The sequence below is a fragment of the Photobacterium ganghwense genome (assembly GCF_017329545.1).
In the GTDB taxonomy this organism is placed as follows: Bacteria; Pseudomonadota; Gammaproteobacteria; order Enterobacterales; family Vibrionaceae; genus Photobacterium; species Photobacterium ganghwense.
In genome coordinates, this window is the sequence record NZ_CP071325.1 from 1,322,817 (window position 1) to 1,438,159 (window position 115,343).

Consider the following 115,343-nt stretch of genomic DNA (forward strand, 5'->3'; position numbering starts at 1 on the left):
AACTCCTGAGCATCGTCGGATGTTGACTTCCATTCGGTGTTCATATCGAGCAGGTTAACAAAGAAGTCATTGGTCAGAACGCCCGGTTTGTCGGTAAATACCCCGTGTTGGGACTGACCAAAGTTGGCATTCAGGACACGCAGTCCGCCAACCAGTACGGTCATTTCCGGTGCTGTCAGGGTCAGCAGCTGTGCTTTATCAAGCAGCAGCTCTTCAGCCGAAACGGTGTACTGTTTCTTCGTATAGTTACGGAAACCATCTGCAATCGGCTCCAGTACATCGAAGGAATCGGCATCGGTCTGGTCATCGGTCGCATCAGTACGACCTGGCTCAAACGGAACCGTTACACTGAAACCGGCATCTTTAGCGGCTTTCTCGACAGCCGCACAGCCGCCAAGCACAATCAAGTCGGCCAACGAAACGGCTTTGTTGCCAGATTGGGTGGAGTTGAAATCTTTCTGGATACCGTCGTAAGTACTCAGCACTTTGCGTAACTGATAAGGCTGATTCACTTCCCAGTCTTTCTGCGGTGCCAGACGGATGCGAGCGCCATTCGCGCCGCCGCGGCAGTCGGAACCACGGAACGTCGAAGCGGAAGACCAGGCGGTGTAGACCAGTTCAGTGACAGACAGTCCGGACTCCAGAATGACTTTTTTCAGTGCGGCAATGTCATTGCTGTCAATCAGTGCATGATCTACGGCAGGAACCGGGTCTTGCCAGATCAGGTCTTCAGCCGGCACTTCTGAACCGAGATAGCGGGATTTTGGCCCCATGTCGCGGTGAGTCAGCTTGAACCACGCTCTGGCGAAGGCATCGGCGAATTCATCCGGATGTTGGTGGAAGTGCTCGGAAATCTTACGGTATTCAGGATCTTCCCGCATCGACATATCTGCTGTCGTCATCATGATGTTGACGCGCTTAGAAGCATCTTCCGGATCCGGCGCCTGATTGCTGTCGGTCACCACTTTGGGTTTCCACTGGTTGGCCCCAGCCGGGCTCTTAGTCAGTTCCCATTCATTGCCCAGTAGCATGGCGAAGTATGTACTGTCCCAGGTGGTCGGAGTCGGTGTCCATGCGCCTTCCAGCCCACTGGTGATCGCATCACGGCCTTTCCCGCTGCCATGGCTGCTTTTCCAGCCCAGCCCCATTTGTTCGATAGGTGCGGCTTCCGGCTCGGGTCCGACCAATGCGGCATCACCGGCCCCGTGGCATTTACCAAAAGTGTGACCACCGGCGGTCAGGGCAACGGTTTCATAGTCGTTCATCGCCATGCGAGCGAAGGTTTCACGCACATCTTTACCGGAAGCGACCGGATCAGGATTACCGTCCGGGCCTTCGGGGTTCACGTAAATCAGGCCCATCTGCACCGCGGCGAGTGGGTCTTCCAGATCACGAACCCCCGAATAACGCTTGTTGCCCAGCCATTCGTCTTCGGCACCCCAGTAAATATCTTCCTCTGGTTCCCAGATATCTTCGCGGCCGCCGCCAAAACCAAAGGTTTTGAAGCCCATGGATTCCAGTGCCACATTGCCGGTCAGAATAAACAGATCCGCCCAGGAGAGATTCTTGCCATATTTTTGTTTGATCGGCCAAAGCAGGCGGCGGGCTTTATCAAGGTTGCCGTTGTCCGGCCAGCTGTTCAAAGGTGCAAAACGCTGGTTACCGGTTGAAGCACCACCGCGTCCGTCACCGGTACGGTACGTCCCGGCGGCGTGCCAGGCCATGCGAATCATCAGCGGGCCATAATGGCCATAATCGGCTGGCCACCAGTCCTGTGATGTGGTCAGCACATCTTCAATGTCTTTTTTAACGGAGTTCAGATCGAGCTTAAGGAATGCCTCTTTGTAATTGAAGCCTTCCCCCATTGGATTCGCCTTGCGGTCGTTTTGATGAAGAATTCTTAAGTTAAGCTGGTTAGGCCACCAGTCTACATTTTTGGTTCCAACGCCACTTAAGCGAGTGTTACTTCCGTGCATTACCGGGCACTTACCTTCGTTGCTCATAGGTCACTCCTGTTCGGTAGGGATGATGAGTGCGTCTTTCTTCATGTCGCTTTCAATTCAACTAACTTTCAGTCTGTCGTTTTTACATAGCTCTCTGTTACTGACATTGAATATAGACGCAGCTAGAGCTTGTCGCAGATGGAATTCTCAATAGCATCAATCGGTTTTTTCTATTCGATTGGGTTTTAGTAATCAGTATTTCCGTAAATAGTTCACCGCCGTCATGCTGGGGTATGCCTGAGCGATTCGGTGTGAGAGCGAATATTTTTAAAGATGGTTCGGCAGGAGAGGTATCAGTGCGCCCGGCATCGGCTTAACCGATGATGAGCCAGGAAAGCCGGAAGTATTGGCGAGTGCCGTGACAAGTAAAATGAATCACAGTTGTAAAACTGGAATACAGCGCACACTATCTTGAAGGAGCGGAATAGTGCATAGTATGCCGTACAATGTATGTATATCCATGTAAATGCATCCAGAAGCCTGTATGTAAATCCGCAGTGGATTGTCAGTGCTATGGCATCGCAAATACTAAAATAATACAAACGCTTATGTACAGTCAGGGGCAGTGGGTGTGCTTGGCTAACATACCGACGGTTGCCTTTTTACCTTTGGTCTTTTTCTTGCCGCAGAAGGGAAGGGCACATGGCTGAACTCGCTGAGTGCGGTCGCCAAGGCAAGAGATGAGTGAAAAATTTGATTCGCAAAGATATCTCTCAGTGCGGTATCTTTGACCCATTCACATGGTATCGATTATCTGGCGGGTATAACGCCTGAATTCAATAAGGATTTTGTCATTACAGGTTTCAGTATGAAAAAGAATTTCATTCTGTCTTTATTTATAGGGACACTTAGTTTTGCCTCCTACGGCTCAGATATGATCGACAGCATGGTGGAATTTACCGTTAACCAGATGAAACGGGACGGCGAATTTTCCAACCTTGCCAATGTCTCCGGGCTGAGTGAACAACGGCTTGAGAAAGCGTTTCGTCAGTCTTTGTCGACGTGTCTGAATCAAGAGCCCAAAGATGATGATAATTTTATTGAACACTGCATCAATGAACAGCTGAGTCAGTCATTATCCGTGACAACTACTCAGCTTGATCGCTGGATTGCGCAGCTGGATCAGACCTTAACCCCGTTAGAGCAGTTGGAGCGTGAGATCGCAATGCTGGAAGATCAGATTTATCTGATTGAAAGCAAAGACGAGCTGACAAAGGCAGAAGAAGATCATCTGGCGATGCTGAACAATGATCGCCTCAAGCTTCTGGCCCAGCAGGTCAAATTGCAGGTTAAAGAAGCCGACCAGATGATGGCGGATATACAGAAAATCAGCAGTCAGTCCAAGTAACCCAGTGAGCTGTCAGCACAGCTCCGGCTTTACTGAATACACTGAATGCGAAGACATCGCCGCAGCGTACAAGGATAGACGTTTGCCTTTTGATATCGTCCCTGCCTCACTTGCCGAGGCCAGCGCCATCAACGGATTGACCCGTGAGTTAGGGTATCCGGCCGAAAACGCAGAAACGACCGCTTGGCTGGCCGCATTGCTGGACTCTGAACACCATGTTGTTCTGCTGGCAACATCAAAGGAAACCGTCATCGGTTGGCTGGTGGCGGAAAAGCGGCTGACGCTGGAGTCGGGTTTCAAAGGAGAAATCACGGGGCTGGTTGTGGATGTCCGATATCGAGGAAGTGGCGCAGGGCGTCAGCTGGTTCAGGCTGCGCTGCAGTGGGCACAGGAGGCCGGACTGGAGCGATTGGTGGTGCGATCCAATATTCAGCGCACCGTTTCCCATCAGTTTTATGAGTCATTAGGATTCCGTCGCATAAAAACCGCACACTGTTATGAGTACCTTGGCTAATTATCAATGGATGACAGTGCGGTGCATTGCTTTGCGTGCGAAGCTGAACACCCTGGCTGCAAAAGTGTCTGAAAATAAAAGGCGTCTAAAATAAAGATGTCTGAAAAATTAATGGCTTCTGAAAATAAGGGCGTCTGACAATAAAGGCGTTTGACAAAAAAGGCGTCTGAATCTTCAGAGTTGTGCTGATTAACCGGGAGTTCATCATGTTCCTTTCTCTGCTCGTTGTTACCTTCCTGATTGCATTTGTTGTCTGCTACATCGTCACCCGGGTTTTTGCCAAGCCGATTGACGGGATACTGGAGCGTATCGTGGCAGACGATATCGCCTTTGCATGGACCAAATACCTTAAATTCGCCATTTATGTGGTCGGTATTTCCGGTGGCGTCAGAATTCACTATCTGGAAAGTTTTTTGCGTCCACCATCGGAAAACTTTACGCCGCCGGAACTGACCCTTAACCGCTGGGTGCTGGAAATCTACCGGACGGTGATTGAGTCGTTGCAATCCATTGCCTGGATGCTGCTGGTCTTTTTCATTTTTGCCTTGATTGCTTACGTTATCGTTAAAGCGTTTGAGCTCAACCACAGCCGGAAAATGAGAGGAAACACGGGGCATTCAGGGGAAAAGCCAACAGGCAGTGACGACGCTCAGTAACGCGACCTCGCACGTCCATAACTATCGACTATAGTGTCTGTTATTACTGCAAAGGAGGACGCTATGGATATCACAGTGACGACCACGATCAACCGTGACATTAAAACTGTCTGGGACGCCTGGAACTCCCCGGACTGTATTGTGGAATGGAATGCTGCTTCGGCAGACTGGCACACCACTCAGAGCCAAGTCGATCTCTCGGTCGGAGGCCGCTTTCGTCACCGGATGGAAGCCAAAGACGGCAGTATGGGGTTTGATTTTGAAGGCACTTTTACTCTGATCTCGGCACCGGAACGACTTGGTTATGTGATGGATGACGGCCGTAAAGTGGCTGTCACGTTTCAGGCTGACGGGGAAGCGACCACAGTGACGGAAACCTTTGACGCGGAATCAACCCATACTATCGAACAGCAGCGCGATGGCTGGCATAGCATTCTGATGAATTTCAAACGGTTTGTTGAGGGTGGCAAGGCTTAATACCCGGTAGGCGATCTCGTTTTCAAGGAAGATTTAACAACAACAAGGAGAAAGATGATGAAGCATGGCATCGTAAAAGCAGGGCTGCTGGGCATTGCGCTGGCAATGTCCGGGCAGGCTGCCGCTAAAGAATGGAAAGAGATCAAGTTCAGTGTGGAAGGGGCTTATCCACCGTTCAGCTGGACTACACAGGATGGTCAGTTAGCTGGGTTTGAAGTGGATCTGGCACGGGCATTATGTGAAGAAGTTCAGGTGAAATGTACGATACGCGCGCAAGACTGGGACGGCATTATTCCGGCATTATTGGCCCGTAAGCATGATGCGATCATCGCCGCGATGACGATTACCCCTGAGCGTGAACAAAAAGTCCGCTTTACCATTCCTTACGCCAAAGTGCCGACCCGGTTTGTGACCAAAGCGGATCGCAGCATTGAATTTACACAGGCCGGTATGAGCGGGCTGAAAGTCGGCGTGCAGCGCGCCACGATTGGTGACAAGTACCTGTCTGAAATGCACCCGGATGTGAATATTGTCCGCTACGGTACGTTTGATGAAGCCTTCATGGACTTGCGGGCAGGGCGTATTGACACCGTTTTCGGCGGAGCGATTGGGTTGCAGAGCGGTTTGCTGGATAAACCGGGCGGGGATGCGTTTCATTTCACCGGGCCGTCGTTTACTGAAGAAAAATGGTTCGGCCGTGGCGTGGGGATTGCCGTCCGCAAGCAGGATAAGGATTTGGCAGAGCTGCTGAATCGTGGCATCACGGCACTGCATGAGAAAGGCATTCACCAGAAGATCGCCAGCCAGTATTTCTCATACGATATTTATGCCGTGAACTGAATTCTCAGACATAAAAATCACGGACAAGGACGAAACGATAGCGGCAGACGTATTGCCTTGTCACACATTGCTTTGTTACGCATTGCCTCGTTAACCCGCTAATCGTTATTATCTGAAAAGGCCAGCAATAACGCTGGCCTTTTCCGTTTTGTTTTCTCAGGTAGGCACTTCAGGTAAGCACTCTCAAGGCTCGAGTTTGACTGACCACTCGGAGCTTTTACCTAGCACTCGTAGTTTTTCCTAGCACTCGGAGCTTGTGATACCACTCATAACCACTCACTCTCTAGCCAAGATCGTCCAGGGCGAAACATCAGTCTGCACGCTGATCGGCGAGAGGCTGCTGGCCATATACGCTGATTTCCGTACGCAAACCCTTAAGCAGGCTGACACACATCAGCAGGAGCACAAAGGCAAACGGCAGCGCTGTGGTCACCACTCCTGACTGCAATGCCTGCAAGGCTTCGGTGCCGCCAATCCACAGCATGGCAGCGGCAATGGCTCCTTCAACGGAGGCCCAGAAAATACGTTGTGGAATCGGCGCGTCCACTTTGCCCCCGGCCGTAATGCTGTCGATCACCAGCGAACCGGAGTCCGAGGAGGTGATGAAGAACACGATGATCAGCACAATCGAGATAACGGAAATCACCGAACCAAACGGCATCGCATCGTACACATGGAACAGAGTCAGTGAAATATCTGTCAGGCCATTAGCACCCAGTTCACCTACCTTATTTACGACCTGATCAATGGCAATCCCGCCAAACACCGCCATCCAAATCAGGGTCATCAGGGTTGGAATAAAGACAACGGCAATCAGGAACTCTCGCACTGTCCGGCCTTTCGACACCCGGGCAATGAACATGCCGACAAATGGCGACCAGGAAATCCACCATGCCCAGTAGAAGACCGTCCAGCCGTGCATCCAGGTGCTATCTTCACGACCATGCGGGTTGCTCAGCGGAACGATATTCTGCAGGTAACCCAGAATGGTGTCCGGCAGTGCCACAGAAACCACATCGAAACCTATCACCGTCACGAAAATTAGCAGTGCCAGAGCAAACAGCATGTTGATGTTACTCAGAATTTTCACCCCGCCATCAATCCCGCGCACCACAGAAATAATGGCCAGCACCGTGACAAAGGCAATCACCGCCATCTGCATTCCCAGCCCGCTGTTCAGGCCAAAAACATGGTTGATGCCGCTGGTGGCCTGCTGAGCACCCAAACCCAAAGAGGTCGCCAGACCAAACAGAGTCGCCAGCACTGCCATGATATCAATAGCATGACCCATCCAGCCCCAGGCCCGATCTCCTACCAGCGGATAGAAGATAGAACGCATCGATAATGGCAGGCCCTTGTTAAAGGCAAAAAAGGCCAGAGCCAGGGCGACGATGGCATACATGGCCCAACCATGGACTCCCCAGTGGAACATGGTTGCGCCCATTGCCAGCTGGCGGGCTTCGTCAGAGTAGGGTTCGACATTCAACGGCGTACCGAACCAGTCGGTAAAATACGCGGTGGGTTCAGCGACACCCCAGAAGAGCAGGCCGATACCCATACCAGCGGCAAACAGCATCGCCAGCCACGACCAGGTGGAGTGTTCAGGCTTTGCATCCACACCGCCAATTTTGATTTTCCCGTAGGGAGAGAGGATCAGCCCGAAACAGAACAACAGAAAAAAGTTAGCTGACCACATGAAAAGCAGATCGAAGTTTTCGATGATACTCATTTTGACGCCATTGAGCGCATCCTTGGCTGTGTTGGCATCGACCGCCAGCAGGGCGGCGAGGAATAGCAGGATCAGACCGGCACTGATACCAAAAACCGGGTTATGGACATCGAACCCCCATTTCTGAATATTGTCCTGTCCGACCTGATAATCGGTTGTTTCTATACTGTACTTCTTAAAAGAGTTATCCATACATTGTTTAAAAGTTTTGTCCTCAAAGCTTTGCTGTCGAATCAGCGCTATGGGATGACTCTGAAAACACAAACTAATTAGACCTCTAAATAGTTAAATGTGGCGAGAATGTTATCATTACCGTGGTTTTGAGACAAGCCTCCCGCTTTTTGGGTTGAGTTAACCAGCGTTTTCTTTGGGTTGTAGTGGTTGCTGGTGACGGTGTCGATTTTGATGCCGATACCATTAAATAATACAAGTATTGTGTACGAACCATTTGGTTTGGGATGAATTGAATTGAATTGAATTGAATTGAATTGAATTGAATTGAATTGAATTGGCTTGCTTTTGGTTGTTTTTCAGGGGTAGACAAGGGCTGAAACATAAACTGACACAAAAGCTGAGAAGGAAACTGTGTTTGGAACTGTGTACGGGACAGCTCTTGGGGAGAGCCTGTCGCAGGAAATGATGGGTTGGTGGTGGGTTGTGCCGACTAAATTGTGACGTCAGTGTATGAATACTATTCTTCAAGTTATTGATTGAATTAGGTTCTGTGAATAAAGTTGAGAGAGCAGAAATCAGATACAGGGAAGACAGGATGAAACTGAACTGTGATATGGGTGAAAGCTTCGGAAGCTGGCAGATGGGGCATGATGCGGCTGTGATGCCCTGGGTGGACATGGCCAATATTGCCTGTGGTTTTCATGCCTCGGACCCGGATCATATGGCCGCGACCGTGGCTCTGGCGAAACAGCATGGTGTAATGATTGGGGCGCATCCGGGATATGACGATAAACCAGGGTTTGGTCGCCGACATATCCCACATACCTCGCCGGCTATTACCCGGTTGGTGGCCTATCAGATCGGTGCTTTAGACGCCATTTGCCGGTTGCAGGATGCCACGGTGAGTTATGTCAAACCCCATGGCGCACTGTACAACGACATGATGGCCCACGAAGAGGTTTATCTGGCGATCCTGGAGGCGGTGGCCGGAATGAACCGTCACCGTGCTAAGCCGCTGGCGCTGATGATTCTGGCCAGAGCAGATAACTCGCGCTATCAGGCGTTAGCTGAGGCACAAGGGGTGCCGCTTATCATGGAAGCGTTCGCAGATCGTGCCTATGACGAACAGGGGCTGCTGGTGGCCAGAAGCCAGCCGGGTTCGGTGTACCATGACAGTCAGCGTATTCGCCAGCAGGTTGCTGAGCTGACGAGCGGGAAGGTGACAACGGTCAGCGGTCGTTCGTTAGCATTGCAAGCCGATACGGTCTGCGTGCACGGCGATAATGAGAAGTCGATTGCCGTCGTGAAAACGCTGCACGAGGACATCCGTTCATGAGAGGCTTGCAGCCGGTATCTGAAACCAACGCCATTCTCTATTTCGGTGACAAGATAGATCTGGCTCTGACTCCGCTGATTGGCAAGGTTGTTGATCATCTCCGGCTGATGTCGCATCCGGGGATCAGAGAAGTGATTCCCTCGTACACCTCCATTCTTATTGAATACCATCCTCTGCGTATGACGTTCGGTGAACTGGAGGAACTGATGGCGCAATCCGTCTCATTGGTTGAGGCTTCAGCTTCTGCCGGACGGGCAAGCCGCGCCAAGTCTGCCGGTTCTCGCCTGATCACCCTGCCTGTGTATTACGCGCCGGAAGTGGGGCCGGATTTAGCCGCGATTGCGGAGCGGAGCGGGCTGAGTATCGAGCAGGTGATTGAGCGTCACTATCAGCAGAGCTATACCGTGTGTGCCATTGGCTTTGCGCCGGGATTTGCCTTCCTCGCGGCGGTTGATGACAGTATTGCCACGCCTCGTCATGCGGAGCCCCGAAAACGTGTTCCGCCGGGCAGTGTAGGCATTGCCAACCATCAGACGGCGGTGTATCCCGCCGCTTCGCCGGGAGGGTGGCAAATCATTGGTAACTGCCCTCAACCACTTTTCCTGCCAGATCAGCAACCGATGACGCCGTTTCAGGTTGGCGATACGGTCAAGTTTGCGCCGATCACCCGTCAGGCATTTCTTTCTCAAGGAGGTGAAATATGGCCGGACTGGACATAATTCATCCCGGAATGCTGACGCTGATTCAGGATCTCGGTCGGTTTGGTGTCGCAGATCAGGGGCTCAGTCAGGGAGGCGCTATCGATTTACATGCCAGTTGCTGGGCCAATTATCTGGTGGGTAACGAGGCGGGTGCTGCGGTACTGGAAATCACGTTGGGGCAAGCTGAGATTCGGTTTCAGTCCGATTGCCTGTTTGCGGTCACGGGAGCTGCAATGCCGCTTACATTGGACGGGGAAGCGATTGAGAACTGGCAATGTGTGCAGGCCAAGCAAGGGCAGACCCTTAAATTCGGCTATGCACGAAGCGGTCTGCGGGCATATCTGGCTGTGCGTGGTGGACTGGATCTGCCTCTCGTTCTGGGCAGTCGGTCGGCAGTGGTACGTAATCAAATTGGCGGATTAAAAGCCGGGCAGCCGCTAGCGGCCGGGGATCGCCTGCATCTGAATCATGCGCAGGTTGCGCCAGTAAACGAGCTAGCCGGACGGCAGGCCGCCGCGCGGTTCGTACCGGATTATGCCGGGCCGGTTAGCCTCAGGGTGGTGGAATCCTACCAGCATCATGCTTTTCATGATGCTGAAAAAGCGCGGTTTTATAGCAGCGAGTACACCGTTAGTCAGGAAACTGATCGGATGGGTTGTCGTCTGAGCGGGCCGGCTGTGTACCCGTCGATGGACGGGATCATCTCGGAAGGCATCGCCCTTGGCGCGATACAGATTCCGCCAAACGGCCAGCCAATTGTACTGTTTAATGATCGTCAGACTCTCGGCGGTTATCCGAAGATAGGGTGTGTGGCCCGCATGGACCTCCCGCGTTTGGCTCAAGCCCGGCCGGGGACGACTGTGACATTTCGCCGGGCAAATCTGGATGATGTACAGCAGGAGTGGATCGCGTTTTCACGCTTTTTCGGACTGTAATTTGTCTGATGAAATTGCTATGGTGGCGGCTCAGCCGCTTGGGGGGCTGTGAAAGGGGGCACAATGCGCTCCCTTTTTATATCCCCGGGAAGCGGTCACACCCCGTTTACGATAAAGGAGCCGTATGTACATCTTTGGTTATGGAAGCTTAATCAACGCCCATTCACGCAGGCTGACAGGGCAAACTCAGGCCGCTATTCCCGCCACCGTCAAGGGATTGCAGCGACACTGGGGAAAAGTCGATGACAGTTACCGCATTGCGCCGCTGGTGGCGATGCCGGGCGAAGGTGAGTGCAACGGCGTTTTGGTTCGGGTGGATGACGCCGCGTTAGCCAGTTTTGATATTCGCGAGCGGGGTTATCAGCGTATAGCGCTTGACCCGCTGCAACTTCGAACCACGCAGCCGATTGATACTAACCAGCCAATTTGGGTGTACACCAAAGAGTCACCAATGGCCCCTTGTGCCGTTCAGCCGATCATGCAGACTTATGTCGACACAGTGTTGGCCGGATGCCTGGCGATTTCCGAGCAGTTTGCCCAAACGTTTGTGGATACCACTATAGGCTGGCACCATCCGCTGGAAAATGATCGCCTGCAGCCGAAATATGGCAACCATGCCGGGGTAGAAGAAAGTCATATTACCCATATTGATCGGCTGTTGGCGGCTATTCGCTAATTCGTTTTTACCTCTGTTTACTGATTTTTTGACTGGCAACGTTCGTTATGGCAAAACCCAATAAAAAAGGGCCAACTAAAACCGTCGATATTTTCTGCGCCGGGTGCCGCACCCAGCTGTTCAAGTATCGCAAGGGCGGTAAAGGGGCGCTGGTGAAATGCTTTAAAGAACGTATCGTCAAAGATTTCACGGTCGAGGAAGGGGTATGCCCGCAATGCGGTGTGCATTTTGCGCGGGATACCCTAATTCGTGGCGCACCCGCCCTTAAAATGGTGGGGGGGAAAGTGTCGATGAAGTAGCACTGCTGGCTGTTGTCTGGCTGAGGGTATTTACCCCGGGCGGACAATTAATGTTTTTGGTCAGCAGTACGGCTTTCACATCCACAATTTTACGTTGGTAAGTGGCACGAACGAGCTGATAGTCCACATCCGGCGAAAACCACATCACCAGCTTTCTGTCGCTCTTTCTGATTTGTTCAACCCGAATGGCTCTGACCGGACCGAAATTGGAATCAATGGTTTCCTGCCCCTTCACCTGAAAGTAGTAATGGCTGACGTCATCCGACTCCTGCATTTTGTAGTCGAAAAAGGTTTTACCCTCAATCAGATCCAGACGCATCTGGCTGCCAATAGCATCCACATCCAGGATAGGTTTGTCGCTACTCTGAAAGGTCAGCTTCTCCCCGTCATTGCTCACGGTCGACTTCTTCGCATCCCGGGAAAAACTGGCGCGGGTCGTGCCGTCCATCAGACCGCTGATATTACGGTCGAACCCCTTTGACAGGAAAGATTGGTGCTGCGGGGACCAGTATACCTCGCTGGACTGTTTGAAGCGGGTCTTGGTCGCCAGCACATTGATGCTACTGTAAGAATTAACGATGGCCTCTTGATCTTGCCAGCGCAACGTGCGGCTGAGCTGGCCAATTCTCAGGTTATTGAAATACAGCTGGTAAGTGAGTGTCTTGGTACACTGATGAAAATTTTTGGGCGGCTCGGCAAGCGCAGGGCCGGCTGCAAAAAAAGAAACACCCGCTAAAAATGCGGCGCTAGTCGCTGATAATAATGGTTTCACGCAAACACCTCGTAGAAAACCAGCGGCCTGAGCCGTTATCTGGCGCGTTGAGCAACTGTATTTAAATTAGCAGGCGAAAGGTGTTGTGCCAACTCAGCCCGGCCAATGCCGGGCTGAAAGGTGAGATTATTTCAGCATACGTTTCAGGATTTTACCGGTTGCTGTCATCGGTAACTCTTCAACGATGTCAATCAGGCGAGGGTATTTATAGTCAGCCAGGCGGGCTTTACCCCACTGAACCAGTTCTTTTGCGCTGACCTTGGCACCGTCTTTAAGGATGACAAATGCTTTGGCTTCCTCTCCGTACGATTTGTGTGGTACGCCAATGACGGCAATCATCTGGATATCCGGATGGGCCATGAAGGTTTCTTCGATATCCCGTGGGTAGATATTGAAGCCGCCACGGATGATCACTTCTTTTAGCCGATCCACCACGTAGACATAGCCTTCCTCGTCTATCCGGACGATATCACCGGTATGCAGCCAGCCATTAACCACTGTTTTCGCTGTCTCTTCCGGCTTTTTATAGTAGCCCTTCATCACGTTGTGACCACGGATCAGCAGCTCGCCTTCTGCCCCTGCCGGAACGGTGTTGCCCTGATCGTCGATAACCTTCATCGACACCCCAGCCAGTGGCTGGCCGATACTGCCGGGCTTACGCTCAAACTCAAGGTGGTTGAACGCGGCGACCGGAGACGATTCGGACAGGCCGTAGCCTTCAATCACCGGGACATTGAGCTTCTCTTCAAATTGTTTCAGCACTTCAACCGGCATGGAGGCACCGCCGGAAATGGCCACTTTCAGGTGCTTGGCAATCTCGATGATGTCTTCTCCACCGTGTTTTTCAGCAAAGGCCAGCAAGCCGATAAACATCGTGGGAACGCCGGCAATATGGGTGACCTTGTGCTCGTACATCTGCTGAATGACCAGTTTCGGCACAAAGCGGGGGATCAGAACCAGAGCACTGCCTGCCAGCATCGAGGTGTTCAAGATCAGTGACTGACCGAAGGTGTGAAACAGCGGCAGAATGGCCATGCTGACATCTGTGCCTTTCTGGTTCAGCAAAGCCTGGCATGCCTGGGCATTACACAGCATGTTGCTCTGGGTCAGTTCTGCGCCTTTGGCCCGGCCGGTGGTGCCGGAGGTGTAAAGAATCACGCAGGTATCTTCGGCACGGCGGAAAATCGCTTCAAAGTGATCGTTGTCGGTGTCGGTCAGCCAGCTACCGAAATTGTGGTATTGCGGAGCATTGTGTGTGGGTGCCGACTGCTCGTTCGGTTGCTCCGTCGGCAGTGCCATTTGCAGCTCAGAGCCGCTGGGAATGCAGATAAAGTGCTGGCAGCGCTCAGCCTGAGAGAAGCCCTCGTAGCCGTATTCACCGCTCGGCAGGGCACTGTTGCCTTCGTAACAGATGAAGGCAATGGCATCGCTGTCGTCCAGATGATAGGTCACTTCGGTGCCTTTCAGCATGACATTCAGCGGGACGGTGACCGCTCCGACTTTTTGGATTGCGTAGTACGCGATGACAAAAGCCGGGTTATTCGGGCATGACAGCGCGATTTTATCATCGGGTTTGACGCCGAGGTTGCGCAGGTGGTTCGCCGCACGGTTAATGAGCGTATTGAGGGTACGGTAATCGAGTTTCTCGTCATTGAAAATGAGCGCGGTACGGTCGCCACGAAAGCTCGCATTACGTTCAATAAGTGTCGCCAGATTGTACATTGTCTTTTTTGTCATTAATGATTTTGGCTCATTCTAATATAGCTGACGCCGCGCTGACGGATTTTTTGTGAAATTAAAATTTCACATGATTTTTTCGACATATTTTTATTCATAGATTCAGTCAGATAGCAACGAGACTGGTACGGTGTCTATGTGCCAGTTTTATGAATGTAGGTAACGTGATGAAAACAAAGAAGAAGGAAGCTTCGCGCTCTACACCATGTTTATGACGCTTTGATGGCGGTAATTTGACGATATTTTAGCCGGGTCCTATTTTTAGTGGGGTTTAACTGACAGAGGTGTGGAAAGATGAAGAAAATGAACTCGGCTTATCGTTTGCAAATCATCAAAAAAGTCGCGACTCGTCGGCGCCTGATGACCGGTGGTGACCCGATGGCCTGCCACATCTCTCAGTTATTGGAATCTCGCGATAGTCAGGATACTAATTTGGTTGAACACCACTTCAGCGGATGTCATTACGATGACAGAGTCGGCGGTTGGGTCAGCAATTTGTGGAGCTTGAAAAAGTAATGGTTCTGACCTGATTTGGCCATTTTTGATCGTTGAATGGTCAAAACAGGACAGTATCGGGCGATACGCCAGAGTCTTCTCTGATGATGCGGGCAAGTTCACTCTGCCCGCATTTTTTATGGGCGGTGTTTGCTGTCATCACTATGGGGTGTTAACACTGGCAAAATCAATGACGAAAGGATTAAAACGGAGAAACACTGGCGATCGGCAATCGACTCAGGTACATTCCCCCGGTCTCAAAATTTTAGGTCGATGCATGAACTACGTAGAACTGGATAGCTATTCCCGTAAGTGGATCTTCACTCACGCTTCTATGCCTGTCGAAGCCGATGACTTGGCGCAAATCAAACCATTCACTCAAGCGCGTTCAGCCCAGCTGTGGCGCGAGCATGTCAGCAGTCAGAGCCCGGATGCTGATCACTTTGAAAAGGGTGACTGGCCCGCAGATCAGAAAATCTGGTCTCAGTCATTTGACTGGCAGAGTGCCTGGGACGGTGACGATATCGATTTGCCGGATGCCATTTCGGCAGAGTTGAGCTGGGAAGATAACACGACGGTATTCTTCTGCTACGAAAAGTACAATGTGGTTGAAACCAAGTGGGGCGTCTTTAAACGCAACTGGAAAAACTTCCTGTTTTTCGATGATGGCCCACTGCTGTTGGGACGCAAAAAAAAGCAGGCTGTTTGGTTTAAATCTAACGGTACTTTCCAGATTGGTCATCGCCCGGATAGAACGCCGAGCGGCGAGTAACACGACTCACCGCCACGCCGTACATTAAAAAAACACGCTGTCGCGATTGAGTGACAGCGTGTTTTTTTTGGCTCAGTCCTTTTGCCTTGCTTTAGCCAGTTTCTGCATCTAATTCCGGCTGGTTGAATTCCACCATCTGACCTTTGCCTAACAACTTGGCGTCATACATTGCTTCATCGGCGCGCCGCAGGATATCATCCGCAGACTCCTGACTGTGTGGATGGACGTAATAACAGCCGATGCTGACGCCGACAGTAATACGTTTATCGCCAACTTTCATGACCTGACTCAGTCGCTCAAACAGCCGCTGGCTGGTGGCTTTGACATTCGCTTCGGTCAGCGGAGGAGAAAGAAGAATGACAAACTCATCCCCAGCGAGCCGGGAGACCAAATCACCTTTGCGAATGGCCCGCCGCAGCCTTTCGGCTACGATGCGTAATACTTGATCGCCAATTACATGGCCATGGCTGTCATTCACGGCTTTGAAATTGTCCAGATCCAGAAACAGTACCGCGAACCCGTGCTCTTCGTGTGACGGCGCTTCGAGCAGAGCCTGCAAGCTGCGATGCAGTTTGACCCGGTTGGCCAAATTAGTAAGCGGATCGTGGTTAGCCATGTATTCCAGCCGCTGAATCTCTTTCATTGAGCGCAGATCAGAGGCCACCACCACGGTCTGACGTCCCGGTTTGTGGGTGTCGGAAATGCGGGTGATCCGGACGAACAACGGCAGCGGTTCCCCTTTGGCACCACGGGCATTGATTTCCCCCTGCCACTGGCCGCTGTCTTGCAGGGCAGTGCCGATAATAGCCTGTAACTGCCGGTATTCTTCAGCCACCACCAGTTGGCTGAAATGCATCCCCATTACGCTTTGCTGATCGTACCCGGTCAACTGATGGAACGTGCTGTTGACCATGGTCAGGCGGCCCTGATTGTCGATCAGGATAATGGCATCCTGACTGTTATCAAACACCTTGGCAGCCAGTTTCTGCTGCCTTTCGGCGGAGTGTTTTGCGGTAATATCTTCAATCGCAAACAACGTTTGTAGCCTGCTGTGCAATGGCCTGCTGACAATCTGGTAGGTGCGGATCTCGCCGTTAGACTGGGCACCCTCGACAATCAGGTGATCAATCTGGCGTGGGTGGCTCAGGGCGTCATCAAGCAGCCGCTGAAAAGCTTCACGCTCAACCGGTGCGAGCATATCGATCAGCGAAGGCCAGTCATGGTGGGTAAAGGCTGACTGGAAAAGTGTCTGGCAGGCGGCATTGGCTTTGGTGATTTCACCACGCTGGTTGACCACCACCAGGCCGTGCTGAACGGTTTCGATGATGTCGTCAGCAATGGATTTTTCCTCACGGAGCTGGCGCAGGGCGAGGCGTAGCGCGGCATCCCGTTCAGAAATGGTGTCCACCATGGTATTGAAGCTTTCTGTTAGTTCATTGAGCTCATCCCGGCTGCTTCTGACTGGCGTAATCGGCTGATGCGCTTCGCCTTTAATGACATCACGAATACCGGCATTGAGTTGGGACACTGGCTTGATCACCCAGCGCTGCAGACGGCTGATGATGTAAGTGCTGACTCCCACCAAACCGAAAAACAGCAGCAGACTGATTTTTAAGTGTGTCCACTGAATGGCATGAAGTGATGCCAGTGACACCGAAATGTGCATGTGGGCAATGTTCTCTTTTTCCAGCAACACCGGAATCTGGAGATACAGGGTGTGCTCGCTAAACACCACGTCGTGTTTATCCAACCGAATCAGCATACCGGAAGGAAAGGCCTGAGAGGCTAAATCGCGGGTGTACTGTGAAAACAAGGTGCCATTGGGGAGTTCCAGCCGTACCGCCTTAATAAGCGGATCGGCCTGAAAGGTGGTCAGGATCTCTCTGGCAGCTTCGGAATCATTGAACAGCACTGGGGCGGTGAGGTTCATGGCGATACCGTTGGCCAGAATTTGCGTCCGGTTGACCAGATTGTCCCGCTCAATGGCTATGTAGCTGCGATAGCTGATGATTTGAAAGCCCAGGTAAACGAGCAGAATAAACAGCATCAACGGGAATCCGAGCCGCTGATTCAGTGGCAGGCTATCAATCCATTTTTTCATGTTGGCCTCCTTGTGCAACCGGGTAGGCATCATCGAGCAGAGCGATCCGCAGCAATTGAGATTTTACCGATAACCGGCCCTTCTCGAGGTGGTGGGGCGACAGTACGGGTTTGATTTGCTGACCAACAGCCCGCAGCTCAATCATACCGCCCAAGGCTAGAAACTGTGGACTGTCACTGATGGTCAGCAGGCCCTCATACTGAGGAATACTTTGCAGCACCGGTAGCTTTTGTGCCGTGATGTAGAGCAAATCACACTGCTTACTGGCATCCGTCAGGTTACCGACACTGCGAAACTGACCAAGGTGATCTTTGTCCGTGAACAGTTTCTGCAGCGTGACGGTCGTGCTGTCACGCCCCAGCACACAGTAGCGGGCGACGTGATCCTCCGGCACTTGCCACCGGATAAAACTGGCCAGCCGATAGATATACACGGCTTTGATCTTGTGCACGGCAAAGCTGCCTGTCATTGCGTGATCTGCGCGGGCAGGGTTTAGTGTCATCAGCAGAAACAGTGCCAGTATGGTGAGGAGCCCGGACGACCGTCGGAGCGATGTTGTGCTCATAGTAGGTTCCACGCCGCCCTCAATGTAATGCTGTCTTCCAGTTTGGCTTTTGTCGGCAAATCCCGATAGTGACCTTTACCCAAGGCATCGACAATCAGCTCAATCTGGGGCGAGTGGGGCGTTGCCTGCCAGGCGAGACGAAGGTCCAGGGTACTGACAGACGGTGCCCGGTAAAAATCATTGCTGGTGGAAACGGCGCTTTTGTAGCGGTACCAGAGATCCAGTTGCCACTCGGGAGTGATGTCCCACAGGCTCTGTACCGAGAGGTAGTGCGCTGGTTGCAGCTCATGGTTCAGGCGATAGCCGGTGTCGGCATCCGGCTCGCAACTGCTGTAACCCTGGCAGTCTGCTTTGGTCCGAATGTAGCTGTAGCTGGTATTGAGCGTAAAAACAGGCATAGGGGACCAACGAACTGCCGTTTCGAAGCCGTAGCTCTCGGCATCCAGCGCGTCACTGTAACTGTTGCCGATAACAAACATACCGTGTGGCAACTGCGTTCCATCAGTGCACAGGCCATAAACGCACTGAATGGCCATATCATCCAGCATGCGCAGATTTTTAAAGCGGCTGTAGAACAACGTACTGTCAATGGCCAGCTCTGCAGTGGGGGAGATTCGGTGCCCGATGTCTACCGTGGTGACCGTTTCGGTGTCCATATCCGGATTGGCCGTGGTACTTATCAACATCGGGTGGACGGTATTGGCCCCGGTTGCGTTGTTCTGTACTTCTACCTGGCCCAGGATATAGCCGTCGGTTTTGCTGTCGACAAATGAGGGGGTGACGGCCCCGCGTCCGGCTCCCAGCCACACTTGTTGCTGAGGACTGACATGATAAAGCAGCCGCGCCTGCGGCTGGAATTCCGTGGCATCGTTAATCGAGAAGTGTTCAACTTTGGCTCCGAGCAAACCCGTCAGCTTCTCCGTCAGTTGCGAATCCAGCTGCAGATAGGCATTCAGGATAACATCGGTTCCTCGCGGATCATGGCTGAACCGTCCCCATGGCTCGGTCTGGCGAAGAAAATCGCCCGGATACGGCTCGGTCCGGCGATGGATAACCCGGGCGCCACCGCCCAGCGTCAGGCTATGCCCGGCAGCCAGGGAGTGATGGGCAAGGGTATCCAGATCGAAGGTATAGAATTCTGCTTCCGCGGAGGGCTCATTGGTCTCATTGGCATCCAGCCACAGATGCAGCTCATAACTGGTTGTCTCGCCGTGTTCCAGCCAGTCGACACTGGCGTAGGCTCCGCGGTGATAAACATTCAGGCGGGCTGGCGAATAGATGCTGTCTGAAGGGCGGTAAAAGTCTGCCACTGTCCAGTCATGACTGGATCGGGTTTCAAAACCCCCGGCCTGTAGTGTGATTTCCCGCTCGCTGCCATCATAATCGGCCCGGAATCCTCCCCGCAGGTTCTGCCACGCATCGTTCCAGTCGCTGTAATAATCACTTTTTACGCCCTTGGCATAAAAACGGGCTGCCCAGTGGTCATTCAGGCTGAATCCGTAACGATAGCTGAGTTCCTGATACTGGTTTTCTCCGGCGGCGACTTCGATAAAGTGACCCGGTGTCTGGTGGCTGTTTCGGGTGATGATGTTAATCACCCCGTTAGCGGCATTACCGCCCCACATCGTCCCGGCGGTACCGCGGATCACTTCGATGCGCTCGATGTCTTCCAGAATGGTATCAATAGTGTGCCAGTAGGTACCTGACATCAGAGGGCTGAACACACTGCGGCCATCAATCATGACCAGAAGCTTGTTAAACAGTACTTCGTTCAGGCCACGCATTGAGACTTGCCAGTTAAACGTCGAGATCTTGTTTACCTGAACGCCCGGTGCTAATGCCAGTGCTTCGGCCACCGAGCGGACCCCGCTGCGGCGAATCTGCTCCTGAGAAATAACATAAACCGCTGCCGGCACCTCATTGAGTGCCTGGGGTTTTTTCGCTGCCGAGGTAATGCGGATGTCGGCATTGGCCAGCTCTTCCAGGCTCATGGACAGCAGTTGATCCAGCTCATCTGCGGATGCACTGGACGCGGCAAACAGCGCAGGCAGCAGGCAGGCCCACAATGTATGGCAGCAGCGATGGCCAGAAGGGGTGCTGGATGGTGGCATGATTGAAATTACAGGTTAAACAAAGTTGCATTCAGTTTAACAAAGAATGATTAAAGTCCTTATTTTTTAAGTAGTTAAACTTAAATTTGAAGTGTTTGTTTTTATTCTCAGGAGGTATGGAAAATGGCTGGGAATACCTTTTGGGGAAGGGAGATTTGGCTCTCAGTTTGTCGGCCGGGCACCGTATTTATGTGTGATGTGACATATGAATGAGCTAGTACGGTGCAATTCCGTACACATGAGTTTGATTTGACACAAAAGAACGCCTCGACCAGACGTGCAGCAGTACTAAAAATAAATTACAGATTTGTGATGGCTGTCAAGTTTTGGCTGCTGCGGACAGCGTTATTTACGGGTTGCCATGAGCTGCAAAATATTTTGCTCTGCTTTCGATAAATTTTCCTGACTGGAGTGAATCGAGCTGGGCGAAGCATAAAAAGGTTGATGGAGCGGTTTGCCCAACACCACAAAAAACTGCGCTCCGACCTTACCGGTCCGGACTTCGATAGGCAGGGCTGCTTTCTCCAGCGTGGCCATCTGGCGTGAGAACAGCTGGCTGCCCGCGACGTAAATACTGCCACTGCGGATAAACACGAATCCGGAGGTTTGCTCGGTATCCGGAGTGTAAAACCACACGCCAAACGGAGCCAGCATGATGTCCAGGTAGGTGAGTGGCACTGAGCAGTGTGCCGGGCTGGAGTGCGCCTGATAAGTGCCTACGATGACTTTGGTGGTGGAATCATGCTCTTCAATGATAGGCAGATCTTGGGCATGGAAATAACAACTTTCCGGTTTGGTCATCTCTTTCTGACCGGCGGGGAGGGCCGTCCAGAGGCTGAACGATTCCACCTGACCATTGTTCGGCGTCATGATGTCTTTATGGATGATGCCGCTTCCGGCCGTCATGATTTGCAAATCGCCGCTGGCGAGGGTGGTGTGACAACCGGCGGAGTCGTGATGACGCATTTTACCGATGACCGGGTAGCTGAGTGCATCAACGCCCGAGTGGCCGTGGTAATCCAGGCCGGTGGAATGGATGACTTCACTGGCAGCAAAATGGTCCCATAAGACAAAGGGATCGAGTTGATTTAATTCAGATTTTTCAATAAAAGCGGTGAGTAACCCATCTTTTTTACCAAAGCGGATTTTGGTTACTTTTCTTGTGTGTCTCATCACCGGCCACCAGCAACTTAGGATAGTTTTTTGCTCACGTTGATATACCCTAAATCTTAGACCTTACCCACAGAATCCACCAAGGTGGAAACCACGCTCACGGTACTTTTTTACGGAGCGCTGACATTGTCCCGATGCTTGTTGGTGGTGCGGGTTTTTACTGTCGGTTTATGTTGGTTTTCATTGCTGGAGTCCTTTTTCTATACATTCTCTCTTGGTGCTTATCTCATCTTCAGGCCGTTAATCCATGTGTCAATCCGTACATCAAATCATGCATCAATTCATGTATCAATTCATGTTTCAATTCATGTTTCAATCAGTGGCGTCGGCCCAGCTGACATAAGCGACCTGCGCCGGTATTTTCAGGGTCTGAAACATGGTCAGCCAGCGAATCTGATTACTCTGTAGCTTGTCGCCGGGTCCTTTGACTTCCACCCAGCAATAGCGGTCTTCTTTGAACAGAATCAGATCCGGGAAACCACTGCGGTTGCTTTTGGGGTCGAACAGGATGCGCTGAAACAGCTGTGCCAGCGCATCGGGCGGAAAAGCGGCGACACTGTGCTCAACCAGTTCACGACTCAGCAGTGTCCAGTTGACCCAATCGTTGGTCAGCCCTTCTTTTTCACGATAGACCGCAAGCCACTGTTGCCACTGACCATTGGCGATGTGGTGTAAGCGGGCCTCAATCAGTGTTTCGCGTTGTTCGGCAAATTCCGGTTGGTACATGTCTCTGGGAGAGCGCTGGAACGGGTTGAGAAACGCACCGGGCATGGGGGCAAAAATAATGTCCCAGAAGGCCAGCCCGAATAAACCACAAATCAGGGCATTTTCGGTATAGCAGGCGGTCCATCCTCGCCGGGCGTAATGCTCTGCCACCACAAGTTCAACCCGTTGCGCCTGTTGTGGCAAGGTGAGCTGTACTTCGTCAAATACCGGCTTTCGTCGGGGAGTTGTGCGTTGACCTTGCTTACGGCGCAGTTGTCGTAGCAGGGTGTCGGCCACTTCCCCTTCCTGTTCGTTGACGGGATCCTCCGCCATGGCCAGCGCCAAAGGCAAAGCCTGTTCTATTTCCTGCAATCTATCCAGAATCCGCACCTGACGTTCACGAGACGGCGGCAATTCGCTTTGTTGAAATAATGACAACGCCAGCGGCAGGTGATCCGGGTTGGTGACGCCGAGTCGTTCAATGTCGCGGGCAAGCTGATTGATGAGCCGTTGGCGTTTTCGCTCCAGCGGCGGCCAGTCAACGCGGGCTGGAAGCTGAGTGCTTAAGGCCAGAATCTGCTCTCTGTCTTTGCGTTGTGCCGCGTCCTGATACTCATCAGCCAGCTGGCTGAGTGCCAGCCACTGGTCGATTTGTTCCCGCTGGGTGAAAAGTCGCTGAAAGCGGTCAATGCGGTAGGATTCGAAGCGATACAGCCCTAAGTCGGCCAACACAAATTCGCTGAGATCCTGATGGCTGTTACCAAAAAAGCACAACAGCAGTACGCTCAGAAACTCGGTATGGCAGACTTCAAGGATAGGCTCGCCAAAGTCGCTAATATCCGGATGGAAGGCGTGCAATGCGGTCAGTAAGTCATTTTTCTTTGCTTGCTTAACCGGGGACAGTGCCGGAAACAGCTCAAGTAATTCAGGTTTGGTGAACAGGGCCCCCAATTGCTCTGCTGACCCGTGTTCAGGCTGTCGAATGATAAATCCGGCCATCACCAGTTCGTCACAGGCCGCCGGTATGCTGCTGATTTCCTGATAGTGAAGCTTCTGCTGGCGAAACAGCGGCCCTTTTCGAGATAGCAGGCGAATGTACAGCAATTGTCCGTCAAGGCTGAGGGCATCAAACGTGTCCAGCCAGTGGTGCTCTGTTTCAGTCAGCAGATCACTGTATTGCTGGCGAACGTGGCGAATCAGTACCAAAAAGTTATCCCGGTAATAATCCGCTTTTAGGATGGGCTGGGACGTCATGTTTAGGGCTGGCTGTTTCATGCAGGTTCAGATAAATCGCTAAAATAAAAAGAAATACACACATTAGCTATGAGTGTAATGTTATGGCAAATGTTTGTGCAATATCTAAGCTATCTCAATAGCTTAGCATACGTCGAGGTGCTATCATTGTCATTGTTTCTGCGGCATAAATCATAGGTTGATCCTGTTGTGAAAAATTGGGGCGTAATGCATTGGATTCTCTTGGGTTGGCTAAGCCTGTTCAGCCTGCATGGCGTAGCCGGTGCCTCTGTGCCGGTCGTAAAGGCAAGTGAAACCGATCCGAATAAGTTGGTGGGAGCGGTTTGCGTTATCCGCCATCAGGATCAGCTGGTGATGCTGGCAGAAGTGATCACGGAGAAGTTTTCGCTTCCTGGTGGGTATATCGACAAAGGGGAGACCCCGCAGCAGGCGGCTGCCCGTGAAACGCTGGAAGAAACAGGGATTCGGGTAAACGTTGGGGACCTGATTCAGAACCGGGGCAGGGCTGCCATTTATGCCTGTGTTGCACAGGAACCCATCCTGGTCTCATCGTTCAAAGACAAGTACGATCATCCGATTGTGGCTTCCTGGTTCTCGCGCCATTTTGCTACGGAAGTTAAGCGGGTATATCTAATTGACCCGATGACCTTGCCGGCGTCCGAGTACCGCTATCAGAAAGATATTGAGTTACTGACCGGCTGGCTGAATGCGACCCCTGAAAGTGACATCGATCTTTATGACAGCCTCGCCCGGCAGCTGAATCTGATGAATCAGTATGAGTTGGAGACGATTCTCACCTTTCAGCAGGCGGTTGCTAGCTGGCCCGCTGAAATCCAGTCTCTCTTTGGAGGGCTGGCCTCCGCGTTGAATCTTGCTGGAGAGCCGCTTTTCATTGTCTTTTTGGTATTGCTGATCGCCAGTCTTTGTCCCACCCGTTACCTGCTCGTCTGGCTGTTTGCTTTGGTGATGATGTTGTTTACGACATTGTTGCTGAATTTCAGCGTCACCGCCCCGCGGCCATATTTTGCGATGCCACAATTACAACAAATTGATGCCAATGGATTCGGTTTTCCGAGTTCGCACGTGCTGCTGGCGACGCTGGTCTGGATGTCGGTCTGGCAACTGAGCAGCCACAAGCTGAAAGCTGCTGGCAAAGTGCTGTCGGCGCTGTTGGTGGTGATACTGGTAAGCGGCTTGGGTGTGGCTCGGGTATGGTTTGGCGTGAATTTCTTCAGTGATATCGTCGTCAGTATTCTCCTGGCTCTGGGGCTGACCATTCCGTTATTTGCCTGGTGGCGGGTAGATTCCGTTTCTGCGTTAACGCTTGCGGGTAATCGCTGGTTCTGGTTGTTTGCCACCATCATGGTGGGAGTTGTCGCCAGCTACACACTGGATCCGAAAATTGCCTATATTTTCGGAGGTCTGCTGGGGGTGTTCCTGTCAGTGGAATATGCCACCCGTACCGAGCCGAAAACGAGGCTTTCGCTGGGGCGAACCCTGCTTGCATTTGTGGTCATTTCTTTGGTGGCGTTTGGACTGTACCGGTTGATTAACTATGTCTCTTATCAGCAGACCGTGAGCCTTATTGTATTAACGATAAAAGGATGTGGTGCCGCGGCGATCAGCGCCTGGCTGATCGGCGGGGCGGCTTTTATTCGACGCAGGCTGGCTACATCGTCGGAGTCTGATTTTCCCGCGCCTGACGATCGCGACCAATGAACGGCCTTTTCATGAACAATGATTTTATGGCTGTTCGTTTTATGAACATTCATTCAATAGACAGCCATCATCCAGACCGCTGATTTATCCGCCATGTATTATTCTGCTACGAGCTGGCTAAAGCAGCGTGGCTCGTGCTTTTTTTCCCTTTAACACTGGGGTAAAGTGTGACTATCCAGACCTTTCGGTCACAGGGTAGAGAGCAAAGGGCGACCTGCCCGAACCGATAATTATCAAAGAGGCCAGTCGTCGTAGGATACGTCGGAAAACTGGACAAGGAGAGCAATGTTACCTGCACTGACACATCAAGACAGTACCGATGATGTGGTTCTGTCGTTCCTGCGCGCATTAGAAAATGCCGGATTTCGCGGGGATATCGAACAATCTTATGCCAGCCGCCTGGCAGTTGCCACTGATAACAGCGTCTATCAGCAGCTGCCTCAGGCCGTTGTTTTCCCAAAAGATGAACAGGATTTAGTCACGCTTGGCCGGGTTGGCCAGGACGCTGAGTTTCGCTCTGTTACCTTCTCCGCCCGTGGCGGCGGTACCGGTACCAACGGCCAGTCCCTGACACCGGGCGTGGTGGTCGACATTTCCCGCCATATGAACAAGGTGCTGGAAATTAACCCGGAAGAGGGCTGGGTTAAGGTTCAGGCCGGGGTGATTAAAGATCAGCTCAACGATGCCCTGCGTCCGCATGGCTTCTTTTTCTCTCCGGATTTATCGACCAGTAACCGTGCCACAATTGGCGGCATGATCAATACTGATGCCTCCGGGCAAGGCTCCCTGAAATACGGTAAAACCTCCGATCATGTGCTCTCGGTGAAAGCCGTCCTGGTAGATGGCTCCGTACTGGAGACGGAGGCGCTGGAAACGGCGGCGATTCAACGTTTACCGGAAGGAAGTGATCTGGCCAACCGTGCATTGAAGTTGGCCGAGCAGGTTTGTCGGGATAAACGCCAGCAAATCCTCGATAAGTTTCCGCCGTTAAACCGCTTTCTGACCGGTTACGACCTGAAAAACGTGTTTGACGACGAGCTGAACCGTTTTGATATCGGCCGTTTACTGTGCGGCGCTGAGGGGTCACTCGCTTTTATCGCCGAGGCAAAACTGAACCTGACGCCAATTCCGAAATCGCGGGTATTGGTCAACATTAAGTACGACAGCTTTGATTCTGCGCTGCGCAACGCCCCGATGATGGTGGAAGCAAAGGCCCTGTCTGTGGAAACGGTGGACTCGCGCGTCCTGAACCTGGCTAAGCAAGACATTGTCTGGCACACCGTCAGCGATTTACTGGCAGAAGTGCCGGGGCAGGAAATGCTCGGTATCAACATGGTGGAGTACGCCAGTCAGGACACGGAAGAAAACCAGCGTCTGGTTGCGGCATTGTGTGCGCGACTGGACGAGATGATTGCTGAGAAGCAAAACGGCATTATCGGTTATCAGGTCTGTGACGATCTGGCCGGGATTCAGAAAATCTACACCATGCGTAAAAAAGCGGTGGGATTGCTGGGGGCGGCTAAAGGCAGTAAAAAACCGGTCGCATTCGCTGAAGATACCTGTGTCCCGCCGGAAAACCTTGCTGATTTCATCGTGGAGTTCCGCCAGTTGCTGGATGGTCACAACCTTGACTATGGCATGTTTGGCCACGTGGATGCCGGTGTGCTGCACGTTCGTCCGGCATTGGATCTGTGTGATCCCCAGCAAGAGCTGCTGATGAAAACCATCTCGGATCAGGTGGTGGCGCTGGTCGCAAAATACGGCGGCCTGATGTGGGGAGAACACGGTAAAGGTTATCGTTCTGAGTACGGCCCTGAATTTTTCGGGGAGGAATTGTTCACCGAACTGCGCCGCATCAAAGCCGCATTTGATCCGGAAAACCGGATGAACCCGGGTAAAATCTGTACCCCGCTGGACAGTGATGCCGAACTGGTCAAAGTGGAAGGTCAGAAACGCGGTTACTTTGACCGCCAGATTCCGGTGAAGATTCGCGATAGCTTTAAGCAGGCGATGGAGTGTAACGGCAACGGCTTGTGCTTCAACTATGACACCAGCTCACCGATGTGTCCTTCGATGAAAATCACCGCCGATCGTCGTCACTCACCAAAAGGCCGTGCTGGATTGGTGCGTGAATGGCTGCGTCAGCTGGCTCAGCAGGGGATCGATCCGGTGACACTGGAGCAGGATCTGATGAGCCGCACGCCAACGGTGAAAGAGATCATCGACCGGCTCAAAAATACCTTTGGGGCGACCCGAAAAGACTATGACTTTTCGCATGAGGTGATGGAAGCCATGAATGGCTGTCTGGCCTGTAAAGCCTGTGCCAGCCAGTGTCCAATCAAAGTGGATGTGCCGAGTTTCCGCTCACGCTTCATGCATCTATATTACAGCCGTTACCAGCGTCCGGTGAAAGATTATCTGGTGGCGTATGTTGAAAGCTATCTGCCGGTGATGGCCAAAGCGCCAGCGACCTTTAACGCCATCATGCGTCCACAGTGGATGAAAACCCTGACAGCCAACACGGTCGGTTATGTAGACATGCCGCCACTGTCGGTGCCGACTCTGACCGAAAGTCTGGACGGACACCATGCCACCCGGTTTGACCTGACCTGGCTGCAGGCATTGTCAGAGAGAGAACGAGAAGACTATGTGCTGATTGTTCAAGACCCGTTTACCAGCTTCTACGATGCGGAAGTCATTCGGGACTTTGTCATGCTGGCTGAAAAACTGGGTAAAAAACCGCTGCTGGTGCCGTTTAAGCCTAACGGGAAAGCGCAGCATGTGAAAGGCTTCCTGCGCCAGTTTGCTAAAACCGCGCGTAATACCGCAGATTTTCTGAATCAGCTGGCCGCTTTGAACATTCCATTGGTCGGGGTCGATCCGGCGCTGGTGTTGTGTTACCGCGATGAATACAACGAGATGCTGGGCGAGAAGCGTGGTGAGTTTGCGGTGCTGACAGCCCATGAATGGTTGCTGCCGCTGCTGCCGCAGTTGGATGCACTATCATCCCGGCAGGATGACAACTGGTACCTGTTTGCGCACTGTACGGAAAAGACCAAACTGCCGAATGCTGAAAAAGAGTGGGCCACCATTTTCCGCCACTTTGGTGCAGTATTGCAGCCGGTTTCTGTCGGTTGCTGCGGGATGGCAGGGACATTCGGGCATGAGAAGGACAAGCTTGAGGTGTCAAAAGGGGTGTATGCCCTGAGCTGGCAGCCGAATCTGGCTCAGCTGGATCCTGAACGTTGTATGGCAACCGGTTATTCCTGCCGGAGTCAGGTAAAACGTTTTGAACATATCAAGATGAAGCACCCGGTTCAGGCATTACTGCAAGTGGTGAGTCTGGCCTAACGGTCGATGATTTGCCCGTTTTGACCCTCAAAGTGGGTTAAATAACGATGATAAAAACGGGAAGCTTCGGCTTCCCGTTTTTTTTAATTTCCGTTTTTGTTTCCCGTTTATTTAATAGGTAGAGTTAGTCGTCCGGATTAGGGGACAGCCAGTTGTACACCCAACCGGCGATTAACGCGCCGAGTAAGGGGGCTACCCAAAACAACCACAACTGGCTGAGAGCCCAGTCACCCACCAGTACCGCAGGACCGGTGCTGCGCGCCGGATTGACGGACGTATTGGTTACCGGAATGCTGATCAGATGGATTAAAGTCAGCGCCAGGCCTATTGCCAGCCCGGCATTGGCTGGGGTGGCCAGTTTGTGTGTCGCGCCCAGAATCACGATCAGGAACATGAAGGTCATGACAAACTCACTGAGAAATGCTGATATCAGGTTGTATCCCCCAGGGGAGTGATCGCCATAACCGTTTGAAGCCAGCCCTCCGGCCAAGTCGAAGCCGGGCTGACCACTGGCGATACAGTAGAGTACGTAGGCACCCGCAATGCCCCCCAACACCTGTGCGATGATATAGGGAATGACTTCACTGGCAGGGAAGCGGCCACCGGACCATAGCCCCAGAGTCACGGCCGGATTCAGATGGCAACCGGAGATATGACCGATACTGTATGCCATGGTAACCACGGTTAAACCAAAGGCAAAAGCCACTCCGAGCAGGCCTATTCCGACGTCAGGAAATGCGGCACTGATGACCGCGCTGCCGCAACCGCCCAGTACCAGCCAGAACGTGCCGATCAGTTCAGCGATAAGCTTCTTTAGCATGTGAAATCCCTCTGATCCGTTTCATTGACGGTGTGCAATGCTTGTTAAGCAAAGACGATTAAACAATGACGATTAAGCAATGACATTTAAGCAATGCCTTTAATTCAACGATGTTAATGCATTGGCTTTTGTGCATTGAGTATAGTGATCAGGTCGTTTCATGCTGCTTCACACTTGCTACAACTGAGCATCAGGTACTCAGCTTCACGTGCGTATGTGTCTGGTTGATTGGCATACTCAGGCGACTTTATCCGCTTTGCGTCGGGTGGTCAGAATGGGGTCGCCCGCCGGTTCTGGTTGTCGGACTGGTCGATGGTGAGGAGCCGGTTTATCCACCCGAAAGCCATTGTGACTGGCCAGACGGTGGGGTTTGTCTGTCCAGCGTGACAGGGAAATTTCCCCTTGATGGGATTCCGCCATATAGGTACAGCTTTCAATCCAGTCACCATCGTTGAGGTAGAGTATTCCGTCGATATCGACAATATCCGGGTGATGAATATGGCCGCAGATAATCCCGTCGACCTCCTGCTGCCGGGCGTAATTTACCGCAGCACGGGAAAAGCGTTCAATGGCCTGATTGGCTTGCTCGACCCTGGCTTTCAGGTATCCGGCCAATGACCAGTAAGGTTTGTTCCGCAGTTTGCGGTACAGGTGCCACCAGCGGTTGATAAACAGCAGGGCGTCGTATCCCAGATCCCCGATCATGGCGTAGAAGCGACTGTGACAAACCAGGCTGTCAAATTGGTCACCGTGCAGCGCCAGGATCCGACGGCCGGATGCGGTGGTGTGGGTGTACTGATCGTAAAGTTCTACCGCGCCGAGGTTATAGGCGAGAAATTTGCGGATGGCTCCGTCGTGATTGCCGGGAATATAGATAACCCGGCATCCTTGCTCAGCCCGTTTGAGTATCAGGCGGATAATTTGATTGTGGCTCTCCGGCCAGAAGTGCTTGTTTTTAAGTGACCATAAGTCGACGATGTCACCGACCAGAATCAGGGTGTCGGCCTTGTTGTGGGTCAGAAAATGCACCAGAAACTCAGCCTTGCAGTCGCGGTTGCCCAGATGAATATCAGATAGCCAAAGTGTACGATGAGAGAAAACGGTCATAGTGTTTACCATTTAGCTGTCAGGACAGGGACAATGTATTCATCATCCGTTCTGAGTTTACGCTAGTCAGTTAAGGTGACCGTTTCGTTGTTTTATCGTGACATCCTTATGTCACCTGATGCTGAGCCATCAGCCATCAGCCATCAGCCATCAGCCATCAGCCATCAGCCATCAGCTAAGAGCTAGTCATCAGGCCTCGTTCAGATACTGTTCCAGCTGGTTCGCCAGCCATCGGGTGATTCCCCCTTGCTGATTGTAAGTATTCTGAATCATCCCGTAGGACTGCCATTTCATTGCCTGATCGTGATTCAGTACTTTGACGCTGCCGTCCCGCAGATACGGGTTAATCAGCACTGACGGTACGTTTGACCAGCCGGTTCCGTCCAGCACGGCGTTGCGCAGGTGCTCATAAAAGGGCAAGGCAATGTAATTCCCTGAAGCCGGAGATACCGCGTGAAGGCCCTCGTCATCAATGGCCGACAGGGTAAATTCGGTGTACCGGGCCAAATCTGAGTTCACCACCTGACTAAGTTTGGAAAGCGGGTGGGCGCTATGGGCCACGGTCATCATTCTGATTTCACCCAGCTTGATGTGGTGGTTATTGGTCATACGGCGGGTGAACGGAAGCAGGCAGTAGGCAATGTCGACCATGTTCTGTTCGACCATGTCATCCAACTCCGGTGGCGGTGCCATATAGACCGACACGCTGGTGTTGGGGAAATGCTGGCTCATGTCGTGGATTAACTGACGCCAGAATGACTCCGGTAGCGCGTCATCCCGGGCGATGCGCAGCACCGATTCCACCCCCTTAATATGTTGGTCGCAGCGTGCCGTGATATCCCCGGCAATCATCACCATGCGTTCACAGTCGTTTTTGATTGCTTCACCTACCGCTGTCAGCGTGACCTGGTTTCCCGTGCGTTCCAGCAGCTGAACCCCCAGCTCATCTTCCAGCGCGCTCAGGGACGAACTGACGGTGGTACGGCTTTTACCTAGTTTACGTGCTGCCTCGGCAATCGAGCCGGTATCGCTGGTGGCAAGAAACATGGCCAGTTGATTGACTTTCACCTTGCTGAACCTCGAAAACTGTTTATATCAAAACACATTGTCTGCTGAAAAACCCACCCTTGTCGAGTCTTGCGACGAAAAACTCGTCGCTGAGTGATTATCACCATGTGAAAACCCCCGCTATGATTAGTTTCAGTTCCACAAAATCGAATAAAAGCTGACGAAAAATCGTTAGCATCGAGGTTTATATGCTATGCAATGTATCTTTAGAACGAAAACTATTAAAGTTCTCTACAATTTCTGCCTTATTTTTCGCCTTGATGGGTATCGGGCTCGGTTTATGGATGGGCTCGCTGGTGATTGTGTTCGACGGGGCGTACTCGCTGGTCAGCCTGGCGCTTACCCTTGTTTCGCTGGCAGCCGCGTCATATATCCGTTCACCAAAAGCGCGTAAGAACCCGCGTCTTGGCATGATTGAGCCCGGTGTAATTGCATTTAAAGGGCTGGTTATTGCACTGATGTGTGCGCTCTCATTCAGCTCGGCAGTATCGGCAATGATATCTGGCGGCCGTGAAGTTGATGCCGGTCTGGCGCTGTTGTTTGGGGTTGTAAACGTAGTGGGTTGTATCGCTTCCTACATGGTGATAGTGCGCTATGGCAAGAAAGCTCAATCTGCGCTGGTGACAGCCGAGTCTAAACAATGGCTGATGGATACGGTGATCAGTGCCGCCGTGATGGCTGGCTTTATCGTGGCGTCTCTGCTGACCTATGTGGGGATGGAAGAATACGCGGTGTACGCCGACCCGGCGATGGTGGTAGTTGCATCGTTGTATTTCGTGATTGTACCGCTGAAGATGATGGCGGGCGCACTGAAGAGGTGTCGTGAGCAGTATGAGCTGAGTATGTCAGCCAACTGGCAGAACGGTTAAGGGATCTCTCCTGGCCACTGAGCAAACATCACTCCTGTTAATAGTGATACTTAATAGCAACAGTTCACGCTACACTGGAAAAAAGGCGGTCATTCCGACGCACGTCATGATAAGCAGGATCAACATGGGGAGCCTTAAAGGCTCCCCATGTTTTTGTTGACTCTGATTTAGCCTTGGATGTCTGCGCGATCTCTTTTCTCACTCGTTTCACTCGGCCATTTGAACCGGCCCAGCCAGCTACCGTTGCAACAGCAGTGTCTCTTCGATTTCGCGAAATGCATGCGCAGTTTGGATCAGTGAAGTGGCCGTTAAACCGGGTACACCATAGATCTCAACATCAATGCCGTACTTTGACTGTACCTTTTCAACCAGCAGGTCGAAGTCACCGTCACCGGAAAGTAGAATAATACGGTCGACATCAGGCGCGTGTTCCAGCACATCAATGGTAATGCCCACATCCCAGTCGCCTTTGGCGGAGCCGTCACTGCGCTGAATAAACGGTTTCAGTTTCACCTCAAACCCGATTCCACGCAGGATATTCTGAAACTGGCGTTGTTTTTCATCGCCACGATGAATGGCGTATGCGTAGGCCGCTACCACGGTGCGGTCTTGGGTGGCCTCCGCCCAGAATGCGTTGTAGTCAAAGTGAGCCCCATAGGCATCTCTGACGGTGTAGTAGATGTTCTGGACATCGACGAAAATGGCTACTTTTTCCACGGTATTAGTCTGTTAGCAAATTCAATCGCTAGTATATACCTATCTGTATTAAGGGTAACCCTTACATTCTGACTATTTCTTTACGTTTCCGGCGAAAATCACTGGCAAAATAGCGCATGTTGACTGCGGTAAAACTTATGACATTATGTTCATTCTTGAGGTAAAAAGCGGTTTGTTATGGAAATGGCTATTAAGCATTCAATGTTGGCTCTGGTTGTCATAGGAGCGTCGTTTGGCGCGCAGGCACAAACGTGCCCGGTGGATGTCAGGAATGATATTCATATTGTCGACAACACCGTTTCGTTGTATCAGGAACAACAGCCGAAAGTGCTGATTGATGAAAATTATCAGCTGTACATCAATGGGCAACGAGTCACCCTGGATGATGCCCAGCAAAAAGCTGTTGAAGCTTACAGCCAGCATGTTCAGCAATATTTGCCACAGGTGGCCGCGGTTGCGGAAGAAGGTAGCAGCATGGCTAAATCGGTTATTGCCGAGCTGGCATCCGCTTTCGACAGTAATGAGGCATTTACGGAAGTCGACAAACTGGTGGACGAATATACCCTCAAAGCGCGGGAAAAGTTCTACAAGGATGATCAGTTTGTAATGCCGGCAGATATTTTTACAACGGCTGAAACCAGCTGGAAAGAAGAGTTTGAACAGGTGATGCAACGTTTAAGTGGTGCGTCAATGTCTGCGGTGTTTTCGGCATTAAAAGAAGAAATGAAAGATGGTGAACTGAATTTCACTGAGTTTCAAAATAAAATGTCGGAATTGAAATCCAGTATGGAAAATCAAATTAAAATACGCAGTGCGGATGTTGCCGAAAAAGCGGAAAATGTGTGTGACTCCATGCAGGGACTGGCTCAGGAAGAGCAGGCGCTACATGAAAAGATTCCAGCGCTGAAAGATTATCCGATGTTCGAGATCTGATAACGAGACTGTCTTTGTTGTTAATATAAAGTTTGTTCTATTGATAACACAGGCTGCGAATATTCGCAGCCTGTGTTTTTTTATTTAATGACCATCCTGTAATTAACGTTCTGAATGTGGGATATGTCACTAATTGATAGGCTACTTTGAACATATCAAAGCAGTTTTTCATATTTTGTGGATAATATGCGCCAGCAATAAGTTGAAATACCACACAAAAGAAATATGAAGCAGGTTATTAAGAACCGATGAGAAAAATAAAGCCGAAAACGTTAATTAAGCTTATTCTCCCTATTTTTATCTTTGTTATCGGTTTATTAGTTTATGTAGGATACGCAGAGTACAAGCACACCAAGGATGAGGCGATTCGTCAGGCAAGCGCGAATGTGAATCTGGCGAAAGAATATCTCGAGCAGCATTTTTCTTCAGCAGAAGCGCATCTCCTTCTGCTGGAACGATTGTGGCAATACAGCGGGGATACTGATCACCTGATTGCTGCCGCGCAGGAAATGGTCGATAACCAGCCCAAGTTTTTGGAGGTTGGTGTGCTGGTGAAGGGCAGTTTTTATGCAACCGGCGGTTTTCAGATTGTGGATGCCGAAGAAGGTGTCCGGCAGCGGCCGTGGTTTAATGCCGATGCGGCTCCCGGCGAAACCTATATCACTCCGATTTACTGGAGCAGTAGTACCGAACAGTGGTCTGTGGCTCTGGTTCGCGTGATTACCGTTGAAGGCGATCACGATGCCCGCCTGATTCTGGAAGTTGATGCTGACAGCCTGTATGAAAATCTGTCGCTGTTAAAAACCCTGAACAGTGGTTACGTGTACGCCGTGGAAGCTCAGACCGGCCGGATTGTGATGCACCCGGACCCCAGCAGAGTCGGCACACCATCGGTGAGCGTCACCCCTGCTATGCTCCAGACAATCCAGGACGGCCATCGAAGTGGCTATATTGGCTCTTATCAGTATGATGGCCAGCTTAAATTCAGTGTGTACGATATTACGCCATCATATGACTGGATCGTGTTGTCCGGCACCAGTGTGGCAGATCTTATCAAGCGTACCCTGAGTCTCGGTGCGGTTTCTGCCGGTCTGGTCGGGATGATTGCGATTCTGGTGCTGGTTGGCTATATCACGTACCGGATTAACCTTGACGGACGCCACCTGAACGATGTCAGCACCCCCTCGGAATTGACCGCTCATTTGCTGGATATGGTGAATGATCTGGTGACCTGTAATGGGATCACCTTGCTCATTCATGATGCCTATAATCAGGAATATGAGTCGGCGGATGGCACGATCGTTATCACAGAAAAGCAGGTTGTGGTGGCTCTGAAAGGAGAACTGCAGAGGATTCGCCTGGTCTCACCGCACGAGCAGGCCGGATTTGAACACGAAATAGTGCAATATCAGCCGTGTATCCGTATTCCGCTGACGCAGAAAAACCAGCTGATTGGTTTGCTGTATGTCCACAACGTGCGCTTTTTCTTCCCGTTATTTGCCGGAATTGTTCAGAACTACGCGCAGAGTGCGCTTAATCACGTCATGTTGAGCCAGCGCATTCAAAGCAAAGATGCGATGACCGGCCTGATGAATAAGGTTTATCTGCGTGAACAGATCAACCATCAACTGTGTCGCGGCTCTGATTGCTACTATCTGGCGATGATCGATATCGACGACTTTAAGCGTATCAATGATACCCATGGGCATTTGTTTGGTGATCAGGTCATTCTGAGTATTGCCGGGGTGCTGAAAGACAGTTTTGACCAGCACAGTGTGGTTTCGCGTTACGGGGGAGAAGAGTTCGCAGTGCTGCTGACGGTGCCGAATGAGCAGGCTGTGGTGCAGAAACTGGAAAGGTTGCGTAAAACCATTGCCAGTACCCTGATCGCCAACGGGACTAAACGCTGCTGTATTACCGTGAGTATCGGTGTTGCGAAAGTGGCCGAGAATGTCGAAATCTCGATAGCCCGGGCGGATCGGGTGTTGTACCGGGCGAAGGCGCAGGGTAAAAATCAGCTGGTGTATTTCCGGCCTGAACTGTATGCCGAATTATCGCTGATGACACAGGTTGAAGTATGATCCGGCTTGCAAAATTCGGGCGGACGGTTTGCTAAGCTAAAGATACGGAACGCATTTTAGAGGGGCAGAGATGTTAAAACTGGCGGTGATTGTCATTTTGCTGCTGCTCGGTGGCTTGGCTGTAAAGTACCTCGATGAGAAAACCCAGCATAAAGTGGTACTGGTTTTTGGTGCGATCATTGTCGTGCTGGTGGTGATACTAATGGCCTCTGAACTGATGCGACATTGATGCTAAACGGATGCGAGATTTACGTATTCACCCATCCCGTGAGCGGAAAGCTAAATAAAACCCAAGGTCGTTAATTCCAAAAAGAAACAGCCCGCATCGTGCGGGCTGTTTGCTTATTGGTGTGATCGAACGGATGCCGAAAACTCGGGCCGATTACCGTGCTTTCGCTCGTGCCGGCTTACCGTTGCCGTTGCGGGATGATGGTTTTCCGCTGAACGAACCTTTGCTCTTTGGCTTTTGGCCATTGCCTTGTGCCTGACCTTTGGAAGCGCCTGGCTTGTTACCGGCTTTTGGTCCGTTACCGCCGCGAGCTGGGCCATTACCGCTACGGGCTTGGCTGTCTCCACCTCGAGCTGATTGCCCCTGGCGACTGCTGCCCTGACCACGCTGTCCGTCTTTACGGATATCCGGCTGGTTAGGGTGTTTGGTCGCAAAACGCTTCGCTCCGTGGCGGCTGGAGCCACGACGTTGCGCTGGCGTCAGTTCGGCATCGCTGCCTTCTTCCGGTACCAGACACTCTGGGCGGCTGCCGATAAGGTGCTTTTTACCCATATTAAGCAGCGCTTCACGGATCAGCGACCAGTTTGCCGGATCATGGTAACGCAGCAGCGCCTTATGCAGGCGGCGCTGACGGTCGCCCTTGGCAACAAACAGATCTTCACGCTGTTTGTATTTCACGCGCTTCAGCGGGTTCGTTTCAGAGTGGTACATCGCCGTCGCGTTACACATCGGAGACGGGTAGAAGTTCTGTACCTGGTCACACTGGAAATCGTTTTGTTTCAGCCACAAGGCCAGGTTAAGCATGTCTTCGTCAGTACTACCCGGGTGCGCCGAAATGAAGTAAGGGATCAGGTACTGTTTCTTACCGGCTTCTTTACTGTATTTGTCAAACAGCTCTTTGAAGCGGTCATAGGTACCCATACCCGGTTTCATCATCAGATCCAGAGTTCCTTTCTCGGTGTGCTCCGGTGCAATCTTCAGGTAGCCTCCGACGTGGTGGGTTACCAGCTCACGGATGTACTCCGGCGATTCAATGGCCAAGTCATAACGCACGCCTGAGGCGATCATGATCTTCTTAATGCCTTTCACCTGACGTGCCTTACGGTACAGGTCAATGGTGTGTTTGTGGTCGGTATCCAGCTTCTTACAGATATCCGGGAAGATACATGACGGACGACGGCAGTTGATTTCGGCTTTCGGATCAGAACATCCCAGACGGTACATGTTGGCTGTTGGGCCACCCAAATCTGAAATCGTGCCGGTAAAGCCCGGTACTTTGTCGCGGATTTCTTCCAGCTCGTTGAGGATCGACTCATGAGAGCGGTTCTGAATAATCCGTCCTTCGTGCTCAGTAATCGAACAGAACGAACAGCCGCCAAAACAGCCGCGCATAATGTTGACACTGGTTTTGATCATGTCATACGCCGGGATCTTCGCTTTGCCGTACATCGGGTGAGGAACACGGGCATAAGGAAGGCCGAAGACGAAGTCCATCTCTTCCGTTGTCAGCGGAACTGGCGGCTTGTTTACCCACAGCTCGCGATCTCCGTGACGCTGAATCAGCGCGCGGGAAGAGTAAGGGTTCGCTTCCAGGTGCATGATTCGGCTGGCGTGTGCGTACAGAATACGGTCATTACGCAGCTTTTCGTAAGACGGCAGGCGCACAGCCGTGGTTTTTGAGTCATGACGCGATGGCTGAATCGTGAATGGCTTGGCTTCAGCCACAGCGGCTGCTTTTTCTTCGGCTTTGGCGTCTTTGTTCGTCGCGCAGGTTTCTTCCGTCGCATAAGGGTTTGGCATCGGCATTGCCTTGCCCGGTTTCTCAATACGGCTGGAGTCAATCTCTTTGTAACCGGCTGGCAGCTCTTTGAGAATAACGGCAGTACCGGCAATGTTGGTCATGGTGGTGATATCTTCACCATCAGCCAGACGGTGCGCGACTTCAATCAGGGCGCGTTCGGCGTTACCAAACAGCAGGATGTCCCCTTTGGCGTCAAACAGTACCGAGCGGCGAACTTTGTCAGACCAGTAATCGTAATGCGCAAGACGACGCAGGCTGGCTTCAATACCCCCTAACACAATCGGAGTATCTTTGTAGGCTTCACGGCAACGCTGAGAGTACACCAGTACTGCGCGGTCAGGACGTTTGCCACCCTCGTTATTTGGGGTGTACGCATCATCATGACGCAGTTTACGGTCAGCGGTGTAGCGGTTGATCATGGAATCCATGTTCCCGGCGGTAATACCGAAAAACAGATTTGGCTTGCCCAGAGCCATAAACGGTTCTTTTGAGTTCCAGTCCGGCTGAGCCAGAATACCGACGCGGAAGCCTTGCGCTTCCAGTACCCGGCCAATCACAGCCATACCAAAACTCGGGTGGTCAACATAAGCATCACCGGTAACAATGATGATATCGCAGCTATCCCAGCCTAGGGCGTCCATCTCTTCCCGGCTCGTCGGGAGGAAAGGGGCTGTGCCGTAGCATTCCGCCCAGTATTTCGGATAGCTGTTAATAGGTGTTACTTCAGTGCGCATAGATTGACCTCAAATTTTGAAGGCGGGAATTATAGCCCCTCGCAAAACAACTATCTAGCCCTTAATCTGTAAGGGGTTGAAAGCCGGTAAAACCTATTATTTTTACGGTTTTTCTCTGGCGTTAAGTGTGGTTTTTACGGTTTTTTCTGCAGTCATGAAAACCAACTTACAGAGCTGCTTCGCACCAGATAATTTCGCAGTCAGTTAACTATACGTCGGTTTGACGGGTGTGACGGAACAATGCTCGCCTACTAACAAACGCGCTGAGGCTGGTTGGGATGTGCAGAAGATTTGCCGGGCATGAATAAAAGACGAACCGAAGGAGAGGGAGGCTCGCTACAAATTTCTTTTTCTTATCTTTTTTGGGCAAATGTGCGCCCTGTAACGAGGACGGTTTGCTCTCGTTGAGGGCGCGGTAGACGTCGTATTATTGTCGCGATAGCTGAAGCCGTTAATGTGGCAATGAATGTACTTAGCCAAGTCGATGTATAAGCGGTGAATCAACGGCGGGTGTATCGGGTTTACACCCTAAAGAGGCTACTCGAACATTTCTTTATGGGCTTCCATGGCGCTTCGCAGTTCATCATGAGTTAGCACGCGTTTGCCTAATTCCTGTTTGACCTGTGTTCCCAACTCTTTGAGCTTGTTGCGATTGTCCTGAGTCTGCCGTTTGCCCATACTCTTCAGGCGACTGTTCAGCTCATGTTCCTCACCAAAGTTCACTAAATCTTTATCTTTAGCCATGCTCTGATCCTCATCAGTTGATAGATGCATTATCAGTGTGGATGCATATGGTGGAAACGCAACTTTTTGCTTTTGCTTTCCCTGTTACCGGGGAATCGGCAACAGGGAGGAGGTGATAAAAAAGCGGGAAGGTAGCCAGCCCGGTTTATCCAAAGGACTTGCCAAGCCCTTCCAGCATCATCATTTTTTCTTTCAACATACCGGCACCCTGCTTCATGGTTTCCATGCGCGCCAGGTTTCGGTTGGAAGTATCAGAAATTTGATGTACGTTGTTACTGATTTCGACCGATACTGTGCCTTGCTCTTCCGCGGCGGTGGCAATCTGGGTGGAAATTTCGGCAATCTCATCGACCATCGCGACTACCGCCCGGATTTTCTCGGCGGTGGCGTTGGTGTTATCGACACATTCCTGAGTTTTGGCGATGCTGATCTGGGTGGTTGACTGCCAGTGGGTCAGGGTGGCGTTAATGTCTTCGATGCTGGCCTGAATTTTTTCGGTAGCGCCATGGGTTCGTTGTGACAACGCCCGTACTTCGTCTGCAACTACCGCAAAGCCGCGGCCTTGCTCACCGGCGCGGGCCGCTTCAATGGCCGCATTCAATGCCAGCAGGTTGGTTTGTTCTGCTATGCCCTGAATTTCCATCATCATGGTTTCGATCTGATCAGACACTTTGACCAGTGATTTGGCGGTTTGCGCCGTATTTTCGGTCTTGATGGCCAGTTCGTTGATATTGTTCTGAGTGACATCCAGCACCTGAGTGGTATCAGCGCACTGTTGCTGGGCAATCATGGCTTTCTCGCTGGTCAGCTGGGTATTCTGCGCAATTTCTCTGGCGACGGCTGACAGTTGAGTAATGGAAGAGGCAATCATCTGGGTGTCGCTGTCTTGCTGGGTGATGGACTCCCGCATCTCTTCCGTTTCTCGGGTCAGGTTGTCTGCCACCACTTTCAGGGTCTGAGAGACATCATCAATCCGTCCGAGAACGGTTTTGTTGCGAGCGTCATTGAGCTGTAAGTGAAAATCCGCGATCGACTTCATGCTGTCGCCGCTGTATATGATGCGGGTCAGACTGTCATAACTCTGACTGAGCTGGCGGAAGAAACTCGGGGTGCTGAACAGCTCTTCTCGAAACAGAATGAAGACCATGGCCAGTGGGATCAAACCTGCTAATGCCTGATACTCAGTCAGGTAAAAATGCGACGCCAGGAGTGAGCTGATGGTGAGCAGGGTGGTCAGAGCCAGTTTGACCGGAGGTTTAAGGGAAAATGAGTAGGGATTCTTTCTGGCATTGAGTTGCTGATAAATGCGGGTGGCTGTGGTGATCATCTCAGGGGTGGGTTTACGCCTGACTGACTGATAGCCGCTCAACCGGTTGTTATCGTAAAGTGGGGTGACATAGGCATCAACCCAATAGTAGCTGCCGTCTTTACAGCAGTTTTTGACAATGCCACGCCAGGGTTTTTCTTCTTTCAGGTGTTGCCAGAGATCAGCGAACGCTTCCCGAGGCATGTCAGGGTGGCGAATAATGTTGTGGTGCTGGCCGACCAGTTCATCAGCGTGATAACCGCTGACACTGACAAACTCTTCATTGGCATAGGTGATGACACCCTGTAAATCTGTGGTTGTCACCAGTTGAGCCTGTTGATCAAGCACCACCTCACGGTTAGTCACATGACGGTTCTTTCTCATGGTTGTCCCTCTTCTACATAAAAGCTGGTCATCGGAGAACACCTTGGCAGTGAACCGTCAGTCAGCAGTCCATCTTATTGTTCTTTTTGTTCCATCGGGTTATCCCGTGCATTATCAACTGTAGATGCGAACAGGACAGGAGTGGTAATTTTTTGCAGGCAGCGGCATCTGGCTTTCCTGACAAAACAGGTGCCAGTGATCTGCCGTCACTTCTGGCCAATTTGAACAAAAAACTTGTAGAACAGGGCGGCCATTTCGTTGCCGGTATTAACTATTCAGCCGCCGCCGGGACAACTTTTTTTGGGGTGACACACTCAGCGTGCTTTTTTCATAAATTCCATAAACGCCCGATCCGCGAGGGACAAATAACCGTGTTTACGCCAGGCAATGGCGATATTCAGGTACACCGGTTCACTAAACGGCAAGGGCACCAGACCGCTTTCATGCTGAGTCACCATTTCCAGCAGTGCCGTAATGGCAAAATCGCGTCGGACGATTTTCAGGATCAACGGCAGCAGGTTGGTTTCAAATGCGATATTGGGCGTGAAGTGGTGTTGCTGGCAAAAGCGATCTATGAACTCCCGGTGGAAGTAGCCGGGTTTGAACATTGCCAGTTCCTGAGCAAAAAAGGTGTCGAAATCCAGACTGGTTTGCTGGGCAAGCGGGTTGTCCTCGCTGACGACGGCGACCATCTGCGAGCTGAGCAGGTGTTCTGTCTCCAGGCTATCCGGGGTTTCCAGACAGTGAATAATGCCAAGATCCAGCTCGCCACTCAGCAACATCCTGCGGATGGACTCTGTACCGGCTTCCACAATCGTCAGTTTGAGATCCGGATACTGACTTTTAAAGCCCATCAGAATTTCCGGGAAATAGTAAGAGCCAAGCATGCTGGGGAGTCCGAGGCGCACTTCACCTTTTGCCAGCCCTTTCAGTTCTTTCAGGGCGGTATTGGCATCATTGACCTGTTGCAGGATAAGACGGGCATGGTGTAGCAGTACTTCACCTTCTGGCGTCAGAATAATGCGTCTGTCTTTGCGGTCAAACAGGGTCAGGTCAAGCTGGCTTTCGAGCTTTTTGATCGCAACGCTCAGCGCCGGCTGAGCGATGTGCAGTTTCTTTGCCGCCTGCGTAACGTTGCGTGTTTCAGCAACGGCCACGAAATAGGTCAGTTGTCGGATATCCATATCGATTGTTTATGAAGGTGATAGTTTTAATATATTTTCACTATCGTTAAGGAATTGCTACTGTTTTCTCAGTTCCTTCCTCTGAGTGTGTGGTCATGATTGATATTAAAACCGCAGCATACCGGCGAGCCAGCTTCGCGCTATGTCTAGGGTCGTTCCTGATATTTTGTAATCTTTACTTATTCCAGCCGATGCTGCCGATGATGGCTGACACGTTTTCCGCCAGCGCGACCCAGGTGAACTGGCTGGTGGCGGCCAGCACGTTTGCCCTTGCCCTGACTCTGGTACCTTGGGCAGTCTGGTCTGAGCGGGTAGGTCGCCGGGAAGTCATGCTGATCAGCTTGGCGATGGTACCGGTGATTGGCAGTCTGATGGTCATGGCCGATTCGTTGCTGACGCTCAGTCTGGCGAGGGCTCTCATGGGTGCCGCGCTGGCGGGTTTTGCGGCTGTGGCTGTGGCATACATGGCCGAAGAGTTTACTCCGCGAGCCTTGATGCTGGCCGTGGGCGGGTATATCAGCGCAAACTCGCTGGGCGGTATCATTGGTCGTATCAGCGGCGGTTTTTTATCTGAACAGTTTGGCTGGCAGGGCGCGGCGCTGGTGATGGCAGTATTTAGCCTGTTGGTAGCGATTCTGGTGTATTTCCTGTTGCCGAAGCAGGCGCACTTTACGCCGTCTACCGGCCAGTTGCGGCAGCAGACACTCAGTGTATTTCACCATTTACGTAACCCGGTGCTACGGATTGCGATGCTGATTGGCGGGGTCAACTTCGCCCTGTTTGTGAACCTGTATACCGTTATGGGGTTCCGGTTGGTCGCTGAACCTTATTCGGTACCGGTCAGCTGGGCATCCATGATTTTTCTCTGTTACCTGAGCGGCACATTATCCGCCAAGCTCAGCGGGCGTTGGACCCAGCATTTCCGCACCATTCCGGGTATGGTGTTGGGAACAGTGGTGAGTGCTGTGGGGATGTGGGTTGCAGCACTAGAGTCGATAGCTGCCATTGTGGTCGGTTTGCTGTTAATCAGTTCAGGGGCTTTTTTTACTCACTCACTGGCTTATGGCTGGGTAAGCCAGCGGGCAAAATCGGCCAAGGCCACGGCCACGGCGTTGTATCTGGTTCACTATTACGCGGGGGGCAGCCTGGGTGGGTTCTATCTGATTTACTGCTGGCAGCATTATGGCTGGCATGGGGTGATAGCCGGAGGCAGTGTGTTGTATCTGATTCTTTTGCTGCTGTGTTTTATGTTGGCAAAACAGTCTAATCAGACTCCGACCGGCAATGAACTGCCAATTAATTAAGCCTCTAAGTTAAGCCCCTAGCTAAAACACTCAGTTAGAGCATTCACAAATAGAGGCAGCCTAGGTAAGTAGAAAAGTAGAAAAGTAGAAAAAGCAGTTAAACACAAAGCAAGTAGCAAGTAGCAAGAAATATCCCGGACGGTTTATCGGGGAACGAACCGTCCGGGATGAGGGTTATCAGGCTAATGCCATCGCCAGCAGGGAAACCGGGTGAATGGCTTCCAGCTCACTGTTTTCTTCAATCTGCCATTTGCACGTTTCGCAGTCCGTGATGGCAAAGTCCGCTTTGGCCCGGTTGATTTGCCGAAACAAATCATTACCGATGGCCATCGAGGTGTCATAGTTTTCCGTTTTAAAGCCATAAGTCCCGGCCAGGCCACAACACTGGCTGTCCAGTACCTGCAGCTCTAGCCCCGGAATCATTTTCAGCAACTCGATGGTGTACAGGCTGCCGCCGGTGCGTTCCAGGTGACACGGTGTGTGGTACACCACTTTTTTGTTTACAGGCTTCAGCTTCGGCATCCGGCCATTCATAAACTGCTTGAGCAGGTAGCGGGTCACATACTCAATGCGGTTGGCGACCTGGCTGTTGTCGACTTTCAGGACATGCGGATACTCTTCTTTCAGGGTAAACGAGCAGGTTGAAGAGGTCGACAGAATCGGAGCATCATACTTTTCAACTGCTTCGACAAAGCTGTTCACGTTCAGGCGGGCGTTCTTTTTCGCCTTATCGAAGAACCCGTTGGCAATCAGCGGCACACCGCAGCATTTTTCCTTTTCTACCAGCTGAACGCCAATGCTCATGGCATTCATGACCTTGATAAAATCTTTCCCCAGCTGAGGGTGGTTGTAGTTCACGTAACAACCGTGGAAGTAGTGAACCTGCTCCGGGTACAACGCCTGACTGGTGCAGTTTTGCTTGTACCAGCGCCGGAATGTACCGTGTGAGTATTTCGGCAGGGTTTTGTGGTCATGCACCCCGATTGTGTGATGCATGATCTTTTTCACCGATTTCATACCGGTAATGGTGTTCACGATTGGGGCAAAGGGTGTAGCAGCGGAGCCCATCAGATCAGTATGGCTCAGTACAAAATCCCGAATGGTCTTGATATTCAGTGCTTTTTTACCGTGCTCATCACGCGCCACCGCAATCATATCACCGATTTTTACCCCGGACGGACAGGCGGTTTCACACCGCTTACAGTTAGTGCACAGCTTCAGAGTTTCATCGTAAAAGTCCGGACTTTTCAGACGCAAACGCTCACCGTCCGGCCCGCATTGTTTTGGGCCAGGGTACTGAGGGTTCGCTTTGGCGACCGGGCAGTAAACGGTACAAACAGTACACTTGATGCATTGATCAAAGCTGGTATCTCGTTTCACTAGGCTCATGCGGGTGTCCTTTCTGGTACTGGTTGTGGTGAATCTGGTTGTTTTACATCTTGTTCGTTTGAAACATGTTCGTTGAGAGCAAGGCCATTGCGCAGCTGATACTGGCGGATCATGGCTTCGGCGACCTGATAGCCAGTGGTAATGGCGACCCCGGAGCCGGAGCCTTCGCTCACCGGATCATAGTGAGCCAGAATGGCACCAGCGCAGAAGAGGTTGCCAATCGTCTCGCCACGGCGGGAAGGGTTTAAGGCCGGGTTGCACTGCACACCCATTTTCATGAAGGGGTGGCCGCTACGGGTAAAGAACTGATCCTGATACCACTGTTCACGCGGTAGATCCGGTTGTGCCATATCCAGCCCGAAAACCGGCTCTTTCATCTGTTTGCGGTCAGCATGCAGGCCGCGACTGAAAAAACTGCCGGAGGCAAGCAGGAACGTCGACGCGCACAGCGGCATGTCTTCGTGATGACGGGTATAGATGCGTTTTAGCTCGCCGTTTTCCACATCACCGCCGGTTACTTCATCACCGGTCAGCAGCAGACCACCCAGCTGTTTGAAGCGAGATTTCATGGCCTCTTCCAACCGGATACCGAGCAGGGAAGGCGGCATCGTCGGGATTTCACAAATCCGGAAACCGGTCAGCCCTTCCAGCAGTTTGATGGTTGCCGCGCCATCCCCGTTACCGAACACCGCCGGCAGAATGACCAGATCCGCTTTGCCGACTTGCTGAATCATGGTTTTCGCGAAGACATGCAGCTTGCTTTCATCCCGCAGCACCCGTGACACATCAATTGAGCGGAATTCACACGGGTTACGCTGCATGGTTTCAAACCCCGGCAGCTCAATGGCCGCGGTTTTAATGGCGACTCCGGCAAAGGCCGGGTGTCTGGCGAGGTTGTCCGCAGCTAGCTGCGGCTGGAAGTCACGGAAACCATCAATGGTCACCAGCGCCACGGATGACAGCCCCTGAGCCGGGTGCTGTAAATCAAACAGGAAAGTGCTCTGTTGTGACAGATATGTGGCGCGAAACGTTCCCATTGGGGTTACTCGCGCGTGGTTCTGACCGTCAGGTAACGCGTCAAGATACACACCGCACTCGGCCATCATTGCGGTGTACCAAGCCAGGGCCGATTGAGTGCGCTCAGCCCCCAGATAACTGTAAGGATGCTCTGGTGCCTGTGCAGCCAGCGCCTCGAAGGCCGCAAACGGCTGTGAAACGGCTGACCCGTCTGGCAGGCGGCTGAGAACATCGACAGAGCCGGAAGAGAAGTGCAGGGCGCTCTGACCTGCGGCAATCACAGCCGTTTTTAGTCCCGCTTCCGCGCAGCGAATGGCACAGCTGAGGCCGGCAACACCGCCACCAATGATAATGCTGTCAAAATTCATGCTGTTTCCTCGTTGTGAGCTGGGCGGCGGATGGAATCTGTATGGTCAGTGGCTGGCTGCTGGCCGTTTGTGCTGATGTGTGGTGGCTGTTGCTCCGGCAGGTCGCTGACGCCAAACAGGCCTTCATAAATCCAGTAGGTAAATTCACTTTCACGCAGCGCATCGCCCCAAAAAACAGGTTTAATGCCTTTCCAGCGTTCTTCCAGAAAATCGCTCAGCAGGTGGCTTGACGCATTGCCTGATTGATTGCCGTATTCGGAAAACAGCCCGGCGGCACGGTATGAACAGAGCTCACCCTGACAAGGCCCCATGCCGATGCGGGTGCGGCGGCGCAGGTCAACCAGGTTATGTACATCCAGATCTTTAATGGCGTATTCCACCTCGCCACAGGTGACCATTTCACATTCACAAATTACCGCCTGGCTTTTCTTGTCATTGCTCAGGAACTTCTCGGCGCGTTCACCATGGCGGTAATACGCCGACTGGTACACTGGTTTTGCCAGGCTGGCGGTGTGTGATTTTTTGACTGCGTGCTGAGCTGAGCCAGGGAGCTGGCGCTCATGTGTGGTGCACGGGGTGGTGTTGCCCAGTTTTTTGGCAACCAGATCGGTCGCCCATTCCGCCATCATGCGATAAGTCATCAGCTTACCACCGGTAATGGTGATAAAACCGTCCAGACCGTCGCGTTCAGCATGATCAAGCAGCACGATACCGCGGCTGATATTGCGTCCGCTGGTATCGCCATCCACGGCGACAAGCGGGCGCACCCCGGCGTAGGCACGCAGTACCCGGGTGTTCGCCATAATTGGTGCCAGTTTGGTGCCTTCTTCCAGCAGAATATCAATCTCTTTATGAGTGACATGCAAGTCATCAATCTTGTCGTAATCGATCCGCTCGGAGGTGGTGCCAATCAGTGAAATGGTATCGCCCGGTACCAGAATGTCGGCATCTGATGGTTTGCGGCAGCGGTTGATCACCAGATTGTTGATGCGGTAATCAAGGATCAGCAATGATCCTTTGGCTGGGAACATCTTGATCGACAGATCACCATATTCACAGATTTGCTGGCCCCAGATACCGGCTGCATTAACGACTTGTTTGGCATGAATGTCAAACGCCTGACCGGTTTTGAGATTCAGACATTTCACACCGCACACCTGAGCACCGTTGCGGATCAGGCCGGTAACGTGCGTGTGGTTAAATAAGCGAGCGCCGTGTTCAACAGCATCAAGGACGTTGGAGGCCGCCAGACGGAACGGGTCGAGGGTGCCATCCGGTACTTTTACCGCGCCAATCAGGTTGGGGTTACAGTTGGGTTCATAGCGCAGCGCTTCCTGTGGTGTCAGCTGCTCAACATCAATATCGGCCTGTTGGCAGGCGCTGATAAAGGTTTGCTGAAAGGCAAGGTCATCTTCCGGCAGTGAAATGAACAGCCCCTGGGTATCTTCCACGCAGTGTCGGGCGATTTTCTTGAGAATGCGGTTTTCCTGAATACACTCCCGGGCGGACTCCTGATCGGTGACGGCATAGCGTGCACCGGAGTGGAGCAGGCCGTGGTTTCGGCCGGTAGTGCCTGACGCTAAGTCGTCTTTTTCGACCAGAATACAGCGAATGCCCCGTAAGGCACAGTCACGCATGATACCTGTCCCTGTTGCACCGCCACCGATGATCACAACATCTGTTTCAAACCAACTAGTCATGTTCGTTTTCGCTTATTTGTCTGTTCTGAATATCAGAAAAGGAACGAATCCTTATTTTCCATAAGGATAATATGCCAAGGAATACGTCGGACTTTCTTGATCAAAAGCAGACTAATGAGCGTTCGAGCGTTCAAACGAAAATTTAATGGTAATTATAAGAGTATGATCACAAAAAAGTGACACTTAGGAGCAGGTGTTTGCCCGCAATAGCGCAATCAAAATAAGTATTTGTTCCGAATATGGGATGAAAACAGGCATGGCTGGGCGTTTGCGAGCATTTAATGATGAGTGATGAGTATTACCTGATAAGTCTGTGTCGCAGTGCTTCAAGCCACTGCTTTGCGGCGTTCGTCACCAGCATAACGGTAGCCCACGGAGTGGTAGCGGGCACAGTCGCGCCCGGAATCTTTACACTCGTATAAGGCACGGTCGGCCCTTTCCATCATGGAAGAGAGCGTGTCGCCGTTGGTATAGGAGGCGATACCAATTGAGGTGGTGATATGTAGAGTGGACTGGTCATAGCCTGTCGGTAAATCAAGCTGACGGATGGCCGAGAGCATGCGGTCGGCGATTTGCTGGGCATTGTCAGCATTGCAGTTGGGCAGAAACAGCACAAACTCTTCACCACCATAGCGGCCAAACAGATCCGATTTTCGGATGTTGCCCTGTAAAAAGGTAGCAAAACCACGCAGCACTTTATCACCGGTGCTGTGTCCCCAGGTATCGTTAATACGCTTGAATTTATCGATGTCGAAGATCAGCACCGAGAAAGGTTGCTTCTTTATGTCGCACAGCTGCAGGCTTTTTTGCGCCTGCTGCAGCAGCATCCGTCGGTTGTATACCCCGGTAAGTGGATCCAACGTTGCCTGCCGGTACAGGCGCATTAACATGTAGAGCTTGGAGAGCTGTGACCAGAGTACCATCAGCGCGAGCACATTTTGCAGCCAGTAATCGGCGAGGTTTTCCGGGGTGAAAATCCGTCCGGCCTGTTGGTCGACATACAGCTGGGTCGCGGCGGTAATTGCCAGCAGGCCCAGGCTTTCTTTCAGGGTGACGGGCAGAATGGTCAGGACAGCAACGTGAATAATCGGCAGCAGGGTATAGCCGTAAATAAAGCCGCTGTACACCAGTGGAAAATCGAGTTGCCACACGGCGTGCAGGTAAAACAGGTTCAGCCCGATTACCAGCAGGCTCATACACAGTTGGGCGTGGCGTAGAGAAGTTTGTTGGTGGTTGGCGCGGGCAAGGGCGAACAGAAATGCTCCCAGCAGCGCGCGGGACAGGGCAATGGCTTCACCGTGGCCTGAAGGCAGAAACAGGAGATCAAACGGAATCCATGCAATAACCAGAACGCCCCACACGCAAGCCAGCATAGTGATCCGGCTGCGCAGGTAACCACTCCGTGTTTCACGAAAGCTGGCAGAATGCGCTTTGGCACTCCAGAGATCAGGAATATAAAGCTTGATTGTCTTTAGCAGTTGGCCAGGCGCTTCATGCATTCCGTTGCTTCTCATTGTTAAGGTGACGTGTAATAACCGCACTGCTTGTGGTTTTTCTCCGTGAAGGCGAATTATTCACCATCAAGCATATTTGTGCAGTGATGTTGATCCAAAAACATAGTGTAAATTTTGCTACTTATTCAAAAAATACGGGGCAGTACAGAATTTTATGCAACTGAGTGGTTAGTCGAAAAGCCATCAATGCGCAGTTCAAAATCTATTCCGTGCATTGGCATTTGGTATCGTGATGAGGAATTGCTATGATCGCCGCCACTTTTGACTCTTAGTTTCAGACCACAACTTATGAATGCCGCATTGATCTTTCTAATTCCTGCGCTGCTGGGTACGCAATTGATTTTTTCTCTGGTGCTGACCAAAGGGGAAATCTGCCCGGGTCAGCGTGGTCGTGTCCATAAAACCCTACCTGTTCTGCTGGCTGGTTGGCTGATTGCCGCCTTTTCGCAGCCGCTGTCCGTTTTGCCTCTGGCGGCAGTGGGCTACTTCACTATGCAGGTCAAAACCGGGAAAACCCGTGATGCCGGGCCGCTGAAAGTATTTTATCTGGCAAATGTACTGGCGGTTGTGGTGTGGGTAGCCGTGATGGTTGGCATGTCACTGCCGGTGATTGCCCTCAGCCTGATGGCGACTGCCTTGTTCGGTTCGATGGTGGCACATATTCTGCTGACGCATGCCCGTACCCGACTACAGGCTTTCCACCGTCTGCTGCCGTTTGCCGGGTTCGCGAGTGCGATGGTGAGTGTTCTCTGTCTGCTCTGGATGGCAAGCCGACTGGATGAAGCGCAGCTTCAGACGCTGATTCAGCCAATGATCGCGTCGCTGGCATTGCTGGTAATTGGCTTGCTGGTGTGGGCGTTCCACCTGCTCAGCGGAAAAACAGTCAACAAATGGCAGCTGGTTATGGCTGGCGCGTTGCTGGTGGTGTCCGCGAACTTTCAGCTGGTATTGCTCTGAGCATGATCTAAGCCGGTGAATTCAGTTCGAAGTGAAAGCGGACGTGATAACTGTGAGGCGGGGCTTTTTCATTCCGTCTCTCAGTGTCTATGCTTACTAGGTAAAAAAGCTTACTGAGTAGCTGAACGTCACCAGGGGGTAGGCATGGAGATTAACAACTTATTGCGCATGGATGGTCATATTGTTCTCGGTATCGTCAATGAAAAGCTGCGGCTGGAGTGCTCCACACTTGAAGAGCTGGCCAGCCGTTATGAGCTCGACTCTGAAGAACTGAATGCCAAGATGGAGCTGATGGGCTTCCGTTACGACCCCATCAATAATCAATTCAAATAACTTGGTCAAATAACCGGTAATTCTGTATTGGTTTCAGACTATGGCCAGCTTCAACTCCGGGCTGGCTTTATCGCATAGCATCAAGATTTACCTTCAATGCACCTTTCACAGAGCCGCTTGCCGTCACGACGGTGCTCCGCCACTGATGTGATTCTCCGCCACTAATGTAATGCTCAGGCGGCTTTAATTCCTTCCAGATGCGTTTGACACTGCTGTTTTGCCGTGGCAAAAAATGCCGTCAGGTAGTGACGCTCACGTTCCGATGCCCGGATAGCCGCAAACAGGCGGCGCCATAACCCCTTACCGAGCGGCTTGCTGACGATTAATCCCTGCCGCGCAAAATCATACACGGCCCAGTTAGGCAGTGCTGCAACGCCCAATCCTGCAGAGACCATCTGAATCAGCATCAAGGTGTTGTCAGCCTGTTTCCAGTGGCTCGGCTCGATACCGGCGGGCTGGAGAAAGTGTTTAACCACGTCCAACCGGTTTTTCTGAACCGGGTAGCTGAGCATGGTTTGCTCCGCCAGATCTTCCGGCTCAATGCAGGCTTTATCTGCAAGGGGAGATTGAGGGGACACAATTAAGCGCATTTCAAAATCAAACAGCGGCTCATAGTGGATTTCACTGCGTGGCTGGATATCTGAAGTAATCACAAGATCCAACTCCCCGGCGCTCAGGGCGGGAATCGGTTCGAACCCAAAACCGGAGGAGAAATCGAGAGAAACACTTGGCCAGTGAATCTGGTATTCCTTAAGTGCCGGCATCAGCCATTGGAAGCAGGAATGGCATTCAATAGCCATGTGCAGCCGTCCGTTGACATCTTCCTTCAGGCTCGCCAGTTCATGCTCGGCCTTGGCAATCCGGGGAATTACCTCGTCAGCCAGACGCAGCAAAATTTCTCCTTCGGCGGTAAACCTGACAGGGCGGGTCTTGCGCAAAAACAGCGGGCTGCCTAACCGTTGTTCTAAATCTTTCAACTGATGGGAAAGGGCAGATTGTGTCAGGCAAAGGGTGTTGGCAGTGGCGGTCAGTGAACCGGTGTCCCGCAAAACGGTCAGGGTTCTCAAATGTTTAATTTCAATCAATGGGCTTTCCCTCTGCTCATACCCGCCTGTATCAGGCCGGTTTCCATGTTCAGCCAATGTACTGGTTAATCATGGCGGTGTAAACATCTAGACGGCTAAATAACATAATAAAACCCAAAATCAATATGAAATTTGTTCAACATTAACTTTAGGCAATAGACATTGCCCGATTCCCTGTCCATCAGTCATTGTTACCTCAACAACGCGATGCCTGAGATACCTGAGATAGATGAATGGTTGCGTTAACCAGATAACCGCGATATTTCGATAACAAGGACAGAATCATTATGACTACGAAAACCACCACACATATCCTTGGCTACCCACGAGTCGGCAGCCAGCGTGAACTGAAATTTGCTCAGGAAAAATACTGGCAGGGCGATATTGACCAGGCAGAACTGAAAGAAGTCGGCAGCCTGCTGCGTCATCGTCACTGGGGGGATCAGTCTGGTGCCGGTCTGGATTTTGTCTCTGTGGGTGATTTTGCATGGTACGACCATGTACTGGGCACCAGCATGCTGCTTGGTCACCTGCCAAAACGACACCGTAAAGGCTTCCCGGATTTTGATACCCTGTTTCGGGTTGCCCGTGGTAAAGCACCGACTGGCTGTTCATGTGCAGCGGCAGATATGACCAAGTGGTTTAACACTAACTACCACTACCTGGTCCCTGAATTCAGCGCCGATGACGAGTTCACTGTCAGCTGGCAGCAGTTGTTTGAAGAAGTAGCCGAAGCCAAACAAGCCGGTCATGCCGTGAAGCCTGTGCTGCTGGGACCGGTTTCTTACCTGTGGCTGGGTAAAGAGAAAGAAGCGGGTTTTGATCGCTTGTCACTGCTACCGCGTTTGCTGACGGCTTATCAGCAGATCCTGAGTAAGCTGGCCAAGCTCGGCGTGGAATGGGTGCAGATTGATGAGCCGGTACTGGCGCTCGAGCTGCCTGCGGCGTGGTCTGAGTCGTTCAACCTGGCTTATCAGGTTCTGCATGGTAGTCCGAAGCTTCTGCTGACCACGTACTTCGATAATATTACCCATCATCTGGACAACATCACCAAGCTGAAGATTGATGGTCTGCATGTGGATTTGTCGGCGGCACCCGCTCAGCTGGATGAGATTGTCGATGCGTTGCCGGAAAACTGGGTACTGTCTGCCGGGGTAATCAACGGCCGCAACGTCTGGCGTGCTGATCTGAGCGCTCTGCTGGCTCGTTTGCAGCCGGTTAAAGCGGCGCTGGGGGATCGCCTGTGGCTGGGCTCGTCCTGTTCACTGTTGCACAGCCCAATCGACCTTGATCTGGAAACAGATCTGGACCCGGAAGTGCGTCAGTGGCTCTCTTTTGCCAAGCAGAAATGCCGTGAAATCACCTTGTTGGCTCAAGCTCTGGACGGCAGTGTGGTTGCGCAGGAAGAATGTGAGCGGTACAGCGCCCCAATCAAAGCTCGTGCTGCGAGTGAGCGGGTAAATAATCCTCAGGTACGTCAGCGCAGCGCAGCAATCACTGATGCGCTGGCTGAACGTAAACTGCCGTATGCAGAGCGTGCGCGTCTGCAGCGTCAGTCGCTGGGACTGCCGTTATTGCCGACCACGACTATCGGTTCTTTCCCACAGACGGGGGAAATCCGGACTCAGCGTCGTGACTACAAAGCCGGTCGCCTGTCAGAGCAGGACTATACTCAGGCGATTCAGGGACACATCGCCGATGCGATTGCCCGTCAGGAAAAACTGGATCTGGATGTGCTGGTACACGGTGAAGCAGAGCGTAATGATATGGTGGAATACTTCGCCGAGTTGTTGGAAGGTTTTGCCGTCACCCGTTTCGGTTGGGTACAAAGCTACGGCTCCCGTTGCGTGAAACCGGCGGTGATTGTATCTGATATTTATCGCTCAGAAGCGATGACAGTTGGTTGGACAACCTATGCTCAGTCGCTGACGAAAAAGCCGGTAAAAGGCATGCTGACAGGACCTGTGACAATTCTGGGCTGGACTTTCCCGCGGGAAGATCTGTCCCGTGAAGATATCGCGAACCAGATTGCCCTTGCGCTGCGTGATGAAGTGGCTGACCTGCAAGCAAACGGCATTAAGGTTATTCAAATTGATGAGCCTGCAATCCGTGAAGGTCTGCCGCTGAAAGCGAGCCAGTGGCAAACATACCTGAACTGGGCCGTGAAAGCGTTCAGAATTTCAGCTGCCAGTGCCGAGCCTGAAACGCAGATCCATACCCACATGTGTTACAGCGAATTCAATGACATCATCAAGTCAGTCGCGGCACTGGATGCAGACGTGATCACTATTGAGACTTCGCGTTCAGATATGGAACTGCTGAAAGCTTTTGAAGAGTTTGCGTACCCGAATGAAATCGGTCCGGGTGTGTATGATATTCACTCTCCGAACATTCCTGATGTGGCGCAGATTGTGCAGTTGGTAGAAAAAGCGGAGCAACTGATTCCGGCAGAGCGTCTGTGGATTAACCCGGACTGCGGCCTGAAAACCCGTAACTGGGCGGAAACGGAAGCGGCCCTGGGCAACATGGTGGCAGCCGCGAAACAGCTGCGTGAGCAGTGGCAGGCAAAAGCCGTATAACGGATAGGGTAATACTCATCTGTGTGAATATATGAAATTATCAAAAAGAGCGCTTAGGCGCTCTTTTTTGCTTTTTTGTGCCTGTCTTTCAGCCATTTAAGTACAAGGATTTGAAAAATAATCAGTATTGACTTTAATTAAGTAACCGTAACGAACAATGTAAAGGTCATCATGGAGCGTCGACTGTATCTTGTTACTGTGTTAGCTGTGATTATCGGCATTGCGCTGTCGTGTGCGCTGTATGGGTTGTTTTACCGTTTAGAAACAACCAATATCAAGCGCGAATTTGAACGTGATGTAGAGTCTAAGGCAGCCGCTCTGACACAGGCTGTCGAGCTGAATATCGAGGCAATATACAGTCTGAAAGCGGCGTATGATAACCACGGTCTGCTCGATTACCCGGATTTCAGTCAGCTTGCGGCGCAAACATTATCCCGTCATGCCCATATTCAGGCGCTGGAATGGATACCCAAAGTGGAAGCGGAGGGCCTGCCGGCACTGGAAAAACAATTTGGTGCACGCTGGCCGGGTTTTCATGTTACCGAGCGGGTAGCCAGTGGTGAAATGGTGCCGGTCTCCGAACGCAGCCTGTATTACCCGGTGATTTACGTTGAACCATTGCAAGGTAATGAACGAGCACTGGGGTTTGATGTCGGCTCTAACGGACGACGCCTGGATGCACTGAATCGGGCACGCGACAGCGGTAAACTTCAGTTTTCAGAACGTATTGAACTGGTTCAGACAACGGATGATCATGCCGGTCTGCTGATGTTGTTGCCGGTTTACCACATTGTCTCGCCGCAAAGCGTGGCGGATCGCCGCCAGACACTGCGCGGCTTTGTGATGGGGGTGTTCCGGTTGACGGCAATCCTGCAATCGACCATGCAACCTCAGGATGCAAGCCTGATGGCTTTTCGTTTGCTGGACGTCAATGCCGATCCACACAATCAACTGTTGTATCAGCAGGGCTCGTTGACCACGGAAGAGCAGCTGGCTCAGAAAGATTTCAATGTCACGCGTCCGGTGCTGACCCTCGGAGGACGAGAGTGGTTTATTGAAGCGACGCCGTCTGCCTCTTATGTTGCTGACAAGCGAACCCGTCTGCCTTTGGTTGTGTTTATCGTCGGTACCGTTTTGTTTGGTCTGGTGATTTTCTACGGCTTTATACTGATGCGGCGAAACCGTGAAATGGTGTCGACGCTGGCAAAGAAAAATCAGGCGCTTGATGACATCAATAAAAAGCTGGAACGCATGACCAAGATGGACGTGCTGGTCGGCATCGCTAATCGTCGTTACTTTGATGAGACGTTACACCGGGAATTCTCCCGCTCACGTCGGGAGGACAGGCCACTGGCGCTGATGTTGATCGATATCGATCATTTTAAAGCCTTTAACGACACCTATGGCCATCAGGCAGGAGATCGCTGTCTCAAGCTGGTGGCAGAAGAACTCGGCCGGGTACTCAAACGGCCGGCAGATATGCTAGCTCGGGTCGGAGGCGAAGAGTTCGGTATCATTCTGCCCAATACCAATAACGGTGAAGTGGTCGCCAAACAGTGCCGCAGTGTGGTGGAACGGCTGGCTATCGCGCATCAGGGGTCGTTAACCTCGGATGTTGTGACGGTCTCGGTGGGCGTGGTGTCGCTGGAAAGTCTGGACGCACAGACCCGGGATTCGGTATTCAACCTGGCGGATTCCGCCTTGTATCAGGCTAAGAGTGCCGGACGCAATCAGGTTCGGGCCATTCGTGTCGGCAGACCGCAATCGGCGTCGGTATCGAGTCTGTGCTAATCAAGTTTAGGTTAAGGGTGGATTTTCTTGATTCAGGCTCTTCCTGAACCGGTTTCTTCTTTAACCGCGTCAACAACAGCGTCAACCAGTAAACCAACTGCTGGGTAAATTGCAGACATAAAAAAACTCCTGCTGTAGCAGGAGTTTTTCGTTTCATTCGTAACGTAAGATTACTTAACGTCAGTACGGGTGAACGTCAGGTTGTGCTCTGCACCAGTCAGGCTCAGCTCGTTGCCGTTGATGCTGGCCGTGCTCCACTCCATCAGCGTTGAGCTGACAGTGTGCTCCAGCTTCATCGCCGGATCCTGACACGCCATCATGGTCATGCCCATTTTCTCAATACGCAATTTACCGTCTTTTAGTTCTGCCTGACCGAAGTAACGGTTACAGCCCGCGTGACCACTCGCACCCAGTTCTTCATTCAGCTGTAGCGTTGGCGCTTTGAAAGGCTGTTGAAGTTCCAGTGCTTTGTTATCGACTTTTGTCAGAACCCATTGGTGAGTCGCCAGGTCATTTGCAGAGATCATTGTTGTTTCAACCGGTTGTTTAACAGTTGTAGAACATGCAGCAAGAATAACAGGAAGCGCAAGGGCCGTCAGATAACGTTTTTTGATCATAGTTGTTTTCCAAACAGTAACGATTTGTGCCAGTTAAGCATAGGGAACCTGAACGAAAGCTGGCAGTTCGTAAAAAATTGTACGATGTTTTTTAATTGTCGTCCATAAAATAAACAGGTCTGAATGCATTTTAGCCGCCTGCCAGACATTGCAATCCGTTGCAATTGTCTGCTTATACAGAAAGTATCATAGACTAAAAACCAGTATAGTGATGTTAACTCTTTGTCATTTTGGATTTTTTTCTTCACTGACCATATGTAGGTGAACATCCTGCTGCGGGTAGGGGATCGAAATGCCTTCACGATCAAACCGCATTTTGACCTCGCGGGTCACATCCCAGTACACATCCCAGTAATCTTCCGTCTTGACCCAGGGGCGGACAATAAAATCTACCGACGACGTATTGAGAGTATGCAGCCTGATATTGGCTTCCGGAACGCGCAATACGGCCGGATGCTTGTCTAGGATGTCGTGTAAAATCCGTTCGGTTTTTTCGATGTCGTCGTTGTAGCCAATGCCAAACACCATATCGACCCGCCTTACCCGCTCATGGGTGATATTTTTAATGGTGTCCCCCCAGATCTTGCTGTTCGGTACGATCAGGATTTGGTTATCAAAGGTTTTGATGGTCGTGTTAACCAGGCTCATGTGGCTCACTTTGCCGGATGTCCCACCCGCTTCGACATAGTCATCCACGTCAAACGGTCGATAAATCAGCAGCATCATGCCGGAAGCAAAATTAGACAGGGTATCTTGCAGGGCAAAACCAATGATGACACCAGCCACCCCGAAGCCGGTTAGAACCGGGGCCAGGTTCAGGCCAATTTGTGACAGAGCAATCAGCAGGCCGATGACAAACACGATGTTGCCGCTCATGGAGATGAAGAACTCCTTCATCAACTGCGTCATTTTTAGGGTCGGCGAAGATACCGCGCGGGTCACGATACGTCGGGTCAGCAGCTTCAGCAGCCGGAAAATGAACAGAATCACCATGAAGATGAACAGTTTGAACAGCGCCTGAGGGGTATTCTGGAATACCCAGTCCTTCAGGTTTTTGGTCCAGCCGGAAATTAGCGAAACCAGCACTTTGGTGTTCATCAATTCGTTAGTCAGATCCCCGGTAACCTCAAACAGCTGCTTGGTCATCTCCGTGGTATCAAGCCCCATGTCCCGCGCCAGCGCCACCAGATTTTTCAGCTCTTCGGTGTCACTGACGACCTGACGCTGGGCCAGAATATGCTGGATTTGCAGCGATGATTTTTCAGCCTCTGCCGCCGCTTTAATCTGTTTGGTGAGCATTGTCTCTTGCTGGTGGTCAAAGGTCAGCTTGGCCGAGACAAAATCGATGCGCTGACTGACGGTGTCAATCAGTGCCGATTCTGCTTTGTCCAGCGGATGACCGAGCGTTCTCAGCCATTGGAAGTTAACCCATTGTTCTTGCATGATCTGGTGATAGAAGCGGGTGACTTCATGCAGTGTTTTCTGCATCAGGAGCCGTTGTTCGGCATCGGCGGCATCCAGTTCACTCTGCATCTTATTGATCTGTTTCAGCAGAAATGTCATGGCCATTTTCAGGTAGTCGACCTGTACTCTGACAAATTTGAGCAGGGTGGGGGTGTTCTCATCGGTTCGTTTTGGAATCAGGTCTTCCAGCTCGTTGCGGATGTCCTCATTTTTCTTGAGCATCTGCATGTCGATGATATTTCTTGCGGTACCACTCTGATTTTGCGCTTCGCGGTACAGCTGGTTGATATCCTGTTCCAGTTTTTCGATTCGCTCAAATTCGTTGGAAGGGGAAGCGGCTTCCGGCTCAGCCAGCACCAAGAAACTGAGCAGTAAGCAGGGAAATAAAAGCCAACGCATGAAAAACCTCTCTAACAAGCTGAACGCTATAAACAATCATAAAGGGAGAGCGGTGATTTCGATGTAATAATTTGGCGAAGGTGTGATATGAGCAGGTAATCCTGTTGAGTCTGACTATAGTGAATACCAGTTAGGCAAATGGCATCGAGCAGGAGTATCCGCGATGGATGAGTTAACAGGTATTGAGCGGGGATCATTGATCCATATTGTCACGTTGCGCTGCAAAGATACCGACCATGCCCGTCAGTGTCTGGAACTGCTGGAGCAGTTCGGCAAACCGGATGCCTTGCACTATCGCTGCCTGTCTTATGAATTTGGCCTCAGGGAAGGAACAACTGACACGGTATGCATTGTTGAACGCTGGCAGCACTGGCAGGATTTGGATGCTTTGTTGCAATATAAAGTGACGCCGGCATTGCTGATGTATAACCGCTTGTTAAGTCGGCCGTTTGACCTAGAAACAGATACCGTGCGCATTCGGTTGGTGGAGTGATGCTCGGCTCAGGTGACGTTTGAGCAGAAAGTGAGGATGGGAAACCTTGTTTGTTTTGATGGCCGAATTGACTCAATTCACTGATAAAGTTCGGAAATGATCGCAGAAGGCCGCAAACTGCGACAAAAAAAGCCCGCTATCCTTAGCGGGCAAAAATACACATGATGTGTCGTCGTGACACGAGCGAGAAAAAACAGTGTTTATTGTGTGTCCAGCACGTTTGCCTCGGTTGACGTTGACATTGAAGCTGGACTGCTTGAGCCAGCGGTGTTGGCGGCATGAACACCTTGTTTTGAACATGGTGTTGTCACCTGTCCCGCAGGCTGATGTTTAATACGGAACAGCAGTGCGTAGCTGACCGGCAGGACAACCAGCGTCAGCAAGGTTGCAAACCCCAGACCGAAGATAATGGTGACCGCCATGGCTTTAAAAAACGGGTCAAAAATCAGCGGTATCATCCCCAGCATGGTGGTAATGGCAGCCATCCCCACCGGTCTTACCCGGCTGACAGATGAATCAAACACAGCCTGATACGCGGCTTTGCCTTCGCGCACTTCGGCGTTGATTTGATCAACCAGCACAATCCCGTTTTTGATCACCATGCCGCTCAGGCTGAGCATGCCAAGCATGGCCATAAAGCTGAATGGCGCATCAAATAACAACAAACCTGAGGCAATACCAATGATCGCCAGCGGAACGTTAAACCAAATCACCAGCGGCTGACGTACCGAGTTAAACAGCAGTACGGTGATCAGGAACATAAACAGGTACCCCAGCGGCAGCGAACTGAAAATACTGGCCTGCGCATCTCGCGAGGTTTCGTATTCGCCGCCCCATTCCAGCGAATAACCATCCGGCAGGGGAATCGCTTCGATGTCAGCGCGAACCTTGCGGAATACTGAGTCTGCAGTTTCCCCGCTGTCGAGCACCGGATCGGCAAACACCGTCAGTACTCGTTTGCGGTCACGGCGCATCACAATAGGGTTTTCCCACTCAGTATCAAAGGATGATACCAGCTGTGTGACCGGCACAAATGTGCTGTTTTCCGAGCTCCAGACTTGCAGTTTGGACAGGCTGTTGGCATCTAACCGTTCCTGCTCCGGTGCGCGGGCCAGAATCGGCATCAGATGCGTCTGTTCGCGATATACTCCGATGGCTTTACCGCTGAAGTTAATCAGCATTGCATTGTCGAGATCCTGCTTGCTGATACCGACTTCCCGTGACTGCGCCATATTGAGTTGCGGACGCACAACCGCGACCTGATTACGCCAACTGTGGCGAATGTTTTCGGCGCTTGGCTCGGCCTGCAAAATTTGCTCTGCTTGATAGGCCAGCTGACGCAATACCGTTGGGTCTTCACCGTAGAAGCGGGCTTCAATTTTTGCGGCCGGAGACGGCCCGTTTTCCAGAAACTTCACCCGGAACTCGGCATCCGAGTAATTTTCCCGTAGATAAGCCGTCAGCTTAGGCATGCCTTCATACTGTTGCTCCAGGCTGTCCATTTCAATCATCAGCTGGGCAAATGCGTCATAGCCTTTTTCCGGCGCGTAAGGCAGCACGAAACGCTGGGCACCCTGACCGATCACGGATGTCAGCTGCTTCATGCCGACCTGGTTTTCCGCTTCAAACTGCAGCAGATCCTGCTCAATGCGGCTGACGAAATTCTCCGTACCCAGAATATCGGTGCCTTCCGGCATCCAGATATCGACGAAGAAAATCGGCGTATTCGATGGCGGGAAGAACACATTTTTCACGTGACCCATACCGATGACAGCCGTGACCAGCATAGCGACGACTAGACCCAGCGTTAGGATCTTAAAGCGCAGGGCCAGCGTCAGCAGCGAGCGGTATAGATTGAAGAACCAGCCCTGATACAGCTCCTGCGGCTCGCCATTGCTTTCACCGTCTTTGAACAACAGGTGACAGAAGAACGGCGTGATGGTGATGGCGGTGATCCAGCTGATAAACAGGGAAATCAGAAGTACCTGAAACAGCGATTTACAGAATTCACCGGTCGCATCCTGCGATAAGCCAATCGGGGCAAACGCGATAATACCGATGACAGTGGCACCCAGCAGCGGCCATTGGGTCTGCTTGACCACTTGTCCGGCGGCTTCCAGACGTGTTTGGCCTCTTTGAATGCCGATCAGGATCCCTTCGGTGACCACGATGGCATTGTCGACCAGCATCCCGAGCGCAATGATCAATGCTCCCAGCGAAATCAGCTGTAGTTCGATGCCCAGCACATTCATCGCAATGAATGTACCAAAGATGGTCAGCAGCAGTACCACGCCCATCAGAATGCCTGAACGCAGACCCATGAAAACCAGCAAGACCACAATAACGATCAGGATGGACTCGGCGAGGTTAATCAGAAAGCCGCTGACCGACGCATCGACCACAGCACCCTGGTCATAGACGGTATCCAGCACCATGCCGACCGGCATTTGCGATTCCAGTTGCTGAATTTTGTCGCCAATAGCCTGGGAGACGTTAACCACGTTGACGCCGCTGACAAAGGAGATCCCCACCGACAGCGCCTGCTCGCCGTTGCTGTGGTAAAGCAGCGACGGTGTTTCCGTTTCCGTTTTGTACACCGAGGCGATATCACCCAGATAGACCAGATGGTCACTGCCCGGCGGGCTGACCATCAGGCGTTTCATTTCCGCGACATCGGTAAATTCACCGGTTGGGTGAATACGGATGCGTCCTTCACCGACCCGGATTCGTCCGGCATTGGAGACCACGTTCTGGGTCTGAATCTGGCTGTAGATGTAATTCTGATCCAGGCCGAGCGCAGCCAGTTTTTCCTGGCTGATTTCAACCACGACCTGCTCTTCAGGCGCACCCACCACGGAGACTTTCTTTACCCCGTCAATCAGTACCAGTTCCCGGCGCAGATAGTTGGCAAAGTTCTCCAGCTCGCGATAGCTGTAGCCATCACCGCGCAGGTTCAGCAGAATGCCGAACACGTCGGAAAAGTCGTCAATGATTTGCGGCTGTACCGTGCCCGGTGGCAGTGACGCCACGGTATCATTCACCTTACGGCGCAGTTCGTCCCAGATCTGTGGCAGATCACGGGCGTCATACCTGTCCTGCATTTCCACTTCAATCTGTGACAGACCGGCACTGTTAATTGACGTGATATGCTTGATCTGCGGCATTTGCTGTATGGCGTCTTCCAGCGGCAGTGTCACTTCTTCTTCCACCTGCTCCGGAGAAGCACCCGGATACGGGGTGATCACCAAGGCCTGTTTGATGGTAAATTCCGGAAATTCCAGTTGCCCCAGACCGGTAAACGAGATGCCGCCACCAATCAGCATCAGCAGGATAAACATCCAGCTGATGACTTTGTTTTTAATGCTGTAATGCGCAATATTCATCGGTTACACGCCTCGTTCCCAGCGAAGCGGCTTCACGGTCATATTGTCTTTCAGGGCGTTGGCGCCGACTTCGACAATTTCATCTCCCGGGGTCAGCCCGGACAGCACTTCAATCCCGTTGGAACGCAGCTGACCGACAGTCACCGGGACGGATTCCAGCTTGCCGCTTTCTGCGTTATAGCGCCACACCGAGGTGATTTGTTCGTTATCGCTGCGCACAATCGCACTCAGCGGTAATACTGTGATGGCCTGACGTTCACCCTGATGGGCTGTCATGTCGAGCATCAGCTCTGCGCTCATTCCCGGCAGGATATTGAGATCCTTTGGCGGAATCAGGCTAAATACCACTTCATAAGTTTGGCTGCCCTGACTGACTGTACTGGCGTGTTCTTTGTACTGAACCGGGTAGGTCATCACTGTTCCGCTGGTTGAAACCGTCGGCGTAAAACCGCTCTCAATGGCCAGCGTTTTTGGAGCCTGGAAACGGACTTTGGGATTAAATGTATCGTCAAAACTGTTGTTTTTCAGCGAGAGCAGCAGTGATTCCGGCACCTGAATACTGACATCCAGTTGACTGTTGCCTTGCAGGGTCAGTACCTTCTGGGTGGCCTGAATCATCTGATGGTTGTCCAGGTTGACCCGCGCGACAGTGCCGGAAAATGGGGCTTCGAGACGGGTGTAGGCCAGCTGATCGCGTGCGGTATTGAGGGCCGCGCGTGCCGATTTCAGGGTGGCACGGGCGGTATCGTATTCGGCTTTGGAAATCAGCTTACGGGCAAACAGCTCTTTCTTGCGGTCGTAATCCACGGCGGCTAGCTCATGGCTGGCTTCGGCATTCAGCAGCGCGTTTTTGGCATCACGATCATCCATCTTGGCCAACAGCTGGCCCTTTTTCACGTACTGGCCTTCACTGAGATCAAGCTTCACCAGCTCGCCATGAATACGAAAAGCGAGATCCGCTTGCTGACTGGCTGCAATCTTGGCTGGGAACACCCGTACCTGCGCTTGCGCCATGTCTTCAATGGTCATGAGTTTCACCGGGCGAACAACCGGTGAGGGCTGAATAGCGCTTTCTGCACTGTCACATCCGGTCAGAGCCGAAGACAGCAGAATCGCCAAAAGGCTGAAAGAGGCCGGTTTCATGTAAGTGATTCCTGTTGTTATCAATTTTCGCAAACTATACATTTAGTCTGGGTTTCGATTAACCGGACAATTTGGAAAGACAAGTTCCATTTTGCGGAACACTAAAAAGCGGTAAACTGCTTTACAATAGTCAGGGACTGTGAACAGAGACAACGTTATGAAAACCGAAGACATTAAGTTATTTCATCAGATTGTGGATGCCGGCAGCCTGATCCGGGCGGCGGAAATTTTTGACTTACCCAAGTCCAACCTGAGCCGGCGTGTAAAATCGCTGGAAGAAGAGCTCTCGGTGCAGCTGTTTCACCGTCATAACCGTTCGATGCAACTGACGGAAGCCGGCAAGAAATTTTATGACCGAACCAAATCGATTCTGATTGAGCTGGAGCAGAGCATTCAGGAAATTACCGCGCCGGTGTACGAAGTGTCCGGCCACTTACGGGTTCAGTTGCTGCCACTGCCGGGCTTGATGGAAGTCGGTCGTACCATTTTCCGTTTTATGGACATGTATCCCAAAGTCAGTGTGGAGGTGATCAGCAGTTCGGAAGAATCGAACCTGATTGAAAACCATATCGATGTAGCGCTCAGGATTGGCCAAAAGCTGGAAGACTCCAGCCTGATTGCCCGTCCTTTCAAGTCTGCCTCGTTTGGGTATTACGCCACGCCGGAATACATTGCCCGTCATGGCCACCCGACGTCGCCGCAGGAACTGCCAAGTCATAACTTCATTTTGTTCCGTTATCCGAACGGGAATTTGGTCAACCGGATGCCAATTGGCAACGGCAAAGAGATTGAAGTCGGCGGCGATTTGATCATGAACAGCATTCCCCTGATCGTCGAAGCCTGTCTGCAGGGCAGGGGGATCATTCTGATCCCGGAGCAGCTGGCGGATTATTACGTGGAGCGGGGCATGCTGGTGCGGTTGCTGGAAGATGTTGAGCCGTGGATGAGCTACGGCTGGCTGGTGTATCCGTCACGCAAGCACCAGTCGCTGGCGGTCAGAACCTTTATTGATTTTCTGCTGTCAGAAGCTGAATTTTCGCCGACCTGTCCGGCGGTTGAAGCGGATATTCGGGGAATGCCTATCTAAGTGCGAACTCGGCGGCAAAGAAATGTGAATGGTGCATCCTGCGTGCCATTGCCTTGGTATGGTATTGCCTGGTTGTGGGTATTGCTCAGGCATGGCTAAAGAATTTATATGGCAAAGAATTGATGTGGCTTTGGTCGGTATAAGGTTTCGCAGATAAAAAAAGGCCCCCATTCCATGGGGGCAATATAGTTACCATCGCTTTTTATTATTTGTACAAAACTGCATGACTTACTTGCGAAGGAAGTAAATCGACATTAACCGAAATCACCGTTTACGTAGCCACGGGTACGCTCGTCACGTGGATTGTTGAACAGTGCGTGTGTGCTGTCGTGCTCAACCAGCTCTCCCATCAGGAAGAAGGCGGTGCGGTCTGAAATACGGCGCGCCTGCTGCATGGAGTGGGTAACGATAACAATGGTGAAGTCTTTCTTCAGTGACTCCATCAGGTCTTCAATTTTCTTGGTTGCAATTGGGTCCAGTGCTGATGTTGGTTCATCCATCAGGATCACTTCAGGTTGCATCGCAATTGTACGAGCGATACACAGACGCTGCTGCTGACCGCCCGACAGGCCGAACGCGTGTGACTTCAGGCGATCTTTCACCTCATCCCACAGCGCCGCGCCGCGCAGAGATTTTTCTACCACTTCGTCCAGACGTTTCTTGTCGGTCACACCTTGTGCACGCAGGCCGTAAGCCACGTTTTCGTAGATGCTCATCGGGAACGGGTTTGGCTTTTGGAAAACCATGCCGACTTTGATGCGCAGCTGAGACACATCAATGTTTCCGTACACATTTTCGCCATCCATCGTCAGTTTGCCGTCAATTTTCACGCCTTCAATCAGGTCGTTCATGCGGTTCAGGCAGCGCAGCAGGGTCGATTTACCACAACCTGACGGGCCAATCAGTGCCGTAACCTGACGGTTTGGAATAGGCAGGCAGATTTTCTTGAGTGCTTGGTTTTCGCCGTAGTACAGGTCCAGGTTTTCAATGTTGAATTTGTTCATGGTGTTACTTCCTCAGAATTAGTAAGTCGCAGTGTTAAAGCGTTGCGCAATCAGTTTGGTAATCAGGTTAATCACAAGAACAACCACAATCAGAATGGTGGCCGTGGCATAGGCCTGGTTCCATTCGTGAACCGTGTAAAGTTCCTGCGTGAGCTTATACAGGTGAACAGTCAGCGTACGCCCGGAGTCAAACATGCTCTCTGGGATACGGGCAACCATACCTGCTGTCATGAATACCGGCGCAGATTCACCGATGACACGACCTACACTGAGGATGATAGAGGTGACAATACCTGGCATTGCGCTTGGCAGAATCAGTCTCCAGATGGTGTAAATTTTTGAAGCACCCAGGCCGTAAGAGCCTTCGCGGTACGTTTGAGGCACTGCCATCAGCGCTTCTTCTGTTGTCCGGATAATAACGGGCAGAATCAGGATACTCAGGGTCAGGGCACCTGACAGGATTGAGTAACCAAAGCCCAGTACCACGACGAAGAAGGTCATACCGAACAGACCGTAAATAATCGACGGGATACCTGCCAGCGATTCAGTACAGAATCGGATCACTTTAACCAGACGGCTGCCGACTTTGGCGTATTCTGTCAAGTAGATGGCTGTCATGATGCCCATAGGAGCAGCGACAGCAATCGATGCAGCAACCATGTAAAGGGTTGACACAATCATTGGCCAGATGCCGGACTCTTGTCCGATTGTCGTGTAATTGCTGGTGACGAAGTTCCAGTCAACGTGCGACAGGCCGTTACTCAGGATGTACCACACGACCCACAACAGAAAACCAACAGTGATGGTGGCTGCTGACCAAATCAGGGACAGGGAAATATTGTCTTTCAGCTTTTGCTTACTTGGGTTAGTTGCTTGTAGAGCCATCGTAATTACCTCGCGCGCTCACGGTTTAGGTACAGCAGCGCACCATTCAGAATCATGATGAAAACCAGCAGAACAATACCGGTCGCATACAGGGCACTGGCGTGAATGCCGGTTGCATATGACATTTCAATCGCGATATTCGCCGTCAGGGTACGGGCAGAATCCAACAGGCCCTGCGGCATGGCTGGTGAGTTACCCATTACCATGATGATGGCCATGGTTTCACCCAGCGCACGGGCAACACCCAGAATAACGCCGGTCATGATGCCTGAGCGGGCAGCCGGTACAAGCAACTTAAAAATGGTAAACATGTGCGATGCGCCAAGGGCCAGAGAGCCTTCTTTGTAACTGCGTGGCACGGCACGAATAGAGGTTTCAGAAACGGTAATGACCGTCGGCAGAATCATCACCGCCAGAACAATGATACCGGCCAGCACTGTGTTACCTGCCGGTACTTCGAACACGTCCTGAATCAGCGGGACGATGATAACCAGACCGAAGAAGCCGTAAACTACCGATGGGATACCTGCCAGCAGTTCAACCATTGGGCGAATCAAATCTGCCAGACGTTTAGGGGCCACTTCAGCAATGAAAATCGCGGTCAGTACACCGATAGGCACACCTACAATGACCGCGCCAGCTGTCGAGACAACCGAGGCAACAATCATTGGTGCAATACCAAACAGGGCAGGCGGCAGCCAGTCATTCCCCAGTACGATTCCCGCGATGCCAGCGTGGGCGAATGCAGCGTAGCCTTCACGGAAGATGAAGTAACCGATAGTGATAAGCGACAAGATACCCAGAGCGGCACTAGTCAGAAACAGGTACTTGAAGAACAGTTCACGCCAGTCGATTTTATCTTTGGCTTTCAGCGATGATCCTTTCGCTGATTGTTCTATGTTATTTGCGATGGTCATATGTGTTACTCCAGATACTGATCCACAAATCCGAACCAGATATCGAGAAATCAGAAAACCGGCCATCGTCATCGACGATGACCGGAAAAGTAATCAGAACTTAGTGAACAGAGATGAAGCCTTTGTCAGCAACAATCTTTTGAGCTTCTTCAGACTGAACCCAGTTCAGGAAGTCTAGTGCAGCTTTTGAAGGACGACCTTCTTTGTAAACCACCAGGAATGGGCGCTGTACGCCGTATTCACCTGCTTTGATGGCTTCTACAGATGGTTTGTGGCTGTCGATAGACAGTGGTTTAACTGAACCGTCTACAGAACCCAGTGAGATGTAACCGATAGCAAACGGGTTGTTGGCTACGATAGTTTTCAGCTGGCCGTTACCGCTGGCAACCTGTGCGCGCTGAGAGATAGCTGAAACACTTGTACCGTTCACTTTCTTTTTCAGAGACATGATGTCTTCGAAAGCGCCACGAGTACCTGATGCGGTATCACGAGTTGCAACAACGATTGGCTTGTCTTCACCGCCAACTTGTTTCCAGTTAGTGATTTCGCCTTTGTAGATTTTAGCGACTTCTTCTTTAGTCAGGTTATCAACGGTGTTGTTGTTGTGTACAACCACTGCGATACCGTCACGAGCGATAACCACTTCTTTGATGAAGTCCGCTTTCTCAGAAGATTTCAGGTCACGAGAACTCATGCCCAGGTCAGAAGAACCGTCGTGCGCAGCACGTACGCCTGCTGATGAACCAGGACCTTGAACTTCGATGGTGACATCGTGAGATTTTGCGTAGGTCTCACCCAGAACTTCCATGATAGGTGATACGGAGCTCGAACCAACAACAGAGATAGTTTCGTTTGCAACTGCAGTGTTGAACACCATTGAACCTGCCAGAGCGAGTGCACCAATAACCTTAGTTTTCATTTTCCTAATCCTTAAAATGCTTGGCTGTTAAATGCCAGTCGGTTTTGAATGAACGAGGCAAAGGTTAGAAAAGAAATATGACAATCATGTTTCAGAACTTTGAACACTGTATGACGCGATTCATAAATTCTTCATTAGCATTTCTGGAAAATGGTCGCTTCTTTATATCTCAATGATTGATAGGCAAAAAAAATACGCTGTCAAATTAATGACATCAGTAACAGTTATTTTGACGGTGAGATTGCTTCTATCGCCTTGAAATTTAGATGTTTATTATGTGGACATTTTTGTGACGTAGATCTATATTTCCCGCATCAAAAATTCCAACGAAATTTCCTTGCTTGCATGGACGCAGGTGATTCTCTGTTATGAGGCTGTCATGCAATTTTCTCTGAAAAATTTATCTATCCGATACCAGGTTCTGCTGCCTGTTATGCTGATGGTAGTCGTGCTGTTCGCGGCGCTGCTTACTACAAAATTTAAACTGGAAACCGAACAGGGCGTGATTGCAACGAACACGACCAAACTGGTGACGTATAAAGATACCCTGGCGCGCATTGACGATCAGGTTTACCCACTGCGTATCCATGCCGTTTACGCCATTTACGACGCGAAGCGCCGTGAAGAATTCCTGCGTAATATCAACGGTGCCGTGAAAGAGCTGGGCTCCGATATTCAGGTTCTGGAAAAAGAACCCGAGTTCCGTAATGAAGCCAAGCAGGTCGAAAATGCAATTCGTGCCTACATGGACTTCTCCAAGCAGGCGGTTTCTTTATTGGATCGTTTCGATCACGGTGAAGTGTCTACGGCAGAGTTTAACCAGTTCATCAATGAATACCGCACTATCGGCGATAACATGGTGAGTGCTATCAATCAGCTGTCTGCCCATGTCAATGAGTATGCGGCGCGCAGCATGCAGCAAAGTGCTGAGAACAATCGTGCGCTGATGTCAGCAGCAACCATGGGGATTGCTGCGGTGTTCGTCATTGTATTCCTGCTGGCTTGGTGGTTGTCAGGGCTGATTGTGAATCCGATCATCAAACTGCAGGCAGTGATGCGTGAAGTGGCCGGGGGTAACCTGACGGTCAGTGCCGAGCAGGACGGTACCAACGAACTGGCGATGCTGAGCAGTGATGTCAATGTAACGGTGAAGCAGCTGCACAGCACGGTTGATTCGATGATCCGCATCAGTGAAGACGTTGCTGCAGCCGCCACAGAATTGGCCGCGGTAATGACGCAGTCGGAAGCCAATGCGCAGTCTGAGCAGAATGAAATTGATCAGGTGGCATCGGCGGTGAACGAGCTTTCATCAACGGCTGATAACGTTAGCGATACAGCAACTGCCGCCGATGCGACAGCTAAAGAGACCGATTCACTGGCGCGTCAGGGTCTGGACGTCTTCGAAGAGAGCAATGCTGCCAGCCAGCAGATGTCTGCCACACTGTCAGATGCAGCTGGGGTAGTGACTCGCCTGAAAGATCAGTCTGAGCAAATCAGCAAAGTAATCGAAGTGATTCGCGGTATCTCGGAGCAAACGAACCTGCTGGCACTGAATGCGGCGATTGAAGCGGCCCGTGCCGGTGAATCAGGCCGTGGCTTTGCCGTGGTGGCTGATGAAGTGCGTATGCTGGCGGCGCGTACTCAGGACTCAACGCAAGAAATCCAGTCCATTATTGAAGAGCTGCAACTGCAGTCGAACCAGGCAAATGACAGCATGCAGGTAAGCCTGGAAATGCTTGAACGCAATCAGCTGCTGGCCAGTCAGGCAAATGACGCGTTGATGGGGATCACTACTGCGGTACAGCAGATGAGCGACATGAACACCCAGGTGGCGACAGCGGCAGAGCAGCAGTCGATGGTGACTCAGGATATCAACCGTAACGTGACTAACATGTCGGAAATCGTCAGTCAGAACGTTGCCGGTATCAGCCAGAGCGCGATGGCCAGTAACGAGTTGTCACAGCTGGCCGAGCAACAGAAACAACAGTTGGCTTTCTTCCGCATCTAAACATCTCCTTCCTGCCTGAGGGAACAACCTGCTCGGCAGAAAAACGAATAGCCCAAGGCCTGTATGACACAGGCCTTTTCTTTTTTCTGGCGAAAAGGGCATTATGTGTTTCTTTTCCTGTGGTTACAGCGCTCAGGTGCGAATCCGGCTAGACTTGTAGCTATACAGTGCCGGGCATGGCTCTGAGTATAGCTATGGGTATAGCTCCGGCTACAGCTCTGGGTATGCTGGCTGTTACCAAGTGGCTGGCTGAAGCAATATTTCTTATAAGCGGTTTCAAAGACTGTGTTCTATTCCAAAAACCAAACATTCCAGAATGATTAAAAAAGTACAGCAAATGGTGGTCTTTAACGCGCTTACCCACCAGCGTAGTTTTACCAAGGCGGCGCAGTTGCTCGATATTTCCCGTACGCAGGTCAGTAAGCAGATTCAGCAACTGGAAGAGCGTCTGGGCGTGCAATTGGTTCAGCGGACAACCCGCTCTTTCGCACTGACAGAAGCCGGTGAACGATTTGCTGTGCGTTGCGCCAATATCGTGAATGAGGTGAATGAAGCAGAGAGTGAGTTGCTTGAGCGCAGTGACTCGATGCAGGGGATTTTGCGGGTCGGGATTGCGCAGTCTTTTGCCAGGCACCATATCGCGCCGCATATTGCCGAATTTCATGCACAGTATCCGCAGCTGGATTTGGAAATGAGCCTGTTTGATCACCGGGTCGACTTAATTGCGGAGCAGTTGGATCTCTGGATTGGAATGACAGATTCCCCGCCGGAAGGGTTTGTTGCCCGCCATTTAGCGGATTGCCACTTCGTGCTGGCAGCCAGCCCGGATTATCTGGCGAAACATGGTGTGCCTTATACCCCAGAAGCGCTGGTGGAACATAACTGCATCACCTATTACAGCCGGGAGCGAAAGGATAACCTCTGGCATTTCCGTCAGGACGGCCAAAATCTGCAGGTAAAAGTTTCCGGTAATTACCGGGTTGATTCTGCCGATGCCATTCTGGATGCCACGCTGGCAGGTCACGGCGTAGGGTATCTGGCGACTTATCTGCTGGATAAAGAATTCCGGGAAGGAAAACTGGTCAGACTAATACCGGATTGGGAGCTGTCACAGTACATGCCACTTTACGCGGTTTATCCGCGCCATAAGTTCCTGCCTAAAAAAGTGGATGCTTTCATCCGTTTTATCAAACAACACATCGGGGAACCCGTGTACTGGGATAAAGTACTCAACAACTGAGCCAATCGGTTTCCTGGTATTTTTCCGGCGAGTTATCGTTTGCGCAACGCTTTGTGCGGCGATTTTTTCATCTCTTTCTAGGATGCTATTGTCACCATAGGGAACAATAGTATCCCCTCTGCGCACCAATCTGGCGTTTCCCGGCTTTTTTTGCTGTATTCCTCATCATTGCCCGCTGAAATGTATGCAAACTGTGAATTGCATTAACAATTTGAACCTTGTCACATTTTTATATCTCCATAAAATGCCGCCGCAATCGTTTAACAAACAAATTGGTGGAGTTTGGCCGTGAATTATCTGGTCAGCCTGTTGGGCATTATTACGCTTTTTGCGGTTGCAGTTCTTTTCTCTGAAAATCGGCGCGAGATTAATTGGCGCACAGTGGGTGGCGCTTTTGCCATTCAGCTGATTTTTGCCGGTTTTATCCTGTATGTACCGGTAGGGCGTGAAATCCTGAACAGTGTATCCACTGCGGTATCCGGTATTATTGACTACGGTCGTATTGGTACTGAGTTCCTGTTTGGTGAACTGGCACAGTTTAAACTGGGCTTCATCTTTGCGGTGAACGTGCTGCCGACTATCGTATTCTTCTCCGCGTTGATCTCTGTGCTGTATTACCTGGGCGTCATGGGCTTTGTGATCCGCTCGATTGGCGGTCTGTTGCAACGTGTGCTGGGCACCAGCCGTACTGAATCTATGTCAGCGACTGCCAACATTTTTGTGGGTTCGGTTGAAGCGCCGCTGGTAGTACGCCCGTATTTGGCGAAAATGAGCCGTTCAGAGCTGTTTGCCGTAATGGTGGGCGGTTTGGCGTCGGTAGCTGGTGGTACCCTGGTAGGTTACGCCGGGCTGGGTGTGGATATCAGTTACCTGATTGCCGCCAGCTTTATGTCTGCACCGGCTGGTCTGATGATGGCAAAAATCCTTGTTCCACAAACAGAATCACTGCGTGATCAGGATGATGTAGCTGATGACGATGAAGACGCTCCGGTCAACATTATTGATGCAGCGACTCAGGGCGCGCTGAGCGGTCTGCAAATTGTCATGGCCGTTGGTGCCAGCCTGCTGGCGATTATCAGCTTGATCGCCCTGATCAATGGCGGCCTTGGCCATATCGGCGACTGGACCGGTGTGGACAACCTGAGTCTGGAACTGATTTTCGGCTATCTGTTTGCACCTGTTGCCTGGTTGATCGGTGTGCCTTGGTCTGAAGCGACAGTGGCAGCCAGCCTGATCGGTAAAAAAATCGCGGTGAACGAATTTGTGGCTTTTGCTGACCTGATGAATGTGAAGCAGCAGCTGAGTGAACACTCTCAAGCCGTAGTGACTTTTGCGCTGTGTGGTTTTGCGAACCTGACGTCGATTGCGATGCTGATGGGTGGTCTGGGTGGCGTGGTGCCAAGTCGTCGACCAGATATTGCTCGGCTGGGATTCAAAGCGATTTTCGCTGCGACTCTGGCAAACCTGATGAGCGCAACGCTGGCCGGTATCTTCCTGTCATTCTGATGAGTCGCAGAAAAGTCAGGGCAGAATAACCGGGTGCAGAACTGCCGGATAAAATCTGTATTGCCTTGAATTGAATATAAAAAAACAGAGTGCTCCGGCACTCTGTTTTTGCTTTGTTGCTACATCATAAGACCTAAGGACACATTAAAACTATAGCCAAGCCTTTCTCAGGAATTGTCTCAATCTTGAAATGTTGTGACATTCACCCAATAAAATTCCTTTTTAGGGTGTTGACCGCACCGTAATGATCACTTCGTGTAAATCTGGTCTATATCCGCAGGTATCAGAGTTCACTATCTTTATCCGCTTATCCGCTTATCCGCTTATCCGCTTATCCGCTTATCCGCTTATCCGCTTGCATGCGTTTAGAGGGCTCGTATCCCAGCTGAAAGGCAAGGGATGAATTGCAGCCTGACTGAAGGGCAATAGGTCTTTACTAAAATGGGTTATGGATGAAATTAGCCAATGTCGAAAAGAGATGGCTACACTTTTCAGTGTGGGGGTGTGGTTGCATAGCTTTCTTGTTGCATGGCTGTCTTGTTGCATGGTTGCGTTATCGAATAGATGTTAGGTTGTATATATATGATAATCATGTTGCTAAGAACAGCTACGCACTCCAAGGAAAACAAGGACTCATGTCAACAAGGAGTAAAGCATGAAGGGAATGATTCTTGCGGCAGGACAGGGAACCCGTGTCAGACCTATTACACATACCATTCCAAAACCTATGATTCCCATTCTTGGCAAGCCGGTCATGGAGTCCATGATTCAACTGTTTGCTACTCATGGTATCGACAAGATCGTCATCAATACCAGCCATCTTGCAGAGGTCATCGAAAATTATTTTGGTGATGGCCATCATTTCAAAGTGCAGCTGTCATATTCCTATGAAGGGGAATTTAAAGACGGCAAATTCGTCAGTAAAGCATTGGGATCTGCAGGCGGGATGCGCAAAATTCAGGACTTTTCCGGATTTTTCGACGAAACCTTTGTGGTGGTCTGTGGTGATGCCTGGATCGATCTTGATCTGACCGAAGCAATGCGTCGCCATAAAGAATCCGGTGGTATCGCCACGATTATTACCCGGGAGGTCGAGCCGGAAGAGGTGTCGAAATACGGGGTCGTGGTGACGAACCAATACGGCAAGGTTATCAGTTTCCAGGAAAAACCGGCAGTCGAAGACGCCCTCTCGAATCAGATTAATACCGGCATTTATATTTTTGAACCGGCTATCTTCGACTTTATCCCGCCTGGTGAAGTGTATGATATTGGCGGTCAGTTATTCCCGAAACTGGTTGAAAGCGGCATCAATTTCTTTGCGACCAGCATGAATTTCCAATGGCTGGATGTTGGCAATATCAGTGATATCTGGACGGTCACCAGCGATATTCTGAATGGCAAGGTTCCGGGTTATCCGATTCCCGGCACTCAGATAAAGCCGGGCATTTGGGTGGGCATTAATACCGTTTTCAATCCGGCAGACTGCAATATCACGCCCCCGGTGATCATCAGTAGCGGCTGTGACATTAAGCCGGGCGCAATTATTGAAGGGCCTGCTGTGATTGGCGCAAACTGCAAAGTTGAAAAAGGCGCGGTGGTGAAAAAAAGCCTGATTGGCGAATACATTCATGTGACGCCGTCGGCTTACGTCGAAAACAAAACAGTTTTTGGCGACTACTTTATTAGTCATGATGGTTATACTCAGTCGCTCGCTGAACTGGATGCCGTACAGCGGCTCAAAGGTCGCCGACAAGTGCAACCTATGATTGGGGCCATTGGCAACATGCCGGTTTTTGTCTCTAGCAAGCCGCCCGAAGACAGTGAAGAAATTCTGACTAAATAGCAATGCCGGAATTAAGCGGGTGGCGGGGATTGAACTGGAATTCATGTAGATCGATAAGTATGCCTGTAATCAGAAGCGTCGCAGAAAGCTTTCTTTTTTAGACAACGTTCTTTTTCAAACAGCTTTCTTTTTCAGACAGCTTTCATTTTCAGATAGCTGTCTTTGCAAGCATGCGTGTCAGTCCGCGCACTCGCACCTTTTCGCATATTCTCGTGCGCATACGTATTAGTCAGGCGGTGCTGTCTGTTAATCTGAACATCCACGACATTGACTGAGATTACCCTCCCACCATTTTGTAAATCGATTTCATTGACGATAGGTTCAAAAAGCATGTGTTTTAAACGGTGCCATGCATATAAACAGAGCTGTTCGCAAAGAAATGATAGCGAAATCATTCCGATGAGAATGTCGTTACGTTTACATTCTTGAGTAATAGATCGTGTGATAATTCTGTGAATCTGCGTTTTATTAGTTTCTTTGATGCCAAACTGGCGGCATTTCACATGCTTTATATTGGGCTTTTTGCCAAATGATTTTTGTGTTGATCACAATTTCTTAACATCGTAGCTTCCTTTAGTTGACATCTGTAAGGCTGATATGGGTAATTAGGATAAAACATCAATTTAAAACAAATGTATTAATCCTGTCTCCGACACGTGAAGAAAACAAAAGGTGAACCCATATGATGAATCTTGCTGCTGCGCTACAAAGGAATGCTGCTTGTAAACCCAACCAGGTTGCTCTGGTGTGCGGAGAAACGGAAATTACATATGCGCAGTTTGATGCGATTGCAGGAAAAATTGCCCATGCATTGATTCAAAATGGTATTCAGGCAGGAGATCGGGTTGCTCTGAGTTGTCCTAATCTGCCTTTCTTCCCTTTAGTGTATTACGGTATTCAGAAGGCCGGTGCTGTGGCCGTGCCACTAAATGTGTTACTGAAATCACGCGAAATTAAATATCACCTCGAAGACTCCAAAGCTAAATTTTACTTCTGTTTTGAAGGCACGCCGGATCTGCCTATGGCTCGTGAAGGGATTGCTGCCTTTGGTGCGGTAGACAGTTGTGAGAGCATGATTGTCATGACACTGGATCAGACGCAGCAAAAGTTTGAAGGGCAACCGACACTTAACAGTTTCATTCATGATGTCGAATCACTGGAAGACTATGTGCAGCGTGAAGCTGATGATACCTGCGTTATCCTATATACCTCAGGCACAACAGGGCTGCCAAAAGGTGCGGAGCTGACACAAAATAACATCGTGATGAACGCGATGGTGGCGCAGAATATCATGGCGATTCAGGGCAGTGAAGTACACCTCATTACCTTGCCTCTATTCCATACTTTTGGTCAGACCGTTCACTTAAATGCCGGAGTGCTGAGTGGGGCGAAACTAGTGCTGGTTCCGCGCTTTGAGCCAAACCACGTGCTGGAATTGATTGAAAAACACAAGGTGAACATTTTCGCGGGTGTGCCGACGATGTATATCGGCCTGATTCATGCTCAGCTTAACTATGATGTTTCTTCCCTGCGTATCGCAGTAAGTGGTGGCGCATCATTACCGACGGAAGTGATTCGTACGTTTGAATCACGCTTTAACGTCCCTATTCTGGAAGGTTATGGTTTATCTGAAACCAGCCCGATTGCATGCTTTAATCACTTAGACTGCGAGCGTATTCCCGGTTCTGTCGGCCAGCCAGTTCAGGGGGTAGAAGTGCGAGTCGTCGATGTTGGAGGCAAAACACTCCCAATCGGTGAGGAAGGAGAAATTATTGTCCGTGGCCATAACATCATGAAAGGCTATCTGGATCGCCCGGACGCGACGGAAGCGGCAATTCGAAATGGTTGGTTCTACACCGGTGATATTGGCCGGTTCGATGAGTCTGGCAACATGTACATCGTAGATCGGGTGAAAGATATGATCATCCGTGGCGGCTTTAATGTATATCCACGTGAGATTGAAGAAGTCTTTATGACACATCCATCGGTAGCCATGGTTGCAGTAATCGGGATTCCGAATGAGGAATACGGCGAAGAAATTAAGGCGTATGTGGTGCTCAAAGAAGGGCAGGAAATTGAAGCCGACGAGTTGCAAGCCTGGGGTAAAGCGCAGTTTGCCGCGTTCAAATATCCGCGTTTTGTCGAAATTCGGAAACAACTTCCAATGAGTGCAACGGGTAAAATCCTTAAACGTGAACTCAAGGCTGAAATCAAAGAAGTCACCGCCTAAGGCTATATCTGTACACTATAAAGCCTAAATTAAAACAGCCAGCATGGGCATCGCTAGCCTGGGCTGGCTGTTTTGTTTCCAATATCCATTTCACATGAGAGCTTTTTTATAACAAAAATATTAAATCAAAATTATTATCACGACACTGCCATTATAACGATGCATAGTGGAATATTGGCAAAGTTCGAGAGAGCTTAAGAGCGTGATATCGTCTGGTGGGTCAACACATTGTATTGTGTATCTTCTTCGTGGATACTGAAACAATATTTGTCAAAATCAGCGCCATAGACAGATGGTGGCATGGTGGCCTCCAGTGATTTGGTGATTAGACTTTCCAAGTGTGGAAAATCCTGATGAGGGGGGCGTGTCATTCGCTAAACGATAAAGGAAATAAATGAAAAAGTTAATAAAGAAGTTAGTTTTTTTAATATTGATAAGCGGCTCGCTTCACGGTTATGCGGGTACAAAAAGCGAAGTAATGAGCCTTGGTTTTAGAGAGAAAACAAAGCCTCTAAAATTATTCACAGGTGAGGTAATACAACTTGAGGGCTTAGCTAAGATATACGCTACGGAAACAGAAGCTTGGGTTCTCATACTCAACTATCGTTCTGATAGCCTAGAACCAACAGAATTAAGAAAGAAAGCCGAACTAATTTGGCCAAAGTTTAAACCCACTGTTGAGAAAATGGGGTTGCGGTATGCGGGTATTCACGCAAAAAAATACCCAGTTGAAAATCCTACAGCAGAGACTAAATTTGAGGGTTTCAATTTAATACTTGTTAAGCAAAGTAATGATGAGTGGGTATTTATCGATGATGCCAAGTGACAACCGGTGAAAAAAGCAATCAAGGTTGACGCGTTACACTCGGTAATTTGGGTATGAAGTTCTGTGTGCTGGTTGGCTCAGTGGGGTGCACTTTATTGTGCAGGTACATAAACTCCCCCGGTCGTTAACAACTGCTGTATATATTATAAAGCTGGGACTGCCGCTCTACATTCGGTCTGTTTATTGGCTTTTGATGCCATGACCCTGATGACACTACGCGGTTGCGGTTCCTCATTCGTTAGAAGGCATCTAAGTGCCCGCCGCATTATCAGGTCTTCCCGCAAAAGGTCTGAACCTTACATCATCATTGGCTATTGCCAGGACCCGGTGAAGCTTTTTACTCCTTTAGAAATCAGTTTGGCTTTATATTGGTTGGTATTCGGTGTCATTACTGAGTAGCGACCATATTATCCGAGCATTTTTGGCGGCCAGTGCCACAATGGCCCGCTTGAAGCCTCGCCGTTCGACCAAGTTTTTACACCATAAACTCAAGCGGTCAGTCTTGTTACCGATGGCGGAGATAACAGCTCTGGCACCATGAACCAATAATGTCCTGAGGTACTTATCGCCTTTTTGGTTATTCGGCCAAGCCGGGGCTTCCCTCCAGTTGAATATTGTGACGGCACTAACCCGAGCCAAGCAGCAAAGTCGCGCCCTTTGTCGAACTGCTCACCGTTACCGATGCTTGCTATGACGGCAGTGGCGGTAATAGGGCCAATGTCAGCCACTTTCATGATTTTCTGTGCATTATGGCTACGTGAAACTAGATATCAAAGCAGCGTTCTTGGTCAGCGATTCGCTGATTGATATTGAGTAAGTGCTCGTCACTATCGGAGAGGAGAGCTCTTGCTAAGTCGGGCAGTTGGTTTTCAGCATCTTCAAGTGCTTCGGGAATGGCTTTTTGTATAGCATGACGACCCTTTGGGGCGATAATACCAAACTCGGCCAGCATTGCTCGTAGTTGGTTAAGTAAGGCGGTTCGCTCATGAACCCAGTTATCACGGGCTCGATGTAGCAGCAAAATAGCTTGCTGGTCAGGTGATTTGATTTTAACGAAGCACGTTGAAGGACGGGTGAGACAGCCACGCAGATAGCGACGGCATCGTTGAGGTCATTTTTGGCACCCGTCCTGAAAGGCGCCACATATTTTGACGCCATTATCCTAACGGTATGCCCAAGTTTAGTGAGCTCTCGAGCCCAATAGTGAGAGGCACCACAGGTTTCCATCCCGACAATGGCTGGCGGGATATTGGCAAAGGTCGAAAGGACTTTAGACCGAGCTATTGTTTTATGGATCAGTGCCTTGCCTTGATCATCTTCGCTGTGGATACTGAACGAATGTTTGGCTAAATCAATGCCATAAATTGATAGTGACATGGTGACCTCCAAGGACAGTAGTCAGACTTATCAAGTGTGGCAAAGTCTAAGGAGGGGGAGTCCATGTCATTCGTTAAGTGCCTCAAGGAGTAATATGAAACTACTAACATCTGAAAACTATTTTTCTGAATTATCTAAGTTATTTGAAAATAGTTTAGAACTTGATATTGCGGTAGCATTCTTAGGCTATGACGTCTTATCACTGTTTGAAAGTAGTAGTTGTCAAAAAATTCGATTGCTATGTAATTTTGAAAGCGGTGCTTGTAATCCATATTTGGTTGAAAAACTACTTAAGCTACCTAACGTTCAGATAAAGACAAATGCCCGACTTCATGCAAAGGTTGTTTTGCAAGGTACAACTGCAATTGTCGGTTCTGCAAATCTATCTGCGAATGGCTTATCTCTCGAGGGGGCTGAGCAAACAGCATGGACAGAGTTGGGAGTTAAGTTTAGTAATAACGAAACAGTGAACAATACTAAAGCTTGGTTTGTGGATCAGTGGGGAAAATCTCCGACAGTCACAACTGATGACCTACCTATGCAATTCGACAATTGGAAAAAACGTCGTAAGAACAGACCATTGTCTCATCGTAAACTATCGATCATTGATGCGGCTCTAGAGCATCAAGAAGTGATTTTTGATCGAGATATATATTTTGCAGTATATCGAGAGTACGCTAGTCAAGAAGCAGATATAGCCTTTGAACAAATTTCCGAAGAGTCCAACGAAGTTTCTGGTACTTCAAACTACTTTGAAGACTGGCTAGAACTGCCTGATGATGCGTATCTTGTGAGTTTGCGCTTAGGGCCTAAAGGTGGTGTCTATTTTGAAGGTCTTCAGTATATGCCCTCGAAACCGATTACCAAAACTTTCACTAAAGCCGATGGCAGTGAAGGTAGTATTAAAATATGTTCTGACGTGAATAATATCCTTGGTTTTAAGTTCACTAGTTCGGATAAGAAACATATAAAACAGTATTTATCACATATTACCAACGAAGAGCCAGAAGGTGAATTTGCATATATAGTATCTTTAACTGATTGGGCAGAGTCCGTGGGAAAAGGCACTTAACAAACGACTATGGCGTCAATAGCTAATTTCTGGCTATGTTTTCGTTCCACATGACGCCATCTCGAAGCATCGAATTTAAGAGCACAACCATCTTCCTGACACACGCAATAATGGCGACTTTTTTCGGTTTCCCTGCATCTAAAAGTCGCTGGTAAGTATCTTTAAAAACAGGGTTACACTGCATCGCAGACATCATAGCCATGTAGAGCACGGTGCGTACTTGTACTCGTCCCCCCTGAATGACTCGCTTGCCTTTATAGCGTCCACTTTCTCGATTGATGGGGGCAACACCAATGAATGCTGCGGCTTGTTTGTTGGTAATAAGCCCAAGCTCAGGAACGTTGCTAATGATGGATGCAGCTGCGACTTTTCCGATGCCGGGAACGCTCTGCAGAAGACGATTTTTGTTTTGATACTCGGGGCATGATTCAATGAGAGATAGGATTTTTTGCTCAGTTTTTTCTATCTGATTTTTAAAGGTCGTGAGCACGGGTTTGATGGTGCCAGCCAGATGTTTTGGTAGTGATTGTAATCGGTTTTTCTCCATGGTTTGCATGGCCAGCAGTTGATGACGGCGAGCGACTAAATCACTCATTAAACGCATATTTTCAGGTTTCAGTTGGGTCAGATTAGGTTGAATGGCCTCGCTATAGTGAGCAATGAGTCTAGCATCTAATTTGTCTGTTTTAGCTCGTTGACCAATGGCTCCGGCGAACCGTTTTATATGTATGGGGTTGGCAATAACAAAGGGAAGTTTTGCTTCTGAACAAGCAATGATGAACGGCATTTCTAAATAGTTGTTCCTAATTGTAGATCTCAAAGGTAAGAGAAACTCAGTCCAGTTTGCGCGATCTGATCTATCGCCAAACAGAAAAAACCCACAAAAAGGACTGAGTGATGGCCATCATAGCACCGATCGACCGAGCAGAAAGACGACGTATCCACAAAGCGATTCAACGCACTCCCGATAAAGGGTTTGCTCGGCGACTAATGGCGATGTTGCTCTTAGCTCAAGGGAAAACGATTGTTGCTGTCAGTGACGCTACGGGTGCTGCACGTTCTTCCATTGGTCGATGGATAAACTGGTACACAGACGGAGGAATCGATGCACTTAAATCGCAGCCTTCAGGCAGACCTAACTCATTGCCCGTTGAGCAAATGTGTGCTGTTCTACTCATACTGATCCATGCTTCGCCGCAAGACTTTGGGTTTCAACGAAGCCGATGGAGTACAGAGCTACTCGCTTTTCAACTCAACGAAGTTTTCAAATCTTGTGTCGCTGCTTCTACGGTCAGACGTTGGTTACCTAAAATGGGGGTTGTCTGGCGAAGAGCCGCACCAACATTGCGAATTAAAGACCCTGAAAAAGCAGAGAAATTAGCGGCAATCGCACAGGCTTTAGATCAATGTAACCCCGAGAATCCTGTCTTTTATGAAGATGAAGTCGACATCGATTTAAACCCCAAAATTGGCGCGGACTGGACGCTGAAAGGTCAACAGAAAAAAGTGGTCACGCCAGGGAAGAACGAAAAGCACTATCTCGCAGGTGCTCTGCATGCCAAAACGGGTAAAGTTATTTACGTTTCTGGCACCAAGAAAGATTCCAACCTATTTATCGCCATGTTGGAGAAGCTCAAACGGCATTATAGGAGGGCGAAGAAAATCATCTTGGTGCTCGACAACTATGTCATTCACAAGAGCCGAAAAACCAATGCTTGGCTGGCAAATAACCTCAAATTCGTTTTGTTATTTCAACCTGTCTATTGCCCTTGGGTCAATGTGATTGAAAGGCTATGGCATGCCCTGCATGAGACCATCACACGCAACCATCAATGCAAATACATGTATCAGCTGTTGATGCAGGTAAAGCACTTTATGGAAACGGTATCACCTTATCCGGGCTCAGGGCATGGGATAGCAAAGATGACTCACAATTAGGATCAGCTATTTAGACGTCCAGTTGCTTCGACAACAACACGCTGTGGGACATGTTGTTTGATTGTTTTGATGGCCTCTTTGATACCTTTCTCGTCGTTGTTAACAGTAAAAAAGATATCAATTGGGCGAATAAAAATGTCTAGTTGTGACTTACCTGTATCAACACCTACATGAATGTTTTGATGTGTGCTTGTGTTCATAATAAGCTAACTCTTGCTTGCGAAATGCGGGTTCGAGACCCAGTCGACTATTCGAGGTTGATGCTTGGAGTCCTATGCGGCGTTCATGTTTGTTATCGGTCTCTCGACAGAGGAGCCAGCGTTTAAACGAACTACCGCATAAGAAGCTTTAGTTGCAGTTAAGCTTGGGTCTCACATTACCCAAATGACAAGCTTATTATCCATACAAACTGTTTAAGAGGGATTCGCAACGCGTGGCATTTTTACTATGCGTTGATTTTAGTGATTAAGGTGGTGTGCGGGAGCACCGTATTGCGTTGCTCACCACTTAAGCGGGCGTTAGCAATCCCCGAAAAATTAGGTTCTGTAATTATGAAATTAGTGTTTGATACTAGAGAGCATTTGAATATTGTTTGGGAATTAGCTGAGCAGATTTCAGTTAAAAGGCAAGGTTACAATGAATTTATAAGTGCAATGTTTTTTGTTTCTATAAGTCATTGTGATGCGGTGCAAACCCTTGTAGAAAAGAAAAACTTTGCTTCTGCATTCTCTTTGGTTAGACCAACTTTAGAAAACACTTTTAGGGCAGTTTGGCTCCGAAAATGTGCAAACAAAGAGCAAGCGAATAATGCGATTTACAAAAATAAATGGAATGCGGTAGGAAAGAATATTGAGCTAGTAGAGGAGCAATATGAAGACAGCATGCTCTTTAGCAAACTATGGGAAATGCTAAAGCCTTTTGTGCATGACTTTACACATGGTGGGTCAGAACTTACTTTCAGACATATTTCTAAAGATGGGTTTATAACTCCTACTATAGATGATCAAGAAGTTAGGTTCTTGTTGCAGCTAACGGTTTTAGTTTCTACGTTTGTTCTCGCGGAGCTTGTTGAGTTTTCTGATGAAAAACAGTTTGAACCATATGTTGAGAAATTAGTAAATCAAACTTGTACAAAAGTGTTTGGGACAGATTGCTAACAAATGGTGCAAGTGTGATTCGGCACGCGTAGCATTTTTTACTATGCGTTGGTTTCAATGGTTAAGGTTGTATACGGCGGCATCGGTATTGCGTGCCTCACACCTTAACGCGGCTACATGGACTCCCCTGGTTGTCAACAACAGCGTCAGGTAATGCAAGATTTGGGACTGCCGCTCTACATTCGGTCTGTTTACTGGCGTTCAACGCCATGACCCTGATGACACTACGCGGTTGCGGGTCCTCATTCGTTAGAAGGCATCTAAGTATCCGCCGCATTATCAGGTTTTCCCGCAAAAGGTCTGAACCTTACATCATCATTGGCTATTGCCATGACCCGGTGAAGCTATTTATTCCTTTAGAAAACAGTTTGGTTTTATATGGGTTGGTATTCGGTGCCGTTACTGAGTCGCGACCATATTATCCGAGCTTTTTTGGCTGCCAGAGCGACAATGGCTGGCGGGATATTGGCAAAGGTCGAAAGGACTTTTGAGCGAGTTATTGTTTTATGGATCAGTACCTTGCCTTGCTCATCTTCGCCGTGGATACTGAACGAATGTTTGGCTAAATCAATGCCATAAATTGATAGTGACATGGTGACCTCCAAGGACAGTCGTCAGACTTACCCAGTGTGGCAGAGCCTGATGAGGGGGAGTCCATGTCATTCGTTATGTTTTTATCTTAATAAGGAAGTCTAGGAAAAAATGAGATTTGTTTTTCGCTTGTTTGTTGTGCTGTTAATAATTATTTCTCCTTTTTCTAATGCGTATGAAGTCGGTTTTGATTACGCGAATGTGCCTTCATCTATTGAAAATAATGGTTTTCCGATGGTTGTATTTTATCCAACTAGTTCTGAGCCAAAAGTGGTTGAGTTAGGTCCATTTAAACTCAATGTGGCTGTGGAAGGAGAGATTCTAAAGGGCAAATATCCGTTAGTCATAGTGTCCCATGGTTCCGGTGGGAGCAATTTATCCTACAAGGATATTGCTATCTCATTGGCAAAGAGTGGCTTCATTGTTGGTATGCCGCTGCATCCTCAGAACAATTATATGGATAATACATTAGAAGGTTCTGTCACTAATTATACTAACCGTCCTAAGCATATAACTTTAGCAATTGACAAGCTTCTTAATACATCAGGGCTAAATACTTACATTGATTCGGATAAAATAGCGGTATTGGGACACTCTGTCGGAGGGTATGCCGCTATCGCAGCAGCAGGAGGTGTTGGAGACACTAGTAGCCTGATTGAAATATGCAAGAATAACCCTTTGCTCACTGATCCATACTGTACGCCTGTGCGTGATGGCTCTATGATGAAAACGGTTATAAAAAGTACAAAAGATCCAAGAATTAAGGCCATAATCATAATGGCTCCAGTGGGGATATTGTTTTCTACGGAAGGTTCTCTAAATGATGTCGACATTCCAGTTTTATTGCTGAAGGCAGAGAATGATAAAGAGGTGACAGAGCCGTATAATGCTGATGTGATTGAAAAAGGTCTTTCCAATAAACAGAAACTTATCAGCATAATGGTATCTAATGCTGGTCATTACTCATTTTTGACATCATTCCCTGATTTTCTCAAATCAGAACTTGGTCTCATTGCAGAGGATCCTAACGGTTTCAATCGCGAAGAGTTCCAAGAAAAGCTAGGTACAATTATTGTGGATTACCTTAAGGGAGTGCTGAAATAAAAACATAGCAAGCGCCTCAAGAGGGACTGTGGACTTTACCCGTTTTATGGAGAATTTACGTTTAATGAAAGTTGAAGCTTTTTTGGTTAATTCCTTTACTGCCAATGGAACCGGAGGAAACCCGGCAGGTGTTGTGTTGCACGCAGAGAATCTGTCTGATGAAGAAAAATTAAAAATAGCGCAAGCAGTTGGCTATTCTGAAACGGCATTTGTGTCTCAAGATGACGAAGTCGACTTTGAGTTGTCTTTTTTTACTGTTACAGGTGAAGTTGATTTCTGTGGTCACGCGACGTTAGCCGCATTTTCAATAATGTATCAGAAAGGAATGGTGACTGAAGGGCGATATGTTCAAAGGACTAAGGCCGGTTTACTTGCGGTAACCATAGAGTCTACTGGACATATAGTGATGGAGCAGAAGTTACCTGAATACCTTGCAGTGTTTGGTTGCGAGGTGATATCAAAGTTAATTGGAATTGACTCGACAGTTTTAGAGTCTACTCAGTTACCTATTGAGGTTATTTCAACCGGTTTACCTGATATTGTTGTTCCTGTGCCACATGGGTATCTAGATAACATCCAAGTGAATGAACATTTACTCAGTGAATTTTGTAAACAACATGGTTTTGTTAGTGTTCATGCTTTTGAATTGTGCGAAAAAGACAGCGGGCTGACGGCAAGTTGTCGAAATTTTGCTCCTTTGTTTGGTATCCCGGAAGAGTCAGCAACGGGGAGTGCGAGTGGAGCATTGGCATGCTATCTAACCAAGCACTTTTATGATGGCGAGCGTTCGAATAGTTTTACTTTTGAGCAAGGTCGGGCAATGGGTTGTGTTTCAAGAATTACAGCGTCCGTCGAGTCGAACGAGCAGGATATTATCAAGGTGATGGTTGGTGGTTTTGCTCGTGAGTTTGGGCTGCAGAAAATTACCGTATAACAAGCTATCCAATCAGATAATGGATGGCTCTTTGTTTTAGCAGGCACAGATGAGCCATCTGGTTGGATTGCATGATGACATCATGAGATGTGTTAGGCGGTTTGGCGATACTCTATCTAAGCCGTGCGCTATGTTTTATTGCGAACAAAGAAGCGTTTGTCACATTTTATTGATGAGGCATGGGAAGGCGATAGTGACTTCAAATTCTCTAGTAAATTTTGTCTGATTTAGCAAAGAACACCTGTCTGCTGGTGTAATCTATATAAAGTCGAACAAGGAAAGTCATGACTATTGTTGAACAAATTGTATCTCGCGAAATTGATGCAGCCATAGTGTATGAATCTGAACATGTCATCGCATTTGCTGATCATGATCCTATAAACTTTGGGCATATCCTCATTTGTCCGGTTGTTGCGTATGAAACATTTATTGATTTACCAGAAGACATTGCCTTAGAAATAAATCGAGTGGCTAAAGATCTTTATCGACGAATTGAAATTGCTTTCCAGCCTGATGGAATCTCATTTATCCAGAATAATGGATTCTTCAATGACTTATCTCACTACCATTTGCATATATTTCCTAGATTCAAAGATGATCAGTTTGGATGGGTATGCAGTGAACTTGGCGTGCAGTCAGTTGATAAATTACGCCAAACGTTGGTGAACTTATAACAAAACACTTTCAGTCAAAGGTTGGGGTTTGTGTTTAAGGGGCTAGGGGCTAGGATATCGCTCTGGCTATTGCAGCTTGTTTTCCGAACAAACCCAGGGCAATAACAAAAACGTCTAGGTGACTTATTTGTTACAAAGGCGGTTTAGAAGCGGTACAGGCATGGTGTAGTTAGTGGGTTTTGGTTTGCTTTGCGCGATAAGCCAGAGACGAGTATAGTCACCTGTCCTAGGTTCTTTGCCATTGGTTGGTTAGCGTTGGTTAACCAACGTTGGCGAAGTGCCATTGGCTAGCGGCAGGAGTGAAAAGTACTACTCACTTTGCTTAAGGTTGTTGAGCGTATGGCTCGCATTGACTAAAATGACAAATCACATATCTATTCTAGCTTTCTAGGTTAAAAAATGAGCGAAAACAACGCAAAACCAGCTTTGCCGGATCGTCTGTCGGGTAATCCTCGCAGTCCACACTTCGTGGCTGAATGCTTCGAGCACCACATTGGCATTCTCTTTAACGGTAAAGAGCGTAGTGATGTTGAAGAATATTGCATCAGTGAAGGCTGGGTAAAAATCCCTTCACCGAAAGCAAAAGACCGTTACGGTAACCCAATGCTTGTTACGCTGAAAGGCGAAGTGGAAGCGTTCTATAAGTAAGCCGTAGTTTTACTGCTTATAGACAATACATAGAGCGGCTTATGCTCTATGTATTGTGTTTACCTCATTTACCCCCAATTCCTTTCAGATATTTTTTCCTGCTGTTATATTGAGTCCTTTATTGTATGCGCTTTAAGTGATTTACTATTGGCTCTGTTTCTCTGAATTTTCGATATCAATAACCATTATTTTGTTACTTTGTATCGGGGAGCGTCATTCAGGGTTTTATAAGGAAATTTAAAATAGTGAATAAATTCCATTTATTGCTTACCAGCGTTGCGTTGCTGAGTCTATCCGGGTGTGCTTCACTCAGTGAAGAAGAATGTCAGCTGGGGGACTGGTATCAGATTGGTTTAGCTGACGGTCAGGAAGGCAAGAAAAATCAATCTGCTACTTACAGTAAAGATTGTGCTGAATATGGTGTAGCGGTTGATGCTCAGCGTTATAACAATGGTCGAAGTGATGGCCTGAAATCTTATTGCTCATACAATAATGGCATTCTCGTTGGTCAAGCAAATAAAGAATATGAAAATGTCTGCCCAGCCGAGTTAGCGAACGAATTTTTAGCGGGTTACATGCCTTATTATAACCTGGCAAAGGCTAGTGCTTACTTACGCTCAATTGAAGACAATGTGAGTTATTACAAATCAAAGCTGGATGATGAATCGACGCCTGCCGATGAAAGACAGACGTTCACAACAGGTCTAAAATCGGCTAAAGCAGAGCTGAAGCGAGTTAAAAGCGATGTCAGCCGGTATGAGTTAGAGCTTGAGCTGCATAAAGTCGTCCGTGAGATAGCCGGTATCAATGAGGAGTTGGCGGTAGATTCGATATCTTCGTCTCACCGTTTACAACTGAATAATCGATTGGCGACTTTAAGAGATAAACAGAACTATTATGAAACGTTAGTTCAGACCGATAATACGATACAAAACATCAAACATATTGCTGATTTATTCTAGTCGCGATTGAATTGAGTCACTAACGGGTTTAATCACGGTTAAATTTTATATACACAGGCAGTTCTGAGGCATATCTCTTACGTGGTATTAGAATAACCCAGTATTAGGGTTTCAATTGGGGTTGTGTGAGTGCTTCAGGTGAGTCGGGATATCATAAAATGAGGGGAGAAATGGAAAAGTCTGAATTTTTATCGTACCTAAAAGATGAGATTAATCAGTACAATCTGATGTCAGATTTTGAAGGGATTAAAAAGGCAGAGAAAAAGCAATATATCAATGGATTAATGAGGGCCTCTCGCTTTTTTGGTGTCAGTTTTGAGGAGCTTAAAGCCGTTGTCGATCAAAGTGAAACTGCAGAGCAAAGCTATGACGCGTCATTCGTTGGTACAAAAGAACCGCTTGAAATTCCAACGTTTGTCCGTCAAAACAAAATCATCAACATCTAGGTTTTGTAAGTCAAATGCCTGATAAAAAAGTCTGACATAAAAACCGCCCATAAAAGGGCGGTTTAATCGAGTGTTGCGGTGGCTTCTGTTATGGCTTAGCTAGCTGCCTCATCGACTAGATACAGGATAGACTGGTAAGGGATGCCGCTATGGTGCGACAAGCCGATTTCACAGGTGCGGCTGTTGCTGAATCCGCGGCTACAATGTTCAGGCACCTGCTTTTTCAGCGGGCTGACAGCAGCCTGATTCAGTTCCGGCGTAGTGAAGCCCTTGTCACCAGCCCAGCCACAACACTGAATGTGCTCTGGCAGAACCACATCAGTGGCACATGATTGGGCAAGTTTCAGCATCTGGTTTTCCAGACCCATACGCCGAGAGCTACAGGTTACGTGCAGCATTACGGTCTCTTGCACCGGGGTCAGCGTCAGGTGTGGCAGCAGGAACTCCGCGGTAAATCCTGCGGGTTCGTATACGTTCAAAGGGCGAGTAAAGTTTTCAATACTCCGCTTAGCGCATGGGCTGGTGTCCATCAGCACTGGTAACTCACCTTGTTCACTGGCATCCCAGATCACTTGCTCAAGGGCAGTCACTTTCTGTGTTGCCAGCTCATTCATCCCTTTGCTGTCATACGGCATGCCGCAGCATTGCTCACTGATGGATTTCGGGATAATTACTTCGTAACCAGCCTTGCGCAGCACGGAGAGTGTGACCTCGGTGAGTGGGCGCTGATCTTGAGCATCTTGCTGTTGCCCCATGGTTCGGGTGGCGCAAGAGGGCACGTACACCACTTTTTTCGTGGCATTTCCGGTGTGCTTGTGAGTCTTCGCGGCTTCCGTTTCAAAGCGGTGGCGGTTTGCCGTTGGCATTTCCGGAATCCATTGTGGGGTACTGCCGCCAGTCAGTTTGCGTAATCCGTTGGTCATGCCACTGACGGCGCCTTCACCAAACACTTTCTGCGCAACCTGATTGGCCTTCAGACCTGCTGTCACCATTTTGGTTGTTGCTGAGAAATGGTCGGCTGTCCAGCGGGCAATTGGCGTAAAGCGCTGGTATTTTTCAGTGCGCAGCTTTTTCACCAGATCGCCTGTGTTAATACCCACCGGACAACGTTCGGCACACAGGCCGGTGGCGGCACAGGTGTCCAAGCCCTGATATTCAAACACTTTGCGCAGTTCATCGACTGGCGGCTTGCGGCCATTACCCGCCAGATATTCACGCTCACGGTGCTGCAGCTCGCGGTATAAGACAATACGCTGGCGAGGAGACAAGGTCAGAGTCCGCGATGGGCAAACCGGCTCACAGAATCCACACTCAATACAGCGGTCGACCAACTCATCGGCAGCCGGCATGGGTTTGAGGTTGCTGATGTGTGCGTGTTTATCTTCATTGATGATCACGCCCGGGTTGAGCAAGCCTTGCGGGTCGAACAGCGATTTAATCTGTTTCATCAGCGCGTAGCCGTCTTTGCCCCATTCCAGCTCAACATAAGGTGCCATGTTGCGACCGGTACCGTGCTCTGCTTTCAGGGAACCCTGATATTTAACCGCGACTAACTCTGCCACCGCGTCCATGAACTGACCGTAACGTTCAACTTCAGACTGGCGCTCAAAGCCCTGAGTGAAAACAAAGTGCAGGTTGCCTTCCAGCGCATGGCCAAAAATGATGGCTTCATTGTACTGGAACTGATCAAATAGCTGTTGCAGCTCGCGGACACCGTTTGCCAGATGATCAACCGGAAAAGCCACATCTTCGATGATGACGGTCGTTCCGGTTTCACGCACGGCACCAACGGCCGGGAACATGCCTTTACGAATAGCCCACAGGGTGGCTACGGTGGCGGCATCGGTAGTAAAGGCGGTGGAATGGATAATCGTAAAATCCGCCAGTGAAGCCATAATTGTCTGGCATTGCTCATCCAGCGAATGCTGACAACCGGCGCGAGATTCAACCAGCAGGGCTGCGGCTTCGAGATCCAGCTCGCGGATGTAGTCCGGCATTCCCGGTTTATCCGCTACGGAGCGCAACGCGCGGCCATCCATCATTTCGACGGCAGAAACCGGTGTTTTCGCCAGCACCGACACCGCCTGGCTGGCGGCTTCAATGTTGTCGAATACCAACAGGGCAGACGCTTTATGCGGATGCTCAATCACAGTGTTGTAGGTAATGTCAGCGATAAAGCCCAACGTTCCCTCAGAGCCGATCATCAGGTGCTCAATGACTTCGATCGGATCAGAATAATCCACCAGTGCATTCAGGGCGTAACCTGTGGTGTTTTTCAGGCGGTATTTATGGCGGATTCGCTCGGCCAGTTCGGGATTGTTACGGGTTGCATCCACCAGCTTCTCAACGCCCTCAATGATATCCGGTCGCTGTTGTCTGAAGGCCTGAATACTGTCTTCGCTGGCCGTATCCAGGATGGTACCGTCCGTGAAGACAATCTTCATGCTGTCTACAGTTTTGTATGAGTTCTGCGCTGTACCACAGCACATGCCGCTGGCGTTGTTCGCGGCAATACCACCGATTTTACAGGTGTTGATGGATGCCGGATCCGGACCGATTTTCCGCTGAAACGGAGCCAGGTAGCGGTTGGCATCCGCGCCGATAACGCCCGGTTGCAAGCGAATTTTCTCGCCGTCAGCCAGAATGTCGTGGCCGCGCCAGTCATCGGTCAGGGTGATCAGCACCGAGTCAGAGACGGCCTGACCGGAAAGGCTGGTTCCTGCCGCGCGGAAGGTAAACGGGATGTCATGCTCGCGACAGGCCTTGATGGTAAAAATGACTTCGTCCAGGTTTTTCAACCGGACGACAATTTGCGGAATCAAGCGATAAAAACTGGCATCTGTACCGTAGGCTAGCCGTTTGGCTTCTTCGGTAACGATGCGTTCGCGTTCGATGAATGTGGAGAGTTGGGCTTCCAATAATGCGTAATTTTTGCTCATGGTATTTCCTCAATCAGCGCTCATCGGCAAGAATGAGACACTGTTGAATAATTACATTTTATTATCATACGATTCGCAATCCGTCTCTTCATTGTTATTGTTTCAGATTGCGATACGGGGCACCTCAATGGCTCAGGGCCAGCTTAGATTGCCGGCCCTTCACGTAGAGGCGTTATTTCATCAGGGCATCGGTTAATTGCATGCCGTAGATGATGGTGAGGCCGATGACGCCCGTCACCACGAGGTAGTAAAACGTTGGGATAACGGTTTTACGTAAGGTGGCACCTTCGCGACCCAGCAGACCCACTGTGGCGGAGGCGGCAACAACGTTGTGAATCGCAATCATGTTACCGGCGGCCGCCCCGACAGCCTGAAGGGCCACAATACCGGCACTTGATACCGTCAGCGCCTGCGCGACTTCAAACTGGAACTGGCTGAACATCATATTGGATACTGTGTTCGAACCCGCAATGAACGCACCCAGCGCACCGATGGTGGCACTCAGTGCCGGGAAAAAGTCGCCAACCATGTTAGAGGCAAAGTGCGCGGTTGTGACCGGCATACTCGCCAGATCCGCAGCATTGACACCGGAGTTGATGAAAATACGTACCATTGGGATGGTGAAAATCAGCACGAAGCCGGCACCAATCAGGGTCTTGCTTGACTCACCGAACGCTTCGCCCAGCGGTTTGACCTGACGGGATTGCACCAGCGCGGCAACGATAGCGACGAACACCAGAATGCCCCCCGGCAGGTACAGTGGCTGAATCGCAGCGCTTACCCCGGTTTCACCCAGGATGTTGTTGAAAGACAGGCTGATACCTTGTAGCACGGCTTTGAACTCAGTACTGACGCGGCTGGCAACCAGTACCACTGCCAGCAGCACATACGGTGCCCAGGCCATAGTCAGGCTCATCGGCGTTTTGGTCTCTTTCAGCTCAACCTTCAGTGATCCCAACCATTCAGCAGGCCACTTGTCTTCTGATTCAAAGTCCCACTGACTTTTTGGAACCAGAAAGCCTTTCTTCGCTGCAGTGACTACAATCGCCAGACCAATTAATCCCCCAATCAGAGACGGAAACTCAGGGCCAAGCAGCATACCGGTCAGGGCATAAGGCACGGTAAAGGCGACTCCGGCAAACAACGCGAACGGCAGAATATCCAGACCTTCTGTCCAGCTTTTGTTTTTACCGAAAAAGCGGGTCAGCATCATCGCCATGAGTACCGGCATCAGCGTGCCGACAGTGGCGTGAATCAGAGCAACGTTAGTGGTGATTTGCTGCAGGTAGATATCCCAGCTGGCACCGTTTTGCGCCAGCGTCTCTCCGATATTGTGTGTATCCAGGCCCTTGCTGACACCCACCAGAATCGGGGTGCCCACGGCACCGAATGACACCGGGGTAGACTGGATCATCATGCCCATCAGGACCGCTGCCAATGCCGGAAAACCGATTGCAACCAGAAGGGGGGCGGCAATAGCAGCAGGCGTACCAAATCCGGATGCACCTTCAATGAATGAGCCGAAACACCAGGCAATGATAATGGCCTGAATGCGGCGGTCACTGGAAATGTCGGTAAACCCGTTGCGAATCGTGGTGATAGCTCCGGTGTGTTTGAGTGTGTTCAGCAGGAAAATCGCGCCGAAGACGATCCACAGAACAGACACGGTAATGGTCAGTCCCTGCAGGGAAGAAGCCAATACGCGGTTCAGGGACATGTCCCAGCAGAACAGTGCGATGACAACGGTCATCAGGAAAGCCACTGGCATGGCTTTCTTGGCAGGCCAGTTCAGGCCAACCAGTAACACCGCCGCAACGGCGATGGGTGAAAAGGCGATTAAAGCGAGTAGGGTATCATTCATGCTCTCTAATCCTTCGGATTGTTGTTTTTTTGCACGTAGTCAGTGGTTGTTATGCTTATTTTCATAATTGTTAACCGGCTGTGACATTAAATCTTTCCTTTTATTTGATATAGGGAAATAATGAAAAAGATTTCTTCCAAAAATGGATAAATGATGGCTAAGACAGACGACCTGATCCTGTTTGCCCAGGTAGTGGAACATGGGTCCTTCAGTAAAGTGGCAGAGTTAAATTCCCTTACAAATTCAGTGGTTAGCAAGCGAATCGCCCGGCTTGAGGAAGATCTCGGGGTACAACTGCTGTTTCGGACCACCCGTAAACTCACGGTCAGCGAGGCCGGGAAGGTACTGTATCAGGGTGCGAAAAATGTGAAGCAAGCCACGATGGAAGCGCTTGATGCCGTGAGCGGATATGGCGAAAAAGTCAGCGGTCATGTCAAGATGTCTGTACCCACGATCTCCGGCGACCTGGTTTTAGCAGATGCAGTGGCGGAATTTTGTACATTACACCCCGGAATTACCGTCGATATGTCGCTGGATAATCGCTTTGTCGATCTGATTGAAGATGGTTTCGATCTGGTGATCCGGACCGGGTATCTTGAAGACTCGAGCCTGATCGCTCGCCACCTGCTTGACTCCCAATGGGTAATTTGTGCCGCGCCATCTTATGTTACCCGGAATGGTCGTCCGGAGCGGCCGCAGGATCTCATCCGGCATAACTGCTTACAGTATGCTTACCAGATGACAGGCGCATCGGAGTGGGAATTCATTGGTGAACAGGGTAACTATATGCTCCATGTCAGCGGCAGTTTCTCAACGGATAATGCCGGTGCATTACGAAAAGCCGCTCTGGGAGGGTACGGGATCGCGTATGTGCCGCGTTGCCTGGTCTACCACGACATCATGGGCGGGCAGCTGATTGACCTTTTTCCCGAACAGGTGGGCAAGCGGCTGGGTATTTACGCTGTCTATCCGTATACCCGCCAGCCGTCGCAAAAGATTAAGTTGCTGATCGAACACATCAGAAAGCGTTACATGGAAATCAGCCACTACTTCTGCCACTAAATACATGTCGAGAGGCTTGCTCTGCCAACGGCTTATCTTAGTCGTTGGCAGGCTATTTATCGCCAATGGACGGGGCGAGCTGCATTCACGATTGCCAACACGATTGCCAATACTTAAGACAAAACCGCTGTGAAGTGGTGTGCTGGATCGCTGGTGGGGTTGAGGGGCGTTTTATTCCGGAAAAAGAATCTGAATATAATCTGAGGCCAGATTATCGGAATCGTAGTCCTCAAAGCAGGTGCGCTGCTCAGAATCGCAGTACACACTATTACTGAAGGTGTAGCGGGCAGCGTCAAATTTCTCTGTTCCGGCCTGATTGATTTTTTCCATCAGCTTGGTTTCAGCGTCCTGACCCAGAAACTCTTTAGTAAACCCCATCGAAATACCATACTGATCCACACAAAAACCTGAAACTTTGTCGCAAATGACGCCCTTGTCCGGCGAATAAACACTACCGCCAAGTTCCGGTGTTGCCTGCACCCAGCCAAAACCCACAAACAATGCAATCTGAAGAAGGAGAAGAGGAAGAATCTTCATAGTGGACTCACTTGATATCAAAGCTAATCGGTTCATCAAAAAGCTTACAAAAAATATGACGAAACAATGTATGAGATCAGAGAATTAAGAACCTTGATTCAGATTATACTTTTAGCACACAGCCATCAGTAAGAAGTGGATGAATGCAATGAATGAAATTATGAACTGGTATCTTTATGTGCTTAAGAAGTATGCGGTTTTTAAAGGACGAGCACGACGTAAAGAGTATTGGTATTTCTTCTTGGTCAATATCGTGATCAGTGTGGTGCTGTCCTGGGTGGATACCCGGTTAGGTACTCCAGGCTCGGCAGAAGGTGCCGGGTTACTTGGTTCTGTCTATTCTCTGGCTGTTTTACTGCCTTCAATTGCTGTTGGTGTGCGTCGTTTGCATGACATTGATAAAAGTGGCTGGTGGATGTTGATTGGTCTGGTGCCGGTGATCGGTTTTCTGGTTCTGCTGTATTTCTTTGTTCAGGACAGCCAGGCGGACAGCAACGAATTTGGTCCCAATCCGAAGAAAAGTCGGGAAGGGCACATGCATCTCTGAATCACAGATTAAACGTATCTGGCCCGGCGGATGCCGAGCTTTTTTATGCCACTTTTGTCTTATTTGTAAGAATGCGATGCGAAATTCAGAACCGTTTCAAGTGTGAAAATCACCTTCAACGTTATGAATCAGCATCGTTTTAACCGGCGAGACAGGCGACGAGTTCGCCGTGAAGGCCAGTTTAAGTCATCTACACTTATCCCGTTACTCAGGTGTATCTCGCCAGTGAGACATTGTTGTAGTGCTGGTGAGGTGCCCCGTCTGTTGGCTAAACACTGTTCCGTGATACCACAGAAGTATGTGGAGTATAACGATGAGAATGAACAAAATAACGCTCGCACTGACGGCATGCTGCCTCAGTTATGCGAGCCAAGGCTTGGCTTCAGGAAGTGAATACGACAGTGGCGACAATAGTAGTTATGACAAAAGTAGTTATGAAAAAAGCAGTTACGGAAACGGGGGAGGACATTCCACGACTTATACTGAATCAGTGACGACCACTTACAACGGTAAGACGACCACCACCTATTATGAAACCACCTCTGACGGAAGCGACGATTACAGTGATGATGATTCGGCCAAACGGTTAGCTCTGCGTGTGGCCGGTAAAGGTTATATGTACGAAAAGGAAGTCCCGGATTACGACGGGGATAAAAAGCCCGATTCTGCTTACTGTTTTGATCTTGAGGTGAAAGAGATCATATCCGGTGACGTAATTGGTAGTGCCACTAAATGCTGGTCAGAAGTGACCTCAGAAGGTGACGGTTCGAAACTGATTGGTACGACATTCTTGTATCTGTCGGGAGGTCTTGTGGTTACTCGGGGGCAAACAACGGTTCAGCCCGTTCTGCAGGAAACGAAGACCTATGACGGGTATACCATCACCCATTTTACCGGGGCGTCTAATGATAAAAACGGGATCATCAAAACCAGTGGTGATTACGCCTGGCACAAAGGATCGGTGCGTGCATCCTGTTTAGTTGATCGCTCTGAATATTACGAGAGTGTCGGTGATGGCATCTATTTTGACTGCCTCTTAGTGCTGGACCTGAAAAAATTCCAGCCTAAGTATCCGTACGACTGGTATCGCCATCATTATTACAAAGATGGTCAGTATCATGACAAGTACGATGATAGTTCCGACGATCAGTACGGCGATGACAAGTACAGTGACAAGTACGACGACAGCTCCGATGATCATTACGGTGATGACAAGTACGACGACAGCTCCGATGATAAATACGGCGATGACAAGTACAGTGATAAGTACGACGACAGTTCCGACGATCAATACGGGGATGACAAGTACAGCGGCAAGTACGATAACAGCTCAGACGATAGCTCTGGCGGGAAGTATGACAACAAGGGCAAAGGAAAGTCTGACGATAAGTACAAAGGCAGTAAAAGTTGATACCAATACCATTAATAACGGCAAAAAGGCCTGATGCATATGCATCAGGCCTTTTTATTCTTCTCCGTCACTTAACCTAAACAGTCAACTGCAGTATTCGTTGCCATCATGTGGTTAGCAGGGGACGTGGTAGTGGCGGTACGGGGCAATTATTGCTTGGCCGTTAACCAGGTCCGGTATCCACCAATCAGGTTACAGGCTTTATAGCCATTGTTTACCAGTTGACGATACGCAACGTTTCCTCGCAGACCCACCTGACAGTAAATCACGATTTCTTTGTCTTTTGGCAGCTCGTCCATACGCTGACGTAGCTGATCTACCGGGATATTGATGGCACCATCGATATAGCCGACATTGCTTAGCTCACCCGGATTACGAACGTCCAGCAGAATCTGATCATCACTGAGCTGATCGATCGCGTCGTAATGAATCGGCGTCGCGTCACCTTTGAGGATATTGGTCGCGACAAATGCCGCTTGGTTGATCACGTCTTTCGCACTGCCGTATGGCGGAGCATAGGTTAACTCCAGGTGCTGCAGTTGCTCGACGGTCATACCTGCTCGCTGCGCCACCGCCAGAACATCAATACGCTTGTCGATACCGTCTTTACCGACCGCCTGAGCGCCCAGAATTTTGCCGCTGTGCGGATCAAACAACAGCTTCAGTGAAACCACTTCTGCGCCGGGGTAGTAGCTGGCATGGCTGGCGGTATGGACATATGCCTTTTCATAGGCCAGCCCTTCACGCTGAAGCTGCTTCTCGTTTTTACCGGTTGAGCCGACCGCGATATCAAACACTTTACAAATCGCGGTGCCTTGTGTGCGCTGATAGCTTTCCTGACGACCAAGCATATTGTTTGCTGCAATGCGTCCCTGACGGTTCGCTGGTCCCGCTAAAGGAACCAGGGTTGGCTTGCCGGTGACAAAATCGGTTTCTTCTACCGCATCGCCCACAGCGTAAATCGCAGGGTCACTGGTTTGCATGTATTCGTTGGTGTAAATACCGCCGGTGCTGCCAATCTGCAAACCGGCATCCTGTGCCAGCTTGATGTCCGGGCGGACACCAATTGCCATGATCAGAATATCAGTGGTCAGGGTGTCACCGTTGTTCAGGGCCAGATTCAGCTCTCCTTCAAGGTGCTGATGTTCATCCGTTTCACCGGCATTGCGGTTGGCAACAGAAGTGCTGGGAACAAATTCTACGGACTGTAACGCCACCCCCAAACGCAGATCGATGCCTTTGTTGCGGATCTCGTTATGAACAAAACCGGCCATTTCGCGGTCGACCGGGGTCATGACCTGATCGGCCATTTCTATCAGGGTGGTTGGAATCCCCAGCTGGTGGAAGGCTTCCATCATTTCCAGACCAATAAACCCGCCGCCGACAACCGTGGCATGCTCGGGTTTGTTCATTTGCAGAGTCTGGATGATTTTATCCATATCCGGGATATTACGCAGGGAGTGCGTCAGCGGGTTGTTGATGCCGGGAATTGGCGGAACGATCGGCCCAGCGCCCGGGCTCAGCAGCAAAAAGTCATAGCTTTCGGTGTATTCCTGACCGTCAATCAGGTTTTTAACCGTAACGGTTTTGTTTTCCCGATTGATACCGGTGACTTCATTGAATACTCGGACATCCACATTAAAACGTGCCAGGAAACTGTCCGGTGTCTGAAGCAGCAGTTTACTGCGGTCCTGAATATCCCCACCGATGTGGTATGGCAAACCACAGTTCGCAAAAGATACAAACTCACCACGTTCGAACATGATGATCTCAGCGTCTTCACTCAGACGCCTTGCTCGTGCCGCTGCTGATGCGCCTCCCGCAACCCCACCGACAATCAGAATTTTTGTCATCATTCGCTCCATTAATACAGAATTGAACGAGCCGGCCTCATGCCGGCTCGTGTTAAACAGGTTTACCTGACCGGACCATTAGAAAACCCCAGCCTGCTGAGGATCATGGCTGCCGGGCAAAAGCCCGTAAAGGCACTTTGAATAAGGTTTGCACCTATAAACACGGTCAGCCAGAAGAAATTAGGATGGACCCATAAAGTCAAGGCGACGGACAGGAGCACCATTATTCCGGCAAAAACACGCACTGCATTTTCTAACGTCATTTTCATACTCCTCGATATCCGTTTCAGTTAGCCTTACTATAAATTTAAAAATTAGCATTGTCTAATGTATTTTTAGCTAAATTAGTATTGACTAAAAGTGGTGGTCCGGTAACCTCTTAAGCAGAATTAATCATAGACCTGCTTGGAGAGATAAATGGAAACGTGGCCTTGGCATGCCTTATTCGGTGGAATGATGTTGGGAACATCCGCAACTATCTTGTTACTGTTTAATGGCCGGGTGGCTGGTATCAGCGGCATTCTGGGCGGCATTTTGAAACCGCAACAAGGTGATGTGTCGTGGCGACTTCTGTTTGTCATCGGCATGGTGGCCGCAGGGTTGTGCGCACCGCTAATGGGTTTTTCTTTGCCACAGGCCTTGCCGGTTTCCTCTCTGGGGTTACTGGCGGTAGCCGGGTTGCTGGTGGGTATCGGTACTAAACTCGCAAATGGCTGCACGAGCGGGCACGGTATTTGCGGAATGGGACGTTTCTCTAAACGTTCACTGGTTGCCACTATGGTGTTCATGGCAACGGCCATTGCCACTGTGTTTGTACGCTTTCATCTGTAAGAGGTCCACATGTCTGCACGTTTGGTTTCAAGTTTGATTGCTTTGTTTTCCGGTGTTCTGTTTGGCATGGGGATGATGGTGTCCGGAATGGTTGATCCGGTGAATGTTCTGGGTTTTCTGGATCTGGCCGGAGAGTGGGACCCAAGCCTGGCCTTTGTCATGGTTGGGGCATTGCTGGTATTTGCGCCAGCCTATCTTTTGATCATCCGTAAGCGCCCACAGCCGGTTTGTGAACAGACGTTTCACCTGAGTAAGAAGAAAGACATTGATAGCCGGTTGATTGCTGGTTCGGTGCTGTTTGGTCTGGGATGGGGAATCGCCGGTATCTGCCCGGGACCCGCTTTAACATCTCTGTCTGGTGGCAGTTTTGAAATGCTGGTGTTTGTTGTCAGTATGATACTGGGCATTGTGTTGAGCACAATTTGGGCATCAAAACGGGAAAAAGTTGTAGAGATAACAGCCTAATAGCGTTGATTGGACTAATCTAGACCAAAGATGCCGGAATTCGTGTTAATCGGCAGAGCAATCGCCATATAGTCAGCCATGTAACCGGCAATGACATTGAAACCGGAACTGAAACCTGCGCTAAAACCGGAATCTGAAGTCGGCACCAGCGCGGAACCAAAACGGCAGCCTACATGGCGCTGGCACAGTGAGGTGTGGCCGAAATGGCAAGAGAGAGGGGAAGACGATGACAGGTAAAGTCAGGCAGGCCTCAGGTAACGAAGGCCGTCGTCATAATGCACCAAGTGAGCAACAACCGGTCAGGCAAGGCATTGTCGGCCGGTTTCTCAATAGCTTATTCCCCCCTATTTTAATCATGCTGGCTCTGATTGCCGGAGCTGCGGCCCTGTGGCTGACTCCGCGTGAAGAAGACCCGCAAATTATCGTGCCGATGGCCGATGTGCTCATCCAGGCGCCGGGACTGACACCCTCTCAGGTTGAAAATCAGGTCACTCAGCCACTTGAAAAGCTGCTTACCCAAATAGACGGGGTAGAGGATGTGTACTCAACCTCTATGAAGGGCGCAGCACAGGTGATTGTGCGCTTTTACGTTGGTGAACAACGGGAAGAAGCACTGATCAAGCTCTACAACAAGATTTACTCCAACCTCGATTTAGTTCCCCCTTCAGTTACGCAATGGTCTGTCAAACCGATAGAAATCGATGATGTGCCGATTCTGGTTGCGGCGTTGTACAGTACCCGACCTGAGCTGGTGGGCAATGCAGAATTACGCCGTATTGCCGAGCAGGCGGTGAATCAACTGCAAGCTCTGGATAACACCAATAAAGTGGCCGTAGTCGGGGGAAGCCCGCGTGTGATTCAGATTGCCCTGGATGCACAGGCCATGGCGAGCCGACTGACAACGGTGGAAGACATTCAGCGGGCCTTTGCGCTGACCAATCAGCATCAGCAATTGGGTACGGTGCATCAACAAGGGCAGGTTTTCCAGCTTGAAAGCGGCCAGTTCCTGCAAAGCGCCAAGGATGTGGCTGACACGGTCGTGAACGTCATTAACGGACATCCCGTGTATTTACGCGATATCGCCACTGTGACAGATGGGCCGGAAGAAGCGGACAATCAAACCTGGTTTAGCTGGGGCCCGGCGGCAGTCCAGACCGGACACTTGGCGAGCTCATCCGCAAATGTGAAGGAGAATTCGTCGGCAAATCCGCAGGCTCAGTTACCTAGCGAACCTTATCCGGCCGTGTTCCTTTCCATTGCCAAACAGGCAGGCAGCAATGCTGTCTGGGTGGCCGACGATGTCGTGGAATTACTTAACGACATGGCTGCCAGCCAGTTTCCGCCGCATGTGAAAGTGTCTGTGATCCGTAACTACGGTGACACAGCCAATGAAAAAGTCGGCAATCTGGTGTCGAGCCTCGGACTGTCTATTCTGACGGTTGTCGTGTTTGTCGGGGTGTTTCTGAACTGGCGGGCTGCCATTGTCGTCGGTATTGCAATTCCGATCAGCTATGGTGCTGCACTGGCGATGGACTTGGCGTTTGGCTACACCATCAACCGGGTGACGTTGTTTGCCTTAATACTGGCGCTGGGCCTGATTGTCGATGACCCGATTGCCAGTATCGATAACATTGAACGCTTTCTGAAACGCAAAGGGCTCGCGAAATCTCAGGCGATAGCGCTGGCAATGAGTGAAATTCGCAGCGCGTTGCTCATGTCGACGGTCGCGATCATCATCGTTTTTACGCCGATGTTTTTTATTACCGGAATGATGGGGCCATACATGGCGCCGCTGGCATTTAACGTGCCGGTCAGTGTGGTGTTCAGTACAGTGGTGGCGTTTCTCATTACTCCCTGGCTGGCAAAACATATTCTTAACACCGCGCAGAAGTCCGGTGCTTATCAGGTGGAAAACACCTTGCTCTATCGGGTGTACGCAAGGGTGCTGGCTCCGCTGTTGTCGAAAAAGCGCAACAGTGTGATTTTCCTGATTGCGGTTGGGCTGGCGTTCGTCCTGGCGGCTATGTTACCTGCGCTGCGTATTGTCCCGCTGAAACTCCTGCCCTATGACAACAAGAACGAATTCCAACTGGTGCTGAACATGCCTGAAACCAGCAGTGTAGAGCAGACATCGAATACGATGGCTGATTTTGCAGATTACTTGAAGTCGGTGCCTGAAGTGGTTTCAGTGTCTGGTTTTGCAGGAATTGCTTCGCCGATGGATTTCAACGGGATGGTTCGGCACTATTTCATGCGAAGTCAACCACATCAGGGGGAACTGCGTATTGTACTGGCCGAAAAGCATCAACGTCAGCAGCAGTCTCATGAACTTGTTACACGGCTGCGTGCCGATTTGACGACCATAGCCAGGCGGCATAAGGCGGACATTCAGCTGGTAGAAGTGCCGCCGGGGCCTCCCGTGATTGCGACTGTTGTCGCGGAAGTTTACGGCCAACCTCACACATCTTATTCAGAGCTTCAGGAAGCCGCCCGCCGGGTAGCCGAAAGGTTAGCCAGAGAACCGCTGGTAGCAGAGACAGATACCACGATTCAAGGCGAGTTGATGACCTGGCAGTTCAAAGTAGACCAGGAAAAAGCCGCGTTATCCGGTGTGTCGGTGAACGATATCAACCAGACGCTGGCCGCTGCGAACGTGGGGGGGATCGTCAGTTATCTGCAGGACGAGCATGAAATTAATCCGTTGCCTATCACTATTCGCCTGCCGCGCAACCAGCGTGATGATCTTAGTGTGCTGGAGAACCTTTATGTCCGCGGGATGCCGGGTATTGCCAAGCGCGTGGAGCATGGCAGGGTGGTGGATGCCGGCCAGCCGTTAGTGCAGCTGTCGGAACTGGGTGAGTTTATTGAAGTCAGCGCATTGCAGCCGATTATGCGTAAAAACCTCAAACCCGTCGTCTATGTGTTTGCTGAAGCGGTGGGACGTGTGCCGGCTGAGGTCGTGGTGGATGTGATGACTGATTTGCAGGCCACAGACAATGTGTCGGCTGGTGCAACAACCGAGATACGCTCTCTGACTGAGCGGACTTACCTCAGCAATGGAGGAGGTGATACCTGGACACTACCTCAAGACATCAGCGTTGTCTGGAATGGAGAAGGGGAATGGAAAATTACGTTAGATGTTTTCCGTGATCTCGGGATTGCCTATGGTGCTGCGTTGCTCGGGGTGTTTATTGTAATGGTGCTGCAAACCGGGCTGCCTGCGGTATCGGGAATCATCATGTTGGCCATACCATTGACTGTTATCGGTATTATGCCGGGGTTCTGGCTGCTCAATAATGTAGGTACAACGGAAATCAACGGCATTCCGAATCCGGCATTGTTTACCGCAACCGCGATGATTGGGATGATTGCACTTGCCGGGATTGTTGTTCGTAACTCATTGGTACTTATTGAGTTTATTCATCAGTCTCTGCGAGAAGGCATGGCACTGCAGTCGGCGTTGATCACGGCGGGTGCCGTCAGGATGCGCCCCATACTGCTGACCGCAGGGACCACGCTGCTCGGTAATGTGGTCATTACGCTGGACCCGATTTTTAACGGGCTGGCGTGGGCGATAATTTTTGGTATCTCGGCCTCAACATTATTTACATTGTTAGTGATTCCGGTGGTCTATCACCTGGCATATGTTAATCAGCCGGGCCATGGGCTGCCTCCTGGCCTCGGCGAAAATGAGCCAGAAGCCAAGCGGAATACTGACCCGGCGCAAAATGTGGAAAGCAATGAAGAACAAGCCGTGACCAGTGGCTGAGGAAGGAGTCGGAGAATGAACAGGAAAAAAGGTCTGTTGACAGTCGCCGCGTTTACCGCGCTCGGCGTATTATTTTTCGCCATTTCCGGTGGCTTTGTCACTAAATTGGGAACGGAGAACCAGGCACTACCCGGGGAGCCGCTTGCCGGTCGTGAAACTGTCAAAGTCAGTATGACGCAAATCCCGGTTCAGCAAAGTTACACCGGAACCATAGTGGCAGATCAGCAAGCGACATTGTCGGCCCGTCTCACTGCGCAGGTGGCTGATGTGCTGGTGGATGTGGGGGACAAGGTTAAGGCTGGTGATATTCTGTTACGACTGGACAACCTGGATCTGGATGCGAGAGTACGGCAGACCGAGCAGGCACTGGCCAGTGCACAGGCACAACTGAATGTTGCCCGAAAAGAATATAACCGGATGCAGTCGCTGATGGCGCGGAAACTGGTGGCACAATCACAACTGGATAATGCCCTGAGTACGCTTCAGACCGCGCAGGCTGAATTGAAACGGCAGCAGGCATCGTTGGAAGAAGCACAAACCACTTACGGCTACAGCATTATTGCGGCTCCTTTTGATGGAGTCATTACCCAGAAGAATGTACACAAAGGGGATATTGCATCCCCCGGCGTTGCCATGCTGAGTTTGTATAATCCGCAAACGCTGATGCTGGAAAGTTCGATACCGGCCAGCGAGCGGCATTTATTGCAACTGGGCCAGCGGTGGCCGATGGTATTGCCTGCTCTCAAACAGGAACTGGAAGGGGAAATAAAAGAGATCACGCCGGCATCCGATACCGGGTCACGCAGTGTGATTGTTAAACTGGCTTTACCCTTATCCGCACTTCAGCCGGAAAGGCAGCTTTACCCCGGGATGTTTGGCCGGGTGACAATTCGAACAGGTGAACAGGCTGTATTGCTGATTCCACAATCAAGCCTCTATCGTATCGGACAGCTGCAATATGTGAAAATTGTTGAAGAGGAAAGAGTCGTGCCCAGGCTGATAGAAACACGCCCGTATAAGGCCGACAGTGTCGTTGTGCGTAAAGGCCTCACTGTAGACACTGTGTTACTCACTCATCCCGGTAAAATGGCAAACTAACACCAGCCAATCCTTCCTGAGCTATTTCTGGTAAGTCATAAACCACCACTCAACGGCAGCCATAATTGGAATCTAAGATTTCAATTGTGGTTGTTGTGATTTGTACTTCAGCTATATAAGTTGCTACTTGACCAAACAAAATAAGGGTATTCATTGGATGAATACCTGACATGCAGGGATATATCGTTTTTTGGAGTACGATAAATGAACAATCAGTCTGCGGGATGCGCACAGCTTCCTGTCCTCAGTCATACCTCTCATCGCGTAGCGAACGCTTTTCTTTACACTTTTCCTTCCAAAAGTTTCCAGTTTTACGGTCGCGTATCTGCTTTACAACTTGGTCAGTTTTTTAAATAACCACCTATACTGATCGTTGCTGTATTTTTTATACATAAAAATCAGTCACTTATATAAATATTAATGGATTGTCGCGTCATTTATTGGCGGCGAGCAGACACAACAGAAGAGATAGCATTGTGAAACTGAAGTTACTTGGAAGTTCTCTAATCATTGCAGGGACTGCACTTGGTGCAGGTATGTTAGCCATCCCGATGGTACTGGCCCAGTTTGGTCTGGTATGGGGCACATTGTTTATGGCGATGATCTGGCTGGGTACAACCTATGCAGCCTTATTGTTGCTGGAAGCCAGCATTAAAGCTGGTGGCGGCCTTGGTATGAATACCATAGCCCGTAAAACGCTGGGTAAGGGCGGTCAACTGGTCACGAATGGCCTGTTATATGCCTTGTTAGTGTGTTTGCTGATGGCGTATATCATCGGTGCCGGGGATTTGCTCAACAAACTGTTGGCAGGTGTGAATGTTGAAGTCAGTAATACACAGAGCCAGATAGCTTTTACCGTGATTGCCGGTGCAGTGGTGGCGGCTGGTACAGCTGTTATCGATAAAATCAACCGTGTGCTGTTTGCCATTATGGTGGTGATGCTGGGTCTGACTCTGCTTTCATTGGTTCCGGGTATTTCTCTGGATAACCTGATGACTGCAACCAGTGACAGCAAAGTGGCTCTGGTTAAAACCAGTTCAGTCCTGTTCACCAGCTTCGGCTTTATGGTGGTGATTCCTTCTCTGGTTACTTACAACAAAGACGCCAGCCATACTGAGCTGCGTAACATGGTGATCTTTGGTTCATCGATTCCGCTGGTTTGTTACCTGTTGTGGCTTTATGCAGCAATGGGCAACCTAAGTGCAGAACAAATGGTTGATTTTGCAAGTGTTTCTGAGCTTATCTCCGCATTGGGTGCACAACACAGCATGATCAAAGTCATTCTGTCGGTCTTTACCGGCCTGGCACTGCTGACGTCTTTCCTGGGGGTGGCAATGGCACTGTTTGATCAGAACCGCGATATTTTACGCCAGAACCGAGCTGTCACTTATGTCGTCACTTTTATTCTGCCATTGGTTGGCGCCTTGGCCGCGGCGGACAAGTTCCTGGCTGTACTGGGTTACGCGGGCATCATTCTGGTATTCCTGGCCATTTTCATTCCGATGGCAATGACAGTGAAACTGCGTGGACAGGATGAATCAAACTTCATGGTAGATACCAACGGCATGATCTATCAGGTAGGCGGTGGCCAACTGGCTATGGGACTGAGCTTCCTGTTCGGGTGTTTTCTGCTGGGTGCCGAGTTGATCTAACTGGGCGATAAAACCTAACAAAATACTAACAAAAAGCATCGTGGAAAGAGGCGTTTACCTTAGGTAAACGCCTTTTTTATTGGCTTGGAGTGGCAAGATGCGACCAAACAAAATTGCCGATAGAAATCTCAGTGACCAAACAAAGATTCCATGCTGCTTTTGGAGTACTTTAGGGAATAGGGTAAAGCAGCAAATCCAATGGCAGTGATAATACAAACTTTCATATGGTGCGGCTATACCCTGCGCAAACATCGATTTAGAGGTAAAATCTCAAAGTGTAAACTTAAAAATACACCATTGATCTTGGTTGTGACCCTGTAAAAGAGGATAAATGAGATAAACGTGCTACAGCCTAAAAAGGCAGGTTTTTACCTCGCATCAAGGTAGATAAGGCTTTAAAAATACGAGTATAGTGAAGGCATAAGACACAAAAGGATAGAAAGCATGTTCTGGAACAAGGCTGAGGGCGTTGCTGCCCGTGCGCTGGCCCTAGGTGAGCTGATGCCGATCACTACTGAGGCTCTGGTCATTGAGGAAGACAATATTCGCTTTTTGGGCCATGTTGTGACGGCCAATGCGGGGAAAAAGCCGATTGCGAGTAAAGCCTCGATTGATAGCCAAGCAAAAGTGAACCCGTTTTTACCTTATGAACCTGATTTGTATGTCGCCGAGGCCGGTGAAAACTATGTGTGTCTGCTAAATAAGTTTCCTGTGCTTTCACCCCATTTGCTGATTTGCTCCAAAGCGTTTATCCCTCAGGTTTCCGCACTGACGATCGCGGATTTTGAAGCCTGGATACTCGGGTTTGATGAGGACGACGTACTGGGCTTTTATAATTGTGGCCCTGTCGCCGGAGCCAGTCAGGCTCATCGTCATATGCAGCTGGTTAAAACAGACATCCCGCTAGCAGCGAGGATTAAAAGCGGTCAGTTACCTTTCAAACACGAGCGTTATCTGATGGATGCGTTTGATGCCTGCACTTTACATAAAATGTATTTACATGCTCTGGCGGCTTTGGATATTGGGCCAGATGCCAAGGGGGAATGTCGACCATATAACCTGTTATTGACCCGGGAATGGATGTTAGTACTGCCACGCACTACCAACAATATTGAAGGTGTGTTTGCAAACGGTATTAATTACAGCGGCCGTTTCCTGGTTAAGCGAGAGGAGCAACTGGCATGGCTGAAAGAATATGGTCTGATGAACTACCTAACCCATTGTGGCGCTGTCAGCGAGATCTAGTCAGTAAAGCGAAATGCCACTCTATATCAGCTCGATATCAATCAGAAAGCACAAATGTGCTGATTTATGACCTCCGGCAAACCCGGGCGGACAAATGTCCTCATCCTTTCAAACAGGTGCTGTTTACAATAGCACCTGTTTTTATTCCAATAACAAAAGGGTAATGAGATGGACTTGACCGCTTTTTTTGATATCAACAATACTCTGGTAACTATCCCTATAGGTGGTGGTTACGCGATGTCGTGGATCGAAGCGATTGGTACCGTATTCGGTTTACTGTGCATTTGGTACGCCAGTCAGGAAAAAACCATTAATTACCTGTTCGGGTTAATTAATGTCACGCTTTTCGCCATTATTTTTTATCAAATCCAGTTGTACGGCATCCTGTTGCTTCAGTTGTTTTTCTTTTGCGCCAATGTGTATGGCTGGTATGCGTGGACCCGACCTGCTTCTGATACAGGGGAGCGGTTGGAGGTTCGTTGGTTGAGCAAGCAGAAGCTGCTGGGAACCGCAGTAATCAGTGCGTGTTCTATCGCTTTACTGACACTCTATATTGATCCGTTTTTTGCGATGCTGGCTAAACTGGCCGTTAATACACTCAACCTGTTTGGGGCTGAGTTAGCTCATCCAGTCTTGGAACCGGATGCGTTTCCGTTTTGGGATTCGACCATGACGGTATTGTCGGTTGTAGCACAGATCCTGATGACTCGTAAGTACGTTGAAAACTGGATCCTATGGGTGGTGATTAACGTAATCAGCGTTGGTATCTATGCGGCACAGGGTGTGTATGCCTTGTCTCTGGAATACGCGATTTTGCTATTTATTGCAGCAAACGGTACCCGAGCCTGGATGAAAACGGCGAAACAGAACCAAGAAAAACAACCCTCGCAACAGGCGGCGCCTGAGGCTTCGGTATGACTATGAGTAAACAACCCCATATCGCAGTTAGTGCTGAGCAGGTATCGGAACGTGTGATTGTCTGTGGTGAGCCTGATCGGGTCAACCGTATTGCTGCCTTGCTGGATAATCCTGAATTACTGGCTGAAAACCGCGAATACCGTGTGATGCAGGGACAGTATCAGAACACAATGATCACCGTATGCAGTACTGGAATTGGCGCACCGTCAGCACTTATCGCGCTTGAAGAACTGGTGAAGTGTGGTGCCAGGTATCTGGTTCGGGTAGGCTCAGCCGGGGCGTTGCAACCAGATATTGGGTTAGGAGAGGTGATTGTGGCAGAAGGAGCGGTCCGGGACGAAGGGGGCTCGAAAGCGTACGTTGACGCCGGATTTCCTGCAGTGGCTAATCCACACTTGTTGGTTGCTCTGGAATCGTATCTGCAGCAAAGTGGCGCTGTGTTCCACCGGGGAATCGTTCGTTCTCATGATAGTTTTTATACCGATGAGGAAGAGAATATCTGCCGCTATTGGCACCAGAAAGGCGTGCTTGGCGCAGACATGGAAACGTCGGCACTTTTAACGGTGGGTAAGCTGCGGGGGCTGAAAGTGGCATCAATACTAAATAATGTGGTGCTTTATCAGCAGGATGTCCAGGAAGGCGTGAGCCAGTATGCCAATGACGATGACCAATTGATGCGGGGTGAACAAATTGCCGTTAAAGCGGCCCTGCATGCGTTGGTTTCGCAGCCTTAGTGGCACGAGATTAGTGGCATGAGATGAGTATAAGCCTGCTGACTTTTGAAAGCAGAATGCTCCGCGAAGCGAATAAGTTGCCGATTTGCTCTGTTATAGCGGCTTAACGCTGGTAAAAATAAGCCTGACTCTGTGTCGGGCTTTCTTTTTATCTGGCGTGTTTTTCCAGGCCGTTTATGGTCATGAACAAAAATCACAGCTTCCAATGCATTCCCCTCGTGCTGAATTTTTTGTTTCTTTCCCTTATGTGTTTCTCTCCTCTGTTTTGATTTATTTTGTCTGGTTTTTATTTTGACTGCTTGAGTTCCGAGCTATGAAGGGCTAGGGCTTGAGGTAAGCGAGGCAGTGATTGTGACCGACTGAGATCATTGTGCCAGCGGAGTGGTTTCGCTAGCATGCAAAGTATCTTTTCTACAAATATTCATTTGCTGTGTATCTATGCAATTAAAACCTTATTCAACAGGGCGGTTTACTGAGCATTTAAACTCACTTTATCCTGCATTTCGTGAGGCGTTTTATCGGTGCCGTATTGCCAGCCAGTATTTCCAGTCAGGTGATGTGCTTCTAAGACAGGGACAGGTAGTAGAGAGCCTGTATCTTGTGTCTGGAGGGAAGGTCTCCATCAACATGTCTGCGGTGAACGGACGCCGTTTTCAGCTGGGGGAAGTTGATTGTGATTACCATATTTTTGGCGAAATGGAATTATTTAACGGTACCCTTTGCCAATGGAGTGTGGTAGCAGAAGAGCAAATTGAAGTGGATGTTATCAGTCTGCAGGCGGTCGCCGACTTACTGACTGAGCGCCCTGAGTTTTCACTGTTTTTTGCCAGTGCACTGGCGTTTGATTATCAGGATTCACTGGCAATATCGACTCATCGCCTTTTGCACCCAATTACTTATAACATTGCTTATGACTTATGGCATCGTCAGCAGGAAAGTGTATTGCTAGGTGCGTTTGAAAAATCCGGGCTTGAAGCAGAGCGGTTTGGCACATCTAGTCGGGTTTATCGCCGGGCAGTCAAAGAGCTGATAGATAAGAATCTGATAGAAAAGCAGGGCCAGGAACTTAGAGTGAAGGATATGGCAGCATTAAAGCGATTTCTGGATACCTTTGAATAGCGGTGAAAGAAAGGAGGCTGAGTCGTTATTTGTTCTTTAGCTTGGCATATCAGTCATTTTAAGCCTTGGTACCTTATGTTTTGTTGCCAGTATTAACCTGACTGCTTGGACTGCTTGGACTGCTTGGACTGCTTGGACTGCTTGGACTGCTTGGACTGCTTGGACTGCTTGGACTGCATGAGTGCACATGCCATGAAGGCGGGTTCGAAACGCAACGAGACTATCATTCAGACAAAGAAAAACCCGGTTGCCGAAACAACCGGGTTTTTTAACACTTAAAGTAATTTAACAATTACTTCTTAGCGTTTTTCTCTTTCTGAGCAGCGATTACTGATTCAGCAACGTTCGCTGGACATGGAGCGTAGTGTGCGAACTCCATAGAGAACTGACCACGACCAGAAGTCATTGTACGCAGAGAACCGATGTAGCCGAACATTTCAGACAGAGGTACGTCACCTTTGATACGTACGCCAGTCACGCCAGCTTGTTGGTCTTTGATCATACCACGACGACGGTTAAGGTCACCGATTACGTCACCAACGTGATCTTCAGGAGTGAACACGTCAACGTGCATGATTGGCTCTAGAAGCTGTGGACCAGCTTTAGGCATAGATTGACGGAATGCACCTTTCGCTGCGATTTCAAATGCGATTGCAGATGAGTCAACTGCGTGGAAGCCACCGTCGAACAGCTCAACTTCAACATCAAGAACAGGGAAGCCCGCTAGAGGACCAGTGTTCATCATGCCTTGGAAGCCTTTTTCTACTGCAGGCCAGAATTCTTTAGGAACGTTACCACCAACAACTGTTGATGTGAACTTGAAGCCTGAACCTTGCTCGCCTGGCTTGATGCGGTAGTCGATCTTACCGAACTGACCAGAACCACCAGACTGCTTCTTGTGCGTGTAGCTGTCTTCAACTGGCTTAGTGATAGTCTCACGGTAAGCAACCTGTGGCTGACCAACAACCAGGTCAACGCCGTAAGTACGCTTCAGGATGTCTACCTTGATGTCCAGGTGAAGTTCACCCATACCTTTCAGGATAGTTTCGCCAGTTTCTTCATCAGTCTCAACCTGGAATGATGGATCTTCTGCAACCATCTTACCGATCGCGATACCCATCTTCTCAGAACCGCCTTTGTCCTTAGGAGCAACAGCGATAGAGATTACTGGTACTGGGAAGATCATTGGCTCAAGAGTACATTCGTGCTTAGGATCACACAGAGTGTGACCAGTCTGAACGTTCTTCATACCAACGATAGCGATGATGTCACCAGCTTGTGCTGAAGTCAGCTCGTTACGGTCGTCCGCTTGCATCTCAACCATACGGCCGATACGCTCAGTCTTACCAGTAGCGGCGTTCAGGATAGTGTCACCCTTAGCCAGTTTACCAGAGTAGATACGTACGAAAGTCAGGGCGCCGAAACGGTCATCCATGATCTTGAACGCAAGTGCGCGGAATGGTTCGTCTGCAGATACAGTTGCAACTTCACCAGTTGCCTCACCAGTTTCTTTGTCAGTCAGTGGCTGAGGATCAACTTCTGTTGGAGCTGGCAGGTAGTCAACAACTGCGTCCAGAACAAGCTGGATACCTTTGTTTTTGTACGCAGAACCACAGAAAGTAGGGAAGAACGCCAGGTCACGAGTACCTTTACGGATACAACGCTTCAGTTCTTCGATAGAAGGCTCTTGACCTTCCATGTAAGCTTCCATCAGGTCGTCGTCCTGCTCAACAGCAGTTTCAACAAGCTCTTCACGGTAAGCTTCAACTTCGTCAACCATGTCAGCTGGAACGTCTTGGATTTCGTAGTTTTCTGGCAGACCAGAGTCATCCCAAACGTATGCTTTACGGTTCAGGATATCAACAACACCTACGAAGTCTTCTTCACGGCCGATTGGCATAGTCATAACTAGTGGAGTCGCGCCAAGTACGTTTTTAACTTGATCAACTACGTTGAAGAAGTCCGCACCCATACGGTCCAGTTTGTTAACGAAGATCAGACGAGATACGTTTGATTCGTTCGCGTAACGCCAGTTAGTTTCAGACTGAGGTTCAACACCGCCTGAACCACAGAATACACCGATACCACCGTCAAGTACTTTCAGAGAACGGTATACTTCAACTGTGAAGTCAACGTGTCCCGGAGTATCGATTACGTTCAGACGGTGATCGTTCCAGAAACAGCTCACTGCTGCAGACTGGATTGTAATACCACGCTCTGCTTCCTGCTCCATAAAGTCAGTAGTAGAAGTACCGTCGTGAGTATCACCGATCTTGTGGATCTTACCAGTCAGCTTAAGGATACGTTCAGTAGTGGTAGTTTTACCCGCATCAACGTGCGCGAAAATACCAATGTTTCTGTATTTAGATAAATCTGTCATTGTTTTTCTCTATAAACAATTACTGTCACTATTCGGTGGGGGAGTATATCACTGATTTAGACAAACATGACATAGTTCATTTACGATAAAATGAACATTTGCTTGTTTTTGCTCCGTCTTTTCAGGATTTACGGCTCAAACGCTCAATAAATCCACTGGGATATCTGCCATAACATTTTGTGTTATCTGGCATGTGCAATCCTACTCCGTGCTGACATGTGAGTGTTTTCCATCGCTTGATGGCCTGTTTAACAGGCAGCATGATGCCGTAAATCCACTTTTATCAGCGAATCGACCCATTGCCGTCACTTTACAAATCGGCTTAATTCTAGCTGTTATCCGCTTTGCCTACCAGTCGTGAAAGCAGCAGTTTTTCGGCGTCATCATATATTCATGCTATGTATCACTGAAACCATGCAACCCGAGACTCTTGCTGGGTATTACTGCTGGCGTCATGCCCCTATAAGACAAGAAACTTCCTGTGTTTGCACCTCTGTTTACCTGTGACAAGCTGGTTTTTCAGAAGGCCGAAAAGGTACGTGTTCACCCGGTTTTATACGTAACCTACGGTAAATGGATGTTTCAGACTGTAAGAATGAAAGGAAGAGAAAACGCAGAGAACACCGGCGGAATTTGTCGGTTTCCGGATCGTAGCCTATCGTAAAAATATACCAAGTTGACTTTTTCTGACGTTTAAATCTGGCCGTAAATGAAGATGTTGTACCGGCTTGTTTGTTTACGAGGCGGCAAAAACAGCTTGTCAGGTCAGGTCATGTACAGGGAGGGATGGATGTTAAAGACCACCTTGGCGGTATTGATGATAGGCTTGCTGACCGGTGCCGCACAGGCTGACGTCATTGAATCTCGTGCTCTGGTTGGGTTTGGCACCGCCAAATACCCGCCGGACTTTACGCATTTTGATTATGTGAATCCACAGGCCCCAAAAGGCGGCAATGTAGTCTATGCCGAGGTCGGGACCTTTGACAGTTTTAACCGCTATGCCTCGCGGGGGGTGTCAGCCGCTGGCAGCGACACCATCTACGATACCCTCTTTTATTCTGCCGCCGACGAAATTGATACCGCCTATCCTCTGATTGCGGAGAAAGTCAGGTACAGTGATGACTATGCCTGGATGGAGGTCGATATCAATCCGGCCGCCCGTTTCCATGACGGGCACCCGATAACCGCTGAGGATGTGGCCTTTACGTTCGATAAATTTATGGCGCAGGGAGTTCCGCAGTACAAGGTTTACTTCAAGGATGTTAAATCGGTTATCGCCAAGTCCACACTGACTGCCCGTATCGAGATGACCAAACCGAATCGCGAGATTCTGTTGGCGTTGGTGCAGGGAATGAATGTATTACCGAAGCATTATTGGCAGGATAAAGATCTGAGTGAGCCGCTGAACACTCCACCTCTGGGCAGCAGTGCTTATAAAATCAGTGACTACAAGCCGGGACAAAGCGTTTCCTACACCTTGGTGCCAGATTACTGGGCCAAAGATTTACCGGTTAATGTGGGGCGCAATAATTTCGAGACTGTCCGGTATGACTACTACCGGGATGAAACTGTCACCCTAGAGGCATTCAAAGCCGGGG

At 50.0% G+C, this 115,343-nt stretch carries 91 protein-coding genes and 3 pseudogenes (2 of these 94 cut by a window edge); 53 read left to right on the forward strand and 41 right to left on the reverse strand.

What is annotated here, in order from left to right; genetic code table 11:
* Positions 1-2,003, reverse strand: partial view of a catalase/peroxidase HPI gene (katG, locus tag FH974_RS06310; protein WP_047883481.1) — the 5' portion only. Its footprint begins 193 nt before the window's first position; 2,003 of the gene's 2,196 nt are visible here — the first part of the coding sequence; it begins with the start codon at positions 2,001-2,003; its stop codon lies off the left edge, out of view.
* 808 nt (positions 2,004-2,811) lie between these two features.
* Between katG and FH974_RS06315 the strand changes: the two genes are divergently transcribed.
* The 5 genes from FH974_RS06315 (at position 2,812) to FH974_RS06335 (ending at position 5,838) form a co-directional block, all read left to right on the forward strand.
* Positions 2,812-3,351, forward strand: coding sequence for a hypothetical protein (locus tag FH974_RS06315; RefSeq protein WP_047883482.1), 540 nt, complete (start codon positions 2,812-2,814; stop codon positions 3,349-3,351).
* Between the two features lie 4 nt (positions 3,352-3,355).
* Positions 3,356-3,865 carry a GNAT family N-acetyltransferase gene (locus FH974_RS06320; RefSeq protein ID WP_169776006.1) on the forward strand — a complete coding sequence of 170 codons (510 nt, stop codon included), beginning with the start codon at positions 3,356-3,358 and terminating at the stop codon, positions 3,863-3,865.
* A 206-nt stretch (positions 3,866-4,071) separates the two neighbouring features.
* The gene (locus FH974_RS06325; RefSeq protein WP_047883484.1) at positions 4,072-4,521 is read left to right on the forward strand and encodes a hypothetical protein; all 450 of its coding nucleotides are present in this window, start codon (positions 4,072-4,074) and stop codon (positions 4,519-4,521) included.
* 63 nt (positions 4,522-4,584) lie between these two features.
* Complete coding sequence (locus tag FH974_RS06330) at positions 4,585-4,998, forward strand: SRPBCC domain-containing protein (RefSeq protein WP_047883485.1); 414 nt, start codon at positions 4,585-4,587, stop codon at positions 4,996-4,998.
* 57 nt (positions 4,999-5,055) lie between these two features.
* Complete coding sequence (locus FH974_RS06335; protein WP_084712435.1) at positions 5,056-5,838, forward strand: transporter substrate-binding domain-containing protein; 783 nt, start codon at positions 5,056-5,058, stop codon at positions 5,836-5,838.
* Between the two features lie 310 nt (positions 5,839-6,148).
* Here the strand turns inward: FH974_RS06335 and FH974_RS06340 are convergent, their stop codons facing one another.
* On the reverse strand, positions 6,149-7,759 hold the full coding sequence (locus FH974_RS06340) for a BCCT family transporter (protein WP_047883486.1): 1,611 nt from the start codon (positions 7,757-7,759) through the stop codon (positions 6,149-6,151).
* Positions 7,760-8,336: 577 nt separating this feature from the next.
* On the opposite strand from FH974_RS06340, the gene FH974_RS06345 reads away from it, so the two are divergent.
* From FH974_RS06345 to FH974_RS06365, 5 genes are all read left to right on the forward strand, one after another.
* Complete coding sequence (locus tag FH974_RS06345) at positions 8,337-9,077, forward strand: 5-oxoprolinase subunit PxpA (protein WP_207103576.1); 741 nt, start codon at positions 8,337-8,339, stop codon at positions 9,075-9,077.
* A complete protein-coding gene (pxpB, locus tag FH974_RS06350) occupies positions 9,074-9,796 on the forward strand; it encodes a 5-oxoprolinase subunit PxpB (RefSeq protein WP_047883488.1) in 723 nt (240 codons plus the stop codon). Before FH974_RS06345 ends, pxpB begins: the two co-directional genes overlap by 4 nt.
* Complete coding sequence (locus FH974_RS06355; RefSeq protein WP_047883489.1) at positions 9,778-10,713, forward strand: 5-oxoprolinase subunit C family protein; 936 nt, start codon at positions 9,778-9,780, stop codon at positions 10,711-10,713. The genes pxpB and FH974_RS06355 overlap by 19 nt, the downstream gene beginning before the upstream one ends.
* A gap of 124 nt (positions 10,714-10,837) precedes the next feature.
* Positions 10,838-11,389 carry a gamma-glutamylcyclotransferase family protein gene (locus FH974_RS06360; protein ID WP_207103577.1) on the forward strand — a complete coding sequence of 184 codons (552 nt, stop codon included), beginning with the start codon at positions 10,838-10,840 and terminating at the stop codon, positions 11,387-11,389.
* A 47-nt stretch (positions 11,390-11,436) separates the two neighbouring features.
* The gene (locus FH974_RS06365; protein ID WP_047883491.1) at positions 11,437-11,688 is read left to right on the forward strand and encodes a hypothetical protein; all 252 of its coding nucleotides are present in this window, start codon (positions 11,437-11,439) and stop codon (positions 11,686-11,688) included.
* Here the strand turns inward: FH974_RS06365 and FH974_RS06370 are convergent.
* Positions 11,654-12,460, reverse strand: coding sequence for a DUF3108 domain-containing protein (locus tag FH974_RS06370; protein WP_047883492.1), 807 nt, complete (start codon positions 12,458-12,460; stop codon positions 11,654-11,656). The genes FH974_RS06365 and FH974_RS06370 overlap by 35 nt on opposite strands.
* A gap of 126 nt (positions 12,461-12,586) precedes the next feature.
* On the reverse strand, positions 12,587-14,182 hold the full coding sequence (locus FH974_RS06375) for a long-chain-fatty-acid--CoA ligase (RefSeq protein WP_047883493.1): 1,596 nt from the start codon (positions 14,180-14,182) through the stop codon (positions 12,587-12,589).
* Between the two features lie 309 nt (positions 14,183-14,491).
* On the opposite strand from FH974_RS06375, the gene FH974_RS06380 reads away from it, so the two are divergent.
* Both FH974_RS06380 and FH974_RS06385 read left to right on the forward strand, forming a co-directional pair.
* Positions 14,492-14,713 carry a hypothetical protein gene (locus FH974_RS06380; protein ID WP_047883494.1) on the forward strand — a complete coding sequence of 74 codons (222 nt, stop codon included), beginning with the start codon at positions 14,492-14,494 and terminating at the stop codon, positions 14,711-14,713.
* 256 nt (positions 14,714-14,969) lie between these two features.
* Complete coding sequence (locus FH974_RS06385) at positions 14,970-15,464, forward strand: DUF2947 domain-containing protein (protein WP_047883495.1); 495 nt, start codon at positions 14,970-14,972, stop codon at positions 15,462-15,464.
* A gap of 91 nt (positions 15,465-15,555) precedes the next feature.
* On the opposite strand, the gene FH974_RS06390 is transcribed toward FH974_RS06385, so the two are convergent.
* The 5 genes from FH974_RS06390 to FH974_RS06410 form a co-directional block, all read right to left on the reverse strand.
* Positions 15,556-17,565 (reverse strand): sensor domain-containing diguanylate cyclase, encoded by a 2,010-nt coding sequence (locus FH974_RS06390; protein ID WP_047883496.1) that lies wholly within the window; start codon positions 17,563-17,565, stop codon positions 15,556-15,558.
* Entirely contained in the window at positions 17,549-18,130 is a 582-nt protein-coding gene (locus FH974_RS06395; RefSeq protein ID WP_047883497.1) for a YfiR family protein, read from the reverse strand. The genes FH974_RS06390 and FH974_RS06395 overlap by 17 nt, the downstream gene beginning before the upstream one ends.
* Positions 18,127-20,241, reverse strand: a complete 2,115-nt coding sequence (locus FH974_RS06400) for a TonB-dependent receptor plug domain-containing protein (protein WP_053061705.1) — start codon at positions 20,239-20,241, stop codon at positions 18,127-18,129. The genes FH974_RS06395 and FH974_RS06400 overlap by 4 nt, the downstream gene beginning before the upstream one ends.
* Positions 20,242-20,586: 345 nt before the next feature.
* Positions 20,587-21,414, reverse strand: a complete 828-nt coding sequence (locus FH974_RS06405) for a pirin family protein (protein ID WP_047883498.1) — start codon at positions 21,412-21,414, stop codon at positions 20,587-20,589.
* Positions 21,415-21,726: 312 nt separating this feature from the next.
* A complete protein-coding gene (locus FH974_RS06410) occupies positions 21,727-23,394 on the reverse strand; it encodes a VRR-NUC domain-containing protein (protein WP_084712437.1) in 1,668 nt (555 codons plus the stop codon).
* A gap of 186 nt (positions 23,395-23,580) precedes the next feature.
* Here FH974_RS06410 and FH974_RS06415 point away from each other — a divergent pair, with 186 nt between their 5' ends.
* Positions 23,581-25,092: a bifunctional NUDIX hydrolase/phosphatase PAP2 family protein gene (locus tag FH974_RS06415; RefSeq protein WP_084712438.1), complete on the forward strand. Its 1,512-nt coding sequence runs from the start codon at positions 23,581-23,583 to the stop codon at positions 25,090-25,092.
* Between the two features lie 285 nt (positions 25,093-25,377).
* A complete protein-coding gene (gene ydiJ, locus FH974_RS06420; RefSeq protein WP_207103578.1) occupies positions 25,378-28,443 on the forward strand; it encodes a D-2-hydroxyglutarate dehydrogenase YdiJ in 3,066 nt (1,021 codons plus the stop codon).
* 124 nt (positions 28,444-28,567) lie between these two features.
* Here ydiJ and aqpZ read toward each other — a convergent pair whose 3' ends face one another.
* The 3 genes from aqpZ to FH974_RS06435 form a co-directional block, all read right to left on the reverse strand.
* Positions 28,568-29,263 carry an aquaporin Z gene (gene aqpZ / locus FH974_RS06425; protein ID WP_047883500.1) on the reverse strand — a complete coding sequence of 232 codons (696 nt, stop codon included), beginning with the start codon at positions 29,261-29,263 and terminating at the stop codon, positions 28,568-28,570.
* Positions 29,264-29,500: 237 nt separating this feature from the next.
* Positions 29,501-30,370 carry a UDP-2,3-diacylglucosamine diphosphatase gene (locus FH974_RS06430; RefSeq protein WP_047883501.1) on the reverse strand — a complete coding sequence of 290 codons (870 nt, stop codon included), beginning with the start codon at positions 30,368-30,370 and terminating at the stop codon, positions 29,501-29,503.
* A gap of 189 nt (positions 30,371-30,559) precedes the next feature.
* Complete coding sequence (locus FH974_RS06435) at positions 30,560-31,438, reverse strand: LysR family transcriptional regulator (protein ID WP_047883502.1); 879 nt, start codon at positions 31,436-31,438, stop codon at positions 30,560-30,562.
* Between the two features lie 188 nt (positions 31,439-31,626).
* On the opposite strand from FH974_RS06435, the gene FH974_RS06440 reads away from it, so the two are divergent.
* Positions 31,627-32,307, forward strand: coding sequence for a cation efflux transmembrane domain-containing protein (locus FH974_RS06440; RefSeq protein WP_207103579.1), 681 nt, complete (start codon positions 31,627-31,629; stop codon positions 32,305-32,307).
* Positions 32,308-32,544: 237 nt separating this feature from the next.
* Here the strand turns inward: FH974_RS06440 and FH974_RS06445 are convergent, their stop codons facing one another.
* The gene (locus FH974_RS06445) at positions 32,545-33,024 is read right to left on the reverse strand and encodes a LabA-like NYN domain-containing protein (protein WP_047883504.1); all 480 of its coding nucleotides are present in this window, start codon (positions 33,022-33,024) and stop codon (positions 32,545-32,547) included.
* A gap of 183 nt (positions 33,025-33,207) precedes the next feature.
* Between FH974_RS06445 and FH974_RS06450 the strand changes: the two genes are divergently transcribed.
* The 3 genes from FH974_RS06450 (at position 33,208) to FH974_RS06460 (ending at position 36,267) form a co-directional block, all read left to right on the forward strand.
* Positions 33,208-33,957 (forward strand): YggN family protein, encoded by a 750-nt coding sequence (locus FH974_RS06450; protein WP_242551857.1) that lies wholly within the window; start codon positions 33,208-33,210, stop codon positions 33,955-33,957.
* Positions 33,958-34,205: 248 nt separating this feature from the next.
* Complete coding sequence (locus FH974_RS06455; RefSeq protein ID WP_047883505.1) at positions 34,206-36,038, forward strand: sensor domain-containing diguanylate cyclase; 1,833 nt, start codon at positions 34,206-34,208, stop codon at positions 36,036-36,038.
* Between the two features lie 70 nt (positions 36,039-36,108).
* Positions 36,109-36,267: a hypothetical protein gene (locus FH974_RS06460; RefSeq protein ID WP_047883506.1), complete on the forward strand. Its 159-nt coding sequence runs from the start codon at positions 36,109-36,111 to the stop codon at positions 36,265-36,267.
* 153 nt (positions 36,268-36,420) lie between these two features.
* On the opposite strand, the gene FH974_RS06465 is transcribed toward FH974_RS06460, so the two are convergent.
* From FH974_RS06465 to FH974_RS06480, 4 genes are all read right to left on the reverse strand, one after another.
* Positions 36,421-38,802 carry a YgiQ family radical SAM protein gene (locus FH974_RS06465; protein ID WP_047883507.1) on the reverse strand — a complete coding sequence of 794 codons (2,382 nt, stop codon included), beginning with the start codon at positions 38,800-38,802 and terminating at the stop codon, positions 36,421-36,423.
* 537 nt (positions 38,803-39,339) lie between these two features.
* Positions 39,340-39,546: a hypothetical protein gene (locus tag FH974_RS06470; protein WP_047883508.1), complete on the reverse strand. Its 207-nt coding sequence runs from the start codon at positions 39,544-39,546 to the stop codon at positions 39,340-39,342.
* 145 nt (positions 39,547-39,691) lie between these two features.
* On the reverse strand, positions 39,692-41,236 hold the full coding sequence (locus tag FH974_RS06475) for a methyl-accepting chemotaxis protein (protein WP_047883509.1): 1,545 nt from the start codon (positions 41,234-41,236) through the stop codon (positions 39,692-39,694).
* Between the two features lie 314 nt (positions 41,237-41,550).
* The gene (locus tag FH974_RS06480) at positions 41,551-42,420 is read right to left on the reverse strand and encodes a LysR family transcriptional regulator (RefSeq protein WP_047883510.1); all 870 of its coding nucleotides are present in this window, start codon (positions 42,418-42,420) and stop codon (positions 41,551-41,553) included.
* Between the two features lie 95 nt (positions 42,421-42,515).
* On the opposite strand from FH974_RS06480, the gene FH974_RS06485 reads away from it, so the two are divergent.
* A complete protein-coding gene (locus FH974_RS06485) occupies positions 42,516-43,724 on the forward strand; it encodes an MFS transporter (protein ID WP_207103580.1) in 1,209 nt (402 codons plus the stop codon).
* A 177-nt stretch (positions 43,725-43,901) separates the two neighbouring features.
* Here the strand turns inward: FH974_RS06485 and glpC are convergent, their stop codons facing one another.
* The 4 genes from glpC to FH974_RS06505 all read right to left on the reverse strand — a co-directional run bounded on the left by glpC (position 43,902) and on the right by FH974_RS06505 (position 49,697).
* On the reverse strand, positions 43,902-45,113 hold the full coding sequence (gene glpC / locus FH974_RS06490) for an anaerobic glycerol-3-phosphate dehydrogenase subunit GlpC (RefSeq protein ID WP_047883512.1): 1,212 nt from the start codon (positions 45,111-45,113) through the stop codon (positions 43,902-43,904).
* Positions 45,110-46,498 (reverse strand): glycerol-3-phosphate dehydrogenase subunit GlpB, encoded by a 1,389-nt coding sequence (gene glpB / locus FH974_RS06495; RefSeq protein ID WP_047883513.1) that lies wholly within the window; start codon positions 46,496-46,498, stop codon positions 45,110-45,112. The genes glpC and glpB overlap by 4 nt, the downstream gene beginning before the upstream one ends.
* Positions 46,495-48,198 carry an anaerobic glycerol-3-phosphate dehydrogenase subunit A gene (gene glpA / locus FH974_RS06500; RefSeq protein ID WP_047883514.1) on the reverse strand — a complete coding sequence of 568 codons (1,704 nt, stop codon included), beginning with the start codon at positions 48,196-48,198 and terminating at the stop codon, positions 46,495-46,497. Before glpA ends, glpB begins: the two co-directional genes overlap by 4 nt.
* A 326-nt stretch (positions 48,199-48,524) precedes the next feature.
* Positions 48,525-49,697, reverse strand: coding sequence for a GGDEF domain-containing protein (locus FH974_RS06505; RefSeq protein ID WP_047883515.1), 1,173 nt, complete (start codon positions 49,695-49,697; stop codon positions 48,525-48,527).
* Between the two features lie 303 nt (positions 49,698-50,000).
* On the opposite strand from FH974_RS06505, the gene FH974_RS06510 reads away from it, so the two are divergent.
* Complete coding sequence (locus tag FH974_RS06510; protein ID WP_047883516.1) at positions 50,001-50,669, forward strand: hypothetical protein; 669 nt, start codon at positions 50,001-50,003, stop codon at positions 50,667-50,669.
* Between the two features lie 144 nt (positions 50,670-50,813).
* The gene (locus FH974_RS06515) at positions 50,814-51,002 is read left to right on the forward strand and encodes a DUF4250 domain-containing protein (protein ID WP_047883517.1); all 189 of its coding nucleotides are present in this window, start codon (positions 50,814-50,816) and stop codon (positions 51,000-51,002) included.
* A 173-nt stretch (positions 51,003-51,175) separates the two neighbouring features.
* Here FH974_RS06515 and metR read toward each other — a convergent pair whose 3' ends face one another.
* Positions 51,176-52,087 (reverse strand): HTH-type transcriptional regulator MetR, encoded by a 912-nt coding sequence (metR, locus tag FH974_RS06520; RefSeq protein ID WP_047883518.1) that lies wholly within the window; start codon positions 52,085-52,087, stop codon positions 51,176-51,178.
* A gap of 287 nt (positions 52,088-52,374) precedes the next feature.
* Here metR and metE point away from each other — a divergent pair, with 287 nt between their 5' ends.
* Both metE and FH974_RS06530 read left to right on the forward strand, forming a co-directional pair.
* On the forward strand, positions 52,375-54,666 hold the full coding sequence (gene metE / locus FH974_RS06525) for a 5-methyltetrahydropteroyltriglutamate--homocysteine S-methyltransferase (RefSeq protein WP_047883519.1): 2,292 nt from the start codon (positions 52,375-52,377) through the stop codon (positions 54,664-54,666).
* Between the two features lie 171 nt (positions 54,667-54,837).
* Complete coding sequence (locus FH974_RS06530; RefSeq protein WP_047883520.1) at positions 54,838-56,457, forward strand: diguanylate cyclase domain-containing protein; 1,620 nt, start codon at positions 54,838-54,840, stop codon at positions 56,455-56,457.
* Positions 56,458-56,627: 170 nt separating this feature from the next.
* Here FH974_RS06530 and FH974_RS06535 read toward each other — a convergent pair whose 3' ends face one another.
* Both FH974_RS06535 and FH974_RS06540 read right to left on the reverse strand, forming a co-directional pair.
* On the reverse strand, positions 56,628-57,074 hold the full coding sequence (locus FH974_RS06535; protein WP_242551858.1) for an META domain-containing protein: 447 nt from the start codon (positions 57,072-57,074) through the stop codon (positions 56,628-56,630).
* 225 nt (positions 57,075-57,299) lie between these two features.
* Entirely contained in the window at positions 57,300-58,937 is a 1,638-nt protein-coding gene (locus FH974_RS06540; protein ID WP_047883521.1) for a mechanosensitive ion channel family protein, read from the reverse strand.
* A gap of 163 nt (positions 58,938-59,100) precedes the next feature.
* On the opposite strand from FH974_RS06540, the gene FH974_RS06545 reads away from it, so the two are divergent.
* Positions 59,101-59,430, forward strand: a complete 330-nt coding sequence (locus FH974_RS06545) for a hypothetical protein (protein WP_047883522.1) — start codon at positions 59,101-59,103, stop codon at positions 59,428-59,430.
* 200 nt (positions 59,431-59,630) lie between these two features.
* Here the strand turns inward: FH974_RS06545 and FH974_RS06550 are convergent, their stop codons facing one another.
* Both FH974_RS06550 and FH974_RS06555 read right to left on the reverse strand, forming a co-directional pair.
* Complete coding sequence (locus FH974_RS06550) at positions 59,631-62,813, reverse strand: efflux RND transporter permease subunit (RefSeq protein WP_207103581.1); 3,183 nt, start codon at positions 62,811-62,813, stop codon at positions 59,631-59,633.
* 3 nt (positions 62,814-62,816) lie between these two features.
* On the reverse strand, positions 62,817-63,956 hold the full coding sequence (locus tag FH974_RS06555; RefSeq protein ID WP_207103582.1) for an efflux RND transporter periplasmic adaptor subunit: 1,140 nt from the start codon (positions 63,954-63,956) through the stop codon (positions 62,817-62,819).
* A 157-nt stretch (positions 63,957-64,113) separates the two neighbouring features.
* On the opposite strand from FH974_RS06555, the gene FH974_RS06560 reads away from it, so the two are divergent.
* Positions 64,114-65,043: a LysR family transcriptional regulator gene (locus FH974_RS06560; RefSeq protein ID WP_047883524.1), complete on the forward strand. Its 930-nt coding sequence runs from the start codon at positions 64,114-64,116 to the stop codon at positions 65,041-65,043.
* 254 nt (positions 65,044-65,297) lie between these two features.
* Here the strand turns inward: FH974_RS06560 and pstB are convergent, their stop codons facing one another.
* The 4 genes from pstB to FH974_RS06580 all read right to left on the reverse strand — a co-directional run bounded on the left by pstB (position 65,298) and on the right by FH974_RS06580 (position 68,768).
* The gene (gene pstB / locus FH974_RS06565) at positions 65,298-66,047 is read right to left on the reverse strand and encodes a phosphate ABC transporter ATP-binding protein PstB (protein ID WP_207103583.1); all 750 of its coding nucleotides are present in this window, start codon (positions 66,045-66,047) and stop codon (positions 65,298-65,300) included.
* Positions 66,048-66,065: 18 nt separating this feature from the next.
* Positions 66,066-66,932, reverse strand: coding sequence for a phosphate ABC transporter permease PstA (pstA, locus tag FH974_RS06570; RefSeq protein ID WP_207103584.1), 867 nt, complete (start codon positions 66,930-66,932; stop codon positions 66,066-66,068).
* A gap of 5 nt (positions 66,933-66,937) precedes the next feature.
* The gene (pstC, locus tag FH974_RS06575; RefSeq protein WP_047883527.1) at positions 66,938-67,849 is read right to left on the reverse strand and encodes a phosphate ABC transporter permease subunit PstC; all 912 of its coding nucleotides are present in this window, start codon (positions 67,847-67,849) and stop codon (positions 66,938-66,940) included.
* A gap of 100 nt (positions 67,850-67,949) precedes the next feature.
* The gene (locus tag FH974_RS06580) at positions 67,950-68,768 is read right to left on the reverse strand and encodes a phosphate ABC transporter substrate-binding protein (protein WP_047883528.1); all 819 of its coding nucleotides are present in this window, start codon (positions 68,766-68,768) and stop codon (positions 67,950-67,952) included.
* Between the two features lie 379 nt (positions 68,769-69,147).
* Between FH974_RS06580 and FH974_RS06585 the strand changes: the two genes are divergently transcribed.
* From FH974_RS06585 to FH974_RS06610, 6 genes are all read left to right on the forward strand, one after another.
* The gene (locus FH974_RS06585) at positions 69,148-70,776 is read left to right on the forward strand and encodes a methyl-accepting chemotaxis protein (protein ID WP_047883529.1); all 1,629 of its coding nucleotides are present in this window, start codon (positions 69,148-69,150) and stop codon (positions 70,774-70,776) included.
* 316 nt (positions 70,777-71,092) lie between these two features.
* Positions 71,093-72,016, forward strand: coding sequence for a LysR family transcriptional regulator (locus tag FH974_RS06590; protein WP_047883530.1), 924 nt, complete (start codon positions 71,093-71,095; stop codon positions 72,014-72,016).
* Positions 72,017-72,304: 288 nt separating this feature from the next.
* Positions 72,305-73,522 carry a NupC/NupG family nucleoside CNT transporter gene (locus tag FH974_RS06595; RefSeq protein ID WP_047883531.1) on the forward strand — a complete coding sequence of 406 codons (1,218 nt, stop codon included), beginning with the start codon at positions 72,305-72,307 and terminating at the stop codon, positions 73,520-73,522.
* A gap of 655 nt (positions 73,523-74,177) precedes the next feature.
* Positions 74,178-75,365, forward strand: coding sequence for a nucleotidyltransferase family protein (locus FH974_RS06600; RefSeq protein WP_207103585.1), 1,188 nt, complete (start codon positions 74,178-74,180; stop codon positions 75,363-75,365).
* A gap of 682 nt (positions 75,366-76,047) precedes the next feature.
* Positions 76,048-77,595, forward strand: coding sequence for a long-chain-fatty-acid--CoA ligase (locus FH974_RS06605; protein WP_207103586.1), 1,548 nt, complete (start codon positions 76,048-76,050; stop codon positions 77,593-77,595).
* Positions 77,596-77,989: 394 nt separating this feature from the next.
* On the forward strand, positions 77,990-78,421 hold the full coding sequence (locus tag FH974_RS06610; RefSeq protein ID WP_207103587.1) for a hypothetical protein: 432 nt from the start codon (positions 77,990-77,992) through the stop codon (positions 78,419-78,421).
* Positions 78,422-78,784: 363 nt separating this feature from the next.
* Here the strand turns inward: FH974_RS06610 and FH974_RS06615 are convergent.
* A pseudogene (locus tag FH974_RS06615) lies at positions 78,785-79,798 on the reverse strand (IS110 family RNA-guided transposase).
* A 94-nt stretch (positions 79,799-79,892) separates the two neighbouring features.
* Here FH974_RS06615 and FH974_RS06620 point away from each other — a divergent pair.
* Positions 79,893-80,870: a phospholipase D family protein gene (locus FH974_RS06620; RefSeq protein ID WP_207103588.1), complete on the forward strand. Its 978-nt coding sequence runs from the start codon at positions 79,893-79,895 to the stop codon at positions 80,868-80,870.
* 22 nt (positions 80,871-80,892) lie between these two features.
* Here FH974_RS06620 and FH974_RS06625 read toward each other — a convergent pair.
* Positions 80,893-81,663, reverse strand: a pseudogene (locus tag FH974_RS06625) (IS110 family RNA-guided transposase); the annotation flags it as partial.
* A gap of 104 nt (positions 81,664-81,767) precedes the next feature.
* Here FH974_RS06625 and FH974_RS06630 point away from each other — a divergent pair.
* A complete protein-coding gene (locus FH974_RS06630) occupies positions 81,768-82,808 on the forward strand; it encodes an IS630 family transposase (RefSeq protein WP_207103589.1) in 1,041 nt (346 codons plus the stop codon).
* Positions 82,809-82,819: 11 nt separating this feature from the next.
* Here the strand turns inward: FH974_RS06630 and FH974_RS06635 are convergent.
* A pseudogene (locus tag FH974_RS06635) lies at positions 82,820-83,008 on the reverse strand (IS110 family transposase); the annotation flags it as partial.
* 351 nt (positions 83,009-83,359) lie between these two features.
* Here FH974_RS06635 and FH974_RS06645 point away from each other — a divergent pair.
* The gene (locus FH974_RS06645) at positions 83,360-83,965 is read left to right on the forward strand and encodes a DUF6988 family protein (protein WP_207103590.1); all 606 of its coding nucleotides are present in this window, start codon (positions 83,360-83,362) and stop codon (positions 83,963-83,965) included.
* A gap of 374 nt (positions 83,966-84,339) precedes the next feature.
* Here FH974_RS06645 and FH974_RS06655 read toward each other — a convergent pair whose 3' ends face one another.
* Complete coding sequence (locus FH974_RS06655) at positions 84,340-84,558, reverse strand: hypothetical protein (protein ID WP_207103591.1); 219 nt, start codon at positions 84,556-84,558, stop codon at positions 84,340-84,342.
* Between the two features lie 109 nt (positions 84,559-84,667).
* On the opposite strand from FH974_RS06655, the gene FH974_RS06660 reads away from it, so the two are divergent.
* The 6 genes from FH974_RS06660 to FH974_RS06685 all read left to right on the forward strand — a co-directional run bounded on the left by FH974_RS06660 (position 84,668) and on the right by FH974_RS06685 (position 89,324).
* On the forward strand, positions 84,668-85,660 hold the full coding sequence (locus tag FH974_RS06660; protein ID WP_207103592.1) for an alpha/beta hydrolase family protein: 993 nt from the start codon (positions 84,668-84,670) through the stop codon (positions 85,658-85,660).
* A 46-nt stretch (positions 85,661-85,706) separates the two neighbouring features.
* On the forward strand, positions 85,707-86,594 hold the full coding sequence (locus FH974_RS06665; RefSeq protein WP_422894361.1) for a PhzF family phenazine biosynthesis protein: 888 nt from the start codon (positions 85,707-85,709) through the stop codon (positions 86,592-86,594).
* 284 nt (positions 86,595-86,878) lie between these two features.
* Complete coding sequence (locus tag FH974_RS06670) at positions 86,879-87,268, forward strand: HIT family protein (RefSeq protein ID WP_047883540.1); 390 nt, start codon at positions 86,879-86,881, stop codon at positions 87,266-87,268.
* A gap of 399 nt (positions 87,269-87,667) precedes the next feature.
* Entirely contained in the window at positions 87,668-87,916 is a 249-nt protein-coding gene (locus tag FH974_RS06675; protein WP_047883541.1) for a DUF3297 family protein, read from the forward strand.
* A 245-nt stretch (positions 87,917-88,161) separates the two neighbouring features.
* Positions 88,162-88,878, forward strand: coding sequence for a DUF2799 domain-containing protein (locus tag FH974_RS06680; RefSeq protein ID WP_207103593.1), 717 nt, complete (start codon positions 88,162-88,164; stop codon positions 88,876-88,878).
* Between the two features lie 170 nt (positions 88,879-89,048).
* Positions 89,049-89,324, forward strand: a complete 276-nt coding sequence (locus FH974_RS06685; RefSeq protein ID WP_207103594.1) for a hypothetical protein — start codon at positions 89,049-89,051, stop codon at positions 89,322-89,324.
* 95 nt (positions 89,325-89,419) lie between these two features.
* Here the strand turns inward: FH974_RS06685 and FH974_RS06690 are convergent, their stop codons facing one another.
* Both FH974_RS06690 and FH974_RS06695 read right to left on the reverse strand, forming a co-directional pair.
* Complete coding sequence (locus FH974_RS06690) at positions 89,420-92,263, reverse strand: FAD-binding and (Fe-S)-binding domain-containing protein (protein ID WP_207103595.1); 2,844 nt, start codon at positions 92,261-92,263, stop codon at positions 89,420-89,422.
* A gap of 172 nt (positions 92,264-92,435) precedes the next feature.
* On the reverse strand, positions 92,436-94,124 hold the full coding sequence (locus FH974_RS06695; protein WP_047883544.1) for an L-lactate permease: 1,689 nt from the start codon (positions 94,122-94,124) through the stop codon (positions 92,436-92,438).
* 153 nt (positions 94,125-94,277) lie between these two features.
* Here FH974_RS06695 and FH974_RS06700 point away from each other — a divergent pair, with 153 nt between their 5' ends.
* Entirely contained in the window at positions 94,278-95,186 is a 909-nt protein-coding gene (locus tag FH974_RS06700) for a LysR family transcriptional regulator (RefSeq protein WP_047883545.1), read from the forward strand.
* 171 nt (positions 95,187-95,357) lie between these two features.
* On the opposite strand, the gene FH974_RS06705 is transcribed toward FH974_RS06700, so the two are convergent.
* A complete protein-coding gene (locus FH974_RS06705) occupies positions 95,358-95,723 on the reverse strand; it encodes a YcgJ family protein (protein WP_053061709.1) in 366 nt (121 codons plus the stop codon).
* Between the two features lie 160 nt (positions 95,724-95,883).
* On the opposite strand from FH974_RS06705, the gene FH974_RS06710 reads away from it, so the two are divergent.
* Together FH974_RS06710 and FH974_RS06715 are read left to right on the forward strand one after the other, a co-directional pair.
* Positions 95,884-96,270, forward strand: a complete 387-nt coding sequence (locus FH974_RS06710) for a DUF805 domain-containing protein (protein ID WP_047883648.1) — start codon at positions 95,884-95,886, stop codon at positions 96,268-96,270.
* Positions 96,271-96,583: 313 nt separating this feature from the next.
* Positions 96,584-97,681: a hypothetical protein gene (locus FH974_RS06715; protein ID WP_207103596.1), complete on the forward strand. Its 1,098-nt coding sequence runs from the start codon at positions 96,584-96,586 to the stop codon at positions 97,679-97,681.
* A 149-nt stretch (positions 97,682-97,830) separates the two neighbouring features.
* Here the strand turns inward: FH974_RS06715 and FH974_RS06720 are convergent, their stop codons facing one another.
* Complete coding sequence (locus FH974_RS06720; protein WP_207103687.1) at positions 97,831-99,534, reverse strand: FAD-dependent oxidoreductase; 1,704 nt, start codon at positions 99,532-99,534, stop codon at positions 97,831-97,833.
* Between the two features lie 62 nt (positions 99,535-99,596).
* On the reverse strand, positions 99,597-99,797 hold the full coding sequence (locus FH974_RS06725) for a YgaP family membrane protein (RefSeq protein ID WP_047883547.1): 201 nt from the start codon (positions 99,795-99,797) through the stop codon (positions 99,597-99,599).
* A gap of 154 nt (positions 99,798-99,951) precedes the next feature.
* On the opposite strand from FH974_RS06725, the gene FH974_RS06730 reads away from it, so the two are divergent.
* On the forward strand, positions 99,952-100,365 hold the full coding sequence (locus tag FH974_RS06730; RefSeq protein ID WP_207103597.1) for a YeeE/YedE family protein: 414 nt from the start codon (positions 99,952-99,954) through the stop codon (positions 100,363-100,365).
* Between the two features lie 9 nt (positions 100,366-100,374).
* Positions 100,375-100,830, forward strand: a complete 456-nt coding sequence (locus FH974_RS06735) for a YeeE/YedE family protein (RefSeq protein ID WP_207103598.1) — start codon at positions 100,375-100,377, stop codon at positions 100,828-100,830.
* A 14-nt stretch (positions 100,831-100,844) separates the two neighbouring features.
* On the opposite strand, the gene FH974_RS26315 is transcribed toward FH974_RS06735, so the two are convergent.
* Entirely contained in the window at positions 100,845-100,976 is a 132-nt protein-coding gene (locus tag FH974_RS26315) for a hypothetical protein (RefSeq protein WP_277991781.1), read from the reverse strand.
* Between the two features lie 209 nt (positions 100,977-101,185).
* On the opposite strand from FH974_RS26315, the gene FH974_RS06740 reads away from it, so the two are divergent.
* The 7 genes from FH974_RS06740 (at position 101,186) to FH974_RS06770 (ending at position 111,365) form a co-directional block, all read left to right on the forward strand.
* Positions 101,186-104,599: an efflux RND transporter permease subunit gene (locus FH974_RS06740; RefSeq protein WP_242551876.1), complete on the forward strand. Its 3,414-nt coding sequence runs from the start codon at positions 101,186-101,188 to the stop codon at positions 104,597-104,599.
* 15 nt (positions 104,600-104,614) lie between these two features.
* Positions 104,615-105,697 (forward strand): efflux RND transporter periplasmic adaptor subunit, encoded by a 1,083-nt coding sequence (locus FH974_RS06745; RefSeq protein WP_207103600.1) that lies wholly within the window; start codon positions 104,615-104,617, stop codon positions 105,695-105,697.
* A gap of 476 nt (positions 105,698-106,173) precedes the next feature.
* Entirely contained in the window at positions 106,174-107,349 is a 1,176-nt protein-coding gene (locus FH974_RS06750) for an amino acid permease (protein WP_047883551.1), read from the forward strand.
* A 444-nt stretch (positions 107,350-107,793) separates the two neighbouring features.
* Positions 107,794-108,594 carry a DUF4922 domain-containing protein gene (locus tag FH974_RS06755; RefSeq protein ID WP_047883552.1) on the forward strand — a complete coding sequence of 267 codons (801 nt, stop codon included), beginning with the start codon at positions 107,794-107,796 and terminating at the stop codon, positions 108,592-108,594.
* 168 nt (positions 108,595-108,762) lie between these two features.
* A complete protein-coding gene (gene pnuC / locus FH974_RS06760; RefSeq protein WP_047883553.1) occupies positions 108,763-109,512 on the forward strand; it encodes a nicotinamide riboside transporter PnuC in 750 nt (249 codons plus the stop codon).
* Positions 109,513-109,514: 2 nt separating this feature from the next.
* The gene (locus FH974_RS06765; RefSeq protein ID WP_047883554.1) at positions 109,515-110,246 is read left to right on the forward strand and encodes a nucleoside phosphorylase; all 732 of its coding nucleotides are present in this window, start codon (positions 109,515-109,517) and stop codon (positions 110,244-110,246) included.
* Between the two features lie 438 nt (positions 110,247-110,684).
* Positions 110,685-111,365: a Crp/Fnr family transcriptional regulator gene (locus FH974_RS06770; RefSeq protein WP_047883555.1), complete on the forward strand. Its 681-nt coding sequence runs from the start codon at positions 110,685-110,687 to the stop codon at positions 111,363-111,365.
* A gap of 292 nt (positions 111,366-111,657) precedes the next feature.
* On the opposite strand, the gene fusA is transcribed toward FH974_RS06770, so the two are convergent.
* Positions 111,658-113,745 (reverse strand): elongation factor G, encoded by a 2,088-nt coding sequence (gene fusA / locus FH974_RS06775; protein WP_047883556.1) that lies wholly within the window; start codon positions 113,743-113,745, stop codon positions 111,658-111,660.
* A 790-nt stretch (positions 113,746-114,535) separates the two neighbouring features.
* Between fusA and FH974_RS06780 the strand changes: the two genes are divergently transcribed.
* Positions 114,536-115,343: the 5' portion of an extracellular solute-binding protein gene (locus tag FH974_RS06780; protein ID WP_047883557.1), read on the forward strand. 1,004 nt of this gene lie beyond the right edge of the window; the window shows 808 of its 1,812 coding nt (coding positions 1-808); its start codon is at positions 114,536-114,538; its stop codon lies beyond the right edge, outside the window.

Coding starts and splice junctions, on each gene's coding strand:
- FH974_RS06315 (WP_047883482.1), top strand. CDS start 2,812: ATGAAAAAGAATTTCATTCTGTCTTTATTTATAGGGACACTTAGTTTT.
- FH974_RS06325 (WP_047883484.1), top strand. CDS start 4,072: ATGTTCCTTTCTCTGCTCGTTGTTACCTTCCTGATTGCATTTGTTGTC.
- FH974_RS06330 (WP_047883485.1), top strand. CDS start 4,585: ATGGATATCACAGTGACGACCACGATCAACCGTGACATTAAAACTGTC.
- FH974_RS06335 (WP_084712435.1), top strand. CDS start 5,056: ATGAAGCATGGCATCGTAAAAGCAGGGCTGCTGGGCATTGCGCTGGCA.
- FH974_RS06340 (WP_047883486.1), bottom strand. CDS start 7,759: ATGGATAACTCTTTTAAGAAGTACAGTATAGAAACAACCGATTATCAG.
- FH974_RS06345 (WP_207103576.1), top strand. CDS start 8,337: ATGAAACTGAACTGTGATATGGGTGAAAGCTTCGGAAGCTGGCAGATG.
- pxpB (WP_047883488.1), top strand. CDS start 9,074: ATGAGAGGCTTGCAGCCGGTATCTGAAACCAACGCCATTCTCTATTTC.
- FH974_RS06355 (WP_047883489.1), top strand. CDS start 9,778: ATGGCCGGACTGGACATAATTCATCCCGGAATGCTGACGCTGATTCAG.
- FH974_RS06360 (WP_207103577.1), top strand. CDS start 10,838: ATGTACATCTTTGGTTATGGAAGCTTAATCAACGCCCATTCACGCAGG.
- FH974_RS06365 (WP_047883491.1), top strand. CDS start 11,437: ATGGCAAAACCCAATAAAAAAGGGCCAACTAAAACCGTCGATATTTTC.
- FH974_RS06375 (WP_047883493.1), bottom strand. CDS start 14,182: ATGTACAATCTGGCGACACTTATTGAACGTAATGCGAGCTTTCGTGGC.
- FH974_RS06380 (WP_047883494.1), top strand. CDS start 14,492: ATGAAGAAAATGAACTCGGCTTATCGTTTGCAAATCATCAAAAAAGTC.
- FH974_RS06385 (WP_047883495.1), top strand. CDS start 14,970: ATGAACTACGTAGAACTGGATAGCTATTCCCGTAAGTGGATCTTCACT.
- FH974_RS06390 (WP_047883496.1), bottom strand. CDS start 17,565: ATGAAAAAATGGATTGATAGCCTGCCACTGAATCAGCGGCTCGGATTC.
- FH974_RS06395 (WP_047883497.1), bottom strand. CDS start 18,130: ATGAGCACAACATCGCTCCGACGGTCGTCCGGGCTCCTCACCATACTG.
- FH974_RS06400 (WP_053061705.1), bottom strand. CDS start 20,241: ATGCCACCATCCAGCACCCCTTCTGGCCATCGCTGCTGCCATACATTG.
- FH974_RS06405 (WP_047883498.1), bottom strand. CDS start 21,414: ATGAGACACACAAGAAAAGTAACCAAAATCCGCTTTGGTAAAAAAGAT.
- FH974_RS06410 (WP_084712437.1), bottom strand. CDS start 23,394: ATGAAACAGCCAGCCCTAAACATGACGTCCCAGCCCATCCTAAAAGCG.
- FH974_RS06415 (WP_084712438.1), top strand. CDS start 23,581: ATGCATTGGATTCTCTTGGGTTGGCTAAGCCTGTTCAGCCTGCATGGC.
- ydiJ (WP_207103578.1), top strand. CDS start 25,378: ATGTTACCTGCACTGACACATCAAGACAGTACCGATGATGTGGTTCTG.
- aqpZ (WP_047883500.1), bottom strand. CDS start 29,263: ATGCTAAAGAAGCTTATCGCTGAACTGATCGGCACGTTCTGGCTGGTA.
- FH974_RS06430 (WP_047883501.1), bottom strand. CDS start 30,370: ATGACCGTTTTCTCTCATCGTACACTTTGGCTATCTGATATTCATCTG.
- FH974_RS06440 (WP_207103579.1), top strand. CDS start 31,627: ATGCTATGCAATGTATCTTTAGAACGAAAACTATTAAAGTTCTCTACA.
- FH974_RS06450 (WP_242551857.1), top strand. CDS start 33,208: ATGGCTATTAAGCATTCAATGTTGGCTCTGGTTGTCATAGGAGCGTCG.
- FH974_RS06455 (WP_047883505.1), top strand. CDS start 34,206: ATGAGAAAAATAAAGCCGAAAACGTTAATTAAGCTTATTCTCCCTATT.
- FH974_RS06460 (WP_047883506.1), top strand. CDS start 36,109: ATGTTAAAACTGGCGGTGATTGTCATTTTGCTGCTGCTCGGTGGCTTG.
- FH974_RS06465 (WP_047883507.1), bottom strand. CDS start 38,802: ATGCGCACTGAAGTAACACCTATTAACAGCTATCCGAAATACTGGGCG.
- FH974_RS06470 (WP_047883508.1), bottom strand. CDS start 39,546: ATGGCTAAAGATAAAGATTTAGTGAACTTTGGTGAGGAACATGAGCTG.
- FH974_RS06475 (WP_047883509.1), bottom strand. CDS start 41,236: ATGAGAAAGAACCGTCATGTGACTAACCGTGAGGTGGTGCTTGATCAA.
- FH974_RS06480 (WP_047883510.1), bottom strand. CDS start 42,420: ATGGATATCCGACAACTGACCTATTTCGTGGCCGTTGCTGAAACACGC.
- FH974_RS06485 (WP_207103580.1), top strand. CDS start 42,516: ATGATTGATATTAAAACCGCAGCATACCGGCGAGCCAGCTTCGCGCTA.
- glpC (WP_047883512.1), bottom strand. CDS start 45,113: ATGAGCCTAGTGAAACGAGATACCAGCTTTGATCAATGCATCAAGTGT.
- glpB (WP_047883513.1), bottom strand. CDS start 46,498: ATGAATTTTGACAGCATTATCATTGGTGGCGGTGTTGCCGGCCTCAGC.
- glpA (WP_047883514.1), bottom strand. CDS start 48,198: ATGACTAGTTGGTTTGAAACAGATGTTGTGATCATCGGTGGCGGTGCA.
- FH974_RS06505 (WP_047883515.1), bottom strand. CDS start 49,697: ATGCATGAAGCGCCTGGCCAACTGCTAAAGACAATCAAGCTTTATATT.
- FH974_RS06510 (WP_047883516.1), top strand. CDS start 50,001: ATGAATGCCGCATTGATCTTTCTAATTCCTGCGCTGCTGGGTACGCAA.
- FH974_RS06515 (WP_047883517.1), top strand. CDS start 50,814: ATGGAGATTAACAACTTATTGCGCATGGATGGTCATATTGTTCTCGGT.
- metE (WP_047883519.1), top strand. CDS start 52,375: ATGACTACGAAAACCACCACACATATCCTTGGCTACCCACGAGTCGGC.
- FH974_RS06530 (WP_047883520.1), top strand. CDS start 54,838: ATGGAGCGTCGACTGTATCTTGTTACTGTGTTAGCTGTGATTATCGGC.
- FH974_RS06535 (WP_242551858.1), bottom strand. CDS start 57,074: ATGATCAAAAAACGTTATCTGACGGCCCTTGCGCTTCCTGTTATTCTT.
- FH974_RS06540 (WP_047883521.1), bottom strand. CDS start 58,937: ATGCGTTGGCTTTTATTTCCCTGCTTACTGCTCAGTTTCTTGGTGCTG.
- FH974_RS06545 (WP_047883522.1), top strand. CDS start 59,101: ATGGATGAGTTAACAGGTATTGAGCGGGGATCATTGATCCATATTGTC.
- FH974_RS06550 (WP_207103581.1), bottom strand. CDS start 62,813: ATGAATATTGCGCATTACAGCATTAAAAACAAAGTCATCAGCTGGATG.
- FH974_RS06555 (WP_207103582.1), bottom strand. CDS start 63,956: ATGAAACCGGCCTCTTTCAGCCTTTTGGCGATTCTGCTGTCTTCGGCT.
- FH974_RS06560 (WP_047883524.1), top strand. CDS start 64,114: ATGAAAACCGAAGACATTAAGTTATTTCATCAGATTGTGGATGCCGGC.
- pstB (WP_207103583.1), bottom strand. CDS start 66,047: ATGAACAAATTCAACATTGAAAACCTGGACCTGTACTACGGCGAAAAC.
- pstA (WP_207103584.1), bottom strand. CDS start 66,932: ATGGCTCTACAAGCAACTAACCCAAGTAAGCAAAAGCTGAAAGACAAT.
- pstC (WP_047883527.1), bottom strand. CDS start 67,849: ATGACCATCGCAAATAACATAGAACAATCAGCGAAAGGATCATCGCTG.
- FH974_RS06580 (WP_047883528.1), bottom strand. CDS start 68,768: ATGAAAACTAAGGTTATTGGTGCACTCGCTCTGGCAGGTTCAATGGTG.
- FH974_RS06585 (WP_047883529.1), top strand. CDS start 69,148: ATGCAATTTTCTCTGAAAAATTTATCTATCCGATACCAGGTTCTGCTG.
- FH974_RS06590 (WP_047883530.1), top strand. CDS start 71,093: ATGATTAAAAAAGTACAGCAAATGGTGGTCTTTAACGCGCTTACCCAC.
- FH974_RS06600 (WP_207103585.1), top strand. CDS start 74,178: ATGAAGGGAATGATTCTTGCGGCAGGACAGGGAACCCGTGTCAGACCT.
- FH974_RS06605 (WP_207103586.1), top strand. CDS start 76,048: ATGATGAATCTTGCTGCTGCGCTACAAAGGAATGCTGCTTGTAAACCC.
- FH974_RS06610 (WP_207103587.1), top strand. CDS start 77,990: ATGAAAAAGTTAATAAAGAAGTTAGTTTTTTTAATATTGATAAGCGGC.
- FH974_RS06620 (WP_207103588.1), top strand. CDS start 79,893: ATGAAACTACTAACATCTGAAAACTATTTTTCTGAATTATCTAAGTTA.
- FH974_RS06630 (WP_207103589.1), top strand. CDS start 81,768: ATGGCCATCATAGCACCGATCGACCGAGCAGAAAGACGACGTATCCAC.
- FH974_RS06645 (WP_207103590.1), top strand. CDS start 83,360: ATGAAATTAGTGTTTGATACTAGAGAGCATTTGAATATTGTTTGGGAA.
- FH974_RS06655 (WP_207103591.1), bottom strand. CDS start 84,558: ATGTCACTATCAATTTATGGCATTGATTTAGCCAAACATTCGTTCAGT.
- FH974_RS06660 (WP_207103592.1), top strand. CDS start 84,668: ATGAGATTTGTTTTTCGCTTGTTTGTTGTGCTGTTAATAATTATTTCT.
- FH974_RS06665 (WP_422894361.1), top strand. CDS start 85,707: ATGGAGAATTTACGTTTAATGAAAGTTGAAGCTTTTTTGGTTAATTCC.
- FH974_RS06670 (WP_047883540.1), top strand. CDS start 86,879: ATGACTATTGTTGAACAAATTGTATCTCGCGAAATTGATGCAGCCATA.
- FH974_RS06675 (WP_047883541.1), top strand. CDS start 87,668: ATGAGCGAAAACAACGCAAAACCAGCTTTGCCGGATCGTCTGTCGGGT.
- FH974_RS06685 (WP_207103594.1), top strand. CDS start 89,049: ATGGAAAAGTCTGAATTTTTATCGTACCTAAAAGATGAGATTAATCAG.
- FH974_RS06690 (WP_207103595.1), bottom strand. CDS start 92,263: ATGAGCAAAAATTACGCATTATTGGAAGCCCAACTCTCCACATTCATC.
- FH974_RS06695 (WP_047883544.1), bottom strand. CDS start 94,124: ATGAATGATACCCTACTCGCTTTAATCGCCTTTTCACCCATCGCCGTT.
- FH974_RS06700 (WP_047883545.1), top strand. CDS start 94,278: ATGGCTAAGACAGACGACCTGATCCTGTTTGCCCAGGTAGTGGAACAT.
- FH974_RS06705 (WP_053061709.1), bottom strand. CDS start 95,723: ATGAAGATTCTTCCTCTTCTCCTTCTTCAGATTGCATTGTTTGTGGGT.
- FH974_RS06710 (WP_047883648.1), top strand. CDS start 95,884: ATGAACTGGTATCTTTATGTGCTTAAGAAGTATGCGGTTTTTAAAGGA.
- FH974_RS06715 (WP_207103596.1), top strand. CDS start 96,584: ATGAGAATGAACAAAATAACGCTCGCACTGACGGCATGCTGCCTCAGT.
- FH974_RS06720 (WP_207103687.1), bottom strand. CDS start 99,534: ATGACAAAAATTCTGATTGTCGGTGGGGTTGCGGGAGGCGCATCAGCA.
- FH974_RS06725 (WP_047883547.1), bottom strand. CDS start 99,797: ATGACGTTAGAAAATGCAGTGCGTGTTTTTGCCGGAATAATGGTGCTC.
- FH974_RS06730 (WP_207103597.1), top strand. CDS start 99,952: ATGGAAACGTGGCCTTGGCATGCCTTATTCGGTGGAATGATGTTGGGA.
- FH974_RS06735 (WP_207103598.1), top strand. CDS start 100,375: ATGTCTGCACGTTTGGTTTCAAGTTTGATTGCTTTGTTTTCCGGTGTT.
- FH974_RS06740 (WP_242551876.1), top strand. CDS start 101,186: ATGCTGGCTCTGATTGCCGGAGCTGCGGCCCTGTGGCTGACTCCGCGT.
- FH974_RS06745 (WP_207103600.1), top strand. CDS start 104,615: ATGAACAGGAAAAAAGGTCTGTTGACAGTCGCCGCGTTTACCGCGCTC.
- FH974_RS06755 (WP_047883552.1), top strand. CDS start 107,794: ATGTTCTGGAACAAGGCTGAGGGCGTTGCTGCCCGTGCGCTGGCCCTA.
- pnuC (WP_047883553.1), top strand. CDS start 108,763: ATGGACTTGACCGCTTTTTTTGATATCAACAATACTCTGGTAACTATC.
- FH974_RS06765 (WP_047883554.1), top strand. CDS start 109,515: ATGAGTAAACAACCCCATATCGCAGTTAGTGCTGAGCAGGTATCGGAA.
- FH974_RS06770 (WP_047883555.1), top strand. CDS start 110,685: ATGCAATTAAAACCTTATTCAACAGGGCGGTTTACTGAGCATTTAAAC.
- fusA (WP_047883556.1), bottom strand. CDS start 113,745: ATGACAGATTTATCTAAATACAGAAACATTGGTATTTTCGCGCACGTT.